This is a genomic window from Aureimonas glaciei, from assembly GCF_014643375.1.
GTDB classification, from domain to species: Bacteria; Pseudomonadota; Alphaproteobacteria; order Rhizobiales; family Rhizobiaceae; genus Plantimonas; species Plantimonas glaciei.
This window is the reverse complement of record NZ_BMJJ01000002.1, coordinates 449,452-561,455: the sequence shown is the minus strand read 5'-3', so window position 1 is coordinate 561,455 and position 112,004 is coordinate 449,452. Positions and strand designations below refer to the sequence as shown.

The 112,004-nt window shown below is 67.0% G+C and carries 105 protein-coding genes and 1 tRNA gene (2 of these 106 only partly in view); 48 read left to right on the top strand and 58 right to left on the bottom strand.

What is annotated here, in order from left to right:
* A protein-coding gene (locus IEX88_RS06655; RefSeq protein ID WP_188849777.1) for a heme-dependent oxidative N-demethylase family protein crosses the window boundary here: on the top strand, positions 1-904 show its 3' portion. The gene continues 137 nt to the left of window position 1, outside the view; 904 of the gene's 1,041 nt are visible here — the last part of the coding sequence; its start codon lies beyond the left edge, outside the window; the stop codon is at positions 902-904.
* 27 nt (positions 905-931) lie between these two features.
* Here IEX88_RS06655 and IEX88_RS06650 read toward each other — a convergent pair whose 3' ends face one another.
* Positions 932-1,396: a MarR family winged helix-turn-helix transcriptional regulator gene (locus tag IEX88_RS06650; RefSeq protein ID WP_188849776.1), complete on the bottom strand. Its 465-nt coding sequence runs from the start codon at positions 1,394-1,396 to the stop codon at positions 932-934.
* 113 nt (positions 1,397-1,509) lie between these two features.
* On the opposite strand from IEX88_RS06650, the gene IEX88_RS06645 reads away from it, so the two are divergent.
* Positions 1,510-1,878, top strand: coding sequence for a nuclear transport factor 2 family protein (locus IEX88_RS06645; RefSeq protein ID WP_188849775.1), 369 nt, complete (start codon positions 1,510-1,512; stop codon positions 1,876-1,878).
* Between the two features lie 108 nt (positions 1,879-1,986).
* Here IEX88_RS06645 and IEX88_RS06640 read toward each other — a convergent pair whose 3' ends face one another.
* Both IEX88_RS06640 and IEX88_RS06635 read right to left on the bottom strand, forming a co-directional pair.
* Positions 1,987-4,374 carry a trimethylamine N-oxide demethylase gene (locus IEX88_RS06640; protein ID WP_244639886.1) on the bottom strand — a complete coding sequence of 796 codons (2,388 nt, stop codon included), beginning with the start codon at positions 4,372-4,374 and terminating at the stop codon, positions 1,987-1,989.
* A 491-nt stretch (positions 4,375-4,865) separates the two neighbouring features.
* Positions 4,866-6,221: a trimethylamine monooxygenase gene (locus IEX88_RS06635; protein ID WP_188849774.1), complete on the bottom strand. Its 1,356-nt coding sequence runs from the start codon at positions 6,219-6,221 to the stop codon at positions 4,866-4,868.
* Between the two features lie 418 nt (positions 6,222-6,639).
* On the opposite strand from IEX88_RS06635, the gene IEX88_RS06630 reads away from it, so the two are divergent.
* Both IEX88_RS06630 and IEX88_RS06625 read left to right on the top strand, forming a co-directional pair.
* Complete coding sequence (locus tag IEX88_RS06630) at positions 6,640-7,773, top strand: aminomethyl transferase family protein (protein WP_188849773.1); 1,134 nt, start codon at positions 6,640-6,642, stop codon at positions 7,771-7,773.
* A 179-nt stretch (positions 7,774-7,952) separates the two neighbouring features.
* Positions 7,953-8,162: a hypothetical protein gene (locus IEX88_RS06625; protein ID WP_188849772.1), complete on the top strand. Its 210-nt coding sequence runs from the start codon at positions 7,953-7,955 to the stop codon at positions 8,160-8,162.
* 32 nt (positions 8,163-8,194) lie between these two features.
* On the opposite strand, the gene IEX88_RS06620 is transcribed toward IEX88_RS06625, so the two are convergent.
* Complete coding sequence (locus IEX88_RS06620) at positions 8,195-9,310, bottom strand: Gfo/Idh/MocA family protein (protein WP_188849771.1); 1,116 nt, start codon at positions 9,308-9,310, stop codon at positions 8,195-8,197.
* A 135-nt stretch (positions 9,311-9,445) separates the two neighbouring features.
* Here IEX88_RS06620 and IEX88_RS06615 point away from each other — a divergent pair, with 135 nt between their 5' ends.
* The gene (locus IEX88_RS06615) at positions 9,446-10,294 is read left to right on the top strand and encodes a MurR/RpiR family transcriptional regulator (protein WP_188849770.1); all 849 of its coding nucleotides are present in this window, start codon (positions 9,446-9,448) and stop codon (positions 10,292-10,294) included.
* Between the two features lie 9 nt (positions 10,295-10,303).
* On the opposite strand, the gene IEX88_RS06610 is transcribed toward IEX88_RS06615, so the two are convergent.
* From IEX88_RS06610 to IEX88_RS06600, 3 genes are read right to left on the bottom strand one after another with little or no spacing between them, the layout of a single operon-like run.
* The gene (locus IEX88_RS06610; RefSeq protein WP_188849769.1) at positions 10,304-10,768 is read right to left on the bottom strand and encodes a DUF6691 family protein; all 465 of its coding nucleotides are present in this window, start codon (positions 10,766-10,768) and stop codon (positions 10,304-10,306) included.
* Positions 10,769-10,771: 3 nt separating this feature from the next.
* Positions 10,772-11,197 carry a YeeE/YedE family protein gene (locus IEX88_RS06605; protein WP_188849768.1) on the bottom strand — a complete coding sequence of 142 codons (426 nt, stop codon included), beginning with the start codon at positions 11,195-11,197 and terminating at the stop codon, positions 10,772-10,774.
* 4 nt (positions 11,198-11,201) lie between these two features.
* Complete coding sequence (locus tag IEX88_RS06600; RefSeq protein ID WP_188849767.1) at positions 11,202-11,543, bottom strand: ArsR/SmtB family transcription factor; 342 nt, start codon at positions 11,541-11,543, stop codon at positions 11,202-11,204.
* A gap of 301 nt (positions 11,544-11,844) precedes the next feature.
* Between IEX88_RS06600 and IEX88_RS06595 the strand changes: the two genes are divergently transcribed.
* Positions 11,845-12,594, top strand: a complete 750-nt coding sequence (locus IEX88_RS06595; RefSeq protein WP_188849766.1) for an isocitrate lyase/PEP mutase family protein — start codon at positions 11,845-11,847, stop codon at positions 12,592-12,594.
* Positions 12,595-12,660: 66 nt separating this feature from the next.
* Here IEX88_RS06595 and iolG read toward each other — a convergent pair whose 3' ends face one another.
* Positions 12,661-13,653: an inositol 2-dehydrogenase gene (gene iolG, locus IEX88_RS06590; RefSeq protein ID WP_188849765.1), complete on the bottom strand. Its 993-nt coding sequence runs from the start codon at positions 13,651-13,653 to the stop codon at positions 12,661-12,663.
* A gap of 139 nt (positions 13,654-13,792) precedes the next feature.
* Between iolG and IEX88_RS06585 the strand changes: the two genes are divergently transcribed.
* The 4 genes from IEX88_RS06585 (at position 13,793) to iolB (ending at position 19,464) form a co-directional block, all read left to right on the top strand.
* A complete protein-coding gene (locus IEX88_RS06585; RefSeq protein WP_188849764.1) occupies positions 13,793-15,730 on the top strand; it encodes a bifunctional 5-dehydro-2-deoxygluconokinase/5-dehydro-2-deoxyphosphogluconate aldolase in 1,938 nt (645 codons plus the stop codon).
* Between the two features lie 115 nt (positions 15,731-15,845).
* Positions 15,846-17,690, top strand: a complete 1,845-nt coding sequence (gene iolD / locus IEX88_RS06580) for a 3D-(3,5/4)-trihydroxycyclohexane-1,2-dione acylhydrolase (decyclizing) (protein ID WP_188849763.1) — start codon at positions 15,846-15,848, stop codon at positions 17,688-17,690.
* Between the two features lie 24 nt (positions 17,691-17,714).
* Positions 17,715-18,605 (top strand): myo-inosose-2 dehydratase, encoded by an 891-nt coding sequence (gene iolE / locus IEX88_RS06575; protein WP_188849762.1) that lies wholly within the window; start codon positions 17,715-17,717, stop codon positions 18,603-18,605.
* A gap of 40 nt (positions 18,606-18,645) precedes the next feature.
* Positions 18,646-19,464, top strand: a complete 819-nt coding sequence (gene iolB, locus IEX88_RS06570) for a 5-deoxy-glucuronate isomerase (protein ID WP_188849761.1) — start codon at positions 18,646-18,648, stop codon at positions 19,462-19,464.
* Between the two features lie 509 nt (positions 19,465-19,973).
* On the opposite strand, the gene IEX88_RS06565 is transcribed toward iolB, so the two are convergent.
* Positions 19,974-20,714 (bottom strand): VOC family protein, encoded by a 741-nt coding sequence (locus IEX88_RS06565; RefSeq protein ID WP_188849760.1) that lies wholly within the window; start codon positions 20,712-20,714, stop codon positions 19,974-19,976.
* 117 nt (positions 20,715-20,831) lie between these two features.
* Between IEX88_RS06565 and IEX88_RS06560 the strand changes: the two genes are divergently transcribed.
* The 7 genes from IEX88_RS06560 (at position 20,832) to fghA (ending at position 31,445) form a co-directional block, all read left to right on the top strand.
* Positions 20,832-21,269, top strand: coding sequence for a MarR family winged helix-turn-helix transcriptional regulator (locus IEX88_RS06560; RefSeq protein WP_188849759.1), 438 nt, complete (start codon positions 20,832-20,834; stop codon positions 21,267-21,269).
* Between the two features lie 133 nt (positions 21,270-21,402).
* Positions 21,403-22,050 (top strand): glutathione S-transferase family protein, encoded by a 648-nt coding sequence (locus tag IEX88_RS06555; RefSeq protein WP_188849758.1) that lies wholly within the window; start codon positions 21,403-21,405, stop codon positions 22,048-22,050.
* 732 nt (positions 22,051-22,782) lie between these two features.
* A complete protein-coding gene (locus tag IEX88_RS06550; protein WP_188849757.1) occupies positions 22,783-24,240 on the top strand; it encodes a tetratricopeptide repeat protein in 1,458 nt (485 codons plus the stop codon).
* Positions 24,241-24,250: 10 nt separating this feature from the next.
* Positions 24,251-27,040, top strand: a complete 2,790-nt coding sequence (locus IEX88_RS06545) for a FecR family protein (protein ID WP_188849756.1) — start codon at positions 24,251-24,253, stop codon at positions 27,038-27,040.
* Positions 27,041-27,171: 131 nt separating this feature from the next.
* Complete coding sequence (locus IEX88_RS06540; protein ID WP_188849755.1) at positions 27,172-29,400, top strand: CHASE2 domain-containing protein; 2,229 nt, start codon at positions 27,172-27,174, stop codon at positions 29,398-29,400.
* Between the two features lie 99 nt (positions 29,401-29,499).
* Positions 29,500-30,609 (top strand): S-(hydroxymethyl)glutathione dehydrogenase/class III alcohol dehydrogenase, encoded by a 1,110-nt coding sequence (locus IEX88_RS06535; protein WP_188849754.1) that lies wholly within the window; start codon positions 29,500-29,502, stop codon positions 30,607-30,609.
* Positions 30,609-31,445 (top strand): S-formylglutathione hydrolase, encoded by an 837-nt coding sequence (gene fghA / locus IEX88_RS06530; RefSeq protein ID WP_188849753.1) that lies wholly within the window; start codon positions 30,609-30,611, stop codon positions 31,443-31,445. The genes IEX88_RS06535 and fghA overlap by 1 nt, the downstream gene beginning before the upstream one ends.
* Before the next feature lie 135 nt (positions 31,446-31,580).
* On the opposite strand, the gene IEX88_RS06525 is transcribed toward fghA, so the two are convergent.
* Entirely contained in the window at positions 31,581-32,624 is a 1,044-nt protein-coding gene (locus IEX88_RS06525; RefSeq protein ID WP_188849752.1) for a class I SAM-dependent methyltransferase, read from the bottom strand.
* Between the two features lie 221 nt (positions 32,625-32,845).
* Between IEX88_RS06525 and IEX88_RS06520 the strand changes: the two genes are divergently transcribed.
* Positions 32,846-34,873 carry a putative bifunctional diguanylate cyclase/phosphodiesterase gene (locus IEX88_RS06520; protein WP_188849751.1) on the top strand — a complete coding sequence of 676 codons (2,028 nt, stop codon included), beginning with the start codon at positions 32,846-32,848 and terminating at the stop codon, positions 34,871-34,873.
* An 84-nt stretch (positions 34,874-34,957) separates the two neighbouring features.
* Here the strand turns inward: IEX88_RS06520 and IEX88_RS06515 are convergent, their stop codons facing one another.
* Positions 34,958-35,623 carry a MarC family protein gene (locus IEX88_RS06515; protein WP_188849750.1) on the bottom strand — a complete coding sequence of 222 codons (666 nt, stop codon included), beginning with the start codon at positions 35,621-35,623 and terminating at the stop codon, positions 34,958-34,960.
* A gap of 417 nt (positions 35,624-36,040) precedes the next feature.
* On the opposite strand from IEX88_RS06515, the gene IEX88_RS06510 reads away from it, so the two are divergent.
* Both IEX88_RS06510 and speB read left to right on the top strand, forming a co-directional pair.
* Positions 36,041-37,252: an aminotransferase gene (locus tag IEX88_RS06510; protein WP_188849749.1), complete on the top strand. Its 1,212-nt coding sequence runs from the start codon at positions 36,041-36,043 to the stop codon at positions 37,250-37,252.
* Between the two features lie 10 nt (positions 37,253-37,262).
* The gene (gene speB / locus IEX88_RS06505) at positions 37,263-38,339 is read left to right on the top strand and encodes an agmatinase (protein WP_188849748.1); all 1,077 of its coding nucleotides are present in this window, start codon (positions 37,263-37,265) and stop codon (positions 38,337-38,339) included.
* Positions 38,340-38,458: 119 nt separating this feature from the next.
* On the opposite strand, the gene IEX88_RS06500 is transcribed toward speB, so the two are convergent.
* A complete protein-coding gene (locus tag IEX88_RS06500) occupies positions 38,459-39,427 on the bottom strand; it encodes a LysR family transcriptional regulator (protein WP_210319240.1) in 969 nt (322 codons plus the stop codon).
* Positions 39,428-39,459: 32 nt separating this feature from the next.
* Here IEX88_RS06500 and IEX88_RS06495 point away from each other — a divergent pair, with 32 nt between their 5' ends.
* The 7 genes from IEX88_RS06495 to IEX88_RS06465 all read left to right on the top strand — a co-directional run bounded on the left by IEX88_RS06495 (position 39,460) and on the right by IEX88_RS06465 (position 45,815).
* Positions 39,460-40,329: an alpha/beta fold hydrolase gene (locus IEX88_RS06495; RefSeq protein ID WP_188849747.1), complete on the top strand. Its 870-nt coding sequence runs from the start codon at positions 39,460-39,462 to the stop codon at positions 40,327-40,329.
* A 34-nt stretch (positions 40,330-40,363) separates the two neighbouring features.
* A complete protein-coding gene (locus IEX88_RS06490) occupies positions 40,364-40,987 on the top strand; it encodes a pyridoxamine 5'-phosphate oxidase family protein (protein WP_188849746.1) in 624 nt (207 codons plus the stop codon).
* Positions 40,988-41,408: 421 nt separating this feature from the next.
* Entirely contained in the window at positions 41,409-42,062 is a 654-nt protein-coding gene (locus tag IEX88_RS06485) for a CDP-alcohol phosphatidyltransferase family protein (RefSeq protein ID WP_188849745.1), read from the top strand.
* Positions 42,063-42,087: 25 nt separating this feature from the next.
* Positions 42,088-42,696, top strand: coding sequence for a lysophospholipid acyltransferase family protein (locus IEX88_RS06480; RefSeq protein WP_373289556.1), 609 nt, complete (start codon positions 42,088-42,090; stop codon positions 42,694-42,696).
* Positions 42,697-42,807: 111 nt separating this feature from the next.
* Complete coding sequence (locus IEX88_RS06475) at positions 42,808-43,734, top strand: phosphatidate cytidylyltransferase (protein ID WP_188849840.1); 927 nt, start codon at positions 42,808-42,810, stop codon at positions 43,732-43,734.
* Positions 43,735-43,976: 242 nt separating this feature from the next.
* Positions 43,977-45,575, top strand: coding sequence for a peptide chain release factor 3 (locus tag IEX88_RS06470; protein ID WP_188849839.1), 1,599 nt, complete (start codon positions 43,977-43,979; stop codon positions 45,573-45,575).
* A 9-nt stretch (positions 45,576-45,584) separates the two neighbouring features.
* Positions 45,585-45,815 carry a hypothetical protein gene (locus IEX88_RS06465; RefSeq protein WP_188849744.1) on the top strand — a complete coding sequence of 77 codons (231 nt, stop codon included), beginning with the start codon at positions 45,585-45,587 and terminating at the stop codon, positions 45,813-45,815.
* 124 nt (positions 45,816-45,939) lie between these two features.
* Here the strand turns inward: IEX88_RS06465 and IEX88_RS06460 are convergent, their stop codons facing one another.
* The 6 genes from IEX88_RS06460 to IEX88_RS06435 all read right to left on the bottom strand — a co-directional run bounded on the left by IEX88_RS06460 (position 45,940) and on the right by IEX88_RS06435 (position 52,564).
* Complete coding sequence (locus IEX88_RS06460) at positions 45,940-47,718, bottom strand: DEAD/DEAH box helicase (RefSeq protein ID WP_188849743.1); 1,779 nt, start codon at positions 47,716-47,718, stop codon at positions 45,940-45,942.
* Between the two features lie 216 nt (positions 47,719-47,934).
* Positions 47,935-48,303: a DUF6481 family protein gene (locus IEX88_RS06455; RefSeq protein ID WP_188849742.1), complete on the bottom strand. Its 369-nt coding sequence runs from the start codon at positions 48,301-48,303 to the stop codon at positions 47,935-47,937.
* Positions 48,304-48,559: 256 nt separating this feature from the next.
* Positions 48,560-49,630: an ABC transporter ATP-binding protein gene (locus IEX88_RS06450; RefSeq protein WP_188849741.1), complete on the bottom strand. Its 1,071-nt coding sequence runs from the start codon at positions 49,628-49,630 to the stop codon at positions 48,560-48,562.
* The gene (locus IEX88_RS06445) at positions 49,627-50,463 is read right to left on the bottom strand and encodes an ABC transporter permease (protein WP_373289553.1); all 837 of its coding nucleotides are present in this window, start codon (positions 50,461-50,463) and stop codon (positions 49,627-49,629) included. The genes IEX88_RS06450 and IEX88_RS06445 overlap by 4 nt, the downstream gene beginning before the upstream one ends.
* Entirely contained in the window at positions 50,451-51,368 is a 918-nt protein-coding gene (locus IEX88_RS06440) for an ABC transporter permease (protein WP_188849739.1), read from the bottom strand. Before IEX88_RS06440 ends, IEX88_RS06445 begins: the two co-directional genes overlap by 13 nt.
* Positions 51,369-51,451: 83 nt before the next feature.
* On the bottom strand, positions 51,452-52,564 hold the full coding sequence (locus IEX88_RS06435; protein ID WP_188849738.1) for an ABC transporter substrate-binding protein: 1,113 nt from the start codon (positions 52,562-52,564) through the stop codon (positions 51,452-51,454).
* Positions 52,565-53,051: 487 nt separating this feature from the next.
* On the opposite strand from IEX88_RS06435, the gene IEX88_RS06430 reads away from it, so the two are divergent.
* The 3 genes from IEX88_RS06430 to IEX88_RS06420 are packed head-to-tail and all read left to right on the top strand — an operon-like array spanning position 53,052 to position 56,208.
* A complete protein-coding gene (locus IEX88_RS06430; RefSeq protein ID WP_188849737.1) occupies positions 53,052-53,483 on the top strand; it encodes a MarR family winged helix-turn-helix transcriptional regulator in 432 nt (143 codons plus the stop codon).
* A gap of 3 nt (positions 53,484-53,486) precedes the next feature.
* Entirely contained in the window at positions 53,487-55,808 is a 2,322-nt protein-coding gene (locus IEX88_RS06425; protein ID WP_188849736.1) for a sensor histidine kinase, read from the top strand.
* On the top strand, positions 55,801-56,208 hold the full coding sequence (locus IEX88_RS06420; protein WP_188849735.1) for a response regulator: 408 nt from the start codon (positions 55,801-55,803) through the stop codon (positions 56,206-56,208). Before IEX88_RS06425 ends, IEX88_RS06420 begins: the two co-directional genes overlap by 8 nt.
* Before the next feature lie 36 nt (positions 56,209-56,244).
* Here IEX88_RS06420 and IEX88_RS06415 read toward each other — a convergent pair whose 3' ends face one another.
* Positions 56,245-57,567, bottom strand: coding sequence for an NAD(P)H-dependent oxidoreductase (locus IEX88_RS06415; RefSeq protein WP_188849734.1), 1,323 nt, complete (start codon positions 57,565-57,567; stop codon positions 56,245-56,247).
* Between the two features lie 126 nt (positions 57,568-57,693).
* Positions 57,694-58,245 carry a sugar transferase gene (locus IEX88_RS06410; protein ID WP_188849733.1) on the bottom strand — a complete coding sequence of 184 codons (552 nt, stop codon included), beginning with the start codon at positions 58,243-58,245 and terminating at the stop codon, positions 57,694-57,696.
* Between the two features lie 220 nt (positions 58,246-58,465).
* On the opposite strand from IEX88_RS06410, the gene IEX88_RS06405 reads away from it, so the two are divergent.
* Both IEX88_RS06405 and IEX88_RS06400 read left to right on the top strand, forming a co-directional pair.
* A complete protein-coding gene (locus IEX88_RS06405; protein ID WP_188849732.1) occupies positions 58,466-59,401 on the top strand; it encodes an NAD-dependent epimerase/dehydratase family protein in 936 nt (311 codons plus the stop codon).
* Positions 59,398-59,604: a hypothetical protein gene (locus IEX88_RS06400; RefSeq protein ID WP_188849731.1), complete on the top strand. Its 207-nt coding sequence runs from the start codon at positions 59,398-59,400 to the stop codon at positions 59,602-59,604. The genes IEX88_RS06405 and IEX88_RS06400 overlap by 4 nt, the downstream gene beginning before the upstream one ends.
* A gap of 95 nt (positions 59,605-59,699) precedes the next feature.
* Here the strand turns inward: IEX88_RS06400 and galE are convergent, their stop codons facing one another.
* On the bottom strand, positions 59,700-60,686 hold the full coding sequence (gene galE / locus IEX88_RS06395; RefSeq protein WP_188849730.1) for a UDP-glucose 4-epimerase GalE: 987 nt from the start codon (positions 60,684-60,686) through the stop codon (positions 59,700-59,702).
* 157 nt (positions 60,687-60,843) lie between these two features.
* Here galE and hemA point away from each other — a divergent pair, with 157 nt between their 5' ends.
* On the top strand, positions 60,844-62,124 hold the full coding sequence (hemA, locus tag IEX88_RS06390; protein WP_373289552.1) for a 5-aminolevulinate synthase: 1,281 nt from the start codon (positions 60,844-60,846) through the stop codon (positions 62,122-62,124).
* A 55-nt stretch (positions 62,125-62,179) separates the two neighbouring features.
* Here hemA and IEX88_RS06385 read toward each other — a convergent pair whose 3' ends face one another.
* The 3 genes from IEX88_RS06385 to mscL all read right to left on the bottom strand — a co-directional run bounded on the left by IEX88_RS06385 (position 62,180) and on the right by mscL (position 64,966).
* Positions 62,180-63,232 carry an AbrB family transcriptional regulator gene (locus IEX88_RS06385; RefSeq protein WP_244639878.1) on the bottom strand — a complete coding sequence of 351 codons (1,053 nt, stop codon included), beginning with the start codon at positions 63,230-63,232 and terminating at the stop codon, positions 62,180-62,182.
* A complete protein-coding gene (locus tag IEX88_RS06380) occupies positions 63,229-64,398 on the bottom strand; it encodes a pyridoxal phosphate-dependent aminotransferase (RefSeq protein ID WP_188849729.1) in 1,170 nt (389 codons plus the stop codon). The genes IEX88_RS06385 and IEX88_RS06380 overlap by 4 nt, the downstream gene beginning before the upstream one ends.
* 97 nt (positions 64,399-64,495) lie before the next feature.
* The gene (gene mscL, locus IEX88_RS06375) at positions 64,496-64,966 is read right to left on the bottom strand and encodes a large conductance mechanosensitive channel protein MscL (protein WP_188849728.1); all 471 of its coding nucleotides are present in this window, start codon (positions 64,964-64,966) and stop codon (positions 64,496-64,498) included.
* Positions 64,967-65,141: 175 nt separating this feature from the next.
* Between mscL and IEX88_RS06370 the strand changes: the two genes are divergently transcribed.
* The gene (locus IEX88_RS06370) at positions 65,142-68,621 is read left to right on the top strand and encodes a hybrid sensor histidine kinase/response regulator (protein ID WP_188849727.1); all 3,480 of its coding nucleotides are present in this window, start codon (positions 65,142-65,144) and stop codon (positions 68,619-68,621) included.
* A gap of 301 nt (positions 68,622-68,922) precedes the next feature.
* On the opposite strand, the gene IEX88_RS06365 is transcribed toward IEX88_RS06370, so the two are convergent.
* The 6 genes from IEX88_RS06365 to IEX88_RS26790 all read right to left on the bottom strand — a co-directional run bounded on the left by IEX88_RS06365 (position 68,923) and on the right by IEX88_RS26790 (position 72,635).
* On the bottom strand, positions 68,923-70,305 hold the full coding sequence (locus tag IEX88_RS06365; protein WP_188849726.1) for a YncE family protein: 1,383 nt from the start codon (positions 70,303-70,305) through the stop codon (positions 68,923-68,925).
* A complete protein-coding gene (locus IEX88_RS06360) occupies positions 70,302-70,703 on the bottom strand; it encodes a DUF305 domain-containing protein (RefSeq protein WP_188849725.1) in 402 nt (133 codons plus the stop codon). Before IEX88_RS06360 ends, IEX88_RS06365 begins: the two co-directional genes overlap by 4 nt.
* 190 nt (positions 70,704-70,893) lie before the next feature.
* Complete coding sequence (locus tag IEX88_RS06355) at positions 70,894-71,703, bottom strand: anti-sigma factor family protein (protein WP_188849724.1); 810 nt, start codon at positions 71,701-71,703, stop codon at positions 70,894-70,896.
* Positions 71,700-72,215: a sigma-70 family RNA polymerase sigma factor gene (locus IEX88_RS06350; protein WP_188849723.1), complete on the bottom strand. Its 516-nt coding sequence runs from the start codon at positions 72,213-72,215 to the stop codon at positions 71,700-71,702. The genes IEX88_RS06355 and IEX88_RS06350 overlap by 4 nt, the downstream gene beginning before the upstream one ends.
* 3 nt (positions 72,216-72,218) lie before the next feature.
* Positions 72,219-72,371 (bottom strand): hypothetical protein, encoded by a 153-nt coding sequence (locus IEX88_RS26795; RefSeq protein ID WP_244639876.1) that lies wholly within the window; start codon positions 72,369-72,371, stop codon positions 72,219-72,221.
* Positions 72,372-72,419: 48 nt separating this feature from the next.
* Entirely contained in the window at positions 72,420-72,635 is a 216-nt protein-coding gene (locus IEX88_RS26790; RefSeq protein ID WP_244639875.1) for a nuclear transport factor 2-like protein, read from the bottom strand.
* Between the two features lie 286 nt (positions 72,636-72,921).
* Between IEX88_RS26790 and IEX88_RS06340 the strand changes: the two genes are divergently transcribed.
* Entirely contained in the window at positions 72,922-73,911 is a 990-nt protein-coding gene (locus tag IEX88_RS06340; protein ID WP_188849722.1) for an acetylxylan esterase, read from the top strand.
* A complete protein-coding gene (locus tag IEX88_RS06335; RefSeq protein WP_188849721.1) occupies positions 73,872-74,597 on the top strand; it encodes an esterase family protein in 726 nt (241 codons plus the stop codon). Before IEX88_RS06340 ends, IEX88_RS06335 begins: the two co-directional genes overlap by 40 nt.
* Positions 74,598-74,646: 49 nt before the next feature.
* Here the strand turns inward: IEX88_RS06335 and IEX88_RS06330 are convergent, their stop codons facing one another.
* Together IEX88_RS06330 and IEX88_RS06325 are read right to left on the bottom strand one after the other, a co-directional pair.
* The gene (locus IEX88_RS06330) at positions 74,647-75,303 is read right to left on the bottom strand and encodes a response regulator transcription factor (protein WP_188849720.1); all 657 of its coding nucleotides are present in this window, start codon (positions 75,301-75,303) and stop codon (positions 74,647-74,649) included.
* Between the two features lie 168 nt (positions 75,304-75,471).
* Entirely contained in the window at positions 75,472-75,930 is a 459-nt protein-coding gene (locus tag IEX88_RS06325; RefSeq protein WP_188849719.1) for a secondary thiamine-phosphate synthase enzyme YjbQ, read from the bottom strand.
* A gap of 161 nt (positions 75,931-76,091) precedes the next feature.
* Between IEX88_RS06325 and IEX88_RS06320 the strand changes: the two genes are divergently transcribed.
* The gene (locus IEX88_RS06320; RefSeq protein WP_188849718.1) at positions 76,092-77,123 is read left to right on the top strand and encodes an alpha/beta hydrolase fold domain-containing protein; all 1,032 of its coding nucleotides are present in this window, start codon (positions 76,092-76,094) and stop codon (positions 77,121-77,123) included.
* 119 nt (positions 77,124-77,242) lie between these two features.
* Here the strand turns inward: IEX88_RS06320 and IEX88_RS06315 are convergent, their stop codons facing one another.
* Positions 77,243-77,671, bottom strand: coding sequence for a hypothetical protein (locus tag IEX88_RS06315; RefSeq protein WP_188849717.1), 429 nt, complete (start codon positions 77,669-77,671; stop codon positions 77,243-77,245).
* 175 nt (positions 77,672-77,846) lie between these two features.
* Between IEX88_RS06315 and IEX88_RS06310 the strand changes: the two genes are divergently transcribed.
* Both IEX88_RS06310 and IEX88_RS06305 read left to right on the top strand, forming a co-directional pair.
* Entirely contained in the window at positions 77,847-78,194 is a 348-nt protein-coding gene (locus IEX88_RS06310) for a DUF952 domain-containing protein (RefSeq protein WP_188849716.1), read from the top strand.
* Positions 78,191-79,291, top strand: a complete 1,101-nt coding sequence (locus tag IEX88_RS06305; RefSeq protein WP_188849715.1) for a quinone-dependent dihydroorotate dehydrogenase — start codon at positions 78,191-78,193, stop codon at positions 79,289-79,291. Before IEX88_RS06310 ends, IEX88_RS06305 begins: the two co-directional genes overlap by 4 nt.
* A gap of 2 nt (positions 79,292-79,293) precedes the next feature.
* Here IEX88_RS06305 and IEX88_RS06300 read toward each other — a convergent pair whose 3' ends face one another.
* Positions 79,294-80,658 carry an MATE family efflux transporter gene (locus IEX88_RS06300; RefSeq protein WP_188849714.1) on the bottom strand — a complete coding sequence of 455 codons (1,365 nt, stop codon included), beginning with the start codon at positions 80,656-80,658 and terminating at the stop codon, positions 79,294-79,296.
* Positions 80,659-80,851: 193 nt separating this feature from the next.
* Here IEX88_RS06300 and IEX88_RS06295 point away from each other — a divergent pair, with 193 nt between their 5' ends.
* Positions 80,852-81,754 carry a histone deacetylase family protein gene (locus IEX88_RS06295; RefSeq protein WP_188849836.1) on the top strand — a complete coding sequence of 301 codons (903 nt, stop codon included), beginning with the start codon at positions 80,852-80,854 and terminating at the stop codon, positions 81,752-81,754.
* 118 nt (positions 81,755-81,872) lie between these two features.
* On the top strand, positions 81,873-82,619 hold the full coding sequence (locus IEX88_RS06290) for a hypothetical protein (RefSeq protein ID WP_188849713.1): 747 nt from the start codon (positions 81,873-81,875) through the stop codon (positions 82,617-82,619).
* 6 nt (positions 82,620-82,625) lie between these two features.
* Here the strand turns inward: IEX88_RS06290 and IEX88_RS06285 are convergent, their stop codons facing one another.
* The gene (locus IEX88_RS06285; protein WP_188849712.1) at positions 82,626-82,895 is read right to left on the bottom strand and encodes a DUF6460 domain-containing protein; all 270 of its coding nucleotides are present in this window, start codon (positions 82,893-82,895) and stop codon (positions 82,626-82,628) included.
* A 589-nt stretch (positions 82,896-83,484) separates the two neighbouring features.
* Positions 83,485-85,116 carry a cisplatin damage response ATP-dependent DNA ligase gene (locus IEX88_RS06280; RefSeq protein ID WP_188849711.1) on the bottom strand — a complete coding sequence of 544 codons (1,632 nt, stop codon included), beginning with the start codon at positions 85,114-85,116 and terminating at the stop codon, positions 83,485-83,487.
* A gap of 383 nt (positions 85,117-85,499) precedes the next feature.
* Here IEX88_RS06280 and IEX88_RS06275 point away from each other — a divergent pair, with 383 nt between their 5' ends.
* Positions 85,500-85,874 (top strand): tudor domain-containing protein, encoded by a 375-nt coding sequence (locus IEX88_RS06275; protein WP_188849710.1) that lies wholly within the window; start codon positions 85,500-85,502, stop codon positions 85,872-85,874.
* Positions 85,875-86,061: 187 nt separating this feature from the next.
* Here IEX88_RS06275 and IEX88_RS06270 read toward each other — a convergent pair whose 3' ends face one another.
* Genes IEX88_RS06270 through IEX88_RS06260 form a run of 3 tightly spaced genes read right to left on the bottom strand, consistent with a single transcriptional unit; the run spans position 86,062 to position 90,217 of the window.
* Complete coding sequence (locus IEX88_RS06270) at positions 86,062-88,329, bottom strand: xanthine dehydrogenase family protein molybdopterin-binding subunit (RefSeq protein ID WP_188849709.1); 2,268 nt, start codon at positions 88,327-88,329, stop codon at positions 86,062-86,064.
* Positions 88,329-88,817: a (2Fe-2S)-binding protein gene (locus tag IEX88_RS06265; RefSeq protein WP_188849708.1), complete on the bottom strand. Its 489-nt coding sequence runs from the start codon at positions 88,815-88,817 to the stop codon at positions 88,329-88,331. Before IEX88_RS06265 ends, IEX88_RS06270 begins: the two co-directional genes overlap by 1 nt.
* Entirely contained in the window at positions 88,811-90,217 is a 1,407-nt protein-coding gene (locus IEX88_RS06260; RefSeq protein WP_188849707.1) for a cytochrome c, read from the bottom strand. The genes IEX88_RS06265 and IEX88_RS06260 overlap by 7 nt, the downstream gene beginning before the upstream one ends.
* 405 nt (positions 90,218-90,622) lie before the next feature.
* On the opposite strand from IEX88_RS06260, the gene IEX88_RS06255 reads away from it, so the two are divergent.
* Positions 90,623-92,251, top strand: a complete 1,629-nt coding sequence (locus tag IEX88_RS06255) for an ATP-dependent nuclease (RefSeq protein WP_188849706.1) — start codon at positions 90,623-90,625, stop codon at positions 92,249-92,251.
* The gene (locus IEX88_RS06250; RefSeq protein WP_188849705.1) at positions 92,248-93,387 is read left to right on the top strand and encodes a UvrD-helicase domain-containing protein; all 1,140 of its coding nucleotides are present in this window, start codon (positions 92,248-92,250) and stop codon (positions 93,385-93,387) included. The genes IEX88_RS06255 and IEX88_RS06250 overlap by 4 nt, the downstream gene beginning before the upstream one ends.
* On the opposite strand, the gene IEX88_RS06245 is transcribed toward IEX88_RS06250, so the two are convergent.
* The 3 genes from IEX88_RS06245 to IEX88_RS06235 form a co-directional block, all read right to left on the bottom strand.
* Positions 93,371-94,192: a DUF5677 domain-containing protein gene (locus tag IEX88_RS06245; protein WP_188849704.1), complete on the bottom strand. Its 822-nt coding sequence runs from the start codon at positions 94,190-94,192 to the stop codon at positions 93,371-93,373. The two genes, IEX88_RS06250 and IEX88_RS06245, sit on opposite strands and share 17 nt — an antisense overlap.
* A 64-nt stretch (positions 94,193-94,256) precedes the next feature.
* A complete protein-coding gene (locus IEX88_RS06240) occupies positions 94,257-95,063 on the bottom strand; it encodes an exonuclease domain-containing protein (RefSeq protein WP_188849703.1) in 807 nt (268 codons plus the stop codon).
* Positions 95,064-95,167: 104 nt separating this feature from the next.
* Positions 95,168-96,535 carry a hypothetical protein gene (locus IEX88_RS06235; protein ID WP_188849702.1) on the bottom strand — a complete coding sequence of 456 codons (1,368 nt, stop codon included), beginning with the start codon at positions 96,533-96,535 and terminating at the stop codon, positions 95,168-95,170.
* Between the two features lie 207 nt (positions 96,536-96,742).
* On the opposite strand from IEX88_RS06235, the gene IEX88_RS06230 reads away from it, so the two are divergent.
* The 4 genes from IEX88_RS06230 (at position 96,743) to IEX88_RS06215 (ending at position 99,539) form a co-directional block, all read left to right on the top strand.
* The gene (locus tag IEX88_RS06230) at positions 96,743-97,696 is read left to right on the top strand and encodes an NAD(P)H-dependent flavin oxidoreductase (RefSeq protein ID WP_188849701.1); all 954 of its coding nucleotides are present in this window, start codon (positions 96,743-96,745) and stop codon (positions 97,694-97,696) included.
* 283 nt (positions 97,697-97,979) lie between these two features.
* Positions 97,980-98,055: transfer RNA gene (locus tag IEX88_RS06225), tRNA-Thr, on the top strand.
* A 403-nt stretch (positions 98,056-98,458) separates the two neighbouring features.
* Positions 98,459-99,175, top strand: a complete 717-nt coding sequence (locus tag IEX88_RS06220) for a Crp/Fnr family transcriptional regulator (RefSeq protein ID WP_188849700.1) — start codon at positions 98,459-98,461, stop codon at positions 99,173-99,175.
* Between the two features lie 82 nt (positions 99,176-99,257).
* Positions 99,258-99,539 (top strand): hypothetical protein, encoded by a 282-nt coding sequence (locus tag IEX88_RS06215; RefSeq protein ID WP_188849699.1) that lies wholly within the window; start codon positions 99,258-99,260, stop codon positions 99,537-99,539.
* Positions 99,540-99,556: 17 nt separating this feature from the next.
* Here IEX88_RS06215 and IEX88_RS06210 read toward each other — a convergent pair whose 3' ends face one another.
* The 16 genes from IEX88_RS06210 to IEX88_RS06135 all read right to left on the bottom strand — a co-directional run.
* Complete coding sequence (locus IEX88_RS06210; RefSeq protein WP_188849698.1) at positions 99,557-100,378, bottom strand: Crp/Fnr family transcriptional regulator; 822 nt, start codon at positions 100,376-100,378, stop codon at positions 99,557-99,559.
* Positions 100,379-100,478: 100 nt separating this feature from the next.
* Positions 100,479-100,712 (bottom strand): DUF6894 family protein, encoded by a 234-nt coding sequence (locus IEX88_RS06205; protein WP_188849697.1) that lies wholly within the window; start codon positions 100,710-100,712, stop codon positions 100,479-100,481.
* 98 nt (positions 100,713-100,810) lie between these two features.
* Complete coding sequence (locus IEX88_RS06200; protein ID WP_188849696.1) at positions 100,811-101,026, bottom strand: hypothetical protein; 216 nt, start codon at positions 101,024-101,026, stop codon at positions 100,811-100,813.
* 61 nt (positions 101,027-101,087) lie between these two features.
* Entirely contained in the window at positions 101,088-101,273 is a 186-nt protein-coding gene (locus IEX88_RS06195; protein WP_188849846.1) for a hypothetical protein, read from the bottom strand.
* On the bottom strand, positions 101,270-101,692 hold the full coding sequence (locus IEX88_RS06190) for a hypothetical protein (protein ID WP_188849695.1): 423 nt from the start codon (positions 101,690-101,692) through the stop codon (positions 101,270-101,272). The genes IEX88_RS06195 and IEX88_RS06190 overlap by 4 nt, the downstream gene beginning before the upstream one ends.
* A 192-nt stretch (positions 101,693-101,884) precedes the next feature.
* On the bottom strand, positions 101,885-102,121 hold the full coding sequence (locus IEX88_RS06185; RefSeq protein ID WP_188849694.1) for a DUF6894 family protein: 237 nt from the start codon (positions 102,119-102,121) through the stop codon (positions 101,885-101,887).
* A 203-nt stretch (positions 102,122-102,324) separates the two neighbouring features.
* Positions 102,325-102,873: a DUF1003 domain-containing protein gene (locus IEX88_RS06180; RefSeq protein ID WP_188849693.1), complete on the bottom strand. Its 549-nt coding sequence runs from the start codon at positions 102,871-102,873 to the stop codon at positions 102,325-102,327.
* A gap of 288 nt (positions 102,874-103,161) precedes the next feature.
* Positions 103,162-103,326 (bottom strand): hypothetical protein, encoded by a 165-nt coding sequence (locus IEX88_RS06175; RefSeq protein WP_188849692.1) that lies wholly within the window; start codon positions 103,324-103,326, stop codon positions 103,162-103,164.
* Between the two features lie 130 nt (positions 103,327-103,456).
* Positions 103,457-103,696, bottom strand: a complete 240-nt coding sequence (locus tag IEX88_RS06170; protein WP_188849691.1) for a hypothetical protein — start codon at positions 103,694-103,696, stop codon at positions 103,457-103,459.
* A gap of 76 nt (positions 103,697-103,772) precedes the next feature.
* Positions 103,773-104,525, bottom strand: coding sequence for a TIGR04290 family methyltransferase (locus IEX88_RS06165; protein ID WP_188849835.1), 753 nt, complete (start codon positions 104,523-104,525; stop codon positions 103,773-103,775).
* A 2-nt stretch (positions 104,526-104,527) separates the two neighbouring features.
* A complete protein-coding gene (locus IEX88_RS06160) occupies positions 104,528-105,565 on the bottom strand; it encodes a UDP-glucuronic acid decarboxylase family protein (RefSeq protein WP_188849690.1) in 1,038 nt (345 codons plus the stop codon).
* Positions 105,566-105,577: 12 nt separating this feature from the next.
* Positions 105,578-106,687, bottom strand: a complete 1,110-nt coding sequence (locus IEX88_RS06155; protein WP_188849689.1) for a CgeB family protein — start codon at positions 106,685-106,687, stop codon at positions 105,578-105,580.
* A complete protein-coding gene (locus IEX88_RS06150) occupies positions 106,684-107,775 on the bottom strand; it encodes a CgeB family protein (RefSeq protein WP_188849688.1) in 1,092 nt (363 codons plus the stop codon). Before IEX88_RS06150 ends, IEX88_RS06155 begins: the two co-directional genes overlap by 4 nt.
* Positions 107,772-108,902, bottom strand: coding sequence for a CgeB family protein (locus IEX88_RS06145; protein WP_188849687.1), 1,131 nt, complete (start codon positions 108,900-108,902; stop codon positions 107,772-107,774). Before IEX88_RS06145 ends, IEX88_RS06150 begins: the two co-directional genes overlap by 4 nt.
* On the bottom strand, positions 108,899-110,014 hold the full coding sequence (locus IEX88_RS06140; RefSeq protein WP_244639873.1) for a glycosyltransferase family 4 protein: 1,116 nt from the start codon (positions 110,012-110,014) through the stop codon (positions 108,899-108,901). Before IEX88_RS06140 ends, IEX88_RS06145 begins: the two co-directional genes overlap by 4 nt.
* Positions 110,014-112,004: the 3' portion of a GDP-mannose 4,6-dehydratase gene (locus tag IEX88_RS06135; protein WP_188849686.1), read on the bottom strand. It continues 49 nt past the right edge of the window; 1,991 of the gene's 2,040 nt are visible here — the last part of the coding sequence; its start codon lies off the right edge, out of view; the stop codon is at positions 110,014-110,016. The genes IEX88_RS06140 and IEX88_RS06135 overlap by 1 nt, the downstream gene beginning before the upstream one ends.

Below are 112,004 nucleotides of genomic sequence, written 5' to 3'. Positions count from 1 at the left end.
GGGCCCGGTGCAGACGACGACCGAGTTCCCGATCGACATCGACGAGCACTATGTGGCGGAGATGGCGGACCGGGCCCTGGTGCTCAAAGCCGACCCGCTGCGCTGCCAGTCCCTGCCACACATGATCACGGCGGAATGGGACCTGCTCGAGCTACTGATGACCTCGATGGCGCAGCATTACCCCGATCATTTCACGCTGACGCGCGACGGCGACCGCTGGCACTGGATCAACCGGCCGCTCGGGATCGACGAGCATTTCACCTTCGGCGAGGCCGCCACCCTGCCGCTGCCGCCAATGGAATACGTCACCCGCCAGTGTCAGGGGGATTTCTGCCTGCTCGACCAGCGCGACGACAATCTCTGGATGGATGCCGGCATCGTCACCACCCAGGCCGACTGGTCGCTCGACTTCGACCTCGGCATGAACTTCATCGAATGGCACGGGCCCGTGCCGCTGGCGCACGATCTCGGCGTCTTCGACCGGGCCCTCAAATTTCTGATGAACCTGCAGCAGGGCCGCCCGGTGCGCCGCCTCAACTGGACGATGACGATCAATCCCCGCCTCGACACCAGCCCCGAAAACTATCACGTCTGGGGCATCGACAAGGCAGGCGTGACGCCCGAGAACGTCGGCGACAAGGTGCATCTGCGCGTCGAGCTGCAGGCGCTCTGGCGGCTGCCGCGCTCCAACGCCATCGTCTTCTCCATCCGCTGCTACCTCATCAAGATGGACGAGCTGGTGACGCAGAAGAAATGGGCCCGCCGCTTCCACCGCGTGCTGCGCGACCTGCCCGAAGCGATCGCCGGCTACAAGGGTTTGTCGCGCTTCCGCCAGACGACGATCGACTGGCTGGCGCGGCACGATGACGGAGCGGAAACGTCGCCGGGGTTCGGGCCGGATTGAGGGGCGCTCCGGGCCGACGCTGCAGGTCTATCGAGGCTCTCGCACCCCTGCCGCGCCCGCACCCAAGCCGTCGAGATTGGCGATCACGCGGTTCAGCATGGCGATGAAGTGTTCGGCTTCGTCGTCCGAAAATCCCTGCAGGGCCTCGCTGTTGCCCTGAAAGAGGGCGTCGCAAGCCTCGGGCAGCCGGGCGATCGCCGTCTGCGTCAGGGCGATGCGGCTGCTGCGGCCGTCGGCGGGATCGGGGTCGCGGCGGATCAGCCCGTCCCTCTCCATGCGCACCATCATCTGCGCCATCGACGGCTGCTCGATCCGGACGATCCGGGCAAGGTCGCGCTGCGACGTCGCCCGGCCATCCCTCAGTGCCATCAGCGCTGGCAGATAGCCGATGCCGAAGCCGAGCGGCTTCAGCCTCATCTCGCTGAGCCGCGCGAAACTGCGGGCGGCAAGGCTAATCAGGTGCCCAGGTGTCGACAATACGTCGCGATCCATCCAAACCTCTTGCATAGGTTCCTATATTGATACATAGGTGACAATACAAGGGATGCGGGACTGCGGCAATGCCGGCGTCCGAGGTTCAGACAAGGTGCAGAAGGACGATGAAAATGGAGACCGCCCTCGCGCTCGTTCGACACATCTACGAGCGCTTCAATGCCCGGGACATCGACGCTGTTCTTGCCGTCCTCGGTGACGACGTCGCCTGGGCCAACGGCATGGACGGCGGCCATGTCCACGGCCACGCGGCACTCAGGGACTACTGGACGCGGCAGTGGGCACTCGTCAGCCCGCATGTCGAGCCACAGAAAATCGCCAGGGCCGACGATGGCACAATCGTGGTCGATGTCCTTCAGTCCATCCGCGACCTCGACGGCAATCCGCTGGAAGGCCAGTTCCACGGGCTGACGGACCGGACAGTCGCCCATATCTTCCGTTTCGAGCAGGGCAAGGTCGCGCGCTTCGACATCGGCGACTGATCCCGCTTCGCCCCCGGCAGGTTCCGGAGAGAACCCTGTCTTCAGCGAGACTGACGTCGGCGATTTCTCATGCCTTGTGAAGATGCCGGCTCATGCAGCCCGGGCGCATCAGCCAGAGCGGTTTGCCGCACCGCGCGGATCGTCCGCCAGGACGGATGCAGCTTCGGTTGCAGCAGCCATGCCCGCCTCTGCCAACGCCGCTGGCGCCTCCGCCCGAACCCGCGTCTTGTCCGGATCGTAATGCGGGAACCGCACGACGGTCGCGGTGATGCGCTTCTGCTGGCCGTCGAGCTTGCCGATCTCGACGCGCGTGCCGGGCGCGGCCAAGGAGACGTCGAGCCGCGCCAGGGCGATGGTCTTGCCGAGGATCGGCGACCGCGTCGCCGAGGTGACCACGCCGACCTGCGCCCGGCCGACAAAGATGCCGTCGCCATGGCCGATCGGCTCGTTGCCGGCGATGTCGAGGCCGACGAGCTGGCGGTGGGGATGGGCGCGTCGCCGTGCGATCGCGGCGTCGCCGACGTAAGGGTCGGGCTTCTCCTTCGGAACGGTGAAGCCGATGCCGGCCTCGAACGGGTCGGTGTCGTCGGAGAAGTCGAAGCCGGCGAAGACGAGCCCGGCCTCGATGCGGACCATGTCGAGGGCGAGAAGGCCCATTGGCGTCAGGCCATCAGGCGCGCCGGCCGCCATGATCGCGTCCCAGACCGCTGGTGCGTCGTTGGGGTGGCACCAGACCTCGTAGCCGAGCTCGCCGGTATAGCCGGTGCGCGAGACGACAACGGGCAGGCCGGCGATGCGGCCGATGGTGAAGCGGAACCATCTCAGCTCGGCGAGCGTCGCATGGGCCGGCGATGTCACGACGATACTCGCCAGTATGTCACGCGACTTCGGTCCCTGGACGGCGAGATTGTGCAGCTGGTCGCTGGAGTTTCTTACCCAAGCCTTCAGCCCATGCGTCTCGGCGAGCTCGCGCAGCCAGACGCCAGTCGCGTCGTCGCCGCAGACGACGCGGAAATTGTGCGAGCCCAGCCGAAAGATCGTGCCGTCGTCGAGCATGCCGCCGTGCTCGTAGCAGAAGGCGGTGTAGACGACCTGCCCCTGGGCGAGTTTGCGGACATTGCGCGGCACGGCCAGCTGCAGGAGATCCTCGACATCGGGGCCGGTGACCTCGAATTTTCGCAAGGCCGAGAGATCGATGACGACGGCGCGCTCGCGGCAGGCCCAGTATTCCTCGATCGGGCCAGAGCCGGCATAGCAGTCGGCCAGCCAGAAGCCGCGATAGTCGGTGAATTTGCGGGTCAGCGCGGCGGTGCGCGGGTGGAAGCCGCTCTCGCGGCTGAGGCGCGGTTCGGCATCCCTGGTCATGCGGTGGGCGTTTCCTTTTGCGAAGTGGCACAGGGCGCCGTCATAGACGCGGACATGGATGTCGGTCGGGTCCCAGGCATTGGCCGGGTCGATGTCGTCGGCGCAGGAGGACGAGGCGCAGACCAGATCGGTCAGCGCCCGCAGCAGCACGTAGTCGCCGGGGCGCGACCAGGGCTCGTCCATCGAGATCCGGTCGTCCGCGCCGACGATGGTGTTGTAGAAGAAGTTGATCGCCGGCCAGCCCTTGCGCTCGGCGACGCCATGCTTCGCCAGCACGCGGTTGAAATTCTCGGTGCAGTTGGAATGGCCGGGATAGCCCATGTCCTCGTAGTATTTCGCGGTGCAGGCGAGGAGAAACGTGTCGTGCCGGCCGACCGTGTCCTGGATCACCTCGACCAGCGGCTGCATGCGGGAATCGAAATATTTGGAATGCAGGCCCGGGCCGGAGAAGCTCGACCCCATCAGGGTTCGCGTCGTCGTCGGGTCGAGATCGTATTCCTCGCCCCGCGCCAGCGCGTTCGCGTCGAAGGCGAGGAAATCGGAGCACTGGCGGCCATCGACGTCGATGATCTGGATGTAGTCGCCGGCCTTCACGGTGTAGGCCGAGGCGGTGGCGGCCTTGATGCGGTGGTCGAGAACCATGTCCGGCGCGAGCGGCGGCGGCACCTCGCCGTCGCGCGGTTCGGCCGGGGCGACGCAAACGAGAATGTCGGTCGGCGTGTCCTGCGCCTCCGGGGCCATGGCCGCGCCCGGCGCGGCGAGAAGGCAAAGGACGGGCGCCAGGGCTTCGAGAGTCAACGAAATCCCGGCGGGGGCGTGGGCGGGGAACAGGCTCACGCCCCGGGCGACCGAGGCATAGCGCGCGGCGAGCGCAGGCTCGGCGCCGGGACAGTCGGCCAGCGCAGCGACGAGGCCCGGCGCCGGCCGCTCCGGCAGGCCGCGCAACGGACTTTCCGGCTGCAGCACGTAGAGATAGGCCGGCTGACGCCCTTCCGGATCGCTGATACTCATCCGGTCGCCCTCGACCAGCTGGAACAGGCGTGCCTGCCCACCGCGCACGACCGTGGACGTCGCCCTGAGTGCCTGAGACGGCAGACCCACCCCCACTTCGCCCGCCCAGACATTCATCATCGGTCTGTCCTTTCAGCTGCAGCGGTCAAGCTGCTTTCTTCTCCCCTGCGAGGAGAAGGTCGCGGCAGCGGGATGAGGGGAGCGCCACGGGCGCACGCCGCATCTCCAGCCGCCGCAACGGCTTCGCCATCCCCTCATCCGGCCCTTCGGGCCACCTTCTCCCCGCCGGGGAGAAGAAACGCCTGCCCCTGAGCTTCGTCATCCCGGACTTGATCCGGGATCCACTCCAAACCCTCGACACGATCGAGCACGGGGACCAACTTGGCTCATCCTGATCCGATTTGGCAGCGACAACGCTTTGGCATGGATCCCGGCTCAAGGCCGGGATGACGAAGCGTTGAGGTATCGCCTCGTTCTTCCCCCACCGCATCACATGCCGGTTCACCACTGTGTCCGGATCAAGTCCGGGATGACGAAGTTTTGGCGGTGCTGCCTAACATTGACCTCGGCGCCAGGGAGCACGAGCCGGCCTGTCCGTCCTAAACCGAACCCTACTCCGCCGCCTCCTTCACCGCCAGGAACGTCGCCAGCGAGTCGTCGAGTGCCTGGATCCAGGGCGTGTGGTGCACCGGGGCCATATTCCCCGTCAGCGTCGAGGGGTAGGAGCGGTCGCGGTAGGTGAGGATGCCGGCCTCCTTGTGGTGCTCCCATTCCTTGAACAGCGCGGCGACGCGGTCGACGTCGAGGAAGGGATAGTCCGTCGCCGACAAGAGGTCGCGGACATAGTCGGTCTGGAAGTCGATGGCTTCGAAGGGGTTCGTCAGTTCCTCCTCGCGCGCCCGCCATTGCCGGATGTCGGCCTCCTGCTCTTCCGCGCTGGGCAGCGCGATCCGGCCGAGGATGACGTCGCGCGCGAACCAAGCCTGCGCGTCGAACATGTTGAAGGTGTAGTACTGGTCCTGCATGCCGATATACATCAGCTGCGGATTGTCCTGCCAGATCACGCCCTTGTAGAGCCCGAGCGGATACAGCCGGTTGTTCGTCTTCAGCCTGAGATCGTCGGGCAGGAAGGGAAAGCAGTGCTGGTAGCCGGTGCACAGCACGATGGCGTCGACTTCCCTGGAGGTGCCGTCCTTGAAGTAAGCGGTCTTGCCGACGAGCTTTTGCAGGAGCGGCTTTTCCTCGAACCCTTCCGGCCAGTCAAAACCCATCGGCTTGGTGCGGTAGCTGAAGGTGATGGTTTGGGCGCCGTATTTGTAGCACTGGATGCCGATGTCCTCGGCCGAATAGCTGGCACCGACGAGGAGCACGTTCTTGCCGGCGAACTCGTCGGCGGCGCGGAAATCATGCGCGTGCATCACCCGCCCCGGAAAGGCTTCGATGCCCTCGAAGTCAGGCACGTTCGGCACCGAGAAATGGCCGTTGGCGACGATGACATGGTCGAACTCCGAGGTCTCGTGCCGGTCGTTCACGAGGTCCTTCACCGTCACCGAGAAAGTTTTCGTCTCCGGCTTCCACTCGACCGAGCGGACGGGCGTGCAGAAGCGGATATAGGGTCGCACGCCGCTCTTCTCGACGCGGCCGGCGATGTAGTCGTGCAGCACGGCGCGTGGCGGATAGGAGGGGATCGGCCGGCCGAAATGTTGCTCGAAGGAGTAGTCGGCGAACTCCAGGCATTCCTTCGGGCCGTTGGACCAGAGATAGCGGTACATCGAGCCGTGCACCGGCTCGCCGAACTCGTCGAGCCCGGTGCGCCAGGTGTAGTTCCACAACCCGCCCCAGTTCGCCTGCTTCTCGAAGCAGACGACTTCCGGCACGTCGGCGCCGGCGCGCTTGGCGGTCTCGAAGGCGCGCAGGGCGGCGAGACCGCTCGGACCGGCCCCGATGACGGCGACACGTTTGTGCATGCGGAAGCCTCCCGGACTGGAATGGAACACGCGAGCTGCAGGGCCGCCAAGCGGCCCAGGAGGACCCGATGGAGCCGGCCAGCCGACGCAAGGGAAAGCAGACCAGACGGCGCATTGCTTGTCAATTTTCTTTCCTAAGGCGAAAGGCCCGCCGCCTGTGCGAGGAGCAACGCTCCGGTCGTCATGCCCCGAAGCCCCCGCGATTTCGCGCCGGGGCGTTGACCGTCTCGCCCCCGGCGCATATTCCTATCGATTATGAAATTCTCCTAAGAGGAAACATTCACGCCTCGTCACCTCGCCTGACAGCCTGCCGAGATGCGCATCCGGCTGCCGCCGCGGGGCAGCGCGAGGGGCGATGTCGGCGCGTCGCCCGGCCCTTCCGCCCCTCCCCCTCAACGCCCACGACGGAGCCCGACCGATGACTGCATCCTGGAGATTTTCCGCCCTCACCGATCGGCACCGCGCGCTCGGCTCGAAGCTCGAGGACTGGAGCGGCATGGGCACCGCCTGGAGCTATGACGGGGATGCGGACGCCGAATATGTGGCGATCCGCACCAAGGCCGGGCTGATGGACGTGTCGGGGCTGAAGAAGGTGCATGTCACCGGTCCGCACGCCTCCCATCTCATCGACCTCGCCACCACCCGCGACGTGGAGAAGATCTACCCCGGCAAGTCGGCCTATGCCTGCATGCTGAACGAGGCGGGAAAGTTCACCGACGACTGCATCCTCTACCGCACCGGGCCGAACAGCTGGATGGTGGTGCATGGCTCGGGCACGGGCCATGAGGAACTGACGAAGGCGGCGATGGGCCGCGACGTCTCCCTCCGCTTCGACGACGACCTGCACGATCTCTCCCTGCAGGGCCCCCTCGCCGTCGACTTTCTGGCGGACCGCGTGCCGGGAATCCGCGACCTCCCCTATTTCCACCACATGCAGACGCGGCTGTTCGGCCTGCCGGTGATGATCTCGCGCACCGGCTATACTGGCGAGCGCGGCTACGAGATTTTCTGCCGCGGCCAGGATGCGCCTGCGATCTGGGACCGGATCCTCGACGAAGGCGCGTCTCTCGGCATCATCCCCTGCCGCTTCACGACGCTCGATATGCTCAGGGTCGAGAGCTATCTCCTCTTCTATCCCTACGACAACTCGCAGAAATACCCCTTCGCCGACGAAGGCCCGGGCGACACGCTGTGGGAACTCGGCCTCGATTTCACCGTCAGCCCGGGCAAGACAGGCTTTCGCGGCGCCGAGGAGCACTACCGGCTGAAGGGCCGCGAGCGCTTCAAGATTTTTGGCGTGCTTCTGGAGGGCGAGGCGCCCGCCGACGAAGGCGCGCCGATCTTCAAGGATGGCAAACAGGTCGGCATCGCCACCTGCGGCCTGTATTCGGTGCTCGCCAAGCGCTCGATGGCGATCGCGCGGCTCGACGTCGACTGTGCCGTCGCGGGCACGCCGCTGGAAGTGCGCAACGCCGCGGGGCCGATCAAGGCGACGGCGCAGGCTCTGCCCTTCGACGATCCCAAAAAGCTGAAGCGCACCGCCAAGGGCTGATCTGGCCTCGCAGGGGGCGCGCTGGAACAGAAGGCTGGAGCGGCCATGCCTCTGCGAGTGTCCGCAGCGGGGCCTCAGACGAGAACAGGGGACTGGGTCTGCCGTGCCGGCGGCGGAGCCAGCGGAACCTGCGCCCTGCCTTGCGACTTTCCCTCCGGAACCCTCTGGAGGATCACAGCATGTCCGACACGCCCGACCCGCTTTCGCCCGCGCGCATCCACGACGACGGCGCCGACGTTCCCGTGACCATTCCCGAAGAGGCCGAGGATATCGAGGCAGAGGAGCAGCGCGACGTCGAGCGGCTCGAAGAGGAGGCGCTGCAGCGCCCCGATCCCGCCGGCGACGACCTGCCCGACCGCGCCTTCGACCGGATCACGCCGGGGGTCTAGCCCGGCCGGGGCGCCGCCTCGATCGCGGCGCCTTATCGCGGGATGACGACCCAGGCGGCACTGGCGTGCGAGCGTGCCAGGGCCGCGACCCCGCGCTCGATCGCCAGGCCCGCGTCGAAATCGATCACCCGCGCCGGCTCGCCCGCCACCGCATGCAGCAGTTCGCGCGCCTCGATCACCTTCAGATCGTTGAACCCGAGCCCATGGCCCGGCGCCGGGACGAATTTTCCAAAAGGCGCATGGGCCGGCCCGGCGAGGATGGTGCGAAAGCCCTGGCGGTCCGGCGGATCGCGCGCGTCGAAGAACTGGACGTCGTTCAGTCGCTCCTGATCGAAGCTTGCCGCGCCGGCGTCGCCAAAAACCTGCACGGCGATCCGCCCCTTTCGGCCCCAGGCGGCGCGGTTCAGCGCCAGCGTGCCGGTGGCGCCGCCGGCAAAGCGCAGGAGAGCCGTGGCGCTGTCGTGCGTCTCGACCGCGCGCATCCCGCCCTCGCTCGTGCGCTGTGCGACAGGTCGGCTCATGTCGCAGACCACGGCCTCGACCGGGGGCGCCAGCACGGCGAGCAGGGACAGGGCATGCACGCCGAAATCGTCGAGGGCGCCGATGCCGGACAGGCTCTGGTCGCGGAAGCCGAAGGGCATTTCGGGATCGGCCATGAAATCCTCGTCCATTTCGACGCGGACATGCTGCAGCCGGCCGAGGCGCCCTTCCCCAATCAGTTTCCCGATCAGCCGGATCGCCGGGTTCTGGATGTAGTTGTAGCCGAGCACCGCGACCTTGCCGCTCGCACGCGCCGCGTCCCGCATCGCCTCGGCATCGGCGAGCGAAGTCGCCATCGGCTTTTCGCACCAGACGTGCTTGCCGGCCTCGAGAGCAGCGACCGCCATGTCGCGGTGCCAGGGATTGGGTGCGGCGATCGAAACGATCTCCACTTCCGGATCGGCCAACAACTGTTGCCAGTCATCCGTCGCCCGGTCGAAGCCGAAGGCAGCCGCCCGGGCCGCGGCCAGCGTCTGGTCCGTCTCGGCCAGCACCACGAGACGCGGGCGCGCGACGTCGCCGAAGGTGGCGGCGACGGCATTCCACGCCAGCGCATGGCATTTGCCCATATAGCCGGTTCCGATCAGGCCGACGCCGATGCCGCGCATGACTTTCCTCCCGCTGTCGCCGGGTGCTCGCCGGAGGTCGGTCCGTCCGTGCGAAAGGGAGCGTTCCGGGCTGGACAGAAGTAAAACATCTGTTCCATCACTTGGCGAGATGTCCTGCGGCGGAAGGCGACCGAAATGACCCTGCCCGAGCCGTCCGCCCTCCCGGCGGACTACGACGCGCTGCGCGGCCTGATCCTGGCGCGGCACGAAGACCTGCCGAAGCGGCTGGCGCAGGTCGCGCGCTTTGCGGTGGAGAATCCCGACGAGATCGCCTTCGGCACCGCCGCCAGCATCGCGGCCGAGGCCCGGGTGCAGCCCTCGACCCTCGTCCGCCTCGCCCAGAGCCTCGGCTATCCCGGTTTCTCCGACATGCAGGCGATCTTTCGGCAGAGGCTGAGGGCGAGGACCACCAGCTACGACGAGCGGCTGTCGCTGACGCGCAGCGAGGCATCGGGGGGCGGGCCGATCGCCCGCGGCATGCTGCAGTCGGCGGCGCAGTCGATCGGCCAGGCCGAGCGGGAGATCGATGCGGCCCTTCTCGACCGCGCCGCAGCGCTCGTGGCCGCGGCGGGCACGGTCTACATTCTGGGGCAACGCCGCTCAGCGGCGCCCGCCGTCTATCTCGGCTACGTCTTCGGCCGGTTGAAGATGCGCTCCATCGTCGTCGGCGCGGGTTTCGGCACGGAGGAGGACGTTCTGGCACTCGCCAGTCCCGGCGACGTCGCCATCTCGATCTCCTTCACCCCCTATGCCACGAGCACGATCGACTGGACGCGCCAGTTGGCGGCGAAAGGGGTACCCATCGTCGGCATCAGCGACAGCCTGTTCTCGCCCGTCGCCCGGCTGTCGACGGTCTGGCTGGAAGTCGTCGAGGCCGATTTCGAGGGTTTCCGGTCGCTGTCGGCGACCATGGCGCTGGCCGCCGCGCTGGCGGTCGCCAGCGCCGCTCTGCGCCTTGGGCCGGAAGAGACGCGGCCGATCTGAGCGCCGCCTTCAGGCGTCGACGCTCGCCTCGCCGGCCAGCGCGCGCCCGGTCTCCGGCGCCTTGGCGCGCGGGGTTCCGACGAGATGAAAGAGGCCCATCCCGGCCAGCATCGCGGCGACGAAGACCAGCACCTCTCCGGGCACGAAACCCAGCGCGGCCAGCGCCGGGCCGGGGCACAGGCCGACGAGGCCCCAGCCGATGCCGAACAGCGCCGCCCCGCCGATAAGGCGGGCGTCGATGTCGCGCCGCGTCGGCCATTCGAAGCGCGGCGCCAAAAGGGGCGCGCCCATGCGGCGGGCGAGCGCGAAGGCCGGGGCAGTGACGAGGATCGCGCCGCCCATTACGAGAGCGAGACTGGGATCCCAATCGCCGGCAATGTCGAGAAAGCCCAGGACCTTGGCCGGATCGACCATGGCCGAGACGATGAGACCGATGCCGAAGACGAGGCCGGCGGCTAGCGAGAGAAGGATCATGGCTCAGGCTCCGATGAGGTGGCGAACGACGAAGACGGTCGCGGCCGCCGTCGCCATGAAGATCAGCGTGGCGACGATCGAGCGCCCCGAGCCGCGGGCGATGCCGCAGACGCCATGGCCGCTGGTGCAGCCCGAACCGAGCCGCGCGCCGAAACCGACCAGAAGACCCGCGGCGACGACGACGGGCAACGATGCGTCGACGACAATCGCCGGCGGCGTGAAGCCCGCCAGCGCCATCAGCGGCGCGGCCGCGACGAGCCCCAGGACAAAGGCAAGACGCCAGCCGAAGCCGCTCGCCCGGGGCCTGAGGGCGCCGTCGAGAATGCCGCTGATGCCGGCAATGCGGCCGTTCAAGAGCATCAGCATGGCTGCCGACAGGCCGATCAGAAGGCCGCCGCCGAGGGCGGAAAAGGGTGTGAAGTTCTCCATAAGCTCAGGCTTTCGACGGTGAGGGAGGAGCCTTCGGCGACACCGCCTCGGGCGCGCAGAACAGGCCGTGCAGGGTGGCGAAAAGGCTCTCGATGCGCGGGTCGGCAATCCGGTACCAGAGCGTCTGGCTGTCGCGCCGAAAATCCACGATGCCCTGCCCGCGCAGGACGGCCAGATGCTGCGACAGGGCCGACTGCGAGAGGCCCGCGGCCTCCGCCAGCGTGCCGACCTTCGCCTCCCCCCATTCGACGAGCTTGCACAGGATCATCAGCCGCCGCTCGTTGGCGACCGCCTTCAACAGGCCGGCGACCTCCGATGCCTTGGTCTCGAATTCCACCATGTTCATGCAGCCGCCTCCCTTTTGTTAGAGAGATCTAATGTAGTGTTTACGCATATACAAGTCGGCAGAATGGGCCGGGCGCAGTTCGCGGCCGGGGAAGCAACCCTTTCTGACAGGCGCTCTGACGAGTGGATCGCTTTTCAGTGGCACCGGTGCCGTCGTCCCCGGGAGGCGCCGATTGACAAGAGCGGGGACCTTTGCCGATGGTCCGGCATCCCGGCACGGATCGGCGTGTCTGCCGGCCGGGTCCCCTGCCGCCGATAGCGGCAGGCGGCGGCCAGAACGCTTCGAGATGGGAGAGCCTTGGATGACGACCTCGCAGCGCCGTACGGCCTTTCGCGACCTGCACCGCGCCGGCTGTTTCGCCCTCCCCAATCCCTGGGACGGCGGCAGCGCCGTCCGCTTCGCCCGGGCCGGCTTCAAGGCGCTGGCCTCGACGAGCGCGGGCGCGGCCTGGGCGCTCGGCAAGGAGGATGGCGAGATGACCGTCGAAGAGGTGCTGGAGCATCTCCGCTTCCTCTGCGGCGTGACCGAGCTGCCGGTGAATGCCGACTTCGAGGCGGGCTTTGCCGACACGGCCGAGGGCGTCGCCGACAATGTCGCGCGCTGCATCGCCACCGGCGTCGCCGGCCTGTCGATCGAGGACGCGGTCCGGGGCGAGCTCATTCCGGTCGCGGTGGCTGCGGAGCGTATCCGCGCGGCGCGGGGCGCGATCGACCGCTCGGGCGAGGACGTGGTCCTCGTCGGCCGCTGCGAGGCCTATTTCATGGAGCCGCTCGATCTCGGCGAGGTCATCGCGCGCCTTCGCGCCTATGGCGAAGCGGGGGCGGACTGCCTCTATGCGCCCGGCCTGAAGGAGATCGGAGCCATCGCCGAGGTCGTTCGCTCGGTCGACAGGCCGGTGAACGCCAACCTGACCGGCACCGGCCTGTCGGTCGCCGACATGGCCGCGGTGGGCGTGCGCCGTGTCAGCGTCGGCGGGGCGCTGGCCAGAGCGAGCTATGCCCATGTCGATAGCCTAGTCGCGCTGCTGGCGACCGAGGGCCGGCTGCCTTAGGGGCTCGTCCCGGCGGCGTCACCGGCTGGAAGACAGGGTCGCCTCGCCCGCTCGCGGCCTCGGCCGCTAACCGAGCTCGCTCATCTGGACCAGGCGGCCCTCGCGGTGGCTCAGCGTCGCGGCATCGGCGAGAAGCCCCGCCTTCAGCCCGTCCTCGCCCGACGGCGCCGGGGCGATGCCGCGTTCGAGGCAGTCGATGAAATAGGCCAGCTCGTGCTCGTAGGCCCGGGCATAGCGCTCGAGGAAGAAGTTCTGCACGGGATCGGCGAGGACGCCGTCGCCCGTGGCCAGCACCACCGTCGTCGTCGGCACGTTCTCGGCGCGGATGAGGCCCTTGGCGCCATGCACCTCGATGCGCTGGTCGTAGCCATAGGTCGCCCGGCGCGAATTGGAGATCTGGCAGATCTTGCCGGTCGCCGTCTTCAGCTGCACGGCCGCGGTGTCGACGTCGCCGGCTTCGCCGATGCCGGGATCGACGAGGCAGGAGCCGAAGGCGTGGACCTCCGTGATCTCCTCGCCGAGGAGGAAGCGCGCCATGTCGAAATCATGGATCATCATGTCGCGGAACAGGCCCCCGGACGTCGCAATGTAGGAGACCGGCGGCGGCCCCGGATCGCGCGACAGGATCGTCACCAGTTCGACCGCGCCGATCGCGCCCTCGCTGACGCGGTGGCGCAGGCTGGCGAAGTTCGGGTCGAAGCGGCGGTTGAAGCCGATCATCAAGGGCACGTTGCCGATCTTCCCGAGCGTCGCCCGGATACGGTCGGAGCTGAGATCGACCGGCTTCTCGCAGAAGATCGCCTTGCCGGCGGCGGCCGCCTTTTCGATGAACTCGGCATGCGTCGTCGTCGGCGTGCAGATCACCACTGCATCGATCGAGGCAGCGGCGAGGAGAGCCTCGGCCGAGACCAGGGCGGCACCGGTGACTTCGGCCAGCACCGCGGCCGCCTGCGGAAAGGCGTCGGCGACGGCCACGAGCTCGGCATGGCTGTTGGCGGCGATGTTGCGGCCGTGGATCTGTCCGATCCGCCCGGCGCCGAGCAGTCCAAAACGCATCATGGCTTCCTCCCAGAAATGATGGCTTCCAGCGCTAACCGAGTTGTTTGGAACATTCAATCCGCATTGACAAAGCGGCAAAATTTTTGTTTCATTTTGAGCGCGAGATGGAACAGGCCGTCGAAAAGACGGTGGGGAGGCGATGATGCGGGAAACGACAGGCGGCGCCGCGGCCGGCGCTCTCGACGTGATCACCATCGGCCGATCCTCCGTCGATCTCTATGGCCAGCAGATCGGCTCGCGGCTGGAGGACATCACGAGCTTTGCCAAGTCGGTCGGCGGCTGTCCGTCCAACATCGCCATCGGCACCGCCCGGCTCGGCCTCAGGAGCGGCGTCATCACCCGCGTCGGCGACGAGCCGATGGGCCGCTATATTCGCGAGCAGATGCTGCGCGAGGGCGTCGCCACGGAGGGCATCGTCACCGACCGGGAGCGCCTCACCGCGCTCGTCCTCCTCTCGGTCGAGAACGAGCACAGCTTTCCCCTCATCTTCTACCGCGAGAACTGCGCCGACATGGCGCTCGACGAAAGCGACATCGACCCGGCCTTCATCGCCCGGGCCCGTGCCATCGTCGTCACCGGCACACATTTCTCACGCGAGAACACCGCCGCGGCGCAGCGCAAGGCGATGGCGCTCGCCAAGGCGAACGGCGCGAAAATCTGCTTCGACATCGACTACCGGCCGAATCTCTGGGGCCTCGCCGGCCACAGCGCCGGCGACAGCCGCTACATCGCCTCCGACGCCGTGTCGCAGCGCCTGCGCCTGGTGCTCTCCGATTGCGACCTGATCGTCGGAACGGAAGAGGAGATCATGATCGCCGCCGGCGAGAGCGATGTCCTGGCCAGCCTGAAGGCCATCCGGGCGCTGTCGTCGGCCGTCATCGTCCTCAAGCGCGGGCCGATGGGCTGCATCGTCTATGACGGGGAGATCGCCGACGATCTGGAGGCCGGCATCGTCGGCGAGGGCTTTCCGATCGAGGTCTACAACGTGCTCGGCGCCGGCGACGCCTTCATGTCCGGCCTGCTGCGCGGTTTTCTCGGCGGCGAAACGCTGGCGACGGCGGCGACCTGGGCCAATGCCTGCGGCGCCTTCGCCGTCTCGCGCCTGCTCTGCTCGCCGGAAAGCCCGACCTTTACCGAGCTGCATCATTTTCTCCTGCACGGCTCGGCGGAGCGGGCGCTGCGCAAGGATGAGACGCTGAACCATATCCACCGGTCGACGACACGGCGCCGGACGATGCCGAGCCTCGTCGCGCTGGCGATCGACCATCGCTCGCAACTGGAGGAGATCGCCGCCGAGACAGGCGCCGAGCCCGGTGCCATCGCCCGCTTCAAGCCGCTGGCGATCGCCGCGGCGGCGCGCGTCGCCGCCGGTCGCGACGGTTTTGGCACCCTCCTCGACGAGACCTATGGCCGCGCGGCCTTCGATGCCGCCGCCAAGGCCGGGCTGTGGGTCGGACGCCCGGTGGAGATGCCGGGCTCGCGGCCGCTGCGCTTCGAGCACGGCCGCGACATCGGCTCGCTGCTGGTGGAATGGCCGGTCGACCACACGATCAAGTGCCTGTGCTTCTACCACCCGGACGATCCGCCGGCGCTGAAGGCGGAGCAGATCGAGACGCTGCTGCGCCTCGCCGAGGCGGCGCGGCGCGTCGGGCGCGAACTCCTGGTCGAGATCATCGCCGGCAAGCACGGGATCCTCGACGACGACACCGTGGCGCGCGCGGTGCGCCAGCTCTATGATGTCGGCATCAAGCCGGACTGGTGGAAGCTCGAGCCGCAGGGGTCGGCCAGGGCCTGGGCCAACATTTCCGCGGTGATCGAGGCGGCCGATCCCTGGTGCCGCGGGATCGTGCTGCTCGGCCTCGATGCGCCGCAGGAAGAGTTGGAGGCCGCCTTCGCGGCCACCGCCGACGCCCCGCTGGTGAAGGGCTTCGCCGTGGGCCGGACGATCTTCGCCGAGACGGCGCGCCAATGGCTCGGCGGCACGATCGACGATGCCGCCGCCATCGAGGCGATGGCGGGCCACTTCGGCGCTCTGGTCGCGGCCTGGGAGCGCACCAGATCCTCCGGTGCGGCCTGAAGCGGCCGGGACGAGCCTTTCCGCGCGCTTGGCTCTCGGAGGCTCTGGAACGGGCGAAGACCGGCGGACAGCCGGCGATGCGGCACAGGACCTGCGGGCCGATGGGAGAGACGAAATGACCACCGTGCGACTGACCATGGCGCAGGCCCTGGCGCGCTTCCTCACCCGGCAGATGACGGTGGTCGACGGCGAAAAGCTGCCGATCGTCGCCGGCATCTGGGCGATCTTCGGCCATGGCAATGTCGCGGGCATGGGCGAGGCGCTCTACGGCGTCCGCGACGAGCTGCCGACCTATCGCGCCCATAACGAGCAGGCGATGGCGCATGCCGCGACCGCCTTCGCCAAGGCGAATTTCCGCCGCCGCTTCATGGCCTGCACGACGTCGATCGGCCCGGGCGCGACCAACATGGTCACCGCCGCCGCCGTCGCCCATGTCAACCGCCTGCCGCTGCTGCTGCTGCCCGGCGACGTCTTCGCCTCCCGCCGGCCAGACCCGGTGCTGCAGCAGATAGAAGATTTCGGCGACGCGACCGTCTCGGCCAATGACTGTTTTCGCCCGGTCTCGCGCTATTTCGACCGCCTCACCCGGCCCGAACAGCTGATGCCCGCGCTCCACCGGGCGATGGCCGTCCTCACCGATCCGGCCGAGTGCGGCCCGGTGACGCTCGGCCTCTGCCAGGACGTGCAGGCCGAGGCCTACGACTACCCGGCAAGCTTCTTTGCCGAACGCATCTGGGCGACCCGACGGCCGCGGGCCGACGAAGCCGAGTTGCAGGCCGCGGCGATCTGCCTGCGCAACGCCCACAGGCCGGTGATTATCGCCGGTGGCGGCGTGCTGTATTCCGAGGCGACAGAGGATCTCCTCGCCTTCGCGCACGCGCACGACGTTCCGGTTCTCGAAACGCAGGCGGGAAAATCGTCGATGCCGCACGACGACCCGCTCGCAATGGGCTCGGTCGGCGTCACCGGCACGTCGGTGTCGAACCGCCTGGCTGGGGAAGCCGACGTCATCCTCGCCGTCGGCACGCGGCTGCAGGATTTCACCACCGGCTCCTGGACCCTCTTCCAGAACCCCGCGCGCCGCATCGTCGGCCTCAACGTCCAGCCCTTCGACGCACTGAAGCACGCCACGCACGGCCTCGTTGCCGACGCCCGGGCGGGCCTTTCCGACCTCTCGGCCGCGCTCGGCGACTGGTGCGCGCCAGCGGGCTGGCGCCAGTCCGCCGAGGACGGCCGGGCCGACTGGAACCGCGCCGCCGCCGCCGCCAAGGCGCCGACGAATGCGGCGCGGCCGTCGGACGCCGCCGTCATCGGCGCGGTCGAACGCGTCTTCGGCCATGCCGCCTGCGTGGTCTGCGCCGCCGGCGGCCTGCCGGGCGAGTTGCACAAGCTTTGGAACCCGTCCGTTCCCGGCGGCTACCATCTGGAATACGGCTTCTCCTGCATGGGCTACGAGATCGCCGGCGGGCTCGGCGTCAAGCTGGCGCGACCGGATGACGACGTCGTCGTGATGGTCGGCGACGGCTCTTATCTCATGATGAATTCCGAGATCGCGACCTCCGTGATGCTCGGGCTGAAGCTCGTCATCGTCGTCCTCGACAACCGCGGCTATGGCTGCATCAACCGGCTGCAGCGCTCGACCGGGGCGGAGGGTTTCAACAACCTTCTCGGCGACAGCCATCACCTGGCTTTGCCCGAGATCGACTTCGCCGCCCATGCCCGGGCGCTGGGCGCCATCGCCTCGAAGGTCGGCTCGATCGCCGATCTGGAAGCGGCGCTCACTGCTGCACGCGACAACGACCGCACCACGGTGGTCGTCATCGACACCGACGCCTATGCCGTCACCGAGGCCGGCGGCACCTGGTGGGACGTGGCGGTGCCGGAAGTGTCGACGCGCGGCGCGGTCAACGAAGCCCGGGCGAGCTACGAAAAACAGCGCCTCTTGCAGCGCGCCGACTGACCCTATGATCTCCCGGAGACACAAATGATCCGCATCGGTGCCAACCCCATCTGCTGGTCGAACGACGACATGACCGAAATCGGCGGCGACATCCCGCTCGAACAGTGTCTCGCCGAGGCCAAGGCGATCGGCATCGAGGGCATGGAGTTGGGCAACAAGTTCCCCAAGACTGCCGAGGCGCTGAAGGGCAAGCTTGCCGAATTCGGCCTCGCTTTCATCTCCGGCTGGTATTCGACATTCCTCCTGGAGCGCGACGCGGACGCCGAGTTCTCGGCCGCCCGCGCGGCGATCGCGCTGCGCAAGGACGCGGGCGCCGAGGTCCTCATCGTCTGCGAATGCACGCGGACAGTGCACGGCACGAAGTCGGCGCCGCTGTCCTCCCGCCCGGTGATGAGCGAAGAGGAATGGGCGCTGTTCCTGCCGCGGATGACGCGCTTTGCCGAGCTCGTCCGCGAGGCCGGCCTGCAGCTCGTCTACCACCACCACATGGGCACGGTGGTGCAGACCGGTGCCGAGATCGACCGCTTCATGGCCGGCACGGGAGAGGCGGTGCAACTCCTGCTCGACACCGGCCACGCCACCTGGGCCGGCGCCGACCCGGTGGATCTCGCCACGCGCCATGCCGACCGGATCGGCCACATCCACACCAAGGACGTGCGCGCCGCGGTGGCGGCCGAGGCGGCGGAGGGCGACTGGTCGTTCCTGGATGCCGTGCTGGAGGGCGTCTACACCGTGCCCGGCGACGGCACGGTCGACTACCCCTCGGTGTTCCGCGCCCTCCCCGACTATGCCGGCTGGGTCGTCATCGAGGCCGAGCAGGACCCGGAAAAGGCCAATCCGAAACAGTATGTGACGCTCGGCTACGCCAATCTCGTCCGCTTCCTCGACGAAGCCGGGCTCCGACGGGCGGCCTGACCGCCGACGCATCGCACCGACAACCCGAAGGGCCTCCGCCATGACCTCTCCCCTCCGCCTGCGCCCCAAGCGCGACCATGACCGCGTCCATCATGTGACGCCGGAGAGCGCTGGCTGGACCTATGTCGGCTTCGAGCTCTACCGGCTCTCGCCCGGCCAGAGCGTCGCCGAGCGCACCGGCGACCGCGAGGTCTGCCTCGTCCTCGTCACCGGCCGCGCGAGCGTCGCCAGCGACGCCGTCGATTTCGGTCTCATCGGCGAGCGGATGACCCCGTTCGAGGGAAAGCCCTGGTCGGTCTACGTGCCGGCCGACGACCGCTGGCAGGTGACGGCCGAGACCGAGGTCGAACTCGCCGTCTGCTCGGCGCCGGGCAGGCCGGGCGCGCACCCGCCGCGGCTGATCGCGCCGGAGACGCTCGGCCAGGAGACGCGGGGCCAGGGCACGAATGTCCGCCACGTCACCAACATCCTGCCGGAGACCGATGCAGGCGCGGACTCGCTGCTCGTCGTCGAGGTGATTACGCCGGGCGGCCACACCTCGTCCTACCCCCCGCACAAGCACGACACCGACAACCTGCCGGCCGAATCCTATCTGGAGGAAACCTACTACCACCGCTTCAACCCGCCCCAGGGTTTCGGCTTCCAGCGCGTCTACACTGATGCCCGCGCTGACGGCAGCCGCGAGCTCGACGAGGCCATGGTGATCGAGGACGGCGACGTGACCCTCGTGCCGAAGGGCTACCACCCCTGCGCCGCCACCCACGGCTACGACCTCTATTATCTCAACGTCATGGCCGGGCCGGTGCGCACGTGGAAGTTCCACAACGAGCCGGCGCACGAGTGGCTGGTGAAGCGGTAGGGGAACCGCGACGAAGCTCGCCAGCGGCGGCGCTACACTCCCATGCAGAAGAGTTTCTCCTCGAAGAGTTTCTCCTCCATGCGAGAGAACTCCATCCTCATCCCGTAGAGCGCCACGCCCATCCATAGTCATTCTCGGGCTTGACCCGAGAACCCATGCCAAGCCGGTCGAACTGCGCTTCGGGTCAGGAGCAGCGGCACTCACTGGAGCGCTTGAACCCTCCCGGGATTTTGGGCCGCTATGGCATGGGTCCTCGGGTCAAGCCCGAGGATGACTATCGCGGGGGGAGCACCTGGAGATCGGCCGTTTCCGGTGCGGCATAAATCCTCGGCCCGAGGATGACTATCGCGAGGGGTAGCGGCTGGAGATCGGCCGCTGCCGAAACCACGGCGCTGTCCCGCTGAACAGCGGTCGTCTGCTCGAAAGGGTGCCTCTCACCCTCCCATGCTTTCTCCGGCAACGGACCCCCGCATCGCCATCGAAGCGGCCGCGCCCGGCGCATCCGCCGGCTACCCCCGCGGCCCGACCAGCGCGAACATCGCCCCTTGCGGGTCGATCGCCTGGACGATCCAGTTGTCCCCGGGAACCTCATGCGGGCCGTTGGCGATGGTGCCACCGGCCTCAGTGATCCTCTCCGAGGCCGCGGCGATGCTGTCGACCTGGATGTAGTAGAGCCAGTAGGGCGCCGGGGCGGCGGCGTTCGTCATGATGGCGCCGATGTCCTTTGTCCCGTCGGTGACGATCTGGTAGACGCCCATCGGGCCCATCTCCATCGCCATCCCCTTCTGCCAGCCGAACTGCTTGTGGTAGAAGTCGAACGCCGCCGCGCCGTCGCGAGCATTCAGCTCGTGCCAGGCGACATGGCCCGGCGTGCCCGGCGCCACGGACGGCTCGCCCTCGCCGCGAAAGACGGTGAGCATCGTCCCCTGCGGATCGGTGACGACGGCAAAGCGGCCGACGCCGGGAATGTCGGCGGGCGGCTTTTCGATCGATCCGCCCGCCGCCTCGAAGGAGGCGGCCACCGCATCGACGTCGGCGACGGCGACGTAGCCGAGCCACATCGGCGGGGCGTCGTCACAGGGCCGGGTCATGATCCCGGCGACGTCGCGGCCGGCGGCGCTGGCCAGCGTGTAGCGCGGCGTCGCCTGGCCGGAATCGCGCATCGTCCAGTCCGCCACCTTGGCGTAGAAGGCCTCGGCCGCGGCGGCGTCGCTCGTCACCAGCTCGTACCAACAGAAACTGCCCGTCATTGTACCCTCCCCGCCCGACCGTTTTTCCAGAAGCTCCCGGCGGAACGCCGGCGCCGCGACGCCCCGAACCGTCGTCACTGCCCTTGACAATAACGTTGATATCAACTCTTATACGGCATGTCAAAGACGGTTTCCTTCGACGCCACCCTGATGGTGCGCGACACCTGCCTCTGCCTGCACACCCAGCGCGCGGCCCGCACCCTCGCCCGTCGCTTCGACGAGGCTCTGCGGCCCGTGTCGCTGACGAACGGACAGTTCTCGCTGCTGATGTCGCTGAACCGGCCGATGCCGGCGACGCAGGGATCGGTGGCGCGCCTGCTCGGCATGGACCGCACGACGCTGACGGCGGCGCTGAAGCCGCTGGCGCGGCGTGGGCTCGTGACGGTGGAAGTCGACCCCGTCGACCGGCGCGGCCGGCTGCTGACGCTGACGGAAGAGGGCATGGCGCTTCTCGCCGACGCCCTGCCGATCTGGCGCGACACGCATGCCGCCATCGACGCGGCGCTGGCGGGAGACGGCGACGAGCTGCGCGCCGCCCTCAACGCGCTCGCCTGAGCAGCGGGCCTGGCGGCGGCCCGGCCATCGCCTGCCGATCGACGGCACCGTTCCTCCCCTCAAGGGGCGGACGGTGGGACGAGACATTCACGGCAACGCTCGGCCAACCCGCCGACGATCAAGGGAGAGACAGATGATCGAGGTCAGTGCCTTTCGGTGGGTGCCGCCCTTTGCCAGGGGTCATGTCCGCGATTTCCGGGTCCGCTGGGCGCTGGAGGAGGCCGGCATGCCCTATCGCTCCCGGCTGATCGACTTTGCGGAGAAGGAGCAGGACGCCTATCTGAACTGGCAGCCTTTCGGGCAGGTGCCGGCGATCCACGAGGACGGCCTGGCGCTTTTCGAATCCGGCGCCATCGTCCTTCACATCGCCGAAAAATCGCCGGCGCTGATGCCGTCCGACGAGGCCGGCCGTCTCAGGATGACGGCGTGGATGTTTGCCGCGCTGAACTCGGTCGAGCCGCCGGTGCAAAATCTGGGCGAACTCGATTTCTTCACCAGCGACGAGAGCGTCAAGGCGGCGCGGCGGCCGGTCGTGGTCGAGGCCGTCAACCGGCGGCTCGCCTCCCTGGCGCGGTGGCTGGGAGACCGCGACTATCTGGAAGACCGCTTCACCGCCGCCGACCTGCTGATGACGACCGTGCTGCGCGACCTCGGCCACACCGACCTCGTCGAGACGCATGGCCGGCTGGCGGACTATCGCCGACGCTGCGAGGCCCGGCCGGCCTTTGGCCGCGCCATGGCCGACCATCTCGCCGATTTCCAGGAGCCGGTACCGGCCTAGAGGGCGCACCGCCCGTCCTGGGGGGGATCAGGCGGCGCGAAGGCCGCCCGATCCGCTCGGACACCTCGCCGGGAGAGCCGGCCTACTTCTTGGGCTTCGGCGGGGTCGCCACGCTGCCCTTCTGGCTCGGCGCGGCGGCATTCTGCTTCGGCGGCTGTTCCTTCTTGGTCTTTCCCTTGCTCTCTTTCATGGCCGTCATCTCCCTAAAGTGCCCCGGAGGGCGTTGATCCGGGCCGCGCTAGCGGATGGGACTGAAGACCAGTCAGACGCCCCCCTCTCGGCGAAGTCAACGCGGCACGATCGCGGGCGCGACCGACGCCAGCGCGACCCACGGTAGCGGCACGCCGTGCCACGGACGCCGGGGCGCAAGATCAGGCCGGAGGATGCTCGGTGCCCGACTCGATGGGATATTCTCGGGCCCGGCGGCCGAAGATCGATGCAAATCCGCCACAGGGACCGGACTAGTTCGTTGTGCCGGCGGTGCCCCGCAAAGCCCCGTCGCGGCAGGCGCCGCCACCGGCGCCGAGCGACCCGCCGGACCGCCCCATCGAGCTCAATGCGTTACAAAGATTCCCTAACGTCATAATTCATCATCCTGGCTTTTCCGGCCGCGCCGACCAAGGCTTGTGCGAGGCTGGACTTTCGTCATCATGGTATGACGCACAGATGATGCTGATTTCGGATTTCAGGCGCCAGACACAAGAGCATCGGAGCGGCTGCCGGAGATGGGGCGTGGGTACAGCATTCCTAGACAGTAAAACTGAATTTCTTCCCCTGGGGGATGTCGCGTCCGACGCGGCCTCCGGCGCCAGCGCCCGGACACCCGGATGGGCGCTCGCCTGTCTGGTGGCCCTCCTGGCCCTCCTCGTTTCCGGGGTCGCGGCCGCTCAGACGGTGCCGAACGTGGCGCCGCGCGTCCCCGCCGAGCAGCTGCCGGAGATCGAGGCGGCCCGCGCCCGCCTGTTTGCCGAGATGATGCGCGACCCGGCCAATCTCGACATCGCCTTCCGCTATGCGGATCTGTCCTCGCGCGCCGGCGATCTGGAGGCGGCCATCGCCACGCTGGAGCGCATGCTGATTTTCGCGCCGGGCCTGCCGCGCCTGCAGCTGGAACTGGGCGTGCTCTACTACCGTCTCGGCGCCTTCGAGACCGCGCAGACCTATTTCGACCAGGCGCTGGCCGCCCCCTCCGTTCCCGAGGAGGTGCGCACGAAGGTCGCGCCCTATCTGGCGGCGATCGGCGAGAAAAGCGCGGTGGACAGTTTCTCCGGCACGGTGACGACGGGCGTGCGCTGGCAGTCGAATGCCAATGCCGCCCCGGAATCGCGTCTCGTCCAGACGACGCTGCTGACCGATCCGCTGCTGCTCGATCCTTCGGCCCTCAGCGACGACGACGTCAACGGCTTCGTGGCCGGCAGTTTCCACTATTCCCGCGCGCTCGCCGGCCAGGGGGACCAGTTCGAGGCGCATCTCCAGACCTATGGCGCCCTCTATGCCGAACACGACGAGATCAACACCGGCTATGCCGAACTCACCCTCGGCCCGACCTTCAACCTGGAGCGGCTGAACATCGACGATGCCAGTTTCGGCGTCTACGGCATCCTCGGCGGCGTGACGCTGAAGGAGGACCCCTATCTCCTGTCCGGCGGCATCGGCATGAGTCTCGCCAAGCTGCTGACGCCGGCGACGCGGCTGACGCTGCGTGGCGAATTCCGCGGCGAATCCTTCGAGGATTCCGATCTGCGGCCGACGGCGTCTGAGCGCAGCGGCAGCCGCTTTCGCGGCCAGATCGGCCTGCAGCACCAGGTGACGGGACAGCTGGTCCTGTTCGGCACGATCGGCGGCGAGCACCGCGACGCGGACCGCGACTATCTCAGCTATTCCGAATTCGGCATCAACCTGGGCGGCGCGCTGGATTTCCGCTCGCCCTTCCCGTCGCAGGCCGATCCCTGGACGCTCGGGCTCGCCGCCGGCTACCTCGATCGCGGCTACGACGAACCGGACCCCGTCTTCAGCCTGACCGAGGAGGAAGAGGACGAGGAGTTCTTCGTCGAAAGCTCGCTGACCGTCCCGCTGCGGGACGACTGGGCCCTGCAGGCGACGCTCGGCTATCGCGACGTGTCGTCGAACTACGACCTTCGCCGCTTCGACAATGTCAGCACGTCCTTCGGCGTCGTGAAGCGGTTTTGAGGAGACTGTCATGCGCCCTCGCCCGTCGCTCGTTCTCGCCCTCTGCCTCATCCTGACCCAGACCGTGCCGGCGGCGGCCCAGACCGTCGGCGTGACCGCGGCGGTCAACCAGGCGGCGCGCAGCATCCGGCCCAATGCCGCGATCCGCACCATCGCGCTCGGCGACAACGTGATCCACAACGAGCGCATCGAAACCGACACGGTCGGCCTTTTGCAGATCCTTCTGGCCGACGGCACGACCTTCACCGTCGGCCCGAATTCGGCGCTGGCCATCGATCGCTTCGTCTACGATCCCGATGCCGGCACGGCGCAGGTCGCCGCGACGCTGACCAAGGGCGTCTTTCGCTTCATCGGCGGCAAGACCTCCAAGACGCCGGGCGGGGTCTCGCTCGGCACCCCCGTCGGCACCATCGGCATCCGCGGCGCCGTGGTCGACATCAGCCTGGGCGGACAGGCGGGCGGCGGGCGGCCGACACATGTCGACATGATCTTCGGCAACGACGTCACCCTAACGGGACCGAACGGCCAGACCAACCGGATCTACGAGCCGGGCTACTCCATCATCATCGGCACCAATCCGGACGGGTCGCAGACACAGACGGTGCAGAAGACGCCGCCGGGCTTCGGCAGCGCCATCCAGCAGTCGCTGGCGGGTGCGCCCGGCACCAGCGGCGGCTCGCCCAACCGTCCGAGCGACGGCATCGTCGTCGCCAGCGGTGTCGCGGGCGAGAATTCGGACCGGACGCCGGCGATCAACAACCCGCCGATCCCGCTGGCGCGGCCCGAACCCGACCGCCTGGAAGTGGTCGACGGCGAACTGATCCAGGATGCGCAGCTCGATGTCGGGCGCGAGCAAGTCGTCGAGGACGGCGATGACGATGGTGGGGACGATGGCGGTGACGACTCGGCCACGATCCCCTTGCGGGTCCTGACGGCGGGATCAACCTATGTGACGAACGGCGGCGAGACCGTGGAGACTCCCGGCGCCTACGGGCTCGTCGGCGGCTCCGCCGAGGAGGACCGCCGCGTCGACCTGACGGTTCCGGGGTCCTCGCCCACCGGCAACGGCGCCACCAACCGCGGACCGCTGATCCTGCCTGTCTACGGAAGCACGGCTTTCACGCCCAATCCCATCCTGCCGGCCGACGGCGCGTCGCTCGGGGGCGTTCCGCTGATCGGGATCGGCTATTCCGGCGTCGACGGCTTTGCCGCCTACACGCTGGCGATCGCCGGCGATACGACCCAGCCCTTCTACGCACTCGCCGGCACGCCGTTGGCCGACCCGTCGGTTCTGCGCGACGGGGACGTTCGAACCTATGCCTTCACGCCGGATATCATCCAGCAACTGCCGGTTCCCTTCTTCAGCGCCTCGGCCATCGGCACTGAATTCTCCGGCGCCTCGATCAGCGATTTCTACCTGCTGGAAAGGCCCGGAAACGACCCGTCCTCGGTCTTCCTGCAATCCTGGCTCCTTATTTCCGGCGAGGACCAGAACCAGAGGAGCGCTGTCGGCGTCAACGTCGGCAACATCCTGACCGCCGGCGACGGCGCGCTCAATGTCGACTACGGCCGTCGCGGCAGCTTCCGCAACGACCCCCTCGGCTTCTCCTCGCACATGTCGGGAACGATCTCCTCGCTGGCCCTGGCAAAGGGCGGCAACGAGATTTTCGGCCGCAACGGCGAAAATCTCGTCCTCACGGGAGACAGCGAGGCCAACGACTATTTCCGCGATGCCGACGTCTTCGGTGGACCGTCACCGATCTATTCCACCTTCCATGTCCTCAATCTCGAGGAGGAGGTGCCGCGCGCGCAGTTCTCGGCAGATCGCGGCGCGACCCGCGAGCTCGGCCAGATCCGCGGATTTTCCGCCGGCCTGATCGAAAGCGACGACCCGGACGGCGGTTACATCCAGGAGCTGGGAACGAGCGGCATCGACCCCAATTCCTTCTTCATCGACTTCCAGGCAGATCGCGACACGCTCGGCGGCGAGCTCCAGATCGCCTCGCGGGACGGCACGCTCGCCACCCGCATCGCCTTCGGCAGCGGCACGAACCAGAGTGGGTCGGGTGGACGATCGGCCTATATCGACGACGATCTTTTCGCTGCCGCCAACAATGGCGACACCTCGCGCTCCTTCTTCGTGCGGGACCAGACGGCCTATCGGCAGATCGACGGCGTCAGTGCGCGGACCTACCTCCTGTCGGGCGACGCCAATCCGCAGCCGGAGCTTCTGCCAGAGGGGCGGCTCTGCGATTGCCAGTTCCTCGAATGGGGTTGGTGGGGGACGCAGATCAGGGCATCGGCCGATCCGTCGCGTCCCAACAGCGAGGAGGCCGGTACGCTTCGGACCGCCGTCCATCTCGGGACCTGGGTCGGCGGAGATATCGCGACGGAGGCCGAGCTGTCCGCGCTGGCGGGAACGACGGCGACCTATGCGGGCAGCGCCGTCGGCAATGTTTCCCAGGTGTTCTCGGGCGGCATTGCCGACTATGTCGCCAGCGGCAGCATGAGCATGAGCTACGATTTCGGCGGGCGCAGCGGCGAGCTTTCGATCGACGATTTCGACGGCCGCGACTTCAGCGGCACCTTGGGCGGCACGGGCACGGGCGACGCGCTGTTTTCCGGGGTGCTGTTCGAGCGCAACGGCGGCGATGCCACCGGTCCGACCCATGGCGCCTTCGTCAATGACGGTGCGAATGTCGCCGCCGGCGTCATCGGCAATTTCGACCTGCAAAGCCAGAGCGGAAACTCCTGGCAGGCGAGCGGGGTGTTCGGTGGTGCGCGCAGTGTGGACCGCTAGAGGGTGCCCCATCTCACCGGAGCATGCTGCCCCGGCATGCCGAACGGCCTAGCCGACCCGGCAGGATACGGACCCGGCTGGCGGCGCGCGCCGGCAGGCTCGGCCGCGCCGGACGGCGCTATTCTCTCGCCATGAGCTTTCTCCGCTGGCTTTTCGACCGGCGCCAGCGACGCGAGGCGCTGATCGTCCGGCTGTACGGGGTGACCACCCTTGTCGTCGGCCTCGCCGTCGCGACGCTCGGCCAGACGGTCCTCGATCGCCTGACGGTCCTCGTCTTCGACACCTACCAGCGGGCGCAGCCGCGGGCGGAAACGGCCGCCCCCGTGGTGCTCGTCGACATCGATGAGGCGTCGATCGCCGAAATCGGCCAGTGGCCGTGGCCGCGCACCGCGATCGCGACGCTCGTCAACACGCTCGGCCAGCTCGGCGCGGCGGCGATCGCCTTCGACATCGTCTTCCCCGAGCCCGACCGCACCTCCCTGCGCCAGGTTGTCGCCGAGCTGCGGCGGGCGGGCGTCGCGGTCGACCTCCCGGCGAGTGGCGCGTCGATCGACAATGACGCGGTCCTCGCCGGCGCCTTCACCGGCAACAGGGTGGTCGCCGGCATGGCGATCTCCAACGAAACGGACGGCTCGCTGCCGCCGCCGAAGGTCGGCTTCTCCTATGGCGGCGCCGATCCGCGCGACATCATCGAGCGTTTTCGCGGCGGCGTCGGCAATCTAAAAATCCTCGGCGACGCCGCGACGGGGCTGGGCTTCTTCTCCTTCCCCCCGAGCCCGGACGGGATCGTGCGCCAGATCCCGCTGGTGGCGAGCGCGCAAGGGCAGCTTTATCCGGCGCTGTCGATCGAGGCGCTGCGCGTCGCCCAGGGCGCCGGCGCGGTGATCGTGCGCAGCACCGGCGCGAGCGGCGAGATCGATACCGGCCAGCCGGCGATCACCGCCCTGAAGGTCGGCGCCATCGAGATCCCGACCGGACCGAAAGGCACGTTCTGGATCTATTTTTCCGGCCTCGCCTCGATGCCGACGATTTCGGCGGCGGCGCTTCTCGACCCCGCCCGCCGCGATGCCTACGAAAGCGTGCTTTCCGGCCGGATCGTCCTCGTCGGCACCAGCGCCGTCGGCCTGCGCGACCTCGTCGCGACGCCGGTGGCGGCGAGCATGCCGGGCATGCGCGTGCATGCCGAGATCATCGACCAGATCCTCGGCGACAGTTTTCTGTCGCGTCCCGACTGGGCCAAGGGCGCCGAGACGCTGGCCGCGCTCCTGTTCGGTCTGCTGCTGGTCCTGATCGTTCCGCGCACCGGCGCCCTCGTCTCGGCCGTCGTTACCGTCGGCTTCATGGCGGCGTCGCTGGCGCTGTCCTGGGTCGCCTTCACCCAATTCCGGCTGCTGATCGATCCGATCCTGCCCGCCGTCTCGGTCGGCAGCGTCTTCGCCGTCACCATGCCGGTGCTCCTCCTCCTCACCAACCGCGAGAAGCGCTTCGTGCGCCAGGCCTTTGCCCGCTATCTCTCGCCGACACTGGTCGAGCGGCTCGCCGACGATCCCGCAGCGCTGAAGCTCGGCGGCGTCATGCGCGACATCACCGTCCTCTTTTCCGACATCCGCGGCTTCACGACGATGTCGGAAAAGCTCGACCCGGAGGCGCTGACCACCCTCCTCAACGGCTTTCTCACGCCGATGACCGAGGTGCTGCTGCGCTCGGAGGCGACGATCGACAAGTATATGGGCGACGCGATCATGGCATTCTGGAACGCCCCGCTCGATCTCGCCGACCATCGCCGCCGGGCCTGTCTCGCCGCCCTCGAGATGACGCGGGTGCTGAAGACGCTCAGCGTCGGCGGCGGTGCGCCGGGCGCGCTGAAGGTCGGCATCGGCCTCAATGCCGGCCCCTGCTGCGTCGGCAATCTCGGCTCGGCGCAGCGCTTCAGCTATTCGGCCATCGGCGATGGCGTCAATGTCGCCTCGCGCGTCGAGGGGCTGACGAAGGCTTACGGCGTCGCCATTCTGGTCACCGAGAACGTCGCCCGAGGCGCCGGCGATCTGGCTTTCCTGCCGGTGGATCTGGTGCGCGTCGTCGGGCGGGCGGAGCCCCTGCCCGTCTTCGCCCTCCTCGGCGATGCGGAAATGGCCCGGGATCCCTCGTTCGAGACGCTGGCTGCCGCGCATGGCGCCATGATCGCCGCCTACCGCGCCGGCGACTTCACGGCCGCCCTCGACCGGCTGGCGGCGCTGCGCCCCGGCGCGCCGGAATCGCTGCACGCCCTCTACGATATCTACGCCGAGCGGCTCGACCTGCTGAAGCAACAGGGCGCCCCCGAGGGATGGACCGGCGTCTTCACGGCGCGGTCGAAGTAGGGCCGTGGCCGGGAGCGGACGGCAATTTGCACCGTCCAGGATTTGCAACGCGGCCGGAAACGGCTAGCACTCGGGCATCATGTTGAGGAGGACTGCCCGATGAAGACCCGTGCCGCCGTCGCATTCGAAGCCAAGAAGCCGCTCGAGATCGTCGAGCTCGACCTCGAAGGTCCGAAGGCCGGGGAAGTGCTGATCGAGATCATCGCCACCGGCATCTGCCACACCGACGCCTACACGCTCGACGGCTTCGATTCGGAAGGGCTGTTCCCCTCCGTGCTCGGCCACGAAGGGGCCGGCATCGTGCGCGAGATCGGCGCGGGCGTGACCTCGGTCAAGCCAGGCGACCACGTCATCCCGCTGTACACGCCGGAATGCCGCCAGTGTAAGTCGTGCCTCTCGGGCAAGACGAACCTCTGCACCGCCATCCGCGCCACGCAGGGCAAGGGCCTGATGCCGGACGGCACCACGCGCTTTTCCTACAAGGGCCAGGCGATCCACCACTATATGGGCTGCTCGACCTTCTCCAACTTCACCGTCGTGCCGGAGATCGCGGTCGCCAAGATCCGCCAGGATGCGCCGTTCAAGTCCGCCTGCTATTGCGGCTGCGGCGTCACCACCGGCGTCGGCGCCGTGGTCAACACGGCGAAGGTGACGCCCGGCTCCAACGTCGTCGTCTTCGGCCTCGGCGGCATCGGCCTCAACGTCATCCAGGGCGCCCGCCTCGTCGGCGCCGACAAGATCATCGGCGTCGACATCAACAACGACAAGAAGGAGTGGGGCGAACGCTTCGGCATGACGCATTTCGTCAATCCGAAGGAGATTGACGGCGACATCGTCGCCCATCTCGTCGCCCTCACCGACGGCGGTGCCGACTACACCTTCGACTGCACCGGCAATACCATGGTCATGCGCCAGGCGCTGGAAGCCTGCCACCGCGGCTGGGGCGTCTCGGTGGTCATCGGCGTGGCGGAATCGGGCAAGGAAATCTCCACACGGCCGTTCCAGCTGGTCACCGGCCGGGTCTGGAAGGGTTCGGCCTTCGGCGGCGCGCGCGGCCGCACGGATACCCCGAAGATCGTCGACTGGTACATGAACGGCAAGATCGAGATCGACCCGATGATCACCCACACGCTGACGCTGGAGGAGATCAACAAGGGCTTCGACCTCATGCATGCCGGCCAGTCGATCCGTTCGGTGGTGGTGTTCTGATGGAGACCGTCTCGACGAACAAGGCGCATGGCGGCGTCCAGGGCGTCTACCGCCACGCCTCCGCGCAGACCGGCACCGACATGGTGTTCTCGGTCTTCGTGCCCGAGCACGCGCCGGGCGCGAAACTGCCGGTGGTCTGGTATCTCTCCGGCCTCACCTGCACCCACGCCAATGTCACCGACAAGGGCGAATACCGGCGCCTCTGCGCCGAGCTCGGGCTGATCTTCGTCGCCCCCGACACCTCGCCGCGCGGCGAGGGTGTACCGGACGATGCCGCCGGCGCCTACGATTTCGGCCTCGGCGCCGGCTTCTACGTCGACGCCAGCCAGGAGCCCTATGCCAAGAACTACCGCATGTGGAGCTACGTCGCCGAGGAACTGCCGGCGCTGATCGGCGAGAATTTTCCCGCCGACATGGCGCGGCAGTCGATCATGGGCCATTCGATGGGCGGGCACGGCGCCTTGACCCTCGGCCTCGGCCTCCCCGACCGCTACAAGGCGATCTCGGCCTTCGCGCCAATCGTGGCGCCCTGCGAGGTTCCCTGGGGCCAGAAGGCGCTCGGCCTCTATCTCGGCGACGATCCCGCCGCCTGGCGGCGGCACGACGCCGTGGCGATGATCGAGAGTGGCGCGCGGGTTTCCGAACTCTTCGTCGACCAGGGCGAGGCGGACCAGTTCCTCACCGCCCAACTGCAGCCAGAACGCCTGGAGGCGGCCTGCGCCGAAGCCGGCATCGCGCTGACCCTGCGCCGCCAGCCGGGCTACGATCACAGCTACTATTTCATCTCGACCTTCATGGAAGACCACCTGCGCTGGCACGCCGCGCGGCTGGGCTGATCCCAGAGGCGCGTAGCGGGCATCCCGCGCCGAAAAGAGTTGTGCAGGCCCCGAAGGGCCGGTGCCCAATGACGAACGGCCGCCCCTTCAGGCGGCCGTTCGCTTTTTGCGGAAGCAATCGACGAGGGTCCGCCGTCAGCCTCGCTTGGTGACGATGCCGTAGACCATGTTGCGGTTGGCCCCGAGTTCGACCTCGGCATCGACCGTATTCATGTCGACGCTGGAACGCATAATGTTCCAGACATCTTCCTCCGAGCGCAGGATCAGAGGCCAGTTGGCGAGCGTTTCCATGTAGGCGGCATCGAGCATATCGACGTGGAAATTCGCGAACAGGAAGACCCCGTTCGGCTTCAGCATCTCCAGGCATTTCTGCGTCAGTCGGACAGCGACGCGCTCCGGCAGGTAGTCATACAGGCCGGCGGCATAAATGAAGTCGAATGTGCCGATGCCATAGGCGTTACCCAGAAGGCCCCTGACCGATCCCGGCATGGCCTCGATGCAGCTTCCCGCATGGTTGCGCGCGACCAGGCCGACGCTGAGCGGATCCTGGTCGAGCGCCACCCAACGCTTGATCTGCCCGCCCTGAAGCGCCGACGAGAGCTCCGCCTCGCGCAGATGGCCCGCGGCAATGGTCAGGATCTCGCTGTCGCCGCCGCGGGCGGCGGTGACGGCATCGACATGCCTGGCCAGGATTTCGATGCGCTCGCGCGCGGCCACGCAGGACGGCGCGTGGCTGGTATAGTCGTAGATCGCCTGCCCGAGCGCCGTGCTCTGCGCCACCGTCTCCGCTGCGTCGGGATGGCGGTAGATCAGGTCCAGCAGCCCGGCATCCCCCGAATAGCCCCGCGGCTTCTCGAAGGAACGCTGGGTCAACGGGTCCTGATGAATCAGGGCGGCGATCGGGTGGTCCTGCGCTAGGGGTATCAGCTCCTGCCAGACAGCCGGATCGAGCGCGCGGCGCATGTCGTGCAGGGTCTCGAGCAGGTATCCCACGGCCGCCGCAGGCGCCGTGCCCGCCTCCAGCCGCTGGCGCGCAATGTTCATGACGAGGCCGAGCTGAACCCGCGCCGTGGCGAACTGCTCGCTTTGGGGATGCCCGTCAATCGCACGACCGTCGGCGGCGATCAGTTCCGGCGTGATGAGGCTTTCGCCATCGAAGGCAATCTGGACCTGGTTCATTCGACATCCTCTTCAAAGACTGCCCAAACGTACCAGATTTAAATCAACTTTTAACTGTTTATTTAAGTTTTGGTTAACAAGATCGCACTCAGTGAACACCTAACTGCAACAAATGCGATCCAGTTGCTTAACCAAAATTTTCTCACTCGGAAATAAGCTGTCACATCAGGCTGATGTCGGCCCGGTGGACGCAAGAGTTCGATTCTGAAAGAAAGCACCGTATGCAGCTTCAGGCGGACCAGTCGATCAATCCCTTCCTGACCAACGACGTCAATGGAGAGCTCGCCCGGCGCTGGTACAGGCGACGCTCTCCCGAATTGCATCAGTTGTACAACCGGAGACGGGAAGAGCCGCGCAAGCGAGACAACCGGCTGATGGTCTGGGTCGGCGTCATCATCTATGTCTGCTTTGCCGGCCTCGATTACCTTCTGATCCCGGCCGTGGCCGATCTCACGACGCTTTGCCGGGTGACGGTGTCGATCACCGCCGTCGTCATTCTCGAGCTGATGATTTCGCGCGGCATGACGGCCAGACTCCTCGAAGCTGGCTGCGGCGCCTTGATTTTAATCTCCTACGTCGCGTGGCTCATTCCCGCCAGCAACAATCCGGATACGATTGCTCTATCTTATTATATGATATTCGGCGCCATCTTCATGATGATGTGCAATCTATTCTTCAACCTGTCATTTTTCGTCGCCGCGATCACGTCCGTCTCGATCTTCATCATATGCCTGATTTCCGTCAATTCTCCCGAGCTTTCCAACTATTCCTACAGTGTGGCGTTCTCGGCATTCTTTCTCTCCTGCTTTGCAACGACGCTGTATGTGAACTGGAAGCTGAATGCTGAGCGCTACAACGTCTTTCTCAACGCGCTCCAGGCTGAAATCCGGCAGAACGAGGTCGTCGAACGCGGCGAAGCCCTGCTGCGGCTGTCCAACACCGATGCGCTCACCGGTCTGAAGAACCGGCGCGCCATCGACGAAAGGCTGCGGGCCCACTGGGGCGATTGGCAGACCGGCAAGCGCGGCTTCGCCACTCTGCTCATCGACATCGACTTCTTCAAGAATTTCAACGATCATTACGGCCATCAGGAGGGCGATCGGTGCCTAATCCTGGTCGCCCAGTCGCTAGCCGAGCTCGTCGAGCAACATGGTGCCACGGTCGGGCGCTTCGGGGGCGAGGAGTTCATCGTCCTCGCGCAGATGGCCGACAGCGAGGGCATCGCGCCGCTGGCCGAAGCCATCCGCCGCTCGATCGAAGATCTGCAGCTGGAGCACGTGCAGCGGCCCGATGGCGACCGCTTCGTCACGGTGAGCATCGGCGCCGCCTTTTCCGGCAACCAGTCCAGCGGCAAGCTGGAGCGGCTGATCACCGAGGCCGATCGGGCGCTCTACCGGGCCAAGGCCAGCGGCCGCAACTGCATCTGGGTCTTCGATCCCAACGAGCCGCAGGCCAGGGACAACGGCGAGGACATCGCGACCGTCCTGCAGGTGGCGATCGCCGAAGGCCTGGTCTCGCTCGTCTATCAACCGATCCGAAACGTCGTCTCCGGCCGGCTGGAGGCGGCCGAAGTGCTGATGCGGCTCAAAATGCCGGACGGGCGGATGATCTCGCCGATGGTCTTCATTCCGGTGGCCGAGCGCACCGGCGCCATCATGGAACTGGGACGCTGGGCGATCCGCTCGGCCTGCCAGATGCTGGTGGCCGAGGAATGGCTTCCCCTTCTCAGCGTCAACATCTCGGCCGTCCAGCTGAAGGCCCCGGGCTTTGCGATCTCGGTCGCGGCCATTCTGGCGGAGACCAGCATCAGCCCTCAAAGGATGGCGTTCGAGGTCACCGAGGGGCGCGAGATCGAGACCCATCCGGATGTCCTGCGCAGCATCGGGGAGCTGAAGCAGCTTGGCGTCAAGCTCTGGCTCGACGATTTCGGCACCGGTTTTGCCGGCCTCTCCTGCCTGCGCGCCATCGAATTCGACACGGTGAAGATCGACCGCTCCTTCCTGCACGACACGCCCGGCCCGCGCGGCGTGCGTCTCCTCCAGGACATCGTCACCCTGCTCGGCAACCGCGGCCACGGCATCGTCGTCGAGGGCGTGGAGACCGAGCGGCAACTGGGATTGATGCGCAGCTTCGGCATCGACTGCGTGCAGGGCTACCATGTCGGCCGGCCGATGGCGGCCGACAGCCTGCGCCGTCTCTGCAGCGAGGAGGCCGCCGCGTCCGCCGTGCGCGCCTCGGCCTGCGGCTGATGCCGCGGCGCGGCGCCGGAGACGCGAAAACCTTGGTCGCGCTGACGTTGCCGCGATGCGGACGGGATCCGGGCCCGCCAGGCCTCAGGCGGAGCCGATCCCCGCGCTCGCCAGCGCGCCGAGAATGCCGCTGAGGGTGATCTGAACGCCGACGCACAGGAGCAGGAAGGCCGCCAGCCGGGTGACGATCTGGACCCGGGTCTCGCCCAGCAGGTCGGTCAGGCCGTCGGCCCAGCGATAGGCGAGAAAGACGATGACGGCGATCGCCACGGCGGCGAGCGAATTGCCGACGAAGAACGGCAGGAAGGCGTCGCCCCGCGGACGGTTGGAGCCGAGCGCGATGGCGACGGAAATGGTGCCGGGGCCCGTCGTCAGCGGCATGGTCAGCGGAAAGAAGGCGACGTCGGCGGAGCCGATCGCTTCGCCGGCCTGGCGTTGCTTGCGCTCGTCGCGCGCCTCCGGCGCCGACAGGAGCTCCCAGGCCCAGGCGGCGACGACGAGGCCGCCGGCGATGCGCAGGGCCGCCAGGCTGACGCCGAAGAAGTTCATCACATAGGTGCCGCCCCACAGCGCCCCCAGCATCACCAGCGCCGAGTACAATCCGATCCGGCCGGCCAGGGCGCTTCGCTCGGCGTGCGAGCGTTCGGCCGTGACCTGGCTGAAGATGAAGGCGGTGCCGATCGGGTTGACGATCGAGAAGAGCGCGGAAAAGGCGAGCAGGAACGCCTGGATCGTGTCCATGGCACCCATGGTCAGGCAGGGCCGCGATGGCGCGGGATCGGGCCGGGCGCGCCGCCTCGCCGATTTCCTTCTGCCCGCATGGTTCACCCCTTCTTTCCGGCCGAAAGCTCTCCGGCTGCCTGCGGCCGGACCGCGGCCCCTTTTCGGCCGGCTCTTGCGCCGCGCCGGTCGATGGCCGCGATATGAAACGGTGGGCGACCCAGCGTCAATCGAGGTTCGCAAGCCGACTGGCCGAGACGATGGCGCCCGACGTTGAACGGGCATGGGGCCGCGCCGGCGCGTCGGCCGATCGCGAGGCGCTGCGAGCGGGCCGCCCGCTTTCCCCTTCCGCCTTACGGTTTGGCCATTGACGGAGCGGCGCTTTTGCCGCCATCCAGAGGGCAGCAAGCGGGCGGCGCGCCGCTTCCGCACAAGGGCCAGCCAGTGATGACCAATCCTTTCCTCTCCGACGTGGCCGCCCCGCCGATCGGCCAGGCCGCGGTCTGGGCCGCCGCCTATGACGGCGCGCATGGCCCGTTGATCAACCTCAGCCAGGCAGTCCCCGGCCACGCGCCGCCGCCCGAACTCGCGCGCCGCCTCGCCGAAGCGGCCGGCACGGCCTCGGCCGCGCGCTACGGCCCCGTGCTGGGCGACTCGGCCCTGCGTGACGCCTATGCCGCGCACGTCTCCGGCCTCTATGGCGCGACGATCGGTGCGGCCGAGGTCGGCATCACCGCCGGCTGCAACCAGGCCTTCTTCACCGCGCTGATGACGCTGGCGCGCACCGGCGACGCCGTCATCCTGCCGGGCCCCGCCTATTTCAACCACACGATGACGCTGCAGATGCTCGGCATCGAGGCGCGGCTCGTCGAGACAACGGCGGCGAGCGGCTTCGTGCCGGAAATCGCCGCCATCGAGCGGCTGATCGACGACAGGGTGAAGGCCGTGGCGCTGGTCACGCCGAACAACCCGACCGGGGCGATCTATCCGCCGTCGCTGCTGGCCGAGGTGTTCGCGCTCTGCCAGCGCCGCGGCGTCGCACTGATCCTCGACGAGACCTATCGCGACTTCCTGCCGCCGGGAGACGCCGCGCCGCACGGGCTCTTCGCCCGCCCCGGCTGGCAGGAGACGCTGGTCGGCCTCTACAGTTTTTCCAAATCCTACGCCATTCCCGGCCACCGGCTCGGCGCCATGACCGCCGGCGAGGCTTTTCTCGCCCAGGCGGAGAAGGTGCTGGACTGCATTCAGATCTGCGCGCCGCGCCCGCCCCAGATGGCCGTGGAATGGGCGATCCCGGCTTTGGCCGAGTGGCGCGCCGAGATGACGGCGGAAATTCTCGCGCGGGCCGCGGTCTTCCGCGAGACCTTGGCGCCCTTCCCCGGCTGGCGGATTGAGCAGATGGGCGCCTATTTCGCCTATGTCCGCCACCCCTTCCCCGGCCGCACCGACGTCGCCGAAATTCTCGCGCGGCAGTTCGGCGTGGTGACGCTCCCCGGCAGCTTCTTCGGCCCCGGCCAGGAGAACCATCTGCGCATCGCCTTCGCCAATGTCTCGGCCGAGCGTATCGCCGGGCTCGATGAACGTCTCATTCTGGCCGAGGCGCTGCTCGGCGGCGGTTCCGACAAGGCTTTCCCACCGCCGATCCCCGCTCTCGCCTGAGGAGGCCGACATGGACGACCAGAAGCTCGCCGCGCTGCGGGCGCGCTATTCGGGCCGCAACGAGGCGGTGATCCACGATCCGCATTTCAGCGCCGTCGCCGGCCGGATGATCAACGAGAGCGGCACCCGCGTCGCGCCCTTTGCCGGCATGCCGACGCTGCTCGACGCGCCGCACCGGCCCGTCACCTGGCCCTCGCCGGACCTCTCCGGCCTCGACGTCGCGCTCATCGGCGTGCCGATGGATCTCGCCGTCTCCAACCGCAATGGCAGCCGTTTCGGCCCGCGCGCGCTGCGCACCATCGAGCGCATCGGCCCGTACAACCATGTCCTGAAGACCATGCCCGGCGCGGAGCTCGCGCTTGCCGACATCGGCGACGTGCCTTTCCGCAGCCGCTACGACCTTCCCGGCTCGCACGCGGACATCGAGCAGACGATCGCCGCGATCATGGCCGCCGGCGTCATCCCGCTTTCCGTCGGCGGCGACCACTCGATCTCCCTGCCGATCCTGCGCGCGCTCGGCCGCGATCGCCCCGTCGGCATGATCCACATCGACGCCCATTGCGATACCGGCGGCCCCTTCGACGGCACGAAATTCCACCATGGCGGCCCCTTCCGCCAGGCCGTGCTCGACGGCGTGCTCGACCCCGAGCGCACCATTCAGATCGGCATCCGCGGCTCGTCCGAGTATCTCTGGGAGTTTTCAAAGGACTCAGGAATGACGGTGATCCATGCCGAGGAAATGCCCGCCATGGGGCTCGACGCCATCATCGCCAAGGCGCGCCGCGTCGCCGGCGACGGCTCGGTCTACGTCTCCTTCGACATCGACAGCCTCGACCCCGCCTTCGCCCCCGGCACCGGCACGCCCGAGATCGGCGGCCTCACCACCCGCGAGGCGCAGGCGATCCTGCGGGGCCTTGCCGGCATCGACATCATCGGCGGCGACCTCGTCGAAGTCGCCCCGCAATACGACGCGACGACGAACACGGCGCATGCCGGCGCGCAGATGCTGTTCGAGATCCTCAGCCTCGTGCCCTTCGCGCCGCGGTTTGCGGGCAGAGGCGGGGTGATTGCGGAGAGCCGAGGGTGAAGGCAAACAGGCCGGCACCCACCCTCCGCAGCGTACTGTCGGCTATCGGACTTTCCGGAAGGAATCATTCTTCGGCGCCCTGAAGCGGCTTGAATCGCCAAAGAGCGGCGAAGAGTAGGTCACCCGGGCCCGCTGGTGGCCTGGCGGAGCAAGGGCACAGCATGATCGATAAACGCGCGGACGGCGCTGCTGTCCCTCATTCTAGGCCTGAAGACGAGGTGCACCGGGATCGGCGGCGGCGCGTAGTCGGGCAGAAGCGCAACCAGGCGCCCCTCGGCGATCTGCCGTTCGACCTGATAGGACAAGGGGCGGACAATGCCCATGCCACGCTCCGCAGACTCGATCGCCGCGCCAACCCCGTTGACGGCCAGGCGGCAGGTGAGCTGGACCGAGCGGGCACGACGGGCTGCGGTCGGCTCGCGGTAGCGCCAGAGCTCTTTGGAGCCCGCCTCGTTCAAGCCGATGCACCAGTGGTCGGCGAGATCTGAGGGCGATTGCGGCGGCGCGTTCCGGGCGAGATAGGCAGGCGCGGCACAGGTCAGCTTCCCCACCTCGCCGACCCGGATCGCCGTCATCGAGGAGTCCGGCAGGTCGGCAAGGCGAACCGCCACATCCACACCCTCCCCGACGAGGTCGACGACGCGGTTGAGGAGAAGCAGCCGGATTTGGGTGCCGGGATGGGCGGCGAGAAAGCTCTCGACGACCGGCAGCACCTTCAGCCGGCCGAACAGCTCCGGCGCGGTGACCACGACGCCGCCGCTGACCTCGACGTCTCGCGACCGCTGTTCGAGGTCTGCCATTTGCTCCAGCATGGCCCTGTAGGTCGCGAGGTGGCGCGCGCCCGTCTCGGTGATGACAAAGCGTCGCGTCGTGCGCGCGAGCAGACGCTCCCCGGCGCCTGTTTCGAGATGGGCAATCGCCCGCGTCACCGTGGCCGGCGAACAACCGAGCTTGCGGGCTGCCGCGGCGAGCGAGCCCGCTTCCACCACCGCGACGAAAACCGACATCGCTTCCAGACGATCCATTGTTTCTAAACCTGAAACTGAGCCTTGCTCATTCACCCTATTATGCCTGTATGCGAAACGCACTACTTCTGTCGGACAGACAGGAGAATGGATCGATGGCAGTACGTTACGGGTTTCAGAAGGTCGGCGAGGTCGAGGTCTTCTATCGCGAGGCGGGGCCGAGCGACGCACCGGTGATCCTGCTGCTGCACGGCTTTCCGACCGCCAGCCACATGTTCCGAGATCTGATCCCGCTCCTGGCCGACCGATACCGGCTCATCGCACCGGACCTGCCGGGCTTCGGACAGACGAAGACGCCGCCGCGCGGCACGTTCGACTTCACCTTCGAGCGACTGACCGACGTGGTCGAGGGGTTCACCGAGGCGCTGTCGATCGATCGATACACGCTCTACGTCTTCGACTATGGCGCGCCTGTAGGGCTGCGCCTGGCGACGCGCCATCCCGAGCAGGTCTCGGCGATCATCTCGCAGAACGGCAACGCCTATCTCGAGGGGTTCAGCGACGAATGGGCTCCCTGGCAGGCCTATTGGCGCGAGCCGAGCGATGCCAACCGGGAGGCCTGCCGCGCCTCGCTGGCGCCGGAGACGATCCGGGACTGGCAGTACGGCACGGGCGCCGATCCGAGCCTCCTTTCGCCGGACGGCTACGAGCTCGACATCGCCTACATGGCGCGGCCCGGCGCGGAGGAAATTCAGCTCGACCTGATCCTCGACTACCGCAGCAATGTGGCCCTCTATCCCGCCTTTCAGACCTATTTCCGGAACCACCGTCCGCCGCTCCTTGCCGTCTGGGGACGGCACGACCCCGCCTTCCTGCCCGCCGGGGCAATGGCCTATCGGCGCGACCTGCCAGAGGCGGAGATCCACCTGTTGGACGCGGGACATTTCGCGTTGGAAACGCATGCCGAAGAGATCGCGACGCTGATACGTCAGTTCCTTGTCAGGGTCGCGGGTCCCACCGCCTGACCATTCCGCGTCCGCTTCTCCTCAGGAGACATGCATGGCCTACGGATTTCTCGATATCGCCGTCACGCCCGCCGTTCGCGCCGCGCAGGAAGCGAACGGCGCGGCCGAGATGTGGCAGGATTTCAAGGGGCATCGCGCGTTCGATCGGTTCGACGAGGCAACGAGACGCTTCATTGAGGCCCGAGACAGCTTCTACATCGCGTCCACCTCGGAGACGGGATGGCCCTATGTCCAGCACCGGGGCGGCGCGCGGGGGTTCCTCCGCGTGCTCGATGACGAAACCCTTGCCTTTGCCGACTATCGCGGCAACCGCCAGTACATCAGCCTCGGCAATTTGTCGGTCAATCCCAAGGCCAGCCTGTTCCTGATGGACTATCCCAACCGGACGCGCCTCAAGATCTATGCGCGGGCAAAGGCGTATGCGCTCGACGAGGATTCCGCCCTGACGCAAAAAGTGCTCGGCGATGCCGCGCCCGGTCGCACGGAGCGGATCATCACGCTGCATCTGGAAAGCTTCGACTGGAACTGCCCGCAATATATCGTGCCGCGGTTCACCTCGGAAGAGATCGAGGGCGCTCTTCAACCCGTCCGGTCGCGCATCGCCGAGCTGGAAGCCGAGAACGAAGCCTTGCGACAGCGCCTCGCCGCAAAGGGCTGACCGTATGGGACGGGACGAGATCTGAGCATCGGCCCGCCCCTAAGAGGCTGCAACCTCTCGGACGGGATCGATCGGCTGTCCTTGCAGCGCGTCTTGACCACGACGACCAACAGGTCTGCCGAAGTCGAGCAAAGGCAAGGTCAATCACAAGGCTCAAGGAAGGGTCGTTGTACGGCATGGGCGCATGGGGCCCGGCAGGAATTGGTTTCAGGCATCGGTCGATGCAGGCATGTCGCCGCTACGCACGGACTCTGGCCAAAGGCCAACCCTCCGCCAACCCTCCATCACGGGCTGACGACCCGGCCCAGTCATCGGAGTTGGATGAGCAAGGTCGTATTGCGACAACCATGCCGCCGCGTCACCGATATCGACAAATCGTCCACGCTGCCCCTAAGGTCGCGGGGATGCAGGGGGTGACGCGATGTTCGACACGGAGGGAACGGCCGGCGCGCCGGCGGGCGACCGCCGTCCGCTGGCCTCGCGGCAGTCGCGCTGGGCGGCGGCGACGCTGCGGATGCTGCTCGGCACGTCCGTGACCGCCAACCAGATCTCGGTCATCGGCATTCTCTTCGCCCTCATCGGCGCCGCGGCGCTCGTCACCGCCCCGCGCTGGCCGGCGCTCTTCATCCTCGCGGCGCTGTGCATCCAGCTGAGGCTCGTCTGCAACCTGATGGACGGGCTGGTGGCGGTCGAGGGCGGGCGGGGGTCGGCGACGGGGGCGCTCTACAACGAGGTGCCGGACCGGCTGGAGGATTCGGTGCTGCTGGTCGGTTTCGGCTATGCCGCGGGGCTGCCCTGGCTCGGCTTCACGGCGGCGATCCTCGCCGTGTTCACCGCCTATGTCCGCGCCGTCGGCGCCTCGCACGGGTTCGCCCAGGATTTTCGCGGGCCGATGGCCAAGCCGCAGCGCATGGCGGCGCTGACGCTCGGCTGCTTCCTCGGGCTGGCGGAGATTCTCGCCAACGGCACGCTGTTTTCGCTGCAGGCGATTTTGGCCCTCGTCGTTCTCGGCGCGGCGATCACCGGGCTCCGGCGCCTCGGCCGCATCGCGGACCTGATGAAGGCCCGGCCATGAGGACGCGGCGATGATGCAGCGCTCGCTGCTCAGGGCCGGGGTCACCGCCCTCACCCGCTTCGTCATCGGCGGCCATGCCCGCTGGACCGGCTGCGCGCCGACGCTGGCGCAGCGCATCTACTTCGCCAATCACGGCAGCCATCTCGATACCATCGTGCTGTGGGCCGCTTTGCCGCCGCGCCTGCGCGCCGAGACGCACCCCGTCGCCGCCGCCGACTATTGGGGCAAGACGGCGCTGCGGCGGCACATCGCGCTGAACCTTCTCAATTGCGTCCTCATCGACCGAAAGCGCCTCAGCCCCGATGCCGATCCGCTGGCGCCCGTTTCCGCGGTGCTGGCCGAGGGGCAGTCGGTGATCATCTTTCCCGAGGGCACGCGCGGCGACGAGCCGCTGCCGGGGCCCTTCAAATCCGGGCTCTACCATCTCGGCCTCGCCTTCCCCGCCGCCGAACTCGTGCCGGTCTATCTCGACAACCTCTCGCGCGCCTTCCCGAAAGGCGCCTACCTGCCCGCGCCGATCAGTTGCAATGTGCGCTTCGGCGCGCCGATCCGGATCGAGGCGGACGAGGACAAGGCCGCTTTCCTCGAGCGCGCCCGCGCCGCGGTGTCGGCGCTGGCGGGACCGGCCGCATGAGCGCGCCCATCGATAGCCGCGCCGCAGGCCTCATAGGCGCCCCCGACACGATGACCGCATCAGCCTGCATGAGCGCCGCGCACGACAGGAGGACCGCCCGTGGATAGGACCATGCTGATCCTCTTTGGCGGCGTCGCCGCGATCCTGCTTGCCGGCTCGATCACCGGTGCCGTCCTGAAGCGGCGCGTGACGAGCGAAAGCGGACGGGCGACCGTCGACAATCTCAACGCCCGCACCAAAGCCTGGTGGGGCATGGTGGCGATCTTCGCGCTGGCCTTCGCCTTCGGCAAGCCGGTGACGATCATCCTCTTCGCGCTGACCTCCTTCTACTGCCTGCGCGAGTTCATCACCCTCACCCCGACGCGCCCCGCCGACCACCGCGCCGTCGCCGTCGCCTTCTACCTCTTCATCCCGCTGCAGTACTGGCTGGTCTATGCCGACTGGATCTCGCTGTTCTCGATGGCGATCCCCGTCTACGCCTTCCTCCTCTTGCCGGTGCTCTCGGTGCTGCGCGGCGAGACGAACAATTTCCTGCAGCGGACGGCCAAGATCCAGTGGGCGCTGATGCTCACGGTCTACTGCATCAGCCATGCCCCGGCGCTGCTCATGCTGCAGATCCCCGGCTTCGAGGGGCAGAATTTCCTGCTGCTGTTCTTCCTCATCACCGTCGTCCAGCTTTCCGACGTGCTGCAATACGTCTTCGGAAAGCTGTTCGGAAAAACCAAGGTCGCGCCCATCGTCAGCCCATCGAAAACCTGGGAGGGGCTTGTCGGCGGCGGCCTTTCCGCCACGCTCATCGGCGCCGCTCTGTACTGGATCACGCCTTTCTCGCCGCTGCAGGCGGGTGGCATGGCGTTCGCGATAGTCGTCGCCGGCTTCTGCGGCGGCCTGGTGCTCTCGGCGATCAAGCGCTCGATGGGCGCGAAGGACTGGGGCACGATGATCGAGGGGCATGGCGGCGCGCTCGACCGGATGGATTCGGTGAGCTATGCCGCGCCGATCTTCTTCCACCTGACGAACTACTATTTCACGCCCTGAGGCCGGGCGATTGCGCGCTCCGCTCGCGCGGTTGCGCGCAAGGGTGCGCATGGGAAAACCGTGCCGCCTGTTGCGCTTCGCCGCCATGTTCTCGATAAGGAAGCCGCCCGCGGGGGCTGCCGATCGTCGGCCGGCCTTGACCCGCCGCGGCGCTCCCTCGCGGGAGCCGCCAACGGCCCGGCAGCGAACAGACGGAAACGACCATGGACACCCGCCCCGAGACTGCAGCCCCTTCCGGCGAGATGGACCGGATCGACGACGGCCTGTTCGACATCGATTCCGGCCACACCCGCCGGCGCACTTTCGCGATCATCTCGCATCCCGACGCCGGCAAGACGACGCTGACCGAAAAGCTGCTGTTCGAGAGCGGCGCCATCCGCCTCGCCGGCCAGGTGAAGGAGCGCGGCGAACGCCGGCGCACCCGCTCGGACTGGATGGATATCGAGCAGAAGCGCGGCATCTCGATCACCTCCTCGGTGATGACCTTCGAGTATGACGGCCTCGTCCTCAACCTCTTGGACACGCCGGGCCATGCCGACTTCTCGGAGGACACCTATCGCACGCTGACGGCGGTCGATTCCGCCATCATGGTCATCGACGCGGCCAAGGGCATCGAGGCGCAGACGCGCAAACTGTTCGAGGTCTGCCGTCTCCGCGACATCCCGATCATCACCTTCGTCAACAAGATCGACCGCGAGGGGCGCGACCCCCTCGAAATCCTCGACGAGATCATGTCGGCGTTGGCGCTCGACGTCGCCCCCGTCACCTGGCCGATGGGCATGGGCACCGATTTCCGCGGTATCGTCACCTTGAACGAGGACGGGCCGGTGACGCTGACGCGCAACACCAAGGCGCGCTCCGAGCATCCGGGCCTGCAGGACTTCATCGACGACGAAAAACTGCGCGCCGATCCGGTCTTCGGGCCGTCGATCGAGGGGCTGGAGATCGCTCGCATGTCGCTGCCGGCCTTCGACCTCGACTCCTACCGCGAGGGCCACATGACGCCGGTCATCTTCGGCTCGGCGATGCGCGAGGTCGGCGTGCGCGACCTTCTGGAGGCGATCTGCCGCTTCGCGCCCTCGCCGCTGCCGCAGCCGGCCTTGCCGAAGCCGATCCCGCCGGCCATGCCCGAGGTCACCGGCTTCGTATTGAAGGTCCAGGCCAACATGGACCCGAACCACCGCGACCGCATCGCCTTCGTGCGCCTGACCTCGGGCGTGTTCAAACGCGGCATGAAGCTGAGGAACGTTCGCACCGGCAAGGACATGAAGGTGACGAGCCCGATGTTCTTCTTCGCGCGCGATCGCGCGATCGCCGACGAGGCGGTGGCCGGCGACATCGTCGGCATCCCGAACCACGGCACGCTGTCGGTCGGCGACACGCTGACGGAGACGTCGAACTACACCGTCACCGGCATCCCGAGCTTCGCCCCGGAGCTCATCCGGCGCGTGCGCCTGCCCGATTCGATGAAGACCAAGCAGCTCGCCAAGGCGCTGAACGACCTCGCCGAAGAGGGCGTGGTGCAGGTGTTCCGTCCGGTGATCGGCTCGGCCTGGCTCGTCGGCGTCGTCGGTGCGCTGCAGCTGGAGGTGCTGGTCTCGCGCCTGCAAAGCGAATACGGCGTCGAGGTGGCGCTGGAAATGTCGGCCTTCGACACCGCCCGCTGGGTCGATGCCGACGATCCGGCCGAGCTCGACCGTTTCGTCAAGGCCAACCAGGGCGACCTCGCCAAGGACCGCGGCGACCGCCCGGTGTTTCTGGCGCGCAATTCCTGGGAACTCTCCTACGCGCAGAAGAACTATCCGAATGTGGTGTTCTCGACGACGAAGGAGCGGGCGTAAGGAGGCTGGATGTCGCTTGTCCGGAACGAACAGACGAAGCTGACGGCTCAAGCGGTCGACAGGGCTTCGACAGCTTGCGTCGCCATCGGCGTCATCGCCCCCGTGGCTGCGGCTTACTATCAGGCTGGAAGCAGCAGCGCCGGCTGGCCGGCGCTTGCCATCGGCAGCATCGCTTGGCTTGCGGCCGCAGTCGGCCTACATTTCGGGGCGAGACGGATTTTGAACGGGCTGACAGAATGACAGGAATTGAGCTCTACGCCTTCGTCATCCTGCCAATCTCGATCACTGCCGGCGTCTGGGCAGCGATCTTGATCAGCGAACGGATGTCCCGCCGCCGGGGCCACTGACCGGCAACGCGCCCCGCTTACGGCTTCTTCGGCCGGCGCGGCTTAGCGTAGGCCTTGTCGCCGGCGGGACGCGGGGCGCCCTCGGTCGAGCCGGACTTGCCGGCATAGGGCTTACGCGGCCGCGGGGAGTCGGTGCGCGGTGCGGGCCGCGTGTCCGCCCCTTCCGCCATGCGCGAGATGGTGATGTCGTCGGTGTCGATGCCCTGCGCGCTCGCGATGAACTTCGCGGCCATCGCCTCGGCGATCTCGAACTTGGTCTCGCGGTCGAAGATGCGGATGGCGCCGATGTCGTCGCGCGTCACCGAGCCGCGGCGGCAGATCAGCGGCAGAAGCCATTTCGGATCGGCATTGTTGCGCCGGCCGATGTCCATGTGAAACCAGACGGTGGCGCCGCCGGCGCCGCGCACGACGGCATCGCGCTCGCGGCGCGTGCCGCGCTCGCCGGTCTCGGCATAGTTCTTGGCCGGCTTGGTGTCGCGGGCGAAGCCGGGATCGTAGACGTCCTCCGGCGCCGGCAGCCGCGAGCGGTAGATGCGCGCCAGCGCGGCGGCGAGATCCTCGGCGCTGTGCTTGGCCAGCAAGGCGGCGGCGACGGCCTGGTCTTCCTCGGTCGATTCCTGCGTCAGGATCGGATCGGAGAGCAGCCGCTCCTCGTCGAGCTTCCGGATCTCGTCGGCGGTCGGGGCGCCGCCCCAGGTCGGGTGGATGTTGGCTTCGGCGAGCAGGCGCTCGGCCTTGCGGCGGCGCGAGATCGGCACGAGCAGGACCGAGACGCCCTTGCGCCCGGCGCGGCCGGTGCGGCCGCTGCGGTGCTGCAGGGACTCGGCGTCGTTCGGCAGTTCGGCGTGGATGACGAGGCCGAGATTGGGCAGGTCGATGCCGCGCGAGGCGACGTCGGTGGCGATGCAGACCCGGGCACGGCCGTCGCGCAGGGCCTGCATGGCGGCGTTGCGCTCGTTCTGGCCGAGTTCGCCCGACAGGGCGACGGCGGCAAAGCCGCGCTCGAGCAGGCCGGAATGGAGGTGACGCACGGCTTCGCGGGTGTTGCAGAAGACGATGGCGCTGGGCGATTCGGCCGAGCGGAGAAGGTTGACGACGGCGTGCTCGACCTCGTTCGGCGCGATGCGCACGGCGCGGTATTCGATGTCGACATGGCCGGTGACGCCGCGCGAGGCTTCGATGCGCATGGCATCGCGCTGGTAGCGCTTGGCGAGCGCGGTGATCGCCTTCGGCAGCGTCGCGGAGAACAGAAGCGTGCGGCGTTCCTTCGGCGTCGCCTCAAGGATGAATTCGAGATCCTCGCGGAAGCCGAGGTCGAGCATCTCGTCGGCCTCGTCGAGGATGACGGCCTTCAGGTTGCCGATGCGCAAGCGGCCGCGCTCCAGATGGTCGCGCAGGCGGCCGGGGGTGCCGACGACGATGTGGGCACCGGCGTTCAGCTTCTTCTGCTCGGCGCGCGGATCCATGCCGCCGACGCAGGTGACGATCGTCGCCCCGGCGTGGGCGTAGAGCCATTCGAGCTCGCGGTGCACCTGCAGCGCCAGTTCGCGCGTCGGCGCGACGACGAGCGCCAGCGGCTGGTCGGCCGGCGGCAGGCGGTCCTCGTCGCCGAGCAGCGTCGAGGCGATGGCGAGACCGTAGGCGACGGTCTTGCCGGAACCGGTCTGGGCCGAGACGAGCAGATCGCGGCCGGCGGTCTCCGGCTCGAGGACGGCGTCCTGGACCGGCGTCGGTTCGGTGTAGTCGTGCTCGGCGAGAGCGCGTTCGAGGGGCAGGCTGGTCGGGCGGAACGGCACTTTGGGCAATCCTTCGAAGGAGCGGAACGCTCTTCGGCGGTCCGGCTGGGCGGGACCGCAGGGCGATCCAAGGGGGCCTGACCGTTCGTCGGAGCGGAAGGGCAATCGGGGCGACGGGTCCGTCGCGAAACGAAATCGGCCGGCATGCGGAGCTTCACGCTCGACGCATCCCGGCCATTCCGTCAGTCCGTGGCGCGCCCGGTACCGGGCGCCGCCCTATTTCTTGCGCTGCTTGCGCGCGGCATAGCGCGCATCGCGTGCGGCCTTGCGCTCGGCCTCGTCGGCGACGACCCGGTTGACGCGCTCGTCGGCGACGGCACGGCGGGCGAGTTCCTCGGCAGCCTTTTCCGCTTCAATGGCGGCGAGACGGGCAGCCTCCTCCTCCTTCTTGCGGGCGAGCTCGATGCGCTTCTGCTCGGCACGCTGCTCGCGGGCCTCGGCACGCGCGGCGCGCTCGGCGATCTTCGCCTGCACGGCCGGGTCGTTCTCGTCGGGCTTGGTCTTGAACTTCTCGAGCATGGCCTGCTTGGCGAGCAGGGCAGCGCTGCGGCGCTCGGCGAAGTCGTTATCCTTGGGCGTGCTCAATGCTGAAATTTACCGAAAGTTGAAGAGGGTGGGACGGTCATGCCGTCCGGGGACCAGCGATGCGGGGCAATCGCTCGCCGGCTCGTTGATGGCTTCGATTAGTCTCCTCACGACCGAAGGTCAAGCGCGCGGTGGCGAAAAGCTCCAGTTGGGGCAATCGGCGGTACGCCACGGGCCTCCCTCGCCCGCCACCAGCACGCGCGCCGAAGCTCGCCGCGAGCACACCGCCCCGCCGCCTTCGCGGCAGGGGAACCACCTATTCGGCCGCGACCGCCAGCGGCTGGTCGAGAATTTGCCCGTCGCCGGGCGCAAAATGCAGGCTCACGGTCTCCCCGCGCAAGGGCGGCGGCGCGGCCGGGCTGTTGAAGGCATCGAGCAGGAGGACGTTGGCCCCCATCCGCACCCGCATGCGAACGACCGACCCCAGGAACTGCACGGCCTCGATCTCGCCCTGGAGGGTGTTGGCCCGCTCGGCGCTGGGGACGAGCGACAGCGCCTCCGGACGCAGGGCGAGGGTCACGGGCGTTCCCGGCGCCCCGCGCAGATCGGTGACGGCGATCTTCTGGCCGGCTACGTCCATCTGGCCGTCGCCCATCGCCTCGCCCTCGAGCAGGCTGAGCGTGCCGATGAAGGAGGCCACGAAGCGGGTCGCCGGGCGGTTGTAGATCTCGAAGGGCGTGCCGACCTGCTCGGCGCGTCCGCCGTTCATGACGACGATGCGGTCGGAGATCGACAGCGCCTCCTCCTGGTCATGCGTCACGAAGATCGTGGTGATCCCGAGCTGCTGCTGGATCTGGCGGATTTCCTCGCGCAGCGAGGTCCGGATCTTGGCGTCGAGCGCCGACAGCGGCTCGTCGAGCAGCAGCACCTGGGGTTTGGGCGCCAGCGCCCGGGCCAGAGCGACTCGCTGCTGCTGGCCGCCCGACATCTGGTAGGGGTAGCGGTCGGCGAGGTGGCCGAGGCCGATCAGCTTCAGCATCTCGGTGACGCGCGCCCCGATCTCCGCCTTGGCCATGCCGGCGATCTTCAGGCCGAAAGCGACGTTGTCGAAGACGCTCATGTTCGGGAACAGCGCATAGGCCTGGAAAACCATGCCGATCCGGCGCCGGTTCGGCGGCAGGTTGGTGACATCCTGACCGTCGATGACGATCGCGCCCGAGGACGGCGTCTCGAAGCCCGCGACCATCCTGAGGACCGTCGTCTTGCCGCAGCCGGAGGGCCCAAGAAGGGAGACGAACTCTCCCTTGCGGATCGACAGGTCGAATTTCTGCACGACGGTGTTGGCGCCAAAGCTCTTGCTGACGGCGTCGATCCTCAGAAAGCTCATGGCGTGACGATCCTTGCGCGCTTCGGGGCCAGACGGGGAAGAAGGCGCTGCCCCGGCCTGCGGGCGGCGAACAGCTGCATCATCACCATGCAGACCCAGATCAGCGCAAACGACATGATGGCCAGCGCCGCCGGCTCGTAGGCACGATCCTGGCCGGTCTGCACGAGATAGGGGCCGAAGGCCGGGCGATTGAGAAGGCTCGCCAGCACGAATTCGCCGAACGAGATCGAGAAGGTCAGGAAGGCGCCCGACAGGATGGCCGAGCGGACATTGGGAAAGATCACCGCCGCCACGGTGCGCGCCCGCGAGGCCCCGAGGCTTTCGGCCGCCTCCGTCAGCGTCTTGATGTCGATCGCCGCCATGCCGTTGTCGACCGAGCGATACATGTAGGGCAGCGACAGCACGACATAGCCGGCGACAAGAAGCAGATTGGTGCCGCCATTGCTCATGGTGAGCGGCAGAAACGAATTCGACCCGTAGAGGCGGATATAGCCGAAGACCAGGACGACCGGTGGGATGATCAGCGGCATCAGGCTGATGAACTCGACGATCGGCCGCAGCTTCGGCAGCTTCAGGCGGACCCAGTAGGCCGTAGGCACGACGATCAGCGCGCCGACGACGATCGCCGTCAGCGACGCCAGGGTGGAAAAGCGCACGGTGGCGAGGAAGATGTCGCTGCTGAAGACCGAGCGATAGGATTCAAGGCTCCATTGCCCGCGCAGCATCTGCAGTGAGAACTGGAAGGTCGCGTAGAGCGGGATGAGGAAATAGGACGCCGTCAGCGCGACGATGAGCGTCGAGACGATCGGGAAAGATTTCTTCACTTCTGCCACCTCTCGGCGCGCGTGCGCAGGACGAGATAGAGCGTGTTCGAAACGGCCATGATCACCACCATGCCGACGGCCAGGGCGTAGCCGAGATTGGGGTTGTAGAGAACATTGCCCTGGATCTGCTGGAAGAGGACGATCGGCACGACGGCGAAGCGGGAACCGGTGAGGGCATAGACCGTCGCCAGCGTGCCGAAGGCATTGGCGAAGAGCAGGAGGAAGCAGCCGAGGATCGAGGGGAAGAGGACCGGCAGCGCCACCATCTGCCAGTATTGCCGGCGGCTGGCGCCGAGGATTTCGGCCGCCTCTCGCCACTCGGCCTTCAGCCCGTCCAGCGCCGGCGCAACGATGAGCAGCATCAGCGGCATCTGGAAATAGAGATAGGTCAGGGCCACGCCCCAGAACGAGAACAGGTTGAAGCCGGCGCCGTAGAGATTGAAGCCGAAGACATCGCGCAAGACGACGGTGACGAGGCCGATCCGGCCGAGCGTGGCGATGAAGGCGAAGGCGAGCGGGATGCCGGCGAAGTTCGAGGCGACGCCCGAAAAGGTCATGAAGATCGGACGGACCCAGCGCGGCAGGCCGCCGAGAATGACCGCATAGCCCAGAAGCACGCCGGCGACCGTGCCGAGCAGGGCCGAGACGAGGCTGAGCCGGATCGACAGTGAATAGGCCGCGACGATGTTGGGCGTCGCGAGGGCTGCGAAATTGTCGAAGGTGAAGGCGCCCTCGGCATTCTGGAAGGCGCCGGTGACGAGGTAGACGATGGGCAGGACCAGAAACAGGAGGCAGAAGCCGAAAAACGGCACCAGCCCGAGCCAGCTTCCCCTCAAGCCACCGGCAAAGCCGGGAATGAGGCTGGGGAACAGCGAACGCGTTGGCGACTGGGGCACTGTTTCCGCTGTCGTCATGAGATGCCGATCCGCTCCTTCAGCCACATTGTACCGATGCCGGCGCGAGGCCGGCATCGTTCATATCCAAGAGGCGATGGCGCTTACTGGGCGCCCATTTCCTTGGCCCAATCCTCGGCCACGACCGCCTTGGCCGCCGACTGTTCGTCGAGGGTCGGGAAGATCGCCTTGGCGTAGCTCTCGGGCGCTGGCATCTTGGCCAGGAGATCGGCAGGGATCTTGTCGTTGGCGGCCAGATCGTTGAAGCGGATCGGGTGGCAGTAGCCCTTCAGCCAGCCGAGCTGACCCTCGTCCGAATAAAGATATTCCATCCAGAGCTTGGCGGCGTTCGGGTGCGGCGCGTAGGCCGAGATCGCCTGGACGTAGACGCCGGCGATGACCGCGTCGGACGGCACGACGACTTCCATCGGCGGGTTGCCGGCCAGCTTGTCGCGCATGGCGAGGACATTGTAGTCCCAGTCGAAGAGCACCGGCGTGGTGCCCTGCGCCATGTTCTGCGCCGAGCCGTTGACCGGGACGAAGTTGCCGTTCTCCTTCAGCTCCTTGAAGAAGGCGGTGCCGGCCTTGGCGGCATCGGCGCCGCCCTTGGCGCCGGTGGCGATGCCGGCGCCGTAGACCGTCATCATCGTCGAATTGCCGGTGCGCGGGTCACCGGGAATGGCGACCGAGTTGGCATATTTCGGATCCTTGAGATCAGCGAAGCTCTTTGGCACTTCCTTGACGATGTCGGTGTTCACGGCGAGGGCCAGAACGCCGTAATAGTCGCCGTACCAGTGGCCCTCGGCGTCCTTGGCCGTGTCGGGGATCGAGTCCCAGGTCGACACCTTGTAGGGCATCAGGAGACCCTCGGCCTTGGCGGCCGGGCCGAAGGAGAGGCCGACATCGATGACGTCGGGGGCCTGCGGGCCGGTATTGCCCTTGTTGGCCTTGATCGCCTCGATCTCGTCGCCCGAGCCGGCATTGGGGTTCAGTTCGTTGACTGTCAGGAAGGGGTACTTCGCCTTGAAGGCGGCGATCACCTCGCCATAGCCGCACCAGTCGTGCGGCAGCGCGATGGTCGTCAGCTGGCCTTCGGCCTTGGCGGCAGTGACCAGCTCGTCCAGGGAGGCGGCGGTCGCCGTCTGGGCCTGCGCCAGGCCCGCGGACAGGGCGACGATGGTCAGTGCCGATACGGCCCGCGTCAGATGAACATTCATGGACGTCTCTCCCCGAGTTTCGCCCGGACCGGAAGGCCGGGGGCAAAAGATCCCGGCACACTGCCGGTTGGCGCTCCGATAGCACCGCCCCATGACAGTCCGATGTCGCCTGCAGCGCCTCTGTCCCAAGGCCTCCGGCCCGCTGTACCCGGCCGGTCGGCGGCACCCCCGACGGCTGCAAAGCACCCTTGCGCCCGACTTGGCTCGATTTCCTCAAGGCTTGGCGGCAGAGGGTTCCCCGCCCGGCGGAAACGCGACAGATTTGACCGATCTATTTGAGCCTCTGTTCATCCTGTGCCCAGATATCGCCACCGGCACCGCTCGTCCCCGCCCGGGCGGACTCCAGGCCTTGCAGGTGGTTCAGCCTATGCAGCGACTTCTGCCCGCTCTTGCGCAAGAAGGCAGGCTTAGGGTTGCCTTGTTCAGGCCGCTTTCCTATTGCTCTGACGGCTCATGTAGTTGTGATCACTTGTCACCAGGAGGCATATTGACAAACGAGGCCATTTCCACGGCCGCCTTGGCCAGTTTGCTGGAACAGGTTGCCCGGCGCATTCACAGCCAGGGCTATGCCGCCGACCTCTTTCCGGCGCAGTGGTCGGCCCTGCGCTATCTCGAGGGTGCGCCGCCGCAACTGCGCACCGCGATCGACCTCGCCCGCTTCCAGGGACTGGCCTCCGGCGCGGTCGCCCGGACGGTCCGCACGCTGATCACCAAGGGCCTGCTGGTGAAGGCCGGCACGATCGGCCGGGGGCGAGCCGAGCAGCTGAACCTCACCGATCTCGGGCGCAAAATCCTGTCCGACGACCCCTTGCAAGGCATTGCCAAAGCGCTGGAAGTGCTCGAGCCGGGCGAGCGGGAATCGCTGGCCAACGGTCTCGAAATCGCCATCCGATCCACCATGCCAGACATCGAGGGGTAAGGCTTGTCGATCGACAGCCGAGGCGCCGCTCGGGCGGCCTCCGCCTTCTGGGGGTGGTTCGCGGGCTTCTGGGCCCTGGTGATCCTCATCACCCTGGTGGCGTCCCAGCCGAGTCCGACGCGGGTGGCGATCTATCTCGGCGATGCGCAGACGGGCTTCGTCGACCCCACCGGCCAACTGACGGTCGACGACATCGTCCGGCGCCAGAGCGACCCCTCTTCCGCCATGACGCAGGCCGCGCCGGCGGACGGTTCGCAACGCCCGCGCCTCTGGCTGGCGCCCGCCCTCCCCGATAGCGGCTCGCTGAGGAGCGCGAACTGGACGGCGCCTTACGTCCTTTCCATCCGGGAGCCCCGGATCGAGCAAGCCGATCTCTATCTGCAATCGCCGAGGGGCACGAAGCGCCTTTCCTGGGGCCGGAGCGACGGCCAGAAGATGAGCGGCGAAGCGTTCCGGTATCCGACCTTCATCCTCAGCCCGGACGATGTCGCCGAGGCCCGCGCCTTTCTTTCCATGGATGTCGTCGCCTCGTCGCAGAGCCAGGTCTGGTTCTCCGACTTCGAGAGCTTCTTTGGCCACTATGACGGCGATACGACGAGGCTGTCGGCGCTGATCGGCGTCATGGCCGCGATGCTGATCTACATCTTCGTCCTCGGCGCTTCCCTGCGCAACAGCACCAATCTCTGGCTCGCCGCCTGCACGGCCAGCAGCCTGCTCTACCTCGTCTCGTCGAACGCGCTTCTCGAGAACCTCGTGCTTCCCCGCCTCGCGCTGGGATCGCGCGGGACGGCCCTGGTCGCTATCCTCCTGCTCTTCTGCAGCTTCAGCGGGTTCATGACGAACTTCCTCGGCCTCCGGCGCGTCGCCCCGCGTGTCTGGCGCGTGGCGCGCTGGATAACGGCGTTCCAGGCAGCCTGCGCGGTGATCGCCCTTGCGGACATCGGGCTCGACCTCGGCATCATGCGGCGGCTGGCGCCCTATCTCGGCCTTTTCACCATCGCCTTCGGGCTTCTGGCCACCCTCTTCGCCGGCCAAAGAGAGCCGACCCGGTCGCTGATCTTCATGGCCGCATGGTCGCCGACCATGGTGGTGGCCAGCCTTCGCCTCCTGGCCGATATCGTGCCCCAGATCGGCGTGCATCCGACGATGGAGACGACGCTTCTGGGCGCCATGGTCGTCTCTCTCCTGCTGTTCACCGGCATCGCCTCCTTCGACATCCGCAAACGCGAAACGCGCCTGAAGCGCGAGATCATCCACAATTCCGAGCGGTTCCGCGCCTTCGCGGAGATCGGCACCGACCTGTTCTGGGAGATCGACCGCAATGGCATGGTCGTCTTCGTGACCGGCCGCCAGGTCGGGCAGACCCATTTCGGGCTCGACGAGCCGCTGTTCGACCGGCTCGCGGCGGCGACCTCGAGCGAGCTGGTCAAGCCGCTGAAGGACACGATCGAGGCGAACCTTCCCTTCGACAACCGCCGCCTGCGGATCGAGGACGGCGGCACAGACCTGTGGATCAGCATCAGCGGGCGCCCGATTCCGCCGCCCGGCCCGGGCGTGCTCTTCCGCGGCGTCGGGCGGTCGGTCTATCGCGGCGTGATCCGCGACGTGACCGAGGAGGTCGAGCGCGAGAACCGGCGCCAGCTCGAGCAGCAGATGTTCACCCTCGGCCAGCTCGCCGGCAGCGTCGCGCACGAGATCAACAATCTGATTCACCCGATCATCAATCTCACCAAGCGCCTCAGGCTGCATCTGCGCGACACCATCGACCCGCAGAGCAGCCGGATGATGGAACTCATCGACATTTCCAGCAAGCAGGCCGCCACCGTGGTGTCGGAGCTCCTGCAGTCGACCCGCGGCGAGCGCTGGAAGGACACCCACCGCCCGATCAGCCTGGCCGTCGAGCACAGCGTCGAGGCGATCAGGCCGGCGCTGCCCTCCAGCATGCGGATCGACTGCCTCGTCGAGAACTGCGAGAGCGTCACCGTCAAGATCGGCGACATCCTGCAGATCATCGGCAATCTCCTGTCGAACGCGGTGCATGCGGTGCAGGGAGCCGGGACGGTGGTCGTGACCCTCTCGGTCGCCGAGGGCGGTGCCCGGCTCGTCGTCGCCGACAATGGTTCCGGCATGGAGGAAGCCGTGCGCCTCAAGGCCATGCAGCCCTTCTTCTCCACCAAGGTCGATGGTGAAGGCACCGGCGTCGGCCTCTACATCGTGCAACGGATCGTACGCGACTATGATGGCGTCATCAGCATCGAGTCGTCGCCCGGTAGCGGAACGGCGGTCACGATCTTCTTCCCGCAGCGAAAGGACGACAATGGATAGGGAAAAGGCTGGGGATAGGGACAAGGCTGAGCGCCGGGCGCTGGTCGTCGACGACGTCATGACGGTGCGCGAATCTCTGGCCATGGCGCTGACCGGCGCCGGCTTCGACGTGACGGCCGCCGCCAACGGTCAGGAGGCGCTGGCGCGCCTGGCCGAGGCCGATTTCGACGTCCTCGTGACCGACATGTGGATGCCCGAGATGGACGGGCTGAAGCTCTTGAAGGAGATCCGCGGGCGCAAGCCGGCCATGCGCATCTTCGGGGTCACCGGCGGTGGCCCGCGCCTGACGATCGAGGCGATGACGTCGCTGGCGGAAATCTGGGGCGCGGAAAAGGTCTTCCTGAAGCCCTTCGACGAGGACGAGTTGATCGCCGCCGTGTCGCAGCCGCATCCGGGCTGAGACCGGCCTCGGGCGAGCGGCGCCGCCGCGGCGGCGTCAGCCGAGGAAGCGCGCGTCGGCCGCGTCCAAATCGCGCCGAATGCGGGTGACGAGCAGGCCGTCGTCGGCAGTGCAGTTGTCGTGCGTCAGCCGCTCGCCGGTCTTGATGGGCTTCGACACCGTCGCCTTTTCCGCCAGGCCCAGCGGCAGCGCGCGGCTGGCGCGGCCCTCCGTCCAGGTCATGGCGAAGCCGCGATAGTCGGTCTCGCCGATGCGCCCGAGCACCTCTCCCGGCTGCAGGTCGCGCTTGGCGACGGCGCCGCATTCGGCCACCGGGCGGTCGAGCGGCACCATGTCGGCGCGCTTGAACATCACCGCGCGCGCCGCCGACAGCGGCGTCTCGAGGCTGGTCAGGTGGAAGGGCCGCACCAGGGCGAAGCACGGGCCGGGCCCGACTTTCAGGTCGGCCATGCGCTCGACCGCCCTGTCGTGGCGCGGCCGGGCGATGCAGAAGACGCCGGGCGCGACGCCCTTGCCGATGGTGTAGTCGACTCGGCCGGGCGCCGACAGGATGCCGCCATCCTCTACGGTGCACAGGACCTGGGCGAGATTGTCGACGGTGGCGGACGGACCGTGCATGCCGGCGACGTCGGGGACGAGGCCGGTGCAGTTGGCGATCGCGGTCATCTCGACCATGGTCTTCGAGCCGTCGATGAATTCGACCAGCATGCGGGCGTTCATATCACGGGCGAGCGCCTCTTCCTCGTATTCGGAGGGCACGGCGTCGAAGCGCAGCGGGTTGTTCTTGCCCTTGCCGGCGGCGACGATGTCCATGCCGAGACTCTGGGCAAAGCCGATGAGCTCCAATGTCGCCGCCGGCTCGTCGCCGGCCGAGCCGGTATAGACGACGCCGGCGCGTTTGGCCTCGGCGGCCAGATGCCGGCCGACGGTGATGTCGGCCTCGACGTTCAGCATCACGATGTGCTTGCCGTTGCGGATCGCCTCCAGCGCCAAGAAGGTGCCGAGGTCCGGACTGCCGGTGGCGTCGATCACGACGTCGATCCGCCCGGCGGCGCAGAGCGCGGCGAGATCGTCGGTGAGCGCGATGCCGCCGGCGTCGATGACGCGGTCGATCGCCTCGGGCGTGCCGGCCGGTCGTCCGTGGCCGTCTTCGTGGCCGGCGAGCGCGATCGCCGCGAGCGGCCGGGCCGGGCGGCGCGTGGCGATGGCGCCGATGCGGATGCCGGCCATCAGGGCGACCTGCACGACGATGTCGGTGCCCATCTGGCCGGCACCGGCGAGGCCGATGGTGATGGGCCGGTTGTCCCTGGCGTAGGCGTCGAGTTCGGCGGCAAAGCCGATGCGGTCGATGGCAGTCATCACGGACTTTCGCGGCGGAGGTCTCACCCGCCGCCTGGCGAACAGGCGGCGGCGGCCTCTGAGAGGGCGTTTGCTGCCGTCTCTTTCATCACGCGGCCGCGCCCGACGCAATGTGGCACGGCATCATCAGCGGACGCGATCGCCCTGGCCGCCGCCGAACACGGTGCGGACGATCAGCGCGAGATCGCCGAAAAAACTCTGCCGCCGAACGTAGTCGGCGTCGATCGCCGCGAGCCGGACAGGGTCGGACATGTCGACCCCCTGGACCTGGGCAAGGCCCGTGATTCCCGGACGCACCGCGTCGACACCCTTTCGCGCCCGTTCGGCGATCAGCACGGTCTGCACCGGCAGGCAGGGCCGCGGGCCGACGAAACTCATCTCGCCCCTCAAGACGTTGATCAACTGCGGCAGTTCATCGAGCTTCAGGCGACGCAGCTTCAGCCCGAGCGGCGTCACCGCGGCCACCGGGGTCTCGTGCGAGGCGGCTTCGACGGTGCCGAGGCGCATGGTGCGCAGCTTGTAGCAGCGGAAGACCTTGCCGCCCCGCCCGACGCGGTTCTGCGCGAAGATCCCCGGCCCCGGCGAATCCCGTCGCACCAGGACGGCCAGGACGACGATCGCCCAGCCGAAAAGAACGAGGGCGGCGAGGCTGGCGGAAAGGTCGAACAGGCGCTTCATGACATTTTCCGTTGCAGGCCGAAGGTCGCCTTGGCGTTGCAGACCGAGGGTGACCATCCGCCTTTTCCGGCGAGGACGCCTCGGTCGGCCGGTTTCCCCGACAATCTGCAGGGAGGACTTTACGTGGGCCGCTGCGGCGGCTTCTATGGCGTGCCGGACGAGCCCGGTCAATTGTCGCGGCAAACGAGCCGCCCGGGCAGAAGCCAAGGACTCTCACACAGTGCGCATTCTCGTCAGCGGCACACACGGCTTCATCGGTCGCCGCCTGCTCACCCTTCTCGTCGCCCATGGCCACGACGTCGTCGCCCTGACGCGCGGCCCCGGGGGGGCGCCGGCCGATCTCGTCGACATCGGAGGCTGGGACGGCTGGCCGGGCGGCCTGGACGCCGTCGTCCATCTCGGCGCGCGGAACCCGTCGCGGCGCGATCTTGCCGCCCGCGACCTCCCAGGCCTGACCCACGTCAATGCCGACGGCAGCCGGGCCCTCGCCCAGCGCGCCGCCGCCGAGGGCGTCCGGCGCTTCGTCTTCCTGTCCTCGGCCAATGTTCACCGGCCGAGAGGCCTCACCCCGGTGCGCGAGAGCGACGAACTGCATCCGCAGAGCGCCTATGCCGCGTCGAAACTCGCGGCCGAGACGGCGCTCGCCGGCGTGGCGGCCGAAACGGGCCTGGAGCTCTGCATCCTCCGGCCGACGCCGGTCTACGGCCCCGGCGGCCGCGGCATGGTCGCCCGGCTCGTCCAGTTGGCCCGGACCGGCCTGCCGCTGCCCTTGGGCCAGACGTCGGCGCGGCGCAGCGTACTGGCGCTCGACAACTGTCTCGACGCCATCCTCGCCGCCCTGACCCATCCCGAAGCGGCCGGCCAGACCTTCCTTCTGGCGGACAGGGAGCCGCTGTCGCTCGGCGATATGGTGGCGGCAGCCCGCATCGGCCTCGGCCGCCCGGCCCGGCTGGTGCCGCTTCCCGAGTCGGCGCTGCGGCGCCTCGCCGCGCTCGTCGGGCGTCGGGAGGCGTTCGACCGGCTGTTCGGCTCCTTCGTCGTCGACGGCGGCCACATCGCCGCGGTCCTGGGCTGGCAGCCGCCTCTCTCCAGCGAGGAGGGATTCCGGCGCGCGGCCATGGCCGGCGTCGAAACGGCCGGAGGACCACGCCGATGACGCAAGCGCCGGAGGGCCCGAAAAAGGCTTCGGAAATCGCTGCCGAGCGCCGAAGGGCCCGTCAGGAGGAAATGCTGCGGGAGAACCTGAAGCGCCGCAAGGATCAGTCGCGCGCCCGACGCTCGCCCGCCGCCGCGACGGAGGCGGGCGAGGCCCCGGACGCGCTCGATCCAGCCGAGCGCGGCCCAGACGCCAGCGACTGATCCGCTCGGGCGGGATGGCGCTTCTTCGAACCGCCGTCCCGCTTTCGTTCTTTGCATGATCCCGAAAGCCGGAAGTCCCCTATCGGGATCATGCCCTAGGCGTTCCGTCGCATCAGGTGGCGTTCCCAGGCGATGGCGTGGCCGACGATCTGCTCCAGATCGTCATGGGCGGGCGCCCAGCCGAGCAGGGTCCGCGCCCGGTCGGCATTGGCGACGATGCTGGCGGGGTCGCCCGGCCGCCGGCCGCCCTGGCGGATCTCGAAATCGGTGCCGTGCACCCGGCGCACCACGTCCAGCACCTCGCGCACCGAATAGCCGCGGCCGTAGCCGACATTGGCGACGAGGCTGTCGCCACCGTTCCGCAGATGATCGAGGGCGGCGAGATGGGCGGCGATGAGATCGGTGACGTGGATGTAGTCGCGCACCGCGGTGCCGTCCGGCGTCGGATAGTCGTCGCCAAAAACCTCGATCGCCGCGCGCCGCCCGAGCGCCGTCTCCACGGCGACCTTGATCAGGTGCGTCGCCCCCTTCGTCGCCTGGCCCGACCGACCCGACGGATCGCCACCGGCGACGTTGAAGTAGCGCAGTGCCGCATAGCGGAGCGGATGGGCCTTTGCCGCGTCTTCCAGCATCATCTCGCTCATCAGCTTGGAGCGGCCGTAGGGCGACTGCGGCTGCAGGAGGCTGTCCTCCGACACCGGCTCCAGACCCGCCATGCCGTAGACGGCCGCGGTCGAAGAAAAGATGAACTGCTTCACGCCGCCCGCGACGGCGGCCGCGATCAGATCGCGCGTCTTCACCGTGTTGTTGAGGTAGTAGCCGAGCGGATCGGAGACCGAGTCGGGCACAACCACCGAGCCGGCGAAGTGCACGATGGTCTCGACCCCGTGTTCGGCGATCAGCCGCCCGACCAGCGCCTGATCGGCGATGTCGCCCTGGACCAGCACCGCCTGCGGCGACACCAGCCAGTCGAAGCCGGTGACGAGATTGTCGAGGACGACAACGCTCTCGCCGCGGTCGGCGAGGCCGAGGACCATGTGGCTGCCGATATAGCCGGCCCCGCCGGTGACGAGGACGCTCATCGCAGGCCGTCCGGCCGGCCGTGAAGATGGATGCTCAACTGTTCGTCCTCCGCTGATCGCGTCGCATAGATGCCGTCGGCGCGGCGGTTTGGCACGTGCGGGAAAGTGGACTTCGCCCGGCGAGCATCTTAGAACCCTTCTCGAAAGGGTGTTTCCGATGATCGACTACAAAGGCCATTTCGACGCCGCGATCGAGGCGCTGCACGCTGAGAAGCGATACCGCGTCTTCGCCGATCTCGAAAGGATCGCCGGCCGATTTCCCGCCGCGATCTGGCGTCACGAGGGCGGAGCGCGCGAGATCACCGTCTGGTGCTCGAACGACTATCTAGGCATGGGCCAGCACGAAGACGTCGTGACGGCCATGCAGTCGACCATTTCCACGATGGGCTCGGGTGCCGGCGGCACCCGCAACATCTCCGGCAACACCCACCCGCTGGTGGAACTCGAGCGCGAGCTCGCCGACCTCCACGGCAAGGAGGCGGCGCTCGTCTTCACGTCGGGCTTCGTCTCCAACGAGGCCTCGATCTCGACCATCGCCAAACTCCTGCCGGACTGCCTGATTCTGTCGGACGAGCTGAACCACGCCTCGATGATCGAGGGCGTGCGCAAGGCCGGCTGCAAGAAGCAGGTGTTCCGCCACAACGACGTCGCGCATCTGGAAGAGCTCCTGCGCGCCGCCGAAAAGGGCCGGCCGAAGCTGATCGTGTTCGAGAGCGTCTATTCCATGGACGGCGACATCGCGCCGATCGAGGCGATCGTGGAGCTCGCCGAGCGCTACAACGCCATGACCTATATCGACGAAGTGCACGCGGTTGGCATGTACGGCCCGCGCGGCGGCGGCATCTCCGAGCGGGACGGCATCGCCCACCGCATCGACGTCATAGAGGGCACGCTCGCCAAGGCTTTCGGCGTTCTCGGCGGCTACATCACCGGCTCCAAGGCCGTGATCGACTCGGTGCGCTCCTATGCGCCGGGCTTCATTTTCACCACCGCTCTGCCCCCTGCCCTGGCGGCGGCGGCCACCGCCTCGATCCGCCACCTCAAGACGTCGAGCGCCGAGCGCGACGGCCAGCAGCGCCAGGCGGCCCGCGCCAAGGCGGTGTTCGCCGCCGCCAATCTGCCGGTGATGCCGTCGGCGACGCATATCGTGCCGCTGCATGTCGGCGACCCGGACCTCTGCAAGCGGGCCAGCGACCGGCTTCTGGAAACGCACGGCATCTACATCCAGCCGATCAACTACCCGACCGTGCCGCGCGGCACCGAGCGGCTGCGCGTCACCCCGACGCCGCTGCACGACGATGCGCTGATCGACACGCTGCGCGACGCGCTGGTCGAGACCTGGAATGCGCTGGGCATTCCCTTCGCCTCCGAACGCCCGGCCCCGGCCGAGCGGACGGCGAGGATCACCCCGCTGGTGGTCAGCCAGGCGGGCGGCTGAACGACGGACCGACCGGCCTTACGGGGCCGGCCGCCGTCCGCGGAAAGCCTGGCGTTCAGTCCGGCTTTGACAGGTGCCGTGCCAGGATCGGCACCAGCAGCGCGATGCCGATGAAGCGCACCACGTGGTGCGCGGCCACATAGGCCGGGTCGAGATTGAACTGGTAGGCGAGCACCGTCAGCGCCTCCAGCGCCCCCGGCGCATAGGCCAGCGCGATCTTGCCGAGGCCGATGCCGAGCAGCTGGTAGGCGGCCAGCCCGGCGACGGCGGAAATCACCAGACCGATGACGAAGGCGCCGAGCGAGGCCGGCAGCAGTTCCAGCATGGTGCTGCGGCTTTCGCCCTTCAGCCGGCTGCCGATCAGAGCGCCGAGCACGACGAGGCCGGCGACGGCGATCGGCTGCGGTACGGCCACCGGCGCGATCTCGGTGACATGCAGCACGGCGCTGGCGGCGAGCGCGCCGAGAAGGATGCCGCCGGGCAGGCGCGAGAGATGGCCGAGAAAGGCGCCGGCGAGACAAACGGCGACGAGGATCGCATAGACCCCCAGCGTGCCGGAACCGCCGCGGCTGGCGGCCAGGACGCCCTCCCCGCCCTCCAGCCAGGCGAGCGTCGGCGTCAGCGCGCCGATCAGGAGCAGCAGCCGCACGCTCTGGACGATGGTGATCCGCGTCATGTCGGCCCGCGTCTCGGACGCCGCGGCCAGGACGAAGGACATGGCGCCGGGCAGCGCGGCGAACAGCGCCGTCTCCTTGTCCCAGCCGAAACCCTTGCGCAGGAAGACGTAGGTCGCGGCGATGACGCAGAGGACGCCGAGCATCTGGATGGCGAAGGAGAGCGGCCAGAGCGCCAGCTGGTCGACGACGGCGGGCGTCACGCCCGCGCCGGCCTGGATGCCGAGGACGATGAAGACGGCGTCGCGCAGCCCTTTCGGCAGATTCGTATCGTGCCCGGCGAGGCTGGCGATCGAGACGACGACCACCGAGCCGAGCAACCAGCCGACCGGCAGGTCCAGGGCGGCCGCCGCCGCACCGCCGACCGCGGCCATCGCCAGGGTCGAGGCCAGGGCCAGGGCCCGGCGCAGGCGGGCCGACATGCCGGCGGTCACGTCTGCCGCCGGATCCAGTCCTGAAGCCGATCGGCGGCGGTCTCGATCTCGTCCAGCCGGCGGTGGAAGCAGGCCCGCATGAAGGAGCCCGCGGCCGGACCGAAGGCCGTGCCCGGCGCCAGGCCGACGCGGGTCTCGTTCAGGATGGCGAAGGCGGCGGCGCGGGTGTCGTCGATGCCGTCGATCCGGAAGAAGGAATAGAAGGCGCCGGCCGGCGGCACGACGGCGACGCGGTTGGTCGAGAGCAACGCCTCGGTGAAGATGTCGCGCGCCTTGTGAGCCCGCTCCACCTGCAGCTGGATGAAGTCCTCACCCTCGTCGAGCGCGGCGACGGCGCCGCGCTGCATGAAGGCAGCGACGCCCGAAACCGAATACTGGATGAGATTCTCCAGCACCGTGCCGAAAGCCGCCGGCGCCTCGATCCAGCCGATGCGCCAGCCGGTCATCGCCCAGTTCTTGGAGAAGGAATTGACGAAGAAGATCGGCTCGTCCGGCTCCATCACGTCGTGAAAAGACGGCGCGCGCCCGCCGGCATAGTGGAAGCGGCCGTAGATCTCGTCGGCGATCAGCGTGATACCGGTCTCGCGGACGATGCCGAGGATCGCCTCCAGCGTCGAGAGGTCGGCCGTCCAGCCGGTTGGATTGCCCGGCGTGTTGACGAAGAGGGCCCGCGTCTTCGGCCCGATCGCGTCGCGGAGCTTGTCGAGGTCGAGGGTCCAGCCCTCGGCGGTCCAGTCCAGCGCGACCTCGCGCGCATGGCCGCCGGCGACGCCGACGGCGGCGGCGAAGTTCGGCCAGGTCGGGCCGATATAGGCGACCTCGTCGCCCTCACCGGCGACACAGGCGATGACGGTCTGGATGGCATGCATGCCCGAGCCGGTGACGACGATCTTCTCGAAGCTCGTCGGCCGGTCGTAGGTGCGCTCGACATAGCGGGCGATCGCCTGGCGCAGTTCGGGAATGCCGCGCTGCCAGGTGTAGAACGTCTCCCCGGCGGAAAGGCTTCGCACCGCCGCGTCGGCGATGAAGGCCGGCGTGGGCAGGTCTCCCTCCCCGGTCCACAGCGGGATCACTCCCTCCAACGTGCGGCCGTAGTTCATCACGGCGACGATGCCGCTTTCGGGCGCGGCGAGCGCGGCAGGGCGCAGGCGGTCGAGGGGATTCATGGAGCGGGCCTTGCGGGACGGGTTCAAGCTTGTGCGTCAGCGGATCGGCTTTTCCGCCGGCCTCGTCAAGCCTTCCGCCGCCTTGACCAGGCCCCGCTCAGAGGCCGTCGCCGAAGGAGCCGAAGCGGGTGGGCTCGCGCCGGGCGTCGGCGCGCTGGGCGACCAGAAGGTCGCGGATCTCGGTCAGAAGCGCTTGCTCGGCCGGCACCTCGGCGACCTCCGCGGGCTTCTCCTCCTCCTGCCGCTTGAGCCGGTTCATGCCCTTGACGATCATGAACAGGACGAAGGCGACGATGGTGAAGTTGATGAGGAGCGTCAGAAAATTGCCGTAGGCGACGACGGCCCCTTGCTCCCGCGCCGCCTCCAGGCTCGGCGACGTCACCGTGCCGCTGAGCGCGAAGAACTTGTTGGTGAAGTCGACGCCGCCGGTCAGAACGCCGACCACGGGCATGATCAGGTCCTTCACCATGGACTGGACGAGGCCGGAGAAGGCGGCGCCGATGATGATGCCGATGGCGAGATCGACCATGTTGCCCTTCAGGGCAAATTCCTTGAATTCCTTCAGCACGCGACAAAACTCCCCCTGGCGCCGGGCCCGACAGCCCGATTTCCCTTTTAGCCAGTGAAGCGAAACCAAGCCAAGCTGCAATTCGCATTCCGGGAAGCGCGAAACCGGGTGAATAAGCTCGCACTCGCCAGCCGGTCCGCGCTAGAAACGGGGAGCGCAAGGGAGGGCGGACAGGGTGCAAAGCTGGATCATCGTCATCGCGGCGATCGTCTACCTCCTGGTTCTGTTCGCCGTCGCCCATCTCGGCGACCGACGCTCGGCGGAGGGGCGCACGCCCGGCAGCCGCCCCGGCGTCTATGCGCTCAGTCTCGCCGTCTACTGCACTTCCTGGACCTTCCTCGGCTCGGTCGGCGTCGCTGCGCGCGACGGCTTCTCGTTCCTGGCCATCTACATCGGGCCGATCATCGTCTTCCTGTTCATGCCGCGGCTGGTGGAGCGGGTGATCCGGCTCGCCAAGGCGGAGAAGATCACCACCATCGCCGACTTCCTCGGCGCCCGCTACGGCAAGAGCACGCCCGTCGCGGCGCTGGCGACGGTGATCGCGCTGATCGGCGCCGTGCCCTACATCGCGCTGCAGCTGAAGGCGGTGTCGACCTCGGTGGCGACGCTCCTTTCCTACTACCGGCCGCAGGCGGACCTGCCGCCCTTCTTCGCCGACAGCGCGCTGTTCATCGCCCTCCTCCTCGGCATCTTCGCCATCCTCTTCGGCACCCGCCATGCCGATGCGACGGAGCACCAGGACGGGCTGGTGCTGGCGATCGCGATGGAATCGATCGTCAAGCTCGCGGCCTTTGCTGCCGTCGGCCTGTGGGTCTGCTTCGGCCTGTTCAGCCCGGCCGAGCTCTACGCCGCCGCGACGACGAGCCCCGAGATCACCGAAGCCTTCTCGCACGGCGTCGGCGGCAATTTCTTCGCCGCGCTCCTCCTCAGCGGCTTCGCCATCCTGCTGCTGCCGCGGCAGTTCCACATGACGGTGGTGGAGAACCGGACGCGCGAGGAGGTGCGGCGCGCCCGCTGGCTGTTCCCGCTGTACCTCGTCGCCATCAACCTCTTCGTCGCGCCGATCGCGGCCGCCGGCATTTTGAAGCTCGGCGGTCAGGTCGACGGCGACCTCTACGTCCTGTCGCTGCCGCTCGCCCACGGCAACGACACGCTGGCGGTGATCGCCTTCCTCGGAAGCCTGTCGGCCGCGACCGCCATGCTGATCGTCGCCTCGGTCGCGCTGTCGATCATGGTGTCGAACGACCTCGTCCTGCCGGTGCTCCTGAAGCGGCGCGACCGCATCGTGATGGGCGACCGCGACGCGACGCGGCTGATCCTCGCCGTCCGGCGCTCGGCGATCCTCGCCATCGTCTTCTGCGGCTATGTCTACTATCGGCTCGCCGGCAGCGGCACGGCGCTCGCCTCGATCGGCCTGTTGTCCTTCGCCGCGATCGCGCAGTTCGCTCCCGCCTTCTTCCTTGGCCTCGCCTGGCGCGGGGCGAATGCCCGCGGCGCCAAGGCCGGGATGATCGCCGGCACGCTGATCTGGGCTTATACGCTCTTGATGCCCGCGGTGCTGCCGGACGCGGCGCTGCTTCGCGACGGGCTGTTCGGCATCGCGACCCTGCGGCCGCAGGCGCTGTTCGGCCTCGACCTCGACCCGCTGCTGCACGGCACCCTTCTCAGCCTTGCCGCCAACACCTTTTGCCTCGTCGCCTTCTCGCTGTCGCGCCTGCCGAGCGCGCGCGAGCGCATCCAGGCGTCGATCTTCGTGCGCCAGGACGTCGGCGCCACCGCCGGCTTCCGCAAGACGCGCACCGGCGTCTCGGTCGGCGAGGTCAAGGCGACGGTCGCGCGCTATCTCGGTGCAGAGCGCACCGAACGCTCCTTCGCCAGCTTCGCCGCCAGCGAGCAGCTGCCGCTGGCCGATTCGACCGAAGCCGACAACCGGGTGATCGGCTTTTCCGAACAGCTCCTCGGCTCGGCGATCGGCTCGGCCTCCTCGCGCCTCGTCCTGTCGCTGCTCTTGCAGCGGCACAAGGGTTCTAGCCGCTCGGCCCTGCGCCTGCTCGACGACGCCTCCGAGGCGCTGCAGTACAACCGCGACATCCTGCGCCTCGCGCTCGACCAGGTCGACCAAGGCCTCGCCGTCTTCGACCAGGATTTCTGCCTGACCTTCTGGAACCGGCAATTGCGCGATCTCCTCGACCTGCCGCCGCAGGTCGGCCAGGTCGGAACGCCGCTGACCGCCGTGCTCGACCAGATGCGCCTGTCCGGCGAGATCGACGACGACGAGCACGCCCGCAGTTTCGACGTTTTGACGCAGTCGCCGGCACTGCGCCAGATCACGCTGCAGCGCTCGGGTCGGATCATCGAAATCCGCACCCACCCGATGCCCGAGGGCGGCCTCGTGCTGACCGTCTCGGACATGACCGAGCGGGTGAAACATGCCGCCGCGCTGCACGAGATGAACGAGACGCTGGAGGACCGGGTACGCCGGCGCACCACCGAGCTCGTCTCGGCCAATGCCGCGCTCGCCGAGGCGCGGCAGGTGGCGGATGCGGCCAATATCGGCAAGACGCGCTTTCTCGCCGCCGCCGGCCACGACATTCTGCAGCCGCTGAACGCCGCCAAACTCTATGCCGCGGCGCTGCAGGAGCGCCACGCCAACCTGCCTGGCACGGCGCTCGCCGCCAACATCAACTCCTCGCTGGAATCGGTCGAGGCGATCCTCGGCGCCGTGCTCGACATCTCCCGCCTCGACGCCGGCGGCATGGTCTCGAAGCTCGACGATTTCGCGCTGGAACCGCTGTTGCAGCAGATCCGCACGGATCTGGCGCCGCTGGCGGAGGAAAAGGGCGTCAGCCTGCGCTTCGTGCCGACCTCGGCCACCGTGCGCTCCGACCGCAACCTGCTGCGCCGCCTGCTGCAGAACCTCGTCTCCAACGCGGTGAAATACACGCGCGAGGGCAAGGTCGTCGTCGGCGTACGGCATGGCAAGGGCCGCAAGATCGACATCGAGATCATCGATTCCGGCATCGGCATTCCCGAGCACCAGCTGAAGACAATCTTTCAGGAATTCACGCGGCTCGACGAGGGCACGCGCACGGCGCAGGGGCTCGGCCTCGGCCTGTCGATCGTCGAGCGCATCGCGCATGTGCTGGACCATCCCGTCGCGGTGCGCTCGGTGCATGGCCGCGGCACGCGCTTCCGCGTCACCGTGCCGGTGCGCCGCGACATCGGCCCGGTGCTGACGGTGGCGCCGCCGGTCAGGGTGCACCGGGCGCTGCAGCTCGACGGCATGCGCGTCCTCGTCATCGACAACGACGCGGCGATCCGCAGCGCCATGGCCGAACTTCTCACCGGCTGGGGCTGCTCGGTGGTGCTCGCGGGCTCCCTGCCCGAAGCCCTGCCGCAGCTCTCGGCCCGCGTTCCCGACATCGCCCTCGTCGACTACCATCTCGACGAAGGCGACGGCCTCGACGCCATCGCCCTCCTGCGCTGGCGCATCGACCCCGCTCTGCCCGCCATCCTCATCACCGCCGAACGCTCGCCCGAGGTGCGCGACCATGCGGCCAGCCTCGGCGTCGACATTTTGACGAAGCCGCTGAAGCCGGCGTCGCTGAGGGCGGCGATGGCGCAGCACAGGGGAAGGCGAGAGGCGGCGGAGTAGGGTGGGCTTCTGCCTGTCTGCTCAGTGCTGCCCCTCGTGAAAAGCTGGCACTCAGGTTCTCCTGAAGGGCGGGCGAACGACGAAGATCAAAGGCTGCGCGATCGGGACGCACGGATTGATGCTGACGGGCTCGAGATGAAAGAGTGGGCCCGGATCGACGATCTGCAGCCGGAGGCCAGGCCCTGTCTCGAGGGCCCCTTGCCAGGCCCCTGTTGGATCACGATCGCAGTTGCGTTGCCGGCGACCGCGTCGCTCTGAAAGAACGGTTCGCTGGCAACGCCATTTTCAACCCAAACCCTCTTTAGCGACTGGTCAGGACCGGGGTCGCGCCCATTTGCGAACCTTCGAGCACGACAAGTCGCGGCGATTTCCCCGGAGCCAACTCCTCCGGCGCGGCGATCCTGCGAACAGGGCCGATGCTCGATGCCATGCCGGCGCCCTTGTCGTTGGTCTTCAACACCACGACAGGCTCGTCCTGACCCTCGAAGAACACGCCGTACTCGGTCATCGGCTTCAGCCTGGCGACGCTGACGTCGATCGCGTCGACGAGACCCAGATTGCGCGACACGACCATGCCCGAGCCGGCCACGCCGTCAGGGGCGCGCAGCGTGAGGGTCAGGTTCTCCGATGCGATCTTCAACGGCATGAGGTTGTCGGTGCCTCCACCCTCCGGCACCGCGCCGGGCACGTAGACGAGAGCCTGGGGCGCCTGCCCGACGGGGATCTCGGCAATGACCTTCTGCGCCGCGGTATCGATCACGTCGACCTTGTCGCCGTTCTCAAGCCCGACATAGATGCGGCTGCCGTCTTCCGATCCCCAGATGCCGTGCGGAAGGGCACCGACCGGGATGGTCGCGACAACCTCGGTCTTTGATCCCGGTTTGAAGACCTTCACGACGTTCTCGCCCCCGATCGTGACGTAAACCAACGTTTCGCCATTCACGGTGCCGAAGCCGACGTGGTTGGAGATCGGCCCGCTGTCGATGACCTCCTTCACCTCGAGCGTCCTGGCATCGACGCGCGTGACCTTGCCGACGTCCTTGTGCGTCAGCCAGACGTCGCGGCCGTCCGGGCTCACCTGCACGAAGGGCACGAAGGGCGAGACGACGGGGATCCGTCTGACGAGATCGTGGCTCGCGGCATCGAAGACCTCGAGCACCGGATTGAAGGAGTTGGCGACGAAGGCGAGCGTGCCGTCGGCAGAGAACTTGGTCATGCCGGGGCCGCTCGTCGTGGGGATGCGGCCCGTTTCCCTGAAGGTCGTCGCATCGATCACCGACAGGTAGTCCTCTCCGCGGACCGTCGCCCAGACTTCCCTGCCATCGGGCGTGAAGAGAGCTTCGTGCGGATTGCGCCCGACATAGGTCGTTCCCTTCACGGCATTGGTCGTGGTGTCGATGAAGGTCACCGAGTTCGTCACCGTGGACACGGCGACGAGCGTTTTGTGATCCGGCGAGAAGCCGAGCCCGTGCACGTTGACCTCGCCCTTGTAGAGGGGGCTCAGGACGTCCGGACGCGGATTGCCGAGCCGGATCTGGCCCAGCAGCTTGTTCCCGACGGGGTCGATGACCGAGACCGTGTTGGAATTCTGGTCGGCGGTGTAGACGCGGTCGGAGGCCGCCGGCAGCGCGAAGGCCGACGTCGAGACGAGAAGCGCGGCGGCGAGGATGGCGGTGCGGGTCATGGTGTCTCCTGGAGGGGTGCGGCCTGGTCGGCGGATGCGGCGAGCAGCGAGCGCATGAGGGCGATCTCGTAGGTCTGCTCGGTGATGAGGGATTGGGCGAGGTTGCGGATCGCCCGATCCTCGGTCGAACCGAGCACGGCCTTCGCCATGTCGATCGCGCCCTGATGATGCGGGATCATCTGCGACAGGAAATCGTGCTCGGGAGCACCCGTCACCGGGGCGGACAACATGCCGGCATGCATGGTCTCCATCGCCTCGGCGATGGCTTCGGCATAGGGCGAACCGGCGGATGTAGCCGGCGCCATCGCCGAGTGATGGTGTGCGGGCGCCTCTTGCGCCTCGGCTGGGGAGAGCGGAACCCCGGCGCAGGCAAGAGTCAGGAATAGCATCTTCAACATCGGCGGGTCCTCGAAGCACGGGATCGAAGAGAAGACGTCGGCCGATCTCCTTCATTCCCATGGCGGCGTCTTTTATTTTCGGGAACGCGAAGCCCGCCCCGATCCAATGCCACCCGGGGCAAACGCTGGAGGGAATCGATCACCTTCATCGAGCGGAACGACGATTCCGACGCCCTGAAGCTGGTCGGCGTTACAGCGTTTGGCCGGACAGGCTCGACGCCGGGCGGTTGAGGCTTTCGTAGACGGCCGTCGCCGCCTGCATCAGCCGCTCACGCGACGCTTGCGCCGATACGACATAGCCAAGGCCCGCGTCGCGCCAGAAGAAGGCGGAAACGCCGTCCTCCTCGACGAACTGGAACGACGTCTCGTCCTTCTCGTCGGTCTTGATGAACAGCGTCAGCCGCGTGCCCTGGTCATCGTCGTACATCAGCATCGCAGCAGGACCCGCGCCCGCCGGCAGGAGCCGACCGCCCATCAGCCGATAGCCGAGCGCCGTCAGATCCGGGGCGGACAACCGCGTACCCAGCCGCTTCGACAGCCATTGCAGGAGGTGCGCCTCCTCGTCGGCGCGCACTTCGACGGGATGGGCCACTTCAACCACGAAGGTGCGATGCGCCGCGATCGCCTCGTCGGCCATGACGGCCACGCGCGTCGGCAGCAATGGCGCGCGCAGGACGTCGTTCGCCAGCCACCCGCCGGCGCTGCCGAGGATCACCCAGCCCATGACGGCCGCGATCCGCAGGCGAGTGGCCGCGAAGCGGTCGTGCCGGGCCGCGCGGATGTTCGCGATACGAAGCCGCGTCGGGATGGGCTCATCCGCCTTGAAGGCGAGCCGCTGGCGCAGCCCCTCTGCGATCTCGCGGTCGCGCTCCAGGGCCGCGGCAGTCTCCGGTCGCTCGGCGAGATAGGCCTCGAATTTCGGCTGGCGCTCGGCCGACAGCCGTCCATCGACATAGGCTTGCAGGTCGTCCTCGCCGACGGGCGTGTCCCTGCAACTCATTTGACTCTCCTTAAGGGCGAACGGACCCCGGTCTCCAGGAAGTTCCGCAGCTTCTCACGCGCCCGCGACAGGCGTGACATGACCGTGCCGACAGGCAGACCGATCACCCGCGCAGCCTCGTCGTAGCTCATGTCCTCGACGCCGACGAGCAGGAGGATGGTGCGGTGCTCCTCGCTCAGCGCGTCGAGCCCCGCGAGAATGTCGCGGAGCCCGGCGCGGCCGTCCTGGTCCCCGTCGACCGCCGGCGGCGACGCCATTTCGTCGAGCGCCACATGCGGACCGCGCCGGCTGCGCTGGCGCAGGCCAGAGAGGTGGAGATTGCGTAGGATGGCGAACAGCCAGGCGCGCAGGTCACCGTCGGGCCGGCGCAGGTGCCAGCGCCCGACGGCGCGCTCGAGGCAATCCTGGACGAGATCGTCGGCAGCATCGCGATCGCGCACCAGCGCGAAGGCATAGCGCCTCAGCCCCGGAATGAGCGGTTCGATCCGCGCCGCGATCTCGTCGGTGGACATGCCTTACTTCGCCAGCGCGGGGTCGATCTGCCAGATTTCGTCGGTAAGCTTGCCGTCCCGGAACACCATGACGTAGCGCACCGGGATCTTTTTGTCGTTGGCGAAGACGACGTCGGCGACGACCGTCACGCCTTTCGGGTTCATGCTCTCGCGCATGTCGAGGACTGTCGCCTTGAGGCCGGTCTGCGCCTTGGCGAACTTCCCCTAGGTCTTCGCGATCGCCGAGCCCGTATAGGTGCCGTCGAGAGGGCCGCCGACCCAGTGGAGGGTGGCCGACGGCGCATAGGCGGCAGTGACCGCGGCGGTGTTGCCCTTGGCGATCGCATCGATATGCGCCTTGGCCAGGTCGCCGGCGGGACCGGCCAGCGCGGCCGATGTGCCGGCGGCGAGAATGGCGATGGCTGCGAGGAGGGTCTTCATGGCTCGGTGTCCTTGGCTTCAGCCGCGATTTGGCGAACGAAAGACGCCGATGAACGGCGCATATTCCCTCCCGATCGAAAATTTGAGACGAGCAGGGTCCCCTTGGCGGAGGACTGAATCGCGATGATGGGAAAGCCGACAGCGCGCCAAGGGCCCCTAAGGGTCGACACCTGCCGATTGCTTCGCACTTTCGCGACCAATCGCGGAAAGCTTGCTGCCGACGGAAGCTGCAAAGGCTCTCTCGCGTTGTCCGCATGCTAGGGTTGGCGCTCGAAAGGCCGATTCCATGACCCTTCTCCACCCCTTCCCCTTCGATCCCTCCCACGGCCTGTCGCCCGACGCCCTGATGGCGGTGCGGGTGCCCGAGGGCCCGGCCGACTTCGCGGGCTTCTGGCAGGAGCGTGCCCGCCGCGCCCGCCGGGTGGATCCCGAGCCGGCCCTCCGGCAATGCCCCCTGACCCATCCGGACTGGCAGGTCCTGGAAATCGCCTACCGCTCGACCGGCGATTTTCCGATCCGCGGCTGGCTGCTGCTGCCGCGCAGCGGCACTGTCACGCGCGGGCTCGTGGTCGGGCATGGCTATGGCGGGCGGGAGGGGCCGGATTTCGATTGGCCGGTGGAGGAGACGGCGATCCTGTTTCCCTGTTTTCGCGGCCTGTCGCTGAGCGCGCGGGCGCCGATTTCGCAGGATCCGGCCTGGCACGTGCTGCATGATATCGACAAGCGCGACGACTACATCATCGGCAGCTGCGTCGAGGATCTCTGGCTCGCCGTCTCGGCGCTCACCCAGCTCTATCCCTGGATCGAGGGGCACATCGGCTATGCCGGGACGAGTTTCGGCGGCGGCATCGGGGCGCTCGGCATCGCCTTCGACGAGCGGATCGACCGCGGGTTTTTGAGCGTTCCGACTTTCGGGCACCAGGCGCTCTGGCGGACGCTCCCCAGCATCGGCAGTGCCGCCTCGGTGCGGGATTTCGTCGACCGCCATCCCGAGACGGCGGAGACGCTGCGCTATTTCGATGCGGCGACGGCGGCGAGCCTGATCGAGGTGCCGATGCTGGTCGCCGCGGCGCTGTTCGATCCCGTGGTCGCGCCGCCCTGCCAGTTCGCGGTCGCCAATGCGCTGCCAAAATGTCAGGAAATCTTCATCCTCGACGCCGGGCATTTCGAATACCCTGGTCAGGAAGCGCAGGAGGCCCTCCTGCGCGAGCGGCTTCGATCGTTCTTCCAGGCGCCATGGACCGAGAATATTGTCGTTGGCACAGTCCCCGGCTGAACCGGGACATGGAGCTCCTGGTGTTCGGCCATGCCGGCGCCAAGGTGCTCGTCTTTCCGACGCGGGACGGTAAATTCTGGGAATATGAGGCGCTCGGCATCGTCGGGCGGCTCGCCCCGAAGATCGAGGCCGGCCAGCTGCAGCTCTACTGCATCGACAACCTCGCCGACGAGACCTTCTACGGCCGCCAGCATCCGGCCGATCGCATCCGCCGCCATGCCGCCTTCGAGGACTATGTGCTGCACGAGGTGCTGCCGTTGATGGCGGCGAAGAATTCCCATCCGGCAACCATCGCGCATGGCTGCAGCCTCGGCGCCTATTATGCCGCGGCCCTCGCCCTCAGGCACCCGCATCTCTTCGCCAAGCTGGTCGCCTTTTCCGGCCGCTACGACCTGACGCTGCGGGTGGAAAGTTTTGACGACCTCCTCGGCGGCTATTACGACGACGCGGTCTATTTCCACACGCCGACGCATTTCCTGCCGGGTCTTGGCTGCGACTGGCAGCTTGAGAGCCTGAGAAGGCTCGACATCGTCCTGACGGTCGGCGCCGAGGATCCCTTCATCGACAACAACCGCCATCTCAGCCGGCTGCTGCGCGACAAGGGCGTCCAGCACAGCCTGTATGTCTGGGACGGGCGGGCGCATCGTGGAAAGTCCTGGCGCGACATGGCGCCGCTCTACGTCTGACGGTCGCCCGACGGCGAGCAGGAGCCGGCAGCGAGCGGGGCAGAAGGGCTCAGCGCGCGGCGCCGGGATCCTTGCCGGGATCGAGCTTGGCGAGGCGGATGACGGCCTGGGTGCGGCTGTCGACGCCGAGTTTCTGCAGGACGGCCGAGACATGCGCCTTGATCGTCGCTTCGGAAATGCCGAGCTCGTAGGCGATCTGCTTGTTGAGGAGGCCGCGCCCCAGCATGGTGAGGACGCGCGTCTGCTGCGGCGTCAGGCTGCGCATGCGCTCGATCAGCTGCGCCACCTCCGGATCGGCCTCGACCTCGAGGTCGACATGCGCCGGCAGGTAGACGTCGCCGGCGAGGAGCGCGGCGATGGCGTCGCGGATCTCGTCGAAGCCGGAGGATTTCGGGATGTAGCCGGAGGCGCCGAGATCGAGCGCCCGCCGGATCAGCTTGGCGTCGGCGCTGCCCGAGACGATGGCGATCGGCACGCCGGCATGCTCGGCACGCATCAGGGCAAGGCCAGCAAAGCCGTCGGCGCCGGGCATGTTGAGATCGAGCAGCATCAGGTCGGCGTCGGGATGGGCGGCGAGCGCCGTCGCCGCGCCGTCGAAATCGGCCGCCTCGACGACGCGGTGCTCGCCCGGCAGTGAGCCGAGGATCTCCTTCAGCGCACCGCGAAACAGCGGATGGTCGTCGGCGACGATGAAGATGCGGTTCACGAACGGCTCCGAGACGGGCGGGACGGCGGTTCAATCATGCGGGGTGACGCGCACCCCTTGCACCCCATCGTCCCTATGAACAGGGTTCGGCCGCCGCGATCAAGGGCCCTGCCGCGAACATCCGCCGGGCGCCGCTTGCGTCACGCCGTCCGGTCCGATCCCCGGGGATCAGCGGCGCGGCGCGGGCGGGCGCGGCTCCAGAGCGCGGGTGCCGGCAAAATGCAGCACGATCTCGCGCTGATGCGGCTGGGCGCGGTGCTCGACGAGGTAGAGAGCCTGCCAGGTGCCGAGCATCAGCCGGCCGCGCAGGACCGGAATGGCGAGGCTCGTCGACGTGAGCACCGTCTTGATATGGGCCGGCATGTCGTCCGGCCCCTCGACCGAATGGCGATAGAGCGGGCCGGCCGGGGCGAGCCGGTCGAGCGCGTCGAGGAGATCGGCCTGGACGTCCGGATCGGCGTTTTCCTGGATGGTGAGGGAGGCCGAGGTGTGGCGCACGAAGGCGGTGAGGAGGCCGTCGCCGGCGTCGAGGCTCCTCAATCGCTCCCCGATTGTCTGCGAGAGGTCGTGCATCGCCCGCGGCCGCGTGCGCACCGCCAGGGTTTCGATGAACTGCATCGGCTCCATCGGCAAAGATCCTTTCGTCTGCCCGTCCGGCGGCGGCGCCCGGCCGGGCCGGCACGGACGGGCGCAGCGCCTGCCCATCCTCCTTCCACAATTCCGCTCCAGGATCGAGAGTGTGGCCGCGATGGCGGTCCCGCCACGTCTTCGGCGAAAGGATCTTCTGAATGACCGCCCTCGTCATCGACCCCGGTGTCTTCGATCCCCACAATGCCGAGCCGGAGCTGGTGGCGATGAACGCCGACATCATCGCCCTGCAGAAGGCGCGGCCGAGCCCCTGGTCGCTGCCGCTCGAAACCGTTCGCGAGGCGCGGCGGCTGGGTCGCGGCACGTTTCCGCTCGCGCCCCCCGACCCGCACGCCACGCTCGTCTGGGTCGCGGCGCGCGACGGCCATGCCATTCCGGTCAGGATCCTGCGTCCGGAGGGGCGGGAGGCGGCGGGGACCTTCCTGCATTTCCACGGCGGCGGCTGGGTGTTCGGTACGGCGGCGGAGGGCGACCCGTTTCTGCGCCACATCGCCGACCGCACCGGCCTCGTCGTCGCCTCGGTGGACTACCGCCTGGCGCCCGAAAACGTCTTCCCGGCGGGGCCGGACGACTGCGAGGACGCGGCCCTGGCGCTGATCGAGGGCAGGCTGACCGATCCAGAGGGCGTCCTGCCCGGCGACTTCCTCGCCATCGGCGGCGAATCGGCCGGCGCCCACCTCGCCGCCCTCACCCTCCTGCGGCTGCGCGACCGGCATGGCCTGACGCCCTTCCACGCCGCCAACCTGAATGCCGGTTGCTACGACCTGTCGCTGACCCCGAGCGTCCGCCGCTTCGGCGCGGAGCGATTGGTGCTGAACACCGAGGATGTCGCGACCTTCGTCGACCACTTCCTGCCGGTGGGGCTCGATCCGCGCTCGGCCGAGGTCTCGCCGCTCTACGCCGCGCTGCACGGCCTGCCGCCCGCCTTCTTCACCTGCGGCACGTGCGACCTTCTGATCGACGACACGCTGTTCATGGCCAGCCGCTGGCTGGCTGGCGGCAACGAGGCGGAACTGTCGCTGCTGGCCGGCGGCTGCCACGTCTTCCAGGGGTTTCCCTCGGCGACGGGCATCCGCTCGATCGGCGCGATGGAGGAATTCCTGCGCCGCCGGATGACGGCGCTTCTTCCGCACGGCCCGGAACAATGGCAGGCGCCGCCGCTCTACACCTGAAGAGCCTTCAAAAGGCACCGGCTTCGGACAGAGGAAGGGCCGCCGTCCCTCACCGCCCAAGGCGTTGGCGGAGCGGTCACGGCGCCGTCCGCGGCTTGTCACGCCGGCCGCGCCGAGCTTTAGGTCCGGTCAGGCGCCGGGGCGGGCGTCGTCGGCTGCTCGTCGAATTCGCGGGTGATGTCGCGGAAGGCGCGAAAAATCTTCTTCATCTGCTCGATCGCCTTGTCGACTTCGGCGTCATCGCTCGCCGCGGGCGGCGGCGGCGCCACGGTCGCCTGCGGACCCGGATCGGGGCGGCCGGCGGAGAGTTCGCGGATGCGCTCTTCCAGCCGGGCGCGCTCCTCCTCGCTCGGCTGGCAGCGCAGGGTGGCGCCGTCGACATGGCAGAGACTGACCTCGCCGGTCTGGGTGTCGAGGCGGGCGACGCCGCCCTCGATCGGCTGCATCTCGTAACGGCCGACGGAGCTCGACGGCATCAGGCTCTGGGCGGCCGCGGGGCTCCCGGCGAGGGCACAGCCGGCGGCGGCGGCAAGGATCAGGATCTTCATCGGGCGCTCTCCACGGACGTCGGGACTGTCCGCCCCGAGACGATCTCAGTGACCATCGGACGGGGCGTTCCACAAGGGGATGTGACTATCCCCCGGACATGATCCCCTTATGATGCAAATTCGGCGACAATGCCGCGATTGACCTTTTCACCCCTCTCAGGCAACGCAGACAGCCATGACAGATCCCATCTACAAGATCGCGCCGCAGGCGCTGTGGCGCGCGGCCGAGGCGGCGGGCCGGTTCGACGGCGCGCCGGTGGACCTTGCCGACGGCTTCATCCACTTCTCCACCGCCAAGCAGGTGCGCGAGACGGCGAGCCGCCATTTCGGCGGCCAGACCGACCTGCTTTTGATCGGCATCGATCCCGACCGGCTCGGCGACGGGCTGAAGTGGGAGCCCTCGCGCGGCGGCCAGCTCTTCCCGCATCTCTACGGGACGCTGCCGATGGACGCGGTGCTCTTCGTCGAGGCGCTGCCCGTGGATGCGGCCGGCTATCACGTGTTCCCGGCCAGCATTCGATGAAAAGCCTCTACGGGCTGGCGCGCCCGCTGTTGTTCCGGCTCGACGCCGAGAAGGCGCATGCCCTGTCGATCGCGGCGCTGCGCAACGGCGTCATCCCGCGCGTCGACATCCCCGTCGATGCGCGGCTGCGCGTGAAGGTGGCGGGGATCTTCTTCCCCAACCCGCTCGGCCTGGCCGCCGGCTACGACAAGAACGGCGAAGTGCCGGACGCGATGCTGCGGCTCGGCTTCGGCTTCGTCGAGGTCGGCACGGTCACGCCGCTGCCGCAGGCCGGCAACGAGAAGCCGCGGATCTTTCGGCTGCCGAAGGCCGGCGGCGTCATCAACCGGCTCGGTTTCAACAATGACGGCCATGCCGATACTTTCGAGCGGCTGCAGGCGCGGGCGCGCAAGGCCGGCATCGTCGGCGTCAACATCGGCGCCAACAAGGAGTCGCCCGACCGCATCAAGGACTATGTCGACGGCATCAACCGCTTCGAGCCGGTGGCGAGCTATCTCACCGTCAACATCTCCTCGCCGAACACGCCGGGCCTGAGAACCCTTCAGACCGGCGAGGATCTCGACCGGCTGCTGGATTCTGTCATCGCCGCGCGCAACGGCTTTGCCGCCCTCACCGCCTCGGCGCGCAAGCCGGTCTTCCTGAAGGTCGCGCCCGATCTGCAGCGCGAGGACATCGCCGAGATCGCCCGTGCCGTCGCCCGCCACGGCATCGACGGGCTGATCGTCTCCAACACCACGCTTTCGCGCGCCGGCCTCACGACGACGCTGGAACACCGCAACGAGGCCGGTGGCCTTTCGGGCCGCCCGCTCTGGCAGCGCTCGACCTACGTGCTGGCCGCCTTTCGCCGCGCGCTCGGCCCGGACATGGCGCTGATCGGCGTCGGCGGCGTCGACAGCGCCAAGGCGGCGATCGCCAAGATCGAGGCCGGTGCCGATCTCGTGCAGCTCTACACCGGCCTCGTCTACGGCGGGCCGCGCCTGCCGACAAAAATCCTGAAGGGCATGAGCCATTTCATGGACCTCAACGGCATCGGCCACATCAACGACGTCCGTGACCGCCGCATCGACGAGTTCATCGCCGCCGGCCCGGGCGACTGAGTTCAGGCCGGCGCGAAGCGCTGAAAGGTCTGACGTCGGCGCGATGGCAGGATGGCCAGCAAGGTCAGGCCGCGCAGCCCCAGGAAAAGGTCGAAGGCCAGCCACAGGCCGTGATTGCCGAGGATCGGCACCAGCGCATAGGCCAGCCCCGCAAACAGCAGCGTCGACAGGATCATCATGTCGCGCATCGCCCGCGACCAGGTGGCGCCGATGAAGATGCCGTCCATGACGAAGGCGAGCGCGCCGGCGAGCACCGAGACCGCGGCCCAGACGACATAGGGCCGCGCTGTCGCCCGCACGGCGGCGTCGGTGGTCAGGAGGTCGACGAAGCCGTTGCCGGCGAGGAAGAAGGCGAGCGTCAGGACGCCGGACAGGCCGAGCGCCCAGAGCGTCGTCAGTTTGACCGCCCGGTCGAAGGCCGGCCGCCAGAAGGCGCCGACGGCGCGGCCGACGAGTTGCTCCGACGCCGTCGCCACACCGTCGAGGAAATAGCCGCCGATCATGAACAGGTTGAGGAGGACGCCGTTGGCCGCCAGCGTCAGCGCGCCGAGCGAGGCGCCGAGGCGGGTGAACAGCATGTAGCCGCCGAGGAGGCAGAAGGAGCGGATCATGATGTCGCGGTTCAGCGCGATCATCCGGACGAAACCGGCGCGGTCGAGGATGCGACGCCGGCTCGGACGCTCGTCGGCGGGAAAGCCGCGCATGACGACGGCGAGCCCGACGATCGCCCCGATCGCCTCGCCCGACACGGTGCCGAGCGCGATGCCGGCGATGCCGCCCTGCATGACGTAGCCGAAGAGGATGGAGAGGCCGATATTGGCGCCGTTGATGACGACCTGCAGCACGAGGCCGAGCGTCCCCTGCCCGCGCCCGAGGACATAGCCGAGCAGCGCATAGTTGATGAGGGCGAAGGGCGCCGAGAACATCCGCCAGAACAGATAGGTCCGCGTCGCCCGGGCGACGTCCGCATCCGGGGCGATGGCGAGGAGCCCCAGCACCGAGATCACCGGCTCGAGCAGGATCAGGGCGGCGCCGATGCCGAGCGCGAGGATCACCGCGCGCCAGAACACCGCCTGCATCTCGGTGCCGTCCTCGGCGCCAAAAGCCTGCGCCGTGAGGCCCGTCGTGCCCGAGCGGATGAAGTTGAAGGTCGAGAAGGCGAAGTCGAAGATCAGCGCGCCGACGACGAGGCCAGCCAGCGCCGAGGGGTCGCCGAGCCGCCCGGCGACGGCGATGTCGGTGAGGCCGAGCAGCGGCGTCGTCAGGAAGGCGAGCGTCATCGGCAAAGTGATGGCGAGCACGGCGCGGTGCGTCACCGCAAACGGACGCGACACGGGCGCCTGCGCCCCGGCATTGCTCGCACTCATCGTCAGATTCTCTTGCGTATCGCCCGAGCCCGTGGCGTGCCATCTTCGCCCTCGCCGCGCAAGCGTCCGGCTCACGCGGGGTCGAGGGCCGCCGGATCGGGTCCTGCGACACATCGGCAGGAAAAGACGCGGGAACGCAGGGATCGCGCCGCGCGGTGATGACCTCGGTGCGCCCTTGCCTTATCTGCCGATGATGAGCCTTGCCATCGTCCACCATTCCGCCTTCGACGCCCGCTTCGATCCGAAACACCGGTTTCCCATGGCGAAGTTCTCGCGCCTGGCGGAGATCCTCGTCGAGGACGGGCTGGTCGCGGCCGGCGGCTACCAGGTGCCCGAACCCGCGACGGCGGACTGGCTGCGCCTGGCGCATGCGCCGGCCTATGTGGACGCGGTCCTGACCCAGACGGTGTCCGCAGCGGCCGAGAAGACGATCGGCTTTGCCGTGGATGCCGCCGTCGCCCTGCGGTCACGCTGCGCGACGGGCGGCACTGTGCTGACGGCGCGTCTCGCGCTCGAGCGGGGCCTCGCCTGCAACACGGCCGGCGGCAGCCATCATGCGGCTCGCGACGGCGGCGCGGGCTTCTCGGTGTTCAACGACGTCGCGGTGGCCGCCCATGCGCTGCTCGCCGAAGGCCTCGTGCGACGCGTCCTTGTCTTCGACTGCGACGTCCACCAGGGCGACGGCACGGCGCTGATCTTTGCCGGCGAGCCCCGCGTCTTCACCCTGTCGATCCACGGCGAGAACAACTATCCCGCGGTGAAGCCACCCTCCGACCTCGACATCCCGCTGCCCGACAAGACCGGCGACGACGCCTATCTCGCGGTCCTGCCCTTCGCGCTGGAAACCGCGCTGCACGAGGCTGCCCCCGACATCGTCTTCTACAATGCCGGCGTCGACCCGCATGCAGACGACCGGCTGGGGCGGCTCTGTCTCAGCGATGCCGGCCTTGCCGAACGCGACCGCCGCGTCCTCGGCTTCTTCCGCGACCGCGGCATTCCGGTCGCCGGCGTCATCGGCGGCGGCTATTCCCGGGACATAGAGAGCCTGGCCCGCCGGCACACGATCCTCCACCGGGTGGCGGCAGAGTTCGCCTGACACACCGCCCAGGACCGTCTCGGCGGGGCACGGTCGCCGGACTCGACGGCTGCGGCGGGACCTGCAATTCTGGCCGCTCACCAGCAAGCCGCGGCGCCCCGGGCGGAAGGAGCCTTCGATGATCCCGTGCCTCTCCTCACGCCGCGTCGTCTTCGCTTTGGCCGGCCTGGGGTCGCTGATGGCGGTGCCGCAGGCCGTGACCGAGGACGGCGAGATCCCCCCGGCCCACTATCCGCGACTGTCCGCCTCGGCCGACACCGCTGCCGGTTTCGTCCCGGACGGCTGGATGCTGGAATCCGAAGCGCAGGGCGACCTCGACAAGGACGGTCTGGACGATGTCGTCTTCGTCCTGCACGGGACCGACCCCGCCAATTTCGTCAAAGAGGAATGGTCGCCGGAGCCGATGGACACCAATCCCCGCATCCTCGGTGCCGCCTTCGCCGTGCCCAGCGGCGGCTACCGGCTCGTGCTCGAGAACCACACGCTGATCCCGCGCCGCGAGCAGTCCAATGTCGACGACGCCTATGACGACGGCCTCGCCTTGGCGCGGGGGGCCTTCAGCGTCGAGCTCTCCTTCTTCGCCTCGGCGGGAAGCTGGGAGATGCATCGTTCCAAGCCGACATTCCGCTGGCGCGACGACCGCTTCGAGCTGATCGGCTTCGACCGGTCGAGCGTCATGCGCAACAGCGGCGAGATGACCGAGGTCAGCGCCAACTACGCGACCGGCCGGATGGAGATCGGGACGGGCATGGCCGACAGCGACAAGATGAAGAGAACGTCGAAGGCATTCCGTCCGGGCCGGCGCCTCAGCCTCGAGGAGGTCGGCAACGGCCTCGACTTCGACCCGCTATCCCCGCCGCGCTGACCTGCTTCAGCGCCGGCCGATCTTCATCAGCCGGGAGAGCAGGAACAGCGGGATGACGATCACCGCGCCGAGGATGAAATAGTCCACTGCCCGGTCGAGCGAGCCGAACAGCGAGTACCAGAGCCAGTTGAAGAAGTCGGTGATCCAGAAAAGGATCTCGCGCGGGCTCCAGTCGAGCCAGGACAGGATCAGCCCGACGACGATCGACAGGAGCACCAGCTTGACGATCACCGACAGCGGCGAGCCGCCGAGGAAATTCGAGACGCGATCGGACATTTGGGGTTCCCGGTTCTTCTATGGCCCCGGAGGTAGGCGGAGATGCGGGCAAGGGCAAGGCGGGTCTTTTCGCGCGCGGTCGGCTTTTGGTTTGTCAGCAGCGCGGCGTGGGACTTCTAAAGCCTGAATATCGGAAAGCCGTCGGTGCCGAATATGGCGCCCTTCCTCGCCCCAACGGGGAGAGGGTGCCGAGCGCAGCGAGGCGGGAGAGGGGCGCGGCGAAGCCGCGGGGCGACCGATCCGGTGATGGCGCTCCCCCTCATCGCCCTGCCGGGCACTTCTCCCCGGCGGGGAGAAGAAGCAGCTTTGGCCTCTTGCCGGGTCTTCAGTGGCCATAGCGGGCAAAGCCGTCAGCCGTCGGTGCCGGACGTGGCGCTCTTCCTCGCCCCAACGGGGAGAGGGTGCCGAGCGGAGCGAGGCGGGAGAGGGGCGCGGCGTAGCCGCGGGGCGGCCGGTCCGTCGAGGGCGCTCCCCTCATCGCCCTGCCGGGCACTTCTCCCCGGAGGGGAGAAGAAGAACGTCGTCGCTTTACCGGCACGTCAGACGTTGCGATAGCGCATTCTGCCGTGGTGGCGAAAGCGCCCTCCCCTCACTCCAGCATCGCCTGCAGCGTTTCCAACCGGTCGGCCTCGAAGGCGGGTTTGTCCCAACGCAGGCGCGACACCCGGGGAAAGCGCATGGCGACGCCCGACTTGTGGCGGGTGGAGCGGGCGAGGCCCTCGAAGGCGACTTCCAGGACCAGGCCGTGGTCCGGCTCGGCGCGCACCGAGCGCACCGGACCAAAACGCTCGATGGTGTTGTCGCGGACATATCTGTCGAGCTGCTTCAGCTCCTCGTCGGTGAAACCGAAATAGGCCTTGCCGACCGGCACCAGTTCCAACGCATCCTCCGGCCCGGTCCAGACGCCGAACGTATAGTCGGAATAGAAGCTCGAGCGCTTGCCGTGACCGCGCTGGGCATACATCAGCACGGCATCGACGAGATGCGGGTCCTTCTTCCACTTGAACCAGGGGCCTTTTGGCCGGCCCGCGACATAGGCCGAGTCCCAGCGCTTCAGCATCAAACCTTCAATCACGGGATGCGGCGGGTTCGCGCGCTTGTCCGCCAGCTCGTCGAAGGCCTCGAAGGGCACGATCGGCGAGAGGTCGAAGCGAGCGGGATCAAGCGTATCGAGAAACCGCTCGAGCCGCGCGCGCCGCTCGGCGAAGGGAAGCGCGCGAAGGTTCTCCGGCCCGTCCTGCAGCAGGTCGTAGGCTCGAAGGAACACCGGATGCTTTTTCATCACCGCCGTCGAAACCGCCTTGCGGTTCAGCCGCTGCTGCAGGTCGGAAAACGTGCCGACGACAATGCCCGGCTCGCGCGAAGGGCGCGCAACGAGAAGCTCGCCATCCAGTGTCCCGTCGAAATCCATGGCCTCGACGAGATCGGGAAAGGCGCCGGAGATGTCGTCGCCGGTGCGTGAGTAGAGGCGGCAGACGCCGCCGTCGCGCGTCGCCTGGATGCGGATGCCGTCCCATTTCCATTCCGCGGCATAGTCCTCGGCCACGATGCGCCCATAGTCCGGCGCCTCCAGCGGCTGCGACAGCATCACCGGCCGGAACGGGGCGAGCGCCGCCGACACGGGTTTTTCCGCGACATCTTCCAACCAGGCGAAGAGCGTGGTGTAGGGCGGCTCGAGGCCATGCCAGAGCTCCTCGATCTCGGCGACGTCCTTAGCCCCGAAATCGGCCAGCGCCTGCTTGGCGAGGCGGGAGGAGACGCCGATGCGCAGGCCGCCGGTGACGAGCTTCAGCAGCGCATAGCGACCGGAGGAATCCAGCCGGTCGAGCCAGGCCTCGACCCGCTTCGGCCCCTCGGCACGCGAGACATGCGACAGCGTCTCGACGATCTCGGTCAGCGAGGGCTCCTCGGCCTCCGGTTGCTCGCCGCCCTCGCCCGCGGCGCCCTGCCGTTCGGGCCAGGCGAGCGCGATCGTCTCGGCGAGATCGCCGACATAGTCGTAGGAATAGCCGAACAGCACCTCGTCCATGCGCGTCGCCATCAGCGCCCGCAGCATCGCCGGCTTGACGCCGGGGATGTCGAGCCCGCCGGTGATCGCCGCCAGCCCGTAGCCCCGCTCGGGATCGGGCGCCTCGGCAAAGAAATCCACCATCAGCCGCAACTTGCCATTGCGCGAGGGGGTGAGGACGAGGCGGTCGAGGAGATCGGCGAAGCGTTTCATGCGGCCCGGTGAAGATGGTCTCTTGCGACGCCATCTAGCGCGCGCGGCCAAGGAGCATAGCGTCATCGGCAGCCGGCCCACCGGCGGCGAGATCGGCCTGCCTTCTCCCCAAGGCGGCCGGACGAGTGCCTGTGAGCCGCCGTGAACTCCGCGGCCCCGTCATGCCGCAGGGGCACAACGCAAGCTATACTGACGATTTCGCTTCAAGGACGCCTGCCAACTTCCACGCGGCCGACGAAAAAGTCATTTCAACTGGCGAATCCAAGGATCGCATGGCTGAATGAGTATTGCTGTCCGCAGGGAATGCGCATACGGCTCTTGCGCTTTGCCAGCCGGGTCCTTGGTGGAACGGTCATGCAAGCAGGTTTCTGAGAGGAAGCAACTTGCGTATAAAGATGATCTCCGTCCTGACAGTCGCGCTGATGGCCGCAGGTAGCCTTCACGCCACGGCGCAGACCAAGGGCGACTGGGTTCTCGGCAACTACCAGGGCGCCGGCTACTGGTTCCCGGGCGTGGTGGAGAAGCTCGGCGGCGGCAAAGTCACGGTGCGCTACGACGACGGCGAGCGCGAAACCCTCGATATCTCCGATGTCCGTGCCTATGACTGGATGATCGGTATGAAGGTCGAATGCAACTACAAGGGCAAGGGCGACTGGTATCCCGGCAAGATCGCCTCGCTCGCCGGCGAGAAGATCGGCATCGCCTATGACGATGGCGACAAGGAAACCACCAAGACGGGCCGTTGCCGCTCCAACTGATGGAAAAAGGGGCAGGACGCCAGTCCTGCCCCGACACGCGGGCCCGATCGGCGCCTCACGGCACCGGATTTTTGCGGCCCTCGCCAAGCGCCCTCCCTCGGGCGCCCGCCGGAAACGCGACAGGCAGAATGACCGGCCTGTCGGCATCGGGATCAGCGGCCCCCGATACCCCTCAGTCTCAGGGTGACTAGGCGACGATCGCCGCCCGGATCCTCTCCCGCGTCAGCGGCAGGTCGGTGATGCGCCGGCCGATGGCGTGGGTGATGGCGTTGGCAAGCGCCGAACCGCCCGGACCCTGGCTGCACTCGCCCGCGCCGAGGAAGGGCGTCCCCGGACGCGGCACGATCTCGACGTCGATCGTCTGCGGCAGCGCGTCGAAACGGAGGATTGGATAGGTCGACCAGTCGACCGAGGTCACCCGCGTGCGGTCGAAGGTGACGGCCTCGTAGAGCGTCCAGCTCGCCGACTGGACGATGCCGCCCTGCACCTGGTTGGCGACGCCGTCCGGGTTGACCACTTCGCCGGCATCCACCGCCGCATTGGCGCGGATCATCCGGACGCGGCCGGTATCGGGCTCGACCATCACCTCCATCGCCACCGCGCAATAGGCGGCGAGGTTCTTGTAGCGGGCGAAGGCGAAGCCGTAGCCGTGGTTCGCCGGTGCCGCCTGCCCGGCCTTCCAGCCGAACGCCGCCGCTGCCTTTTCGACGACCGCCCGCGCGCGGTCGTCCTGGAGGTGCCGCAACCGGAATTCCACCGGATCGGCATTCGCCTTCTTCGCCAGATCGTCCATGGCGTTCTCGATGGAGAAGACGTTCATGTAGGCTCCGAGGCCTCGGAGCGCCGAGACGCGCAGCGGCATCTCCTTGATGAAATGCCAGACGACGTTGCGGTTGGGGAAGGCGTAGAGCGGATTGGAGTTGCGGTCGCCATTGCCTTCCGGCGTCAGCTGGAGTTTGGGCGGCTTCGGCGTAAATGGCGCCGCCAGATGCTGCGCGGGCAGAAGCGCGCCGGCGCCGCCCGGACGCGAATTGTGCGTGCTGCTCCAGACCTCGTAGGCCCAGTCGACGATCGTGCCGGAGGCGTCCGTGCCCGCGCGCACCTTCGTCACCATGCCCGGCGAGAAGGGCTCCCAGGCATGTTCCTGCTCGCGCATCCACTGCAGCCGCACCGGCCGGCCGGGCAGCGCCTGGGCGAGGAGCGCGGCGTCCGCCGCAGCGTCGTCGGCGCCGTTGTGGCCGTAGCAGCCGGAGCCCTCGACGTGCACGCAGCGCACCGCCTCGGGCGCGACACGCAGCATTTCCGAGATTGCCGCGCGGTCGGGGAAAACGCCCTGCGTGTGGGTCCAGACGGTCGTGACGCCGGCGTCCAGCACGGCGACGGCGCAGGAGGGGCCGATCGAGCCGTGCGCCTGATAGGGCCGGGTGAACGTCACCTCGAAGGGGTCGAGCCCCGCGGTGCCGAGCTGGCCGGTTTCGGCGACAAGGCCATCCTCTGCCGGCAGCGCGATGATCGACTCGGCGAGGCTCGCGGCGTCGGGAAGGCTTTCGCGCTCTTCCCATTGGACCAGCGCCGAGAGCTGGCGCATGGCGGTGATCGCCTGCCATTCCTTTTCCGCGAGCACGCCGAGGAAGGAGCCGTCGCGCACCACTTTCAACACGCCCGGCAGCGCCTCCACCGGGCCGGTGTTGACCGAGACGAGGCGCGCGCCGGGGCTCGGCGGCCGGATGACGCGGCCGTGCACCATGCCGTCGGGGCGCATGTCCTGGACATAGGCGGCGCCGCCGGTGACCTTGCCGGGAATGTCGATGCGCTGGCGGGGCGTTCCCATCTCGCGAAACGTATCCGTCGGCTTCAGGCGCGAATTCGGCTGGGCCCGGCCGGTGATGATCTCGCCCGCGACGAGGTCGCCATAAGCAAGCCTGCGACCGTCGGGGGCGACGACGGCGCCCGCTTCCGCCTTGAGTTGGTCGAAGGGCAGGTTCCACCGCCGGGCGCCCTCCGTGATCAGGAGATCGCGGATCTGGGCGGCGACGTTGCGGATGGCGGTGCCGCTGTCCTGGATCGAGTGGCTGCCGGCGGTGTAGCCCTCGTTCGGGCTTTCGCTCGTGTCCGGGCCGATCAGGGACAGGCTCTCGAACGGCATTTCCAGCTCTTCGGCGGCGATCTGCAGCACCGCGGTCTTGATGCCCTGGCCGAGTTCGGCCTTGCCGGTGAAGACGGTGGCGCGGCCGGCGGCGTCGATGCGGATCCAGGATTCCAGGTCCGGATTGGTCTTCAGGCTGCCCGGCAGATCGGGCGCGGCTTCCTCGACGGCCTCAAAATTCTGCGTCTCGCTGCCCGGCGAGGTCGTGGTCTGCGCGAACACGTCGCGCATGGAAAAGGCGAGGACGAGCGAGCCGGTGCCCAGAAGCACGCCGCGGCGCGAGATGTTGAATGGCGTTTCGGGCCGCATCAGCCTGCCCTCGAACCGGTGGTGGCCGCCGTGCGCATGGCCGCGCCGGCGCGCTTAATCGCCGCGAGGATGCGCATATGCGTGCCGCAGCGGCAGAGGTTGGGCGCCATGTGAGCCTTGATCGCCGCTTCGGAGGCGGCGGGCTCGCGCTGCAGCAGCGCCTGGGCACGCATCATCATGCCGGGGATGCAGTAGCCGCACTGCGCGGCCTGCTCCTCGATGAAGGCCGCCTGCATGGGCCCGGGCGCCTCGATCGTGCCGAGGCCCTCGACGGTGGTGACCGCCTTGCCCTCGAGCGCCACGAGCGGGACGACGCAGGAGAGCACCGCCTCGCCGCCGACCATGACCGTGCAGGCGCCGCACTGGCCGAGGCCGCAGCCGTATTTGGCGCCGTGCAGGCCGAGTTCGTCGCGCAGCACGTAGAGGAGCGGCGTGTCGGGCGAGGCGTCGATCTCGTGCGCTTGACCGTTGACGGTGAGGCTTACCATGTCGTTTCCCGCTTCGAGGGGTTGGCCGGCGCGTCCGTGCCGGTGCTCAGCGCCTTTTGCCCGCCCTCGGCGCCCCGCGCCCGGGCTTCTGCGATCAGATCGGCGGGATCCTCCCAGGCAGGCTGGTCGCTGTAGGTGCGGCGCATATAGGCCAGGAGTTCGGCGATCTGGGCGTCGTCGAGCGAGCCGGCAAAGCCCGGCATGATCGGGCCGCGCTCGCCTTCCGGCGCGGGCAGGCCTTGCAGGATCACGTTGATCGGGTTCGACGGCGACGGGCCAGAAAGCGCGGTGGAGTGATCGAGCCGGAGGCCGCCATAGGGCAGCGGCCGCCCGGCATCGTGGCAGGTCGAGCAGGCCCCGGCATAGAGCGCCGCGCCGCGATCGGCGGCGTCGTGCGCGACCGGGTTCGTCTGGCCGCCGGCCGACTGGACGAGGACGCCCGGCGCATGCGCCGGCGTTTCGCCCAAGAGCTTTTGTGCCCGCGCCTGTTTCTCGGGCGACGGCGCGCCAATGCGGTCGACGATATAGGTGGCGAGCGCCCGCGATTCACTCTCCGGCAGCGTGCCGAGATTGCTGTTCACCGGTGCCATGGGCCCGCGGGCGACGCCGTGGCGCGCCTCCCAGCCCTCGTGCAGGTAATGCGTCAGGCTGTCGACGTCCCAGGGGATCGGCGCCGGCGACGCCTGGTTCAGCGCATAGGCCGACCAGCCCTCGGCCTCGCCGCCGGAGAGATGATCCTCCCCGCCCTTTTCGGCGCCGAAAATGTTGCGCGGCGAATGGCAGGCGCTGCAGTGGCCGAGCCCCTCGGCGAGATAGGCGCCGCGGTTCCACACCGCGTCCTTCGCGGGATCCGGCTCGAAGACGCCCTCGCGGAAGAACAAAAGCTTCCAGCCGGCGAGCACCATGCGCACGTTCATCGGGAAGGGCAGCTCGTTCTCCGGCGCCCGGGCCGCGATGCTCTCGCGCGTCATGAGATAGGCATAGAGCGCCTGGTTGTCCGCGTCGGACACTTTTGTGAAATGGTCATAGGGAAAGGCGGGATAGAGATGGCGCCCTTCCCGGTCGACGCCTTCGCGCATGGACCGCTGAAACGCCGCCTCGCTCCAGCGCCCGATCCCGGTATCCTCGTCGGGCGTGATGTTGGTCGAATAGATCGTGCCGAACGGCGTCGGCAGCGCCAGCCCGCCCGCAAACGGCTTGCCGCCCGGCGCCGTGTGGCAGACCACGCAATTGCCGACCGCCGCCAGATCCGCGCCCCGCTTCACCAGCTCGGGCGCAAACCCCGACGCCGCCGGCCGCCCGCCCGCCTCGATCTCCGGCTGCCACGCATAGGCGACAAACCCCCCGAGACCCACGACCGCCACCACGGCGACGCCCGCCGCCACTGTCCGAAATTTCATTCTTCACTCGCAAAGGAGGGCCCAAGAGGCACACAGATTCAGCGAGATAGGGCAGGAAGGCTGACGGTCCAGGAAATTGATAAGGGAGGGGGATAGATCCTGTGGAACCAGCGGATGAGCGAGCGTGGAAAAACGGGCATGTAATTTTTGGGAAAGGGGAAAGGAGGCTGCTGAGGGCCGAAAGCGTACAGTCCCATGTCCGGAAATCGATAGGCGAGAACAGACGTTAAAGAACCGTGATGCGGCGGTCCGCTTTCGGCCCAAGGTTGGCGATGCCGATCCAATGGAATATCGACAGGTTCATACATCAGTCCAATCGCTATCGATGCACAATAATCGCTCATTTTGGCTCGCCGATTTTTTTGAGACAAGCTATGGTTGCCTCGCGGGAAGTGAGGGTGAGCGATGTATATCGAGAAAATCAAAATCAAAAATTTCAAATGCTTTGAAAATTGGTTCGAAGTCGATTTCAATCAGGGCGTCAATATCATCGTTGGCAACAACGAAGCCGGAAAATCCACGCTGCTCGAAGCGATCCATCTATGCCTGACGAGCATGCTGAATGGCAGATATCTGCGCAACGAACTATCTCCCTATATTTTCAACAGGAAGATTGAGCGAGCTTATCTGGACAGTCTCGCTACCAGATACCCAATACAACCGCCGGAGATACAGATAGAACTATTTCTTGCTGGTGACGATGCGCTGGAAGACCTTCGTGGAAACCGCAACTCAGAGAGGAACGACAAGGCGCGAGGCCTCCTATTCTCAATCGAATTCGATAAAAAATATGATGGCGCCTATACCGAGTTGCTAAAAAGCAAAGAGATTAATTCGATACCTTTGGAATTCTATCAGGTTCAATGGTTGGAGTTCTCCCGCGAACCGGCTACGGCTCGCACGATTCCCGTCAAATCGGCCCTCATCGACTCAACGAGCACGCGTGTGCAAAGTGGCTCAGATATGTACATCTCGCGCATCGTCAGGGAGTTTCTGGACGATAAGGAACGTGTCGCGATATCCCAGGCCCACCGAAGACTGAAAGATGCTTTCAAGGCCGATTACAATGTCGGCGCCATCAATGAAAGGCTAGCGGAAGCGACGAAGATAAGTCGAAAAGAGGTCAGCATTTCGGTCGATATGTCGTCCCATAATGCCTGGGAAAACAGCCTCATGACCTACATCGACGACGTCCCCTTCCACTATATCGGCAAGGGCGAGCAGTGCATCGTTAAGACACGCCTCGCGTTGAGCAGCAAGAAGAACAGAGAAGCGACCATACTGCTGATCGAGGAGCCTGAAAACCATCTTTCACACTCGAAGCTCAACCAACTCATCAGCGACATCAGTACCGACAATAGCGGCAAGCAGGTCATTATTACAACGCATAGCAGTTTCGTCGCGAACAAACTCGGACTGGACCACTTGATACTGCTGCGGGAAGCGAAAGTCACTCGGATCAAGGATCTGAATGCGAGCGACTTCTTCCATAAGCTCCCTGGCTACAACACCCTGCGTCTCGTGTTGTCGCAAAAATCGATCCTTGTCGAGGGGGATGCGGACGAACTGGTCGTCCAGCGGGCCTATATGGATGCTAACGCGGGAAGATTGCCGATCGACGATGGGATCGATGTCATCTCGGTCGGACTTTCGTTCCTGCGTTTTCTCGAACTGGCGACGGCGCTTAAAATTCCAGTCGTGGTCGCGACCGACAATGACGGTGATCTTGCTGCGCTCGAAAAGAAGTATGCCAAATACAAGGACGTCGATCATATCAAAATCTGCTATGATCCCGTCGTGGATAGGGGCGATCTCGTCCTCGGCGATAAGCCCTTCAACTACAATACCCTTGAGCCGAAACTGGTAAAATCAAATAGCGTCGAGACCTTCAACAAGCTGTTCGGCAAAACCTTCGATCTGGATGGCCTTCATCGCTACATGAAGAACAACAAGACCGATTGTGCGCTAGCCGTCTTTTCGGGACAGGCGAGAATTCAATACCCGGAATATATCTTGGACGCGATCGCCATATGATGGGGCCGAACAAGCTCATCATCGCTGCGGCAGGCTCAGGTAAGACCACCTACCTTGTTCGCCAAGCGCTCGCTGTCAAGAATAGTCGCGTCCTTATAACAACCTACACGGAGTCGAACGAAAAAGAGATCCGGCACAAATTTTTCGAGATTCACGGCTCAGTTCCAGGCAACGTTCGTATACAGACCTGGTTCAGTTTGCTGATCCACCACGGCATCAAGCCCTTTCAAGGCAAGCTGTTTGATTGGGATATCGCTGGTATGCTTCTGGTTTCGAAGAGGTCCGGTTTGCGGGGTAAGAACCGGGAAGGGCGTCCCATGTACTGGGGTGAGGAAGATTTCAGACTCTGCTACTTCGACCGGCGAAATCGCGTCTATTCAGACAAATTGTCGAGGCTGATGATACGGTGCAACGAGGCATCGGAAGGCGCTGTCATCGAGCGGCTTGCCCGTATCTATCCCTTTATCTTCGTAGATGAGGTGCAGGATCTGGCAGGCCACGACCTCGACATTTTGACGGCACTATTCAAAAGCCCCGCAAACGTGGTCATGGTAGGTGATCCCCGACAGGTTACCTATGTGACGCATCTGGAAGGCCGTCTTAAAAAGTATCGGGATGGCGGCATCGCCGACTTCATTCGGGCGGAACTTCCCCGAAAGGTCCCATGCGATATTGATGTGACCAGTCTCGTGACATCGCACCGCAATAGCCCGGCCATCTGCGAATTATCGTCGAAGCTCTATCCAAAATTGGCTGCTGCGGCTCCTTGCAAATGTGTCGGCTGCAGACAATCGGTCCCTGTTGACGCGGGTCTCTTCATCGTCCGGCGAAAAGATCTGCCCCGCTATCTAAACACGAGGCGACCGGTGCAGCTCCGATGGAGTTCTACCGTCAAGATTGCATCTGCCGATCTGCCAGCGCTAACGTTCGGACGATCCAAGGGCCTCGGTTTCGACCGCGTCATTATCTATCCTACGAAAGAAATGATTGACTGGCTGAAGAATTCCCAATCGGCATTGAAGGCCGAAACCCGCGCAAAACTCTATGTCGGTCTCACCCGCGCAAGACATGCGGTGGCAGTGGTCTACGACCCCGCTGATGGTGAGGATATTACCGGTTTTACTGTTTTCGAGTAGAGAAATCCTCGGAACATGTTCCCGGATCTCCGTCCTTATGCCGCCCGCGAAACTCTGCCACGCCTTCGTGATATAGCTCGCTGTAGCGGCGGCCCAGCGCGGAGAATTCGACCTCGTTCTGTGTGATCTCGAGCGAATGACGTAGATGCAACACGACCGTCATGGCGGCAAGCGCGATGAGACTAATCGTATCAAACATTTCTTCATCTTCGAGCTGTGGATCGAGCTCAAGGGTCACCCTATCGTAGGTTTCCTGCGGATGCCGGCATAGCGAGGTCCATGTCACGTGCTCTGCGTCGGCGGAAATCTGTCGGTAGAAAAGCTGAAAACGAGGGAAATTGCTTCCTTTGCTCAGCTCGCCAATATTTAGGATTTTGGGCTTATTCTCGCCAACGGCCATGACGAATTGCTGCAGCTCGCGATTGGCTTCCTCGGAGAGTTGCGTAGACTTCTGGAGGAGCTTGCCACGCGATATCCGGCTAGCCTGGTCGTCATCATAAAGAATCGGCAAATATTCTGCCGTGGTGCACGCCGACTCCATGTGCATCGCACATTCGATGATGCCACGTGCCATGATGCGAAAGGCAAGCTGTTCCTCGTTCTGCAGCAGCACCAGTGCCGAATGGATGAGTGTCAAAGCGCGCGCTGCGATCGCAAACTTCGCAGACAGGGCCCTCGGATCGTCGCTGCCAGCTGTCTCCTGCGCAAACTCGCCAATGAAATTGCGCGCACGATCATTGAAGATCACAAGCCAGTCGACCCAATCGGCATCCTCGATCGCTGACGGATTATAGGTGTCGGTCATGGTCCGCTTTCAAACGATTGAAATTCAGGGTTCAACGGCCGGAATGGGCGCAAACCCGCCTCCCCTACCCCGCCGTCCCCGTCCGGTCCGCCCGCGCCCCGCGCACCACCGCCTGCGCCAGGTGGTGTTTTGCGGCATAGACCGCGTCGGCGTCCATGCCGGGTTCGCGGATGAGCCATTCCAGATAGTCTGGCGGCACGTCGCGGAGCGGCACGCCCTTGTGCTTGCCGAAGCGGAGTTTCGCGAGCAGCGCGGGCTGGTTCGAGACCTGTTCGGCGCGGTCGAGGAAGTCGGCGACGTCCTGGCAGCGGGGCATCAGGGCCTCTGCAATGCTGCGCAGGAGGACGGCGGTGCAGAGCGCGTCGTAGAGGGCGCGGTGGGGGTGGAGGCCCTCGAACTGCGGGCGGACCTCGGTGAGGTCGAGCGGCACGTATTTCACCAGGGACTGCAGGCCGTGCGCGCGCACATCCGGAAAGGCGCGCAGCGCCAGCTTGTGGGTGCACAGCCAGCGGCCGGTGAGGCGCAGCCGCGGCCGGTCGAACTCGGCCCTCTGCGCGGCGTAGAAGGCGGCGCCCGCAAACGGCGCCACGGCCTCGGCAAAGCGCGGGGCGCCGAAGAGCATGTCGTCGGAGATCTGGTGGACGCGGCGGGCATGCGGGTTGATGACGACGCCTTCGGGGTCGACCAGCGTCTGCATCGGGTTGAAGATTTGGCCGGTGGCGATGTCGAGATCGACCGAGCCGATCTCCAGCACCGCATCCTCCTCAAAGCGCTGCCCGGCCGTCTCCGTGTCGATGACGCGCACGACCGTTTTCGCGGGCTCGGCGAACAGCGACAGGGTTTTCGGCACGGTGGGGAAGAGGTTCGGCATCGTGGCTGAGAGATTGTCACGGCCGCGCCGCGATGCAAGGCGAGAGACCGCGGCCGGGCGCCGCGGCGCGGGTTTTACCCTATAAATTCAGCGGGCAAGGCGCTTTAGACCGGGTCGAGCGCCAGAACCCAGAAGAAATCGCCCTGGTCGGCGAATCGCCGGCGCTGCGAGGAGACGAGGACGAGCTTTCCCTCGCGCGCCGCGGCGAGACCCACGGTGTTGCCGAGTTCGGCATTGGCGGGGCTCACGGGCTTGGCCGGATCATAGGCGGTCTCGGCTTCCGCGGCCTCGAAGGTGCGGCCGACGAAGGCGGAGAATTCGCCCGTCAGCGGCCGGATTTCCGCCCGCAGACGCTCGCCGGAGGTTTTTTCGACGACCAGGGCGCCGCCCTCCGCTTGCGTCACGCGGCAGCGGTGGCGGGCGACGGTGCGCGCCGCCTGGTTCTCGTAGCCGAAGTAATAGAGGACGCAGGAGCGCTCGCCGGCAAGGTCCGCCGCGGGCGGGGCGACGTCGCCCGTCTTCTGCCCGGCGGCACTGCCGGCGAGCGCCGCGGCAGCTTCCCGCGCCGCCTCCGGCCCCGCCGCGAGCTTGGCGCCGGGATGGGCCGCGAGCGTCCGGTCGACTTCGGCGGCGAGATCCACGAGCGACGCCCGGTCGGGTTCGGCGAGCCCCGTCAGGGTCACCGCGCAGGTCGCGTCGCACTGGCCGGCAAAGGCCGTCGCCACCGGGTCGGCCTGGCCGCTCGGCGCATAGGCCGCGACATCCACGGGCGCGGCGGCAGCGGGCGGCGCCGCGGCGGAGAGGAATCGCTGTTCGAGCGCAGCGGCGGCCTGCGAGCGGGTGGGCGGCGCGGCAGCGGCCGCCGGGGTCGCTGGCGACGGGGTCGCGGGTGACGGAGCCGCTGGCGACGAGGCCGCTGGCGACGGGGCCGCGGGGGCCGCTGGCGGAGTTGTCGCCCCTGAGGGGGTAGCGGGCGCGGTGGGCGACGGCGTGGCCGCCGCGACGGCCGTGGCCGGCGGGCTCGGCGGGGCCTCCGGCGTCGCCGCGGGGGCGACGGGTTCCGCGGGCGCTCCAGCCGCGGCAGTCGGCGCCGCATCCAGGGCGGCCGGCGCCTCGGCGGCCAGGGCCGGCACCGCCGTCTCCAGCGCCATCGTGCCGCCGATCTCGGCGGTGCGGGCTTTCTTGTCGTAGATGCAGACGAGCGACTGCGTCGCGCCGTCCTCGGGGGACAGGCCGCGCAGGAAGGCGAGGCCGTAGCTCTCGGAGCCGAAGGGATCGACGACGACCTGCGGTTCCGGCATCCGCGCGGCGGCCGCCGTCCGGCAGGCGGCTTCGACGTCTTTGCGAAAACTGTTCCAGGCATCGGGGCTGGCGGCCGAGGCCGGCAGCGGCGCCAGCAGCGCGAGACCGGCCAAGGCGGTCGCGGCCAAGGTCGTGGTGGTAAGGGTGGTGCGGGCGGATCGGGACGGCATGCGGGCGTTCTCCTGGCGGGATGAGGACCGGCCCCGTCCGGCCGGCCCACGGTTCTGCCCTGAAAAAGGGGAGTCATTGAGGCAGAGCGTTTTCGAAGGGAGGTCCGGGCCCGGCGCCCTCCCCCGGACGGACGGCTTGTGCGGGGCGGGCGATCTGCTAATCGTCTCCTGTCTTACGTTTACGTCAATCTGCAGAGAGGCGCGCCGATGACCCTTCCCTCCGTGCTCCAGGGCCGAATGCGGCTGCCGGTGATCGCCGCGCCGCTGTTCATCATCTCCAACCCGGCGCTGGTGATCGCCCAGTGCAAGGCCGGCATCGTCGGCAGCTTTCCCGCGCTGAACGCCCGCCCGGCGGCGCAGCTCGACGAATGGCTGGCGGAGATCAAGGAAGCGCTCGCCGCCCACGACGCGGCGCATCCCGACCAGCTCTCGGCGCCGTTCGCCGTCAACCAGATCGTCCACCGCTCCAACGACCGGCTCGAGGCGGACCTCGCCCTCTGCGTGAAGCACAAGGTGCCGCTGGTGATCACCTCGCTCGGCGCCGTGCCCGAGGTGAACGCGGCGGTGCATTCCTATGGCGGCACCACGCTGCACGACATCATCAACGACCGCCATGCCCACAGCGCCATCCGCAAGGGCGCCGACGGGCTGATCGCCGTGGCCGCCGGCGCCGGCGGGCATGCCGGCACGCTCTCGCCCTTCGCGCTGATTGCGGAAATCCGAGAATGGTTCGACGGGCCGCTGTTCCTCTCCGGCGCCATCGCCACCGGCGGCGCGGTGCTGGCGGCCGAGGCCATGGGCGCCGACGGCGCCTATATCGGCTCGGCCTTCATCGCCACGGAAGAGGCGCGCGCCAGCGAGGCCTACAAGCAGGGCATCGTCGCAGGCGCGGCCGCCGACATCGTCTACACCAACCTCTTCACCGGCATCCACGGCAACTATCTGAAGAGCTCGATCGCCGCCGCCGGCCTCGATCCCGACGCCCTCCCCGACTCAGACCCGTCGAAGATGGATTTCGCCAAGGCCGGTGCGAAAGCCTGGAAGGACATCTGGGGCTCGGGCCAGGGCATCGGCGCGGTCAAGGCGGTGCTGCCGGCGGCCGCCCTCGTCAACCGCCTGGACGCCGAATACCGCGCCGCCCGCGCCCGCCTGTCGCTCTGACGGCGCCAGTTCCCGGGCCTTGACGGCCGGACGCGGATCGGAGCGGCGGCGACCATCCTTGCCTTTGACGGCCAAGCCGGCCGAGCCGGCCGCGGCCCGCGCCTCGGTCCCTGGCGGGGCCGCTTTTCCGACGCGCGCCGTAGGCGCACGCCACCCGGCGGCTTGCGCAGGGCTGGCGCCCCTCACTTTCATCCGCCGGGAAAGCGGATTGGCGCTTGAACCCGTCCCCATTTGCGGCTATCTGATCGCCGTCCGCGGAAGCACCAACCTCCGGTCCGGATTTGCCGCTTTAGCTCAGTTGGTAGAGCACGTCATTCGTAATGACGGGGTCAGGTGTTCGAGTCACCTAAGCGGCACCAAATCTCACAAGCACTTAGGCCAGATATTGGCGCCGACTGCTTCTCAGCTTTCGCGCATGGGAAGCTCACTCGCTGGCGTCCCGGTCGATTAGTTTGGGAAGCACCCAGGCCGCAGCCAAGTTCAGGCTCTGCCTATGACCGGCGCATCCTGTCCGGCACGAGGGGCCTACTGCATCGCGGGATCAAAATTGCACGTTAAATGGCATCCTGCTCCCGCCGCCAGCGCCTCTTTCCGCAATCCTGAAGACTCCGCTTGTCGTACCTCCGCGATCAACGCCCGCGGGTCGGAAATCCGTAAGGTTCTAATCTAGATCATGGTTTTGGGCCTGCGGCTCCCGTAGGGCTTTGGCGTCGAGCTTCATGCTATTGACGAGGGCGGGCTGCGTCCCGCGAAGGTCACCCAATGTCAGCTCCATTCCAAGATGCCCTTCAGAACCGTCTCCTGAAGATGATGCCGGCGAAAAGCTTCGCGCGCATTCGGCCCCATCTGGAACCGGTCGATCTACCCTTGAAAACTGTCATCGTTCCCCCCGGCGTCGAGACCAGCCATGTCCATTTCATCGAGAACGGACTTGGATCAATCATCGCCTCCAGTGGCGACAACGAGCACATCGAGGTGGGCCACATCGGCTGGGAGGGCATGTCCGGCGCCCACCTTGTTCTGGGCTCGCTGCAGTCGCCCAACCGCACGTTCATGCAGGTCGCCGGCGCTGGCTTGAGGATGGAAGCATCGGTTTTCCTGGAAGCGATGGAGGAGGACGTTCCTATCCGCCGTCTTCTCCTGCGTTACGTTCATACCTACGAAATCCAGCTTGCCCAATCCGCCCTTGCGAATGGACGCTACAGCGTGAGAGAGCGCCTCGCTCGCTGGCTGCTCATGAGCCACGATCGGATTGCAGGGGACGATTTGCCGCTGACCCACGACTACCTCTCGCTCATGCTGGGTGTAAGACGGCCCGGGGTCACCGACGAGATCCACATCTTAGAAGGCACAGGCCTGATCAAAGCGACCAGGGGTCACATCCTGATGCTGAACCGGGCGAAGATGGAAGAGGTGGCGGGCGGCTGCTATGGCCTGGCCGAGCGCGAGTACGAACGGCTCATCGATGGAACGGGCTGACTGCTGGGTCGCGGGAAACAAGCGTGAACTGACATCGCTCGGCCCGATCTCAGTGCCCGTCTCCATGGCTTGGGACGCGAGGATGGTCACATTCCAACCGATCGACGTTGCGATGGCGGCGAGCCGCGACAGGAAAGGTATGCTCGTCCTTCGCCATGGGCTGCTCGTTGCCGTCATCGTGCAGCTCGAAGACGAAAGCCATGGCGACAGATATCTCGGCAGGTGGCATGTCGAAGCGACGTTCGACGGCCTTCCGTCACCGGTGCGTCAGGTGTTCGACGACCTGGGCGAGATTCGGAGCTGGATCGAACGGAATGCGGCCTCGTCCAGGCCGGCCGATCGATCGGTAGCGACACCGTTCTGACCGGGCCGACGCCCTGATCACTCGAAGACCCGTGTCACTTTGTTGATGACACCTTGCACCAGCCCCTTCGGAGAGGCGGGGACAAGATCGTCCGCACGCCCCGACACCTCGGGATCTCGGGCCTCCGTGCGATTGAGATGGAGATAGCCCGTCTGGAACTGCGCCACCTTCATGAGGCTTTCGGCGTCGAGTATCTTGAGAACCTTGCCCCTCAGTTCGATGAGCCCCTCTCCACGAAGCTGCTGCAAGACCCTGTTGATGTGCGGTGGCGACATGCCGGTCGCCTCTGCGAGCTCTTCCTGCGTCAGCGGAAAGGGGATCGCGTTGTCCCTGGCATCACCGATGATGCGGTAGCGTATCAGCAGCTCGCAGAACATGTGGGCAAGGTGCTGGCGCGCATCGCGACTGCCGTGATCGACGATCCGTTCGCGGAGAACCGCCGAATCCGTCATGGTGCTCCACCATAATGCCTTGGTGATGCTAGAGAACTCGCTGAGGAGGTCCTCCATTTCCTTGGTCGGTATCAGCGCGCACGTCGTGTCGGTCACGGCGATAATGTCGTGGTCCATGGCCTGCAGGACGAAGACTTCCACGTCGCAGAGGTCGCCGGGGACAAGGAAGGCCAGGGTCTGACGTGTTCCGTCTGCGAGCGTCTTCGACCGGGCGGCCAGCCCGCACACGACGAGGTGGATATTGTGGACCTTCGTTCCCTCGCGAATGATCGTCTCGCCCCGGGCGAAGCTCTTCCTCGGATGGTTTGAGAGGTCGTCGAGCCGCTCGCGCTCGGAGGGACTGAAGCGGGTAAACTGCTCCAGCTTCATCGTCAGCACATTGCTCATCCCGGAGCTCTCCTGAGCTGTCGCATCTTGTCGTGAGTACGCGCTCCTGACAAATCGGTTCTCCCGTGGTGCCCGCGATGCCTGCTGAAGCCGGACCCATTCAAATCAGCTTGACCGCTTCGGAAAACGGAACGACGAGGAGCACCTTCCCTTGCTCGTCGCAGATTTCGAACTTTCGTCCGGTGACAACGGAACCGGACATCACGTTCTCAGCGAGGATCTGACGAGCGCCCTGGATAGCTTCCGCCATCACAGCATCCAGATCGGGCAACTCTGTACCATCCGGGTCCTGGATGAGCTCTTCACCTCGGCGCATGTGCAGAAAGTAGCGCATCGTTCAATCCACCAGTCCACGCCAGGCAATATGATGACGTGCGATCGATAATCCACAATGGGCCGCGCACCGAAGTCAGGCTTTCGAGCCTTAGTGCATTATCGGTCCCGCCAATACCGCGCTCTGAGCCGAGGCGCTATGAACCAAGCGATCGGCGCTGCAAGCACGAAGCTGGCGACGACGACAATGGGGATCAGGAATTTCCATTGCTCTTGCAGCGACGGGATCGACAGAACGGTGACGGCGCCAATACCGAAAAGGACGGCGTTGACCATTCCGTAGATGAGAAGGGAGATCCGGAATTGGGTCGACAAGTGAGCACTCCAGTAGGCACCAGACGGGCGTGACCTGACGCTGTACATCTTGGGGGGCGGCTCACGGCCCGCCGGCGACGGACCCGATAACCACCATCACGAGATCGTCCAGATCGACCGGCCCATTGATGGTCACCAAATCGTCTGTCGTCTGTACCGTGAGCGCCGCGTTGCTATTCTCCGACTGGCGCTTCAGCTCGTCGATGATGACTTCCCGGATGATGTCCGACATGCTTTCCGTGCTCACCGCGAGGCTCCTTCAATTTCATCGTCGGGATAGCGCAAGCCACCAGCCGAAGTCTCATCGATCTCGTCATTCGACATCTCGCTTGATGGGTCGGCCGCACCCTGTCCGGACGACTGATCGTATCGGGTCACCGACTGCTCGGCCGAGTCCATGCTCTGGCCGGCGGGAAGACCACGTGCGTCTTCGTTGCGGTCTGTCGGGCCGAGCCCATCATCACCGGTATTCGGCGCACTGAAGCGCGCCATATCGACCAGATCATTGTCTAATCCGCTGAATTCGGCAGAGACGATTTTGTCGTCGCGGTTCTCGTGGCCGGTGCTGTTCGCGTGCTTGTCCGGCAGAGCATTCGTCTGGATCTGGTGCTGTCGTAGCTTCTCACCGCCGAAGCGGCCCATCCCGTCGTCAGTTTCTTCCGGCATTTCCGCCTCCTCACATCCGCCAGAGCTTAAGGTTCAGCGTCCGGCGTAAGTTCCGACCCGTGATCTCAACGATGTCGACCGCGAGAGGAGCCCGGATGCCAAAGCGCCCGATGCGGCAGTATCGCCGAGCCTGCGAGGCCGCGCCAACTGCCAACGCATCTTGCGATGGCTGCCTAAGGTTTCTTGAACGCGTCACGCCACCCGAAAAGTTTCCTTCAGCGGCACCAGACCCACGACGTCACCTGCCTCGTCCACAATTTCAATCTCCTGCCCATCGACGATCTCGCCCAACTTGACCTTCTCGGCCAGCATTTCCCGCGCCGATCTGACGGCTTCGGCATGTGCGGCCTCGACATCAGGGAACTCCTGTCCCTCGACGTCCGCGAGAAGCAATTCCCCATCTCGGATGTGCAAGTAGAATATCGACAACCCGTGACCTCCCGATCGCAGTGCAACACGACCCGTCCCATTCTGCACTCGGCTGGAGCACCCCGTCCGCCTTCGCCGCCACCTTCCATCTACGACGGGCGCCGACACCGCGCCTCGGCAAGGGCCCCGACGCCCGTCGCTCAACCCGCAAACGAACTCACGACTGGGTAAAATCAGGGGCAACGCCAGAAGCGGATAAGGAATTAGGAGTTCCCCGAGGCACTTTCTCCTTGCGTAGTGAGGGCGTCCAGCACGGCCTCAGGCGCCACGTCGTTCATTGTTTCCTCGATCTCGTCATCGACCTCGGTCCTGATGCCCAGATGGTCGCGCAGGGCCGCAACCATTTCCGTCAGCTTGGTGAGCTCGTGCTCGGCAAGAAGGCTGATCTGAAGGTCGAGATCCGCACGCTTATCCTGCGCCTTCGCCGTCCGGTTCTGACTGATCAGAACGAAGGTCGACAGAAAGATCGCCTCGACAGACGCCACCATCGCCAGAACCACGAACGACGGATCAAAGGGCTGAATAATCGGCAGAAGGCCGAGATTGATCAGGATCCAGGAGCCATAGAGGACGAGGTGCAGGTACACGAACCGCATGCTGCCGGTGAACGAGGTGATGGCATTGGCGACTTTTTCTTCGCGGCTGGCGGAAGCCGCTTCTTTGTCGCGCCGGTCCCTCAGGATCTCGATGTTGCGCTTGAGGGAGGCGGACAATCCTTCGGAGCCGGGCTTGGGTACGGTGGGGGTCGGCACTTGAGTGGCTCTTCTGTTCGGGGCCCGGATCAGGTCGCGTCGCCTAGGCAGGGGCTGAAGCGAGGACGATAGAAGCTATGGATTATTGCCGTTGCCCGTCTTGGCGAAGAGTCCCACCCGCGATGCATACGATATGCCGACGATGGTGAGGTCTGGCATATGTCACGTGGTTTGAAGCGGGCACTTTAATCATTCCGTCTCCCCACCATGTCTCGCCAGACGCGCCACTTGACGCTTGCCCGTCCTAGTAAGTTGGTGCAGGCCAGGCCGGAATCCGCGCAGAAAATTTTACCCGCCGCCAGATGTAGTTTCCACGGCTTCTCCGTCCGGCTTCTGCTCGACGCCGTAGATCCCGAACCAATCGGTAAAAAGACCGTAGACCAGTAAAGCCGCCACGATAGCGCCGACTATAAGGGACACGGCCACTGTTCTATCACGCTTGCTGAGGCTCATGCTCTATCCCACTGACAAGACGAAAAAATTCAACAATTGAACAGGTTAGGATGAGCTGAGTTCCAGGATTTCTGCGTGGTTAGCTGATGTTTCGAACCTGCATCGCTCACCCCCTGCACCACGGCACGGATCACATCGCGTAGTGGACGAGGCCGCTGCTGAGAAATTCCTGGATCAGGCTGCCGTTTCCCTGCAACAGAACGATCGGCTCGCCCGAGCCGAACGCAGCATTATGAAGCCGAACGCCGTCGACCGTGAGGAAGCGGCCGGTCGGCTCGACCTGCCGCCTCGCCTGTGCCGTTCGAAACGTGACCGCTCCCGCGGTCAAGGCGATCAGTCCGACGCCGAGGGCGACGAGATTTCTGCGCATGGATTTTACTGGGTTACCCCCGCGGGGAACGGCACTTATTCAAGGGACATCACAGCGCAGCTCAGTCGAGCAGAGCTCACACCAGCGTCGGTATCGTCTCGACGGCGTAATGCCGCTGGCCGCGACGACAAAGATAGACCTCGCGCTCCGGACTTGCCTCGATGGAAAAGCCCGCACTTCGCAGCATCGCCTGCACCGCCGACTGGTTGGGAATGAACCAGTTGGTCGGATCGGACGCATACCGCTCTTCGACGAAAAAGAGCTTCGGAAAATCGGGGCGGTCGAAAATCGACCATTCGCCGAAGTCGTAGTTCTCTTCGAGCTCGGGGACGCGTTCGTCTCCGCGCTGCAAGCACTGAAACAGCATCTGATCCTTGACCACGTGTTCGTGGAGGAGATCGAGCGCCAGGAGGGGGTGCCTGAGATGGTAGAGCACGCCCATGAAGATCACGAGATCAAACTTCTCCTGAAGCTTCGCGACCTCGTAGACCGACATCTGTCGAAATTCGATGTCGAGGCCGGACTGCTCTGCCGCAAATCGTGCCTGGCGCAGATAGTGAGGATCGGAATCGATCCCGACGACGCGTCCGGCGTTCCGACGCTTCATCTCCAGGCTGTAGAAGCCGGCATTGCAGCCGACATCCAAAACGCTGCGCCCTTCGAGATCGTCCGGAATGATCTGCTTGAAGCCCTCCCATTTGAAACGGGGATAGTCCCCGAGAAAATGGTCGGGAGCGGTGCGAACGCCGTGGATGTCGAGATTGTGGAACCAGGGGCCGAGGTTGGCGATCTCTTGCCTCAGTTCTTCGCTCGTCAGATGTACGCCCATCCTCAGCTCCCGACGCATGTCTCGAGTTTGGACGCCGGCAGCCATGCCGGGGCGCGCGCCTCTTCCGGCGGGTTGCCGAGGCTGCCGGCAAACCAGTCGGCGGTGACGCGAAGACCCTCCGACAGGGGAACCTTCGGCTGCCATCCCAACAGGTTTCGGGCCTGAGAGATATCCGGGCGACGGCGAGTCGGATCGTCCTGCGGCAAGGGCCGATGAACGAGCTGCGACTGCGTCGGCACCATGTCCAGAACCATCGTCGCCAGTTCGTTGATCGTGAACTCACCGGGATTGCCGAGGTTGACCGGCCCGCCTGGATTCGGGTCGACGTTCATCAGCGCGATGAGGCCGGCGACGAGGTCGCTGACGAAGCAGAAGGATCGCGTCTGCTCGCCCGTGCCGTAGATCGTCAGCGGCTCGTTTGACAGCGCCTGGACCAGAAGGTTGGAGATGATGCGTCCGTCGTCGGGCTGCATGCGCGGGCCGTAGGTGTTGAAGATCCGGGCCACGCGTACGTCGGCCCGTCCGGCTCGCAGCATGTCGAAGCACAGCGCCTCGGCGGCGCGCTTGCCCTCGTCGTAGCAGGCACGCGGCCCGGTGCAGCTGACATTGCCGCGGTAGTCCTCGCGCTGCGGATGCTGGGCGGGATCGCCGTAGACCTCGCTGGTCGAGGCCTGGAGAAACGAAGCCCCGTGCTGCTCGGCCAGCGTCAGCAGATTGCATGTCCCTGCCACGCAGGTCATCATCGTGTGCACCGGATCGGCCTGATACTGCGGCGGCGAGGCGGCGCAGGCGAGGTTGTAGATCTGGTCCAGCGGCTCGTCGATCTGCTCCAGTTGGCAGATGTCCTTCTCGATCAGTCGGAAGCTCGGATGGTTCATCAACGGCTGGACGTTGGCTTCGGAGCCCGTGAGGTAACTGTCGACGCAGATGACGCGATCACCTCGCGCGAGCAAGGCATCGCAAAGATGCGACCCCACGAAGCCGGCCCCTCCGGCCAGAAGAACAGTCTTGCCGTTCCCGTTTCGAGCTCTCTGCAACATCCTGTCTACTCCTCAGGCTGAAATCCGTGGCTGCCCCGGCTGGTCGAGCGTCTCCGGCAAGTCCGCCAGGGCGGCCGCAAACCCGCGGGCCCGGGCGAGACCCGTATGCTCGTGAAGGACGATCGCCCTGGCGCTGTCCGCGAGCGCCAGCCGGGCGGGTTCATCGATGGCCGTCAGGGCTTCGACCACGTCATCGGTATCCCGGGCGATGACGAGCGCCCTGCCCTCCGGCAGCAATTCGTCGAGGCCGCGCCACGCGTCGCTGATGATGGGCGTTCGGCAGGCGGCCGCCTCGAACAGCCGCACGCTCGGCGACCAGCCGGCGGCGATCATGTCGGCCCGGGTGACGTTCAATGTGAAGCGCTGGCGGCTGTAGAAGCTCGCGTGCTCGGAGGGTGGCAGATGCTCGATCCGCGCGACATTGTCCGGCCAGGTGATGTCGGCGGGGTATTGCGGCCCGGCGACGACGAAACGCCGGTGCGGAAGGCGCCGCGCCGGCTCGATCAGCAGCCGCTCCAGCGTCGGCTGACGGTCGGGGCTGTAGGTGCCGAGATAGCCGAGATCCCAGACGAAGGGCTCGCCCGTATGCTCGTAACGGCTGGCGTCGACGGAGCAGTAGAGCGCCCGCGCAGTGCGTACGCCGAATTCCCGCTGGAGCCGGTCGAGGACCTCGCCGCCGGAAAAAGAGAAATAGGCGTCGAGCAACGGCATCTGGCGCCGGGCGATGTATTCCTCGTCGCCGCGGGCAAGCTTTGCCAGCGTGACGGGCGTATCGATGTCGTAGAAGCAGAGGCGCCGCACGCCGAGGTCCATCAGCCTGTCGATGACCTGGACTCCCTCCGGCACATAGGATCCGACGATGACGGCATCGGCAGCCTGAAGCCGCTCCGCGTGAGAGCCGATCATGCCGTCGACGTCGGAATAGTAGACCAGCCGGCAGAAGTCGGGATCGGGAAGATCGCGGTTGGCGGCGTACCAGGGAACGTCCCGCTCCAGGAACAGAACGCGGTGTCCGTTCGCCTCGAGCCCGCGGATCAGGGCCCGGTACGTCGTGGCGTGACCATTGCCCCACGACGAGGAAAGGGTGAGACCGACGATGACGATGTCGAGGGGGCTGGTCATTCCGCCAGCTCCCGGCGGCTTGCCGCATGACGGCTGAAGATGGCGTCGACCGTCTCGGCACGGGTGTCGTAGGTGTGTTCGGCCAGCACGCGCGCCAGCGCTTTTCGACCGATGGCGGCAGCCCGTTCCGCGCTCAAGCTTGCCAGGGCCTCCACCACGTCGCGGCCGTCGCGGGCGACGAGCACCTCCTCCCCCGGCTCCAGGAAGAGCTCGATGCCCTCCCAGTAGTCGGTGATGAGACAGGCGCCGGCGCCGGCCGCCTCGAACACGCGGGTGGCGGGAGACAGGCCGTTTTCCGCCATGCTGACACGGGAAATGTTGAGCACGGCCTTCGGCGTGACGTTGAAGGCATTGTGGTCACGGGTCGGGACGTGGCCGAGATAGGTCACGTTGGGCGACATGGGTTTGTCGTGCCATCCGGAGCCCCCCAGCAGAAACGTCTGCTGCGGCAGCCGGGCAGCCGGCTCTAGGAAGAACTGCTCGACGCGCGCCTCGCGGTCCGGAAGCCGGTTGCCGAGGAAACCCAGTTCAGCGGTGAAGCGATTATCTTTCGCGACGGGATGGTGCGTCTGCGGATCGAGACCATTGTAGATCGGGATGCAGTCCCGGGCGCCCATCCCGCGATAGGCATTCACCACCGGATCGCCGCCGCCATAGGTGAGCACCAGGTCCAGCCGCGCCAGCGCCGCGCGCAAGGGATGCCCCGCATCCGCGCGCATTTCGGCGAGCGTCGCCGGGGCATCGACATCCCAGAAGATTTTCAGGGCGTCCGACCGGGCGTGACGGAGCACTTCCTGCAAGAGCAGGGCATCCTCGAAGCCGACGCCGCTGGTCTTCACCACGACGTCGGCCGTCGCCGCCTCGGCCGTCACGGCTTTGAGGGCGTCGACGGTTCCCTCGTAGACCACGACCTTGCACCAGTCCGGCGGGTCGATGTCGCGGTTCGCCTGGCGGTCGTAGACGTCGGGCTCGTAGAAGGTGATGTCGTAGCCCTTCGCGGCCAAGGCGCGGAGCAGGCCCCGATAGTAGGTCGCCGCACCATTCCAGTAAGCCGAGAGGAGGCTGGAGCCGTAGAAGGCGATCTTCATTGCGCAGCCTCCGCAGTGGTGGACAGTTCGAGCACCCGCGCGCTGCCGCATTCCGTCAGGATGGTCAGAAGCTCGTCGACGCGGTGCCGGCAGGTGTGCCGGGCGCGGATGGTCTCGAGCCCGGCGGCAACCAGGTCGGCCGACAGCTGGGGATCAGCGAGCACGTCCTTCATCAGCCGGGTCATTTCCGCGCCATTGCGGGCAACCAGATAATCCTTGCCCGGTCGGAACAGGTTCTCGGCATCCTCCCAGGGAGCGGAGATGAGCGGGATGCCGCAGCTCAGCGCCTCGAAGACGCGGATGGTCGGAATGCCCGGCAGGTTCTCGACATAAGGGCGGCGGGGAATATGGACGGTCACCCGATGCTGCGCGAAGGCCATCGGCGCCCGCGCATTGGCGATCCAGCCGCGATACTCGATGCCGGCCTCGGCGAGCGCAGCCAAGGCGTGCTGGGGATAGCGCACCCCGCGCACCGTGGTCTTCAGTTGCAGCGCCTGGGAGGGGCGCACGAGGAATTCCAGGATTTCGGCCGACCGCTCGTCGTCACCCCAGTTGCCGATCCAGATCAGGTCGCCGCTCTTCTCGATGTCCGGAAGCGGCCGGAAGAGAGCGTCGTCCGCCGCCTCGTGCCACGTGTAGACCGTCTTTCCCCATCCGGCCTTGAGGTAGCGCTGCCGCAAGGTTTCGCCGAAGGCGAGAATGCCGTCGTAGTCTTCCAGCCGCAGCGCGGCGATGTCCCCCTCCGACGAAATGGCGCGATGGTGCGTGTCATGGAAGAAAAGCGAGAACGCGCCCCCGTTCGCCCGCGCCTTTCCGATCCGCTCGACGAGCGCCGGGTCCGTCCACTCGTGGACCACGACGACGTCGGCCTCCGCCACCGCGGCCTCGTGATCGAAGTCGGCGCCGTAGATGCGCGACATCAGCTGCGGGAACGTTGCATGGAAGTCCGCCAATGCTTCCGCGCCTTGATCCTCGATCAGGTTGGCACGGCTCCAGCTGTCTTCCGGCTCCAACGCCAGCACGTCGTGACCCCGCCGAACCAGATCCCGAATGACCCCACGCAGAAAATGCGCATTGCCGTGGTTCCAGTCGGAGATCAACGAGTGGGTGTAGAACAAGAATTTCATGCGGATTCCCTTGCCTCCATGGCCGGCACTGACGCGAGGAGTGACTGGTAGAGACGGCTGACGGCCCCTGCCTGTGCGGCCACGGTGAAGTCCAACGAGCGTTCTTGTGCCTTTTCACCCAGCGTCCGTCGGAGAACGGGGTCCTGCGTCAGCAGCTTGATCGCGCTGGCGAAGGCGTCGGGATCACTGGGATCGGCAAAGAGGGCGGCTTCGTCCCAGAGCTCGCGATAGGTGGGAATGTCGGCCAGCACGAGGGCGCTTGCCCCGCGCGCCGCCTCCAGCGCTACGAGACCGAAAGGCTCGTAGAGCGAGGGCGACACGACGATGGCCGCTTCGCGCATCAGGCGCATGGTCTCGGAATGGGACAGCGCCCCCCGGTGGTCGGCGTTGGCGAGCGGCAGATGCTGCCCGCCGGGCCCGCGATCGGCGCCGGCCATCAGGAGCGGCCAGCCGGAGCCGAGGGCCGCCTGGTCAAGGACGGCGCCGTTTTTTCCCTCGTCCCACCAACGCCCGGCGGCGAACACCCGGTCGACCTTCTCCACCGCCCTCGCGGGCACCTGCGTCGCATTGTGAATGACGCCAAGCCTGTCGATCGGCCCGTACACCTGCCTCGACAGTTCCGCATGGCTGCGGCTCGGCATCTGGACGGCATCGGCCCGATCGAAGCCCTGGCGGTTCAACTTCCACTGCCATTGCCAGGCGTCGGGAACCGGTGTTCCTCGGACAACGTGGAACCAGGTACAGACGCAAGAATGGGCGACCACCACGATCGGCATCGGCAAATCGAGCCCGGCAGCCTGCGAGGGAAGATTGAGGTGGACGAGGTCGACGCCCTTTCGAAGAGCCACGTCCGCCACTGCGTGCTGAACCCCTTTCAGCGCCGACTCGTCTTCCACCATCCAATCCAGAGGCTCGTCGCCGAGGATGAGTTCGCCGATTTCTCGCGCTTCAGCCAGCTGAGCTTCGCTCGGCTTCGGTCCCAGGCAATAGAACACCGTCTCGAATCCCAAAGGCTGCAGACCAGCAGCGAGATCCATCGCGTAGCGCCACACCCCTCCCACCGCATCGACGGTCATCAGGATGCGCCGAGGATGGGCTGCCTGCGGCTGCATCAGGCGGGTACCTTCAGCTTCCGCTCAGCCGGCGGGCGGCCACCGAACCGATGCTCGACCAGCCACTCCGCGAGATGCCGCAGCCCTTCGGTCCAAGCGACGCGCGGCTGCCAGTCCAGCCTGTCCGCCAGCTTGCGCGTATCGGCGACGAAATAGAGCTGGTCGCCCGCACGCCAGTCGCCGAAATCGGTATCGACGTGCCGGCCGGTGATCTTCTCGATCTCGCGCAGCACGGAGAGAACGCTCACCGCATTCCCCGCCCCGCCGCCAAGATTGAAGACCTGGCCCTTCACCTCGCCGATGTGGGCGAGGATGGAGCGATAGGCCGCGACGGTATCGTCGACGTGCAGGATGTCCCGGACCTGCTTGCCATCGCCGTAGATCGAGATCTTCTCTCCGGCGAGCGCCCGGATGAGAAAGTGCGCCACCCATCCCTGGTCTTCGGTGCCGAGCTGCCGCGGCCCATAGATGCAGCTCATGCGCAGCACGGCGGTCGGGAGGCCAAAAGACTTCGCGTAGTCCAGCACGTACTGGTCCGCCACGCCCTTGGAGCAGCCATAGGGGGTGCAGAAGTCCAGTGGGCGATCCTCGCCGATCCCATTCAGCCGCACCTCGGAAGCGCCTGGAATGTAGCGGTCGTCACTCTCGATCATCGCGATGTCGTCGAGCGAGCCATAGACCTTGTTCGTGCTGGCGAAGATGACCGGCGCGTTCCGCCCTGCCTGACGTACGGCCTCCAGCACGTTGAGCGTGCCGCGACCGTTGGTCTCGAAATCGTCCATCGGCTGCACGAGGCTGGTCGTCACGGCTGTCTGGGCGGCGAAGTGGAAGACGGCCTTGGCATCCTTGAAGGCCGCCTCGATGCCCCGCAGATCGCGCACGTCCGACAGAACCGGGTGGACGCGCTGCCCGTGGTTTTCCATCAGCCAAGCCAGGTTCTGGTCGACGCCGGGCCGGGCGAGGTTGTCGAGGATGATGACGTCTTCGCCGTCGCGCAGGTAGGAGTCGGCCACGTTCGAGCCGATGAAGCCGCTGCCGCCGGTGATGACGATAGGCGCCGTCCCTTTCGAGAGGTTTGGCGCCGCGAGCTTTGTCACCTCGCCGAGCCGCGCGGCTCCGCCTTCCATCAACAGCCGCGCCAGAAGTTTTGGCTGGCCGTCGTGGGTGACGGCGCCGAGATGGTAGTGCCGCGGATCGAACCACAGCCCCTCCTGAACGGGCACCGTGGGCGCGATGTCGGCCCAGGAGTACCAGTAGAGGCGGTCGGCCGGGACCGACAGCGCGGTCATGAAGCGTCGGGCCTGCTCGATCTCGTCGCTGCGCCAGGTGGAGTAGCCGGTTTCGGTGATCCAGATCTCGGACTGCGGATTATAGCGGTCGATGATCTTGCGCATTTCGCCAAGATGCATGTCCCACCCGCCCCAGGAGCCCTCCTCGCTGTCCCAGGTGCCGGGAAAGCCGTGAAATCCGACGGCGTCAACAACGGCGAGGACACCCCGTTCGCCCATCAGGTCGAGCCAGAGGGGATCAAAGGGGCTGGGGCCGCCAAGGACCGGCTTCCAGCCGCGCTGTTTCGCCCAATAGGCCGCGCCGCCGACCATCTCGCAGAAGAGCTGGAAGTCGCCGTCTTCGCGCCAGTCCCAGTCCAGGAGATTGTTCGGTTCGTTCCAGAGCTCGATGTGGCGGAAGTGCTTGCCGTAGCGCGTCAGCACATGGTCGACGAAATCGGCATAGGCCTTGAGATCGTGCGGCGCGCCGGACGCGCGTCCAGTGCGGGACAGCGACGGCGGCGTGTAGTGGACGCAGGGCAGGAGATCGATCTGCGTGCCGAGACGCGGGATCAGCCAATCGAACCAGGCCTCGCCCCCCGGGGCGAGGTACTCCGCCCATGAAAGGTGCGTCCGAAGGTGACTCGCACCACTGGCGATGATGTCGGGAAGAAGCTGCTCCGTGCGCTCGAACTCCCCGGGGCGAAACCATTCCACGAAGC

What these genes read in the sequence shown, in the direction of transcription:
- IEX88_RS06220 (WP_188849700.1), top strand. Translation starts at nt 98,459, where the DNA reads ATGTCAGCTCCATTCCAAGATGCCCTTCAGAACCGTCTCCTGAAGATG.
- IEX88_RS06205 (WP_188849697.1), bottom strand. Translation starts at nt 100,712, where the DNA reads ATGCGCTACTTTCTGCACATGCGCCGAGGTGAAGAGCTCATCCAGGAC.
- IEX88_RS06175 (WP_188849692.1), bottom strand. Translation starts at nt 103,326, where the DNA reads ATGAGCCTCAGCAAGCGTGATAGAACAGTGGCCGTGTCCCTTATAGTC.
- IEX88_RS06510 (WP_188849749.1), top strand. Translation starts at nt 36,041, where the DNA reads ATGACCAATCCTTTCCTCTCCGACGTGGCCGCCCCGCCGATCGGCCAG.
- IEX88_RS06625 (WP_188849772.1), top strand. Translation starts at nt 7,953, where the DNA reads ATGTCCGACACGCCCGACCCGCTTTCGCCCGCGCGCATCCACGACGAC.
- IEX88_RS06650 (WP_188849776.1), bottom strand. Translation starts at nt 1,396, where the DNA reads ATGGATCGCGACGTATTGTCGACACCTGGGCACCTGATTAGCCTTGCC.
- IEX88_RS06485 (WP_188849745.1), top strand. Translation starts at nt 41,409, where the DNA reads ATGTTCGACACGGAGGGAACGGCCGGCGCGCCGGCGGGCGACCGCCGT.
- iolG (WP_188849765.1), bottom strand. Translation starts at nt 13,653, where the DNA reads ATGATGCGTTTTGGACTGCTCGGCGCCGGGCGGATCGGACAGATCCAC.
- IEX88_RS06635 (WP_188849774.1), bottom strand. Translation starts at nt 6,221, where the DNA reads ATGCACAAACGTGTCGCCGTCATCGGGGCCGGTCCGAGCGGTCTCGCC.
- IEX88_RS06555 (WP_188849758.1), top strand. Translation starts at nt 21,403, where the DNA reads ATGATCGAGGTCAGTGCCTTTCGGTGGGTGCCGCCCTTTGCCAGGGGT.
- IEX88_RS06285 (WP_188849712.1), bottom strand. Translation starts at nt 82,895, where the DNA reads ATGTCCGATCGCGTCTCGAATTTCCTCGGCGGCTCGCCGCTGTCGGTG.
- IEX88_RS06145 (WP_188849687.1), bottom strand. Translation starts at nt 108,902, where the DNA reads ATGAAATTCTTGTTCTACACCCACTCGTTGATCTCCGACTGGAACCAC.
- iolB (WP_188849761.1), top strand. Translation starts at nt 18,646, where the DNA reads ATGACCTCTCCCCTCCGCCTGCGCCCCAAGCGCGACCATGACCGCGTC.
- IEX88_RS06450 (WP_188849741.1), bottom strand. Translation starts at nt 49,630, where the DNA reads ATGAGCTTTCTGAGGATCGACGCCGTCAGCAAGAGCTTTGGCGCCAAC.
- IEX88_RS06400 (WP_188849731.1), top strand. Translation starts at nt 59,398, where the DNA reads ATGACGCAAGCGCCGGAGGGCCCGAAAAAGGCTTCGGAAATCGCTGCC.
- IEX88_RS06265 (WP_188849708.1), bottom strand. Translation starts at nt 88,817, where the DNA reads ATGGTAAGCCTCACCGTCAACGGTCAAGCGCACGAGATCGACGCCTCG.
- IEX88_RS06415 (WP_188849734.1), bottom strand. Translation starts at nt 57,567, where the DNA reads ATGACTGCCATCGACCGCATCGGCTTTGCCGCCGAACTCGACGCCTAC.
- hemA (WP_373289552.1), top strand. Translation starts at nt 60,844, where the DNA reads ATGATCGACTACAAAGGCCATTTCGACGCCGCGATCGAGGCGCTGCAC.
- IEX88_RS06300 (WP_188849714.1), bottom strand. Translation starts at nt 80,658, where the DNA reads ATGAGTGCGAGCAATGCCGGGGCGCAGGCGCCCGTGTCGCGTCCGTTT.
- IEX88_RS06615 (WP_188849770.1), top strand. Translation starts at nt 9,446, where the DNA reads ATGACCCTGCCCGAGCCGTCCGCCCTCCCGGCGGACTACGACGCGCTG.
- IEX88_RS06160 (WP_188849690.1), bottom strand. Translation starts at nt 105,565, where the DNA reads ATGTTGCAGAGAGCTCGAAACGGGAACGGCAAGACTGTTCTTCTGGCC.
- IEX88_RS06155 (WP_188849689.1), bottom strand. Translation starts at nt 106,687, where the DNA reads ATGACCAGCCCCCTCGACATCGTCATCGTCGGTCTCACCCTTTCCTCG.
- IEX88_RS06585 (WP_188849764.1), top strand. Translation starts at nt 13,793, where the DNA reads ATGATGCGGGAAACGACAGGCGGCGCCGCGGCCGGCGCTCTCGACGTG.
- IEX88_RS06645 (WP_188849775.1), top strand. Translation starts at nt 1,510, where the DNA reads ATGGAGACCGCCCTCGCGCTCGTTCGACACATCTACGAGCGCTTCAAT.
- IEX88_RS06465 (WP_188849744.1), top strand. Translation starts at nt 45,585, where the DNA reads ATGTCGCTTGTCCGGAACGAACAGACGAAGCTGACGGCTCAAGCGGTC.
- IEX88_RS06470 (WP_188849839.1), top strand. Translation starts at nt 43,977, where the DNA reads ATGGACCGGATCGACGACGGCCTGTTCGACATCGATTCCGGCCACACC.
- fghA (WP_188849753.1), top strand. Translation starts at nt 30,609, where the DNA reads ATGGAGACCGTCTCGACGAACAAGGCGCATGGCGGCGTCCAGGGCGTC.
- IEX88_RS06545 (WP_188849756.1), top strand. Translation starts at nt 24,251, where the DNA reads ATGCGCCCTCGCCCGTCGCTCGTTCTCGCCCTCTGCCTCATCCTGACC.
- IEX88_RS06380 (WP_188849729.1), bottom strand. Translation starts at nt 64,398, where the DNA reads ATGAATCCCCTCGACCGCCTGCGCCCTGCCGCGCTCGCCGCGCCCGAA.
- IEX88_RS06150 (WP_188849688.1), bottom strand. Translation starts at nt 107,775, where the DNA reads ATGAAGATCGCCTTCTACGGCTCCAGCCTCCTCTCGGCTTACTGGAAT.
- IEX88_RS06360 (WP_188849725.1), bottom strand. Translation starts at nt 70,703, where the DNA reads ATGTTGAAGATGCTATTCCTGACTCTTGCCTGCGCCGGGGTTCCGCTC.
- IEX88_RS06420 (WP_188849735.1), top strand. Translation starts at nt 55,801, where the DNA reads ATGGATAGGGAAAAGGCTGGGGATAGGGACAAGGCTGAGCGCCGGGCG.
- IEX88_RS06255 (WP_188849706.1), top strand. Translation starts at nt 90,623, where the DNA reads ATGTATATCGAGAAAATCAAAATCAAAAATTTCAAATGCTTTGAAAAT.
- IEX88_RS06525 (WP_188849752.1), bottom strand. Translation starts at nt 32,624, where the DNA reads ATGAACCAGGTCCAGATTGCCTTCGATGGCGAAAGCCTCATCACGCCG.
- IEX88_RS06440 (WP_188849739.1), bottom strand. Translation starts at nt 51,368, where the DNA reads ATGACGACAGCGGAAACAGTGCCCCAGTCGCCAACGCGTTCGCTGTTC.
- IEX88_RS06515 (WP_188849750.1), bottom strand. Translation starts at nt 35,623, where the DNA reads ATGGGTGCCATGGACACGATCCAGGCGTTCCTGCTCGCCTTTTCCGCG.
- IEX88_RS06495 (WP_188849747.1), top strand. Translation starts at nt 39,460, where the DNA reads ATGGCAGTACGTTACGGGTTTCAGAAGGTCGGCGAGGTCGAGGTCTTC.
- IEX88_RS06165 (WP_188849835.1), bottom strand. Translation starts at nt 104,525, where the DNA reads ATGGGCGTACATCTGACGAGCGAAGAACTGAGGCAAGAGATCGCCAAC.
- IEX88_RS06340 (WP_188849722.1), top strand. Translation starts at nt 72,922, where the DNA reads ATGACCCTTCTCCACCCCTTCCCCTTCGATCCCTCCCACGGCCTGTCG.
- IEX88_RS06260 (WP_188849707.1), bottom strand. Translation starts at nt 90,217, where the DNA reads ATGAAATTTCGGACAGTGGCGGCGGGCGTCGCCGTGGTGGCGGTCGTG.
- IEX88_RS06320 (WP_188849718.1), top strand. Translation starts at nt 76,092, where the DNA reads ATGACCGCCCTCGTCATCGACCCCGGTGTCTTCGATCCCCACAATGCC.
- IEX88_RS06310 (WP_188849716.1), top strand. Translation starts at nt 77,847, where the DNA reads ATGACAGATCCCATCTACAAGATCGCGCCGCAGGCGCTGTGGCGCGCG.
- IEX88_RS06350 (WP_188849723.1), bottom strand. Translation starts at nt 72,215, where the DNA reads ATGTCCACCGACGAGATCGCGGCGCGGATCGAACCGCTCATTCCGGGG.
- IEX88_RS06140 (WP_244639873.1), bottom strand. Translation starts at nt 110,014, where the DNA reads ATGCAGCCGCAGGCAGCCCATCCTCGGCGCATCCTGATGACCGTCGAT.
- IEX88_RS06295 (WP_188849836.1), top strand. Translation starts at nt 80,852, where the DNA reads ATGAGCCTTGCCATCGTCCACCATTCCGCCTTCGACGCCCGCTTCGAT.
- IEX88_RS06435 (WP_188849738.1), bottom strand. Translation starts at nt 52,564, where the DNA reads ATGAATGTTCATCTGACGCGGGCCGTATCGGCACTGACCATCGTCGCC.
- IEX88_RS06610 (WP_188849769.1), bottom strand. Translation starts at nt 10,768, where the DNA reads ATGATCCTTCTCTCGCTAGCCGCCGGCCTCGTCTTCGGCATCGGTCTC.
- IEX88_RS06315 (WP_188849717.1), bottom strand. Translation starts at nt 77,671, where the DNA reads ATGAAGATCCTGATCCTTGCCGCCGCCGCCGGCTGTGCCCTCGCCGGG.
- IEX88_RS06325 (WP_188849719.1), bottom strand. Translation starts at nt 75,930, where the DNA reads ATGGAGCCGATGCAGTTCATCGAAACCCTGGCGGTGCGCACGCGGCCG.
- IEX88_RS06290 (WP_188849713.1), top strand. Translation starts at nt 81,873, where the DNA reads ATGATCCCGTGCCTCTCCTCACGCCGCGTCGTCTTCGCTTTGGCCGGC.
- IEX88_RS06280 (WP_188849711.1), bottom strand. Translation starts at nt 85,116, where the DNA reads ATGAAACGCTTCGCCGATCTCCTCGACCGCCTCGTCCTCACCCCCTCG.
- IEX88_RS06250 (WP_188849705.1), top strand. Translation starts at nt 92,248, where the DNA reads ATGATGGGGCCGAACAAGCTCATCATCGCTGCGGCAGGCTCAGGTAAG.
- IEX88_RS06520 (WP_188849751.1), top strand. Translation starts at nt 32,846, where the DNA reads ATGCAGCTTCAGGCGGACCAGTCGATCAATCCCTTCCTGACCAACGAC.
- IEX88_RS06410 (WP_188849733.1), bottom strand. Translation starts at nt 58,245, where the DNA reads ATGAAGCGCCTGTTCGACCTTTCCGCCAGCCTCGCCGCCCTCGTTCTT.
- IEX88_RS06335 (WP_188849721.1), top strand. Translation starts at nt 73,872, where the DNA reads ATGGACCGAGAATATTGTCGTTGGCACAGTCCCCGGCTGAACCGGGAC.
- IEX88_RS06355 (WP_188849724.1), bottom strand. Translation starts at nt 71,703, where the DNA reads ATGAGTTGCAGGGACACGCCCGTCGGCGAGGACGACCTGCAAGCCTAT.
- IEX88_RS06595 (WP_188849766.1), top strand. Translation starts at nt 11,845, where the DNA reads ATGACGACCTCGCAGCGCCGTACGGCCTTTCGCGACCTGCACCGCGCC.
- IEX88_RS06560 (WP_188849759.1), top strand. Translation starts at nt 20,832, where the DNA reads ATGTCAAAGACGGTTTCCTTCGACGCCACCCTGATGGTGCGCGACACC.
- IEX88_RS06600 (WP_188849767.1), bottom strand. Translation starts at nt 11,543, where the DNA reads ATGAACATGGTGGAATTCGAGACCAAGGCATCGGAGGTCGCCGGCCTG.
- IEX88_RS06490 (WP_188849746.1), top strand. Translation starts at nt 40,364, where the DNA reads ATGGCCTACGGATTTCTCGATATCGCCGTCACGCCCGCCGTTCGCGCC.
- IEX88_RS06170 (WP_188849691.1), bottom strand. Translation starts at nt 103,696, where the DNA reads ATGCGCAGAAATCTCGTCGCCCTCGGCGTCGGACTGATCGCCTTGACC.
- iolD (WP_188849763.1), top strand. Translation starts at nt 15,846, where the DNA reads ATGACCACCGTGCGACTGACCATGGCGCAGGCCCTGGCGCGCTTCCTC.
- iolE (WP_188849762.1), top strand. Translation starts at nt 17,715, where the DNA reads ATGATCCGCATCGGTGCCAACCCCATCTGCTGGTCGAACGACGACATG.
- IEX88_RS06245 (WP_188849704.1), bottom strand. Translation starts at nt 94,192, where the DNA reads ATGACCGACACCTATAATCCGTCAGCGATCGAGGATGCCGATTGGGTC.
- IEX88_RS06240 (WP_188849703.1), bottom strand. Translation starts at nt 95,063, where the DNA reads ATGCCGAACCTCTTCCCCACCGTGCCGAAAACCCTGTCGCTGTTCGCC.
- IEX88_RS06215 (WP_188849699.1), top strand. Translation starts at nt 99,258, where the DNA reads ATGGTCACATTCCAACCGATCGACGTTGCGATGGCGGCGAGCCGCGAC.
- IEX88_RS06365 (WP_188849726.1), bottom strand. Translation starts at nt 70,305, where the DNA reads ATGACCCGCACCGCCATCCTCGCCGCCGCGCTTCTCGTCTCGACGTCG.
- IEX88_RS06270 (WP_188849709.1), bottom strand. Translation starts at nt 88,329, where the DNA reads ATGCGGCCCGAAACGCCATTCAACATCTCGCGCCGCGGCGTGCTTCTG.
- IEX88_RS06535 (WP_188849754.1), top strand. Translation starts at nt 29,500, where the DNA reads ATGAAGACCCGTGCCGCCGTCGCATTCGAAGCCAAGAAGCCGCTCGAG.
- IEX88_RS06620 (WP_188849771.1), bottom strand. Translation starts at nt 9,310, where the DNA reads ATGCGCGGCATCGGCGTCGGCCTGATCGGAACCGGCTATATGGGCAAA.
- IEX88_RS06565 (WP_188849760.1), bottom strand. Translation starts at nt 20,714, where the DNA reads ATGACGGGCAGTTTCTGTTGGTACGAGCTGGTGACGAGCGACGCCGCC.
- IEX88_RS26795 (WP_244639876.1), bottom strand. Translation starts at nt 72,371, where the DNA reads ATGCGCGAGAGCATGAACCCGAAAGGCGTGACGGTCGTCGCCGACGTC.
- IEX88_RS06210 (WP_188849698.1), bottom strand. Translation starts at nt 100,378, where the DNA reads ATGAGCAATGTGCTGACGATGAAGCTGGAGCAGTTTACCCGCTTCAGT.
- IEX88_RS26790 (WP_244639875.1), bottom strand. Translation starts at nt 72,635, where the DNA reads ATGAAGACCCTCCTCGCAGCCATCGCCATTCTCGCCGCCGGCACATCG.
- IEX88_RS06235 (WP_188849702.1), bottom strand. Translation starts at nt 96,535, where the DNA reads ATGCCGTCCCGATCCGCCCGCACCACCCTTACCACCACGACCTTGGCC.
- IEX88_RS06230 (WP_188849701.1), top strand. Translation starts at nt 96,743, where the DNA reads ATGACCCTTCCCTCCGTGCTCCAGGGCCGAATGCGGCTGCCGGTGATC.
- galE (WP_188849730.1), bottom strand. Translation starts at nt 60,686, where the DNA reads ATGAGCGTCCTCGTCACCGGCGGGGCCGGCTATATCGGCAGCCACATG.
- IEX88_RS06640 (WP_244639886.1), bottom strand. Translation starts at nt 4,374, where the DNA reads ATGATGAATGTCTGGGCGGGCGAAGTGGGGGTGGGTCTGCCGTCTCAG.
- IEX88_RS06605 (WP_188849768.1), bottom strand. Translation starts at nt 11,197, where the DNA reads ATGGAGAACTTCACACCCTTTTCCGCCCTCGGCGGCGGCCTTCTGATC.
- IEX88_RS06630 (WP_188849773.1), top strand. Translation starts at nt 6,640, where the DNA reads ATGACTGCATCCTGGAGATTTTCCGCCCTCACCGATCGGCACCGCGCG.
- speB (WP_188849748.1), top strand. Translation starts at nt 37,263, where the DNA reads ATGGACGACCAGAAGCTCGCCGCGCTGCGGGCGCGCTATTCGGGCCGC.
- IEX88_RS06190 (WP_188849695.1), bottom strand. Translation starts at nt 101,692, where the DNA reads ATGCCGGAAGAAACTGACGACGGGATGGGCCGCTTCGGCGGTGAGAAG.
- IEX88_RS06475 (WP_188849840.1), top strand. Translation starts at nt 42,808, where the DNA reads ATGCTGATCCTCTTTGGCGGCGTCGCCGCGATCCTGCTTGCCGGCTCG.
- IEX88_RS06540 (WP_188849755.1), top strand. Translation starts at nt 27,172, where the DNA reads ATGAGCTTTCTCCGCTGGCTTTTCGACCGGCGCCAGCGACGCGAGGCG.
- IEX88_RS06305 (WP_188849715.1), top strand. Translation starts at nt 78,191, where the DNA reads ATGAAAAGCCTCTACGGGCTGGCGCGCCCGCTGTTGTTCCGGCTCGAC.